The sequence below is a fragment of the Pedobacter sp. genome (genome assembly GCF_046462515.1).
GTDB lineage: Bacteria > Bacteroidota > Bacteroidia > Sphingobacteriales > Sphingobacteriaceae > Pedobacter.
Window position 1 is genome coordinate 634,385 of sequence record NZ_JBKGVD010000008.1, and the last position, 115,343, is coordinate 749,727.

A 115,343-nucleotide genomic window follows, 5' to 3' on the forward strand; every position below is an offset into this window, starting at 1 on the left:
ACAGGCTGAGCAGCCCAGATGGATGTTTGCTGGTAAAATAATCTACCATTACAGCCACCAAAAGGCTCAGGCAAATGTTAACGATCTGCATGTAACGGCTCCGTTTAGAAAAGTACTGTCCCAACTGATCTTCAGGCACCAGATCTTTGATCCATGAATTCCACCCTGCACCGCCAACAGAGCTAAACAGGTAATGGATAAACATCATGACCATTAAAAAATAGACAGATATGCCGAACTGAAACAACAGCCAGCCAATAATGATTAGAGGTGTACGGGCAATAATAAGCGATATGGTGGTAATACTTTTACGGTTGGGAAACCTGCGCATCAGTAAAATAGAAAATAACTGCGCCAGATTGGTTAGCGAAGGGAAAGCTGCCAGTAAACCGATCTGAAAATTAGAGGCACCTAAAAGCAATGCTGTGGCTACCAGAAAAGCCCCACTGGTAAGGCAAACCACAATCTCAGAGCTTATTCCATCTACAATAACCAGATGTAAACTTCTTTCAATCTCTTTGTTTTCTATATGTAACTGCGGCTTCATTCTTTACCTTGAAAAAAAGAGATGCCCGGCCATAGCCGATGCATCTCGGGTATAAGAATTAAGGGAAGTTGCTTGCCTTAAGCTGGTTGAGTTTGCTCTACATTAGCAGAATTCATGGCAATTTCTGTTAGCTTATTATCTGTTTCTTTTTCTTCAGATAAGGTTTCTTTTAAAAGTTCTGCCACATCATCATGTTGCATAAGTTCTGCATAAGTAGCAAGACTACCGTAAGAAGCTATTTCATAATGTTCTATTTTTTGTGCCGCGCAGATTAGGGCTGCATCTTTTGCCGGACTGTCCTCAAAATCGCTTATAATCTCTTCGGCTTCTTTTAACAGACCTTCCATAGCTTTACAGGTTTTAGATCTGGGTTTCATGTTCAGATGTTCAAAAACTTGTTTCAATCGCTCAATGTGTCCTTCTGTTTGTTGTAAATGCTCTTTAAAAGCCTGTTGCAGCATTTCATTTTCTGCTTCAGCACTCATTTTTTTTAATCCTTTCAGCAATTGTTTTTCGGCACCTAAGATGTCTTTTAGTTCATCTACCATTAAATCGTGAAGATGCTCATTAGGCATGTTACCATTCTCTTTCATTGACTTTTTCATAGTGATATGATTTTAAATTTATTACCTAATTACCAAACAGGAAAAGCTAAAAATCGTTGTTTCAAAGTTTTTTTCAGGTATTTTTTGCAACATTTTATCTTCTGTAACAAGTATAAAATACAGGGTAAATTCTATAGAATGTTTTTAATTGAAATCAAAGTCTTTTACTAACTGCCCTGTGTTGTTCTTCTTTAATTATAAGCGCTTGTTTTAAAGCGCTTTTTGTTACTTATAATCAAATCAGCTCTCTTTTAATATAAATCTGGAAGATGAGAAGTAGGTGTTTATAAACCGGATTATCGACCAAATAAAAGAAGGTTTTGTTAAGTATTTATACCCTGCTTATACGGATATGTCATCAAAAAAACAGGTATTCTGCCAAACGAACATTTTCAGAAAGCCCCTGTTTATTGAGATGTAAGTGAATAATTAAATTTTTAAAACTCAAATCTATAATACCATGAAAAACACAGGAAATTTCGAGGGCCGGAACCAACAAAATTTAAGTAGTGAATTTAAGGGTTTAAACTATTGGGTTAATCCCAATGTAGAAAGCGGCGAACAGAGGACTGATGCAAATGAAAATGAAATAGTAAAAGATGAGAGCAATCAATATGTAAACCTTTCAGAAGCCGCAGGCCAGAGCATAACGCAAGAACCTTTAAAAAATAATGATACACCGTTATATTTCTTAGAATATGATCTGGATAAGCTAGACTTTATGGACTAAGAATGAATTGTTACCTAAGCTTAAAAACAATGATACCTCAAACCAATCTTGATATGCCGTCGATTTTATATACATCCCAAAAAAGGATAAGGATTTTTACGTGGCATATACATGGCAGCTATCTGTTTTATTTATCGCAGGGAAACTATGATATTTTTATTCCTGTTAATGAGCAGAAAAGCGATAGGTATTGTGGCAGGGGCCATACGTTTCCTTTTGGAGCCAATGTAATAGAAGTTAATGCCGGCGAAGTAAAAAATCTCGATTTTGATGTTCTCCTGTTTCAGGCCGATGAGAACTATTTCATAGACCAATATGAGATTTTAACCGAAGAACAACGGGCATTACCTAAGATTTACTTAGAGCACGATCCACCTTGGGGGCATCCTACAAATGAGTTACATCCTGTAAAAGACCAAAATGTAACATTAGTTCATGTTACACATTTTAATAAGCTGATGTGGCAAGCACAGGTGCCTAACGTAAAAGTTATAGAACATGGTGTAATGCCCGCTACAGTAAATTACAGCGGCGAACTAGAAAGAGGTATTGTAGTAATCAACAATCTACCGCAAAGAGGTCGGTTATTAGGCTTTGATATTTTTGAGCAGGTACAAAAAGAGGTACCCATAGATTTAATAGGCATGGGTACAGCAGGTTTTGGTCTGGGAGAAGTGCTGCATCCACAGTTGCCTCAGTTCATGTCGCAATACAGGTTCTTTTTTAACCCTATAAGGTACACCAGTTTGGGGCTGGCGGTATGCGAAGCCATGACCATGGGCATGCCTGTGGTAGGTTTGGCCACTACAGAAATGCCCAACGTAATCAAGAACGGCTACAACGGTTATATACATACAGATGTTTCTTATCTGATAGATTGTATGCGTATGCTCCTTGAAAACAAAGCAAAAGCTGCTGAACTGGGTAACAATGCGGCAAAATCTGCACAGCAGCGCTTTAATATTAAAAGATTTACCCACAGCTGGGAGCAATTATTTTCAGAAGTTTTAACATATATGCAAGCCATTTAAAATCTACCTACATGAAAAACAAGATCGCATTTATAAGTGAACATGCTTCGCCTTTGGCCTCTTTAGGCGGAACGGATAGCGGAGGGCAGAACGTTTACGTTGCAGAATTAGCTAAGCAATTGGCACAAAAGGGATATGAAATAGATATTTTTACAAGAAGAGAAGATCCAGATGCCGAACAGATTACTCAGCTCTGTAAAGGTGTTAGAGTAATACTTATAGATGCCGGGCCTGCAGAAATTATTCCAAAAGAAGACATTTTTATTTATATGCCTCAATTTAGGGCGCAAATGGAAAGCTTTATTGAGCAGGAAAGCATTCAATACCAACTTATTCATGCTAATTTTTGGATGTCGGGCCTGGTAGCCATGCAACTAAAACAAAGAATGGGAATTCCTTTTGTGATTACTTTTCACGCCTTAGGCTACATCCGTAAGATATTCCAGAAAGAAAACGACAGGTTTCCTGATGAGCGGGTAGATATAGAAAAAGAGATTATCAAATACGCAGATGCTGTTATAGCTGAGTGTCCACAAGATAAAGAAGACCTGATCAAGCTATATGGAGCTGAAGAAGATAAAGTGCCTATCATAGCCTGTGGCTTTAATCCGGCAGATTTTTATCCAATTCACAAACAGACTGCAAGAGCCCTGCTCAATATTGGAGAAGATGAAAAAGTTATCCTGCAATTAGGTCGTATTGTGCCTCGAAAAGGTATAGATAACGTGATCAAAGCCTTATCTAAATTAGATTTGGTTAATAACGCTTATAAACTAATTGTAGTTGGAGGAGAAAATACAGAAAAACACAGTTATCAGGAAATAGACCGTTTAAAAGATTTAGTAAGGAGTTTAGGGCTTGAAAAGTACGTAAACTTTGTGGGCAGAAAACAGAGAGATCTTTTAAAATACTATTATAGCGCTGCCGATGTATTTGTAACCACGCCCTGGTATGAGCCTTTTGGCATTACACCTTTAGAAGCGATGTCTTGCGGCACACCGGTTATAGGCGCTAATGTTGGGGGTATCAAGTATTCTGTCTTAGATGGAAAAACAGGTTTTTTGGTGCCGCCCTCAGATCCATATGCCTTAGCCAACAAAATCAGGATACTGTTTGACCAGCCCGGGTTAGGCAGGAAAATGGGTGATTTTGCGCAGAAATACGTGAAGAAATTTAAATGGTGCCATATAGCCGATCAGGTAAGCCATCTTTATAAAAACGTACTGAGCGAAAAACTGAACGATGTAAATCCTTTAGAACCTTTAAAAGAAGCGTTTATAGAAGCTGCAGCTACTTTTGAAAATTCGGCAAAAGCCATAGCCAAAGACGTGTTTAATGCAGGAGCCCTAATGAGTAACGCTATTCTTTCGGGCAAAAAAATATTGGTTTGCGGCAATGGGGGCAGTGCGGCAGAAAGCCAGCACTTTACAGCCGAACTGGTAGGCCGTTTTGAGGTGAGCTACAGAAGAGGTTTACCCGCTCTTTCATTAAATGCAGATACATCTATCTTAACCGCTTGGGCCAATGATTTTGGTTATGATGATGTTTTTGCGAGGCAGGTAGAGGCTTACGGGCAAAGAGGAGACGTTTTATTCTGCTTAAGTACCAGCGGCCAATCTGATAATATTCTTAAAGCCATTAACATGGCAGAGCAAAAAGGATTAATTACCATTTGTCTCTTAGGCAAAGACGGTGGTATGGCAGCTAAACATTCGCAGCATAACATCATCGTACCTTCTCAGAGCACACAGCGAATACAGGAGCTCCACCTGCATATTGTACACCAGCTTTGTACCATAATAGAGCAAAATGTAGTTGCTGAAGAGGATTTGGAAAAACCTGTAAAACCCTTAAATCTTCCTTTTGCAAAAGTGCGTGTAAACGATCAGCTTACTTATCTGAATTCATACCAAAAATATAAAGGCTATGGAAGCTAATAAAGCTATTTTTCTGGATAAAGACGGAACCTTAATTCCGGATATTCCCTACAATGTAAACCCCGATCTTATTACGCTAAATAAAGGTGTATTGGAAGGGCTGGAAATACTGAATAAATTCGGTTACCTGTTTATCATTATCAGCAACCAGGCGGGAATTGCCAAGGGCTATTTCAAGGAAGAAGATCTCATTGGCGTAGAACAGAAAATAAAGCAGTTGCTTGATCAGAAAAGCATTCGTTTATCGGGTTTTTATTATTGCCCGCATTTAGAAACAGGCTCGGTTCCTCAGTATGCCATTCAATGTAATTGCAGAAAACCAAATCCCGAACTCATACTAAGGGCAAGCAAAGAGCATCATATAGATTTGAACAGATCGTGGATGATAGGAGATATTTTAGATGATGTAGAAGCCGGAAAAACGGCTGGTTGCCGATCTATATTGGTAGATAATGGCCATGAAAACGAATGGTGCGTAAACGGAAACCTTAATCGTGTACCCAATTGGATAGCGACCGATTTTTTAGAGGCCTCATTATATATTTCTCATCAGTATAACCCGTATAAGTTAAAAGAAAATGAACAAGGAACTTTTGAATATAGCCAGGAAATTTAGTAGAAAACGCATTTTACTCATAGGTGATTTTATGATTGATAAATACATTTATGGAAATTGCCAGAGAATAGCGCCCGAAGCCAGTGTACCCGTTATAGATGTAAACCAGAAACACAGTTGTTTAGGCGGTGCCGCCAATGTAGCTGCCAATTTGAACGCTTTAGGTGCGCAAGTAATGTTTTGTACAGTTATAGGCAAAGATGACGCCTCACTTGAAGCTAAACAATTGCTTAATGATTTAGGCATTGATGAAACCTATACTGTTATAGACCATGAAAGAAAAACTATAATTAAGACTAGAATATCTTCTGAAAGCCAGTTGATTGTTAGATTTGATGAAGGTACAGAAAGCCCGATTAATGCAGCTACAGAACAACGGATCATAGGACAGATTGAAAAGATTTTTCCATTTTGCGATGCCGTTTTAATATCAGATTATAACAAAGGCGTACTTACCGAAAAAATCATCAACAGTTTACATCAACTACAAAAAACGTATAGAAAAATACTGGCTGTAGATGCTAAATCTTATGAAAAATACCGCGTTCTAAAACCTCATTTCATTAAGCCTAATTATCAGGAAGCTTTAAAAATTACAGGTGAGCAATACGCATTAAATCGCATAGAACAGGTTAAAAGCTGGGGAGAAACTCTTGCCGCACAAACAGGGGCCGAGCATATTATATTAACTATGGATAAAGATGGCATAGCACATTTCAACAGTTCAACATTTGTTTCACATTATGAGGTGGAGAAAGTTATTGCCCCACAGGTAAGCGGTGCAGGCGATAGTTTTATTGCCGCTTTTTTATTAGCGGTACTGAGCAGGGCAAACATAAAAGATGCAGTTGAGCTTGCTGTACATGCAGCACATGCAGCTATACAAAAACGTGAAAAAACAGCTATTTGCGCTTTAGAAGATATTGAAGAGAAATTAATGAGCACTTCTAAATATTTATCGCTTTCGCAATTAAAGAAACTGATAGAAAGGCAGAAACAAGAAGGTAAACAGATCGTATTTACAAACGGATGTTTTGATATTCTTCATTGCGGACATGTAAAATATCTGGCCAAAGCAAAAGCGAAAGGAGATATACTTATTGTGGGCATTAATACAGATGAGAGTATTAAACGCTTAAAAGGTGCTTCAAGACCAATTAATAATCTGCATGAGCGAATAGAAGTACTTAATGGCTTAGCCAGTATAGATTATATTGTAACTTTTGGTAAAAAAGATGATGATACCCCTATAAAGCTTATCAAAGCGCTAAAGCCACATGTATTTGTAAAAGGTGGAGATTATACTTATAAGTATATGCCCGAGAAAGTGATCATTGATCAAATAGGATGCAGGTTAGAACTTATTCCGTTTATAGACAATAAATCTACGAGCGGTACCATTAAAAGAATACAGGATAACATGATTAAAACCCAAGTTTATGCATCTTAATGATGAGATCTGTGAAAAATATCTTGTGTTTTAGAGCCGATAACTTTGGTGATCTGCTGATGTCATCACCGGCAATCAGGGCCATTAAACAAACTTTTGATTGTAAGATAACTGTGCTAACCTCTTCTTTAGGCAGTAAGGTTGTTCAGCTGATCAGTGAAATAGACGATTGCATTATCTTTAACCTGCCTTGGGTAAAAATCAATGAAACAGGTAACCAGCAGGCGGTGTTTAATCTTATACAAACCATTAGCAGCCGCAACTTTGATAGTTGTATCATCTTTAATACCTTTAGCCAGAACCCTTTACCTGCAGCTTTAATCGCATGGTTATCAAAAATACCTCTGCGCATAGGATATTGCAGAGAAAACCCTTACGATCTGATCAATAAATGGCTGCCAGATAAAGAACCCTACCACGAAATACTACATCAGGTAGAACGAGACCTAAAGCTTGCCGAAAGCATAGGAGCTGTAATTACAAACAGAGCAATACAGATTACTATTCCCGAAAAAAGCATGGTGCAGGTTTCAAAACTGCTCAGCAGTGTGCCCCTATATGATAATGATTATTTGATTATACACATAGGCGTATCAGAAGAGAAGAGAAAATACCCTTTGGATAAATGGATAAAGACATGCCAGCAACTTATAGACCGCTATGATTATCCTTTGGTGTTTACTGGTGATCGTAAGGACAGTGCAGAAATTAAGCTGGTTACAGATAAATTAAAGGGCAAGGTCTATGACTTTTCAGGCCAATTGTCTTTACCCGAAACCGCTGCTTTAATTGAACGCTCCAAGCTACTGATTGCTGTAAATACCGGAGTTATACATTTAGCCGCAGCTGTACAGACCCCTGTTATTGTGCTATATGCGCAAACCAATCCGCAACATAAACCCTGGATGACAGCGTATAGGGCTTTAGAATATGCGGTTAAAGAAAACATTGCCAGTAAAAATGAGATTATACGCTGGATAAGAGAAAAGCTTTACAAAGAACAAAAAAAATACCCTTCGGCAGATGAGATATGTGAAGCATTTGCTGAGTTAAGTGAAGAACCCGTAAAATCCCCGAATTAAAAACGGGTTTATACGTATTAAAAAGGGTATAAATATGCGCATGTTTTGCACCATTATTGTTTTGATAAATTACTGTAATTAACTGATTTTTAACTAAAAACATAATATGTTGATCCCAATTATTATAGGAATCTTATTTGTTGTTATTATCGTGGTATTTTATTTCATGGTTAAGAACAGACATAACAAAGACCTATAAAACAGTATGCATTGTATTAACCTTATTAAATTAAATTTACATGAGCACTTCAAAACAAACACATGATCATGAGGTCATTAAAAAATGGGTAGAAGAGAGAAATGGTTTACCAGCAAAAATAAAAGGTACCGGAGATAAAGAAGGAGAGGGCATATTGCGAATATGCTTTCCGGGATTTAGCAGGCCCGATAAATTTGAAGAATTGGACTGGGACAGTTTCTTTAAGGAACTTGATAATAAAAAATTAGATTTCCTGTATCAGGAAGAAAAAGAGAATGGGGATACCAGCACTTTCCATAAGTTCATAGAAAGAGAATGATTCTTTAACAAGGCATTTAAATACTCCAAAAAGGAGACGATTTGAGCAGTTCTCAAAAAACAATGAGGTTTAACCGCTTGTTATTTTAATGCCAACTGGTTATAAATACTTTATCACTTAATTAATATGTAGTTTACTTTATTTTTTAGTTCTATCAATATGAAAATCGCGTACATTTCAACCTATCCGCCAAGAGAATGCGGTCTTGCCACTTTTAATCAGAATTTAATAAAAGCGATCAATGCCAATCTTAACAAAGAAAGTGTTCAGTCTACAATGGTTATTGCATTAAACTCAACAGATAATGAAAATGAATACGCTTACCCCGATGAAGTTAAACAGGTAATCAGACAAAACATTAAAGAGGATTATACTGCCGCTGCAGAGTTTATCAATAATAGCGATGCGGATATTTGTGTGCTACAACATGAATTTGGCATTTATGGTGGTGAAGAAGGCTTATATGTGCTGCCTTTTATCAACCAGGTTGAAAAACCTATGATTTCTATCCTGCATACCGTTTTAAGAGAACCATCATTTCTCCAGAGATCTATTATTAGAGAGATAGCCAACCGTTCTTCTAAAATAGTAGTAATGAGCCGGAAAGCCATACAATTTTTAGTGAATATCTATCAGATACCCAGAGAGAAAATACAGTTTATAGAACATGGTGTTCCTGATCTTGAAGCAAGAGAGCCCAAAGAAACGCAAAAAAAAATGGGCTTAGAAGGAAAACGCATTTTGCTTACTTTTGGTCTCATTAGTCGCAATAAAGGTTTAGAAACTGTAGTAAAAGCTTTGCCTTTAATTATAGAGCAGCATCCAGAAACCGTTTATGTAATATTAGGCAATACACACCCAGGCGTTTTAAAACAATCTGGAGAAGAATATAGAGATTACCTTAAAGAACTTGCTCAAGAATTAGGAGTAGCTGATCACTTGGTGTTCATGAACAGGTTTGTTGAAGAAGATGAATTGGTCGATTATCTTGCAGCGGCCGATTTATATATTACACCTTATTTAAATGAAGCACAAATTACCAGTGGAACCTTATCTTATGCTGTGGGTGCCGGAGCGGCGGTGCTTTCTACACCATATTGGCATGCACAGGAATTGTTAAGCGATGATCGTGGATATTTATTTAATTTTAAAGATCATAAGAACCTTGCACTTATTGTGAACGAGTTATTGTCTGATCAGGAAGAGCTGCAATCATTTAAAACCAGAGCTTATGAATACGGTTTACATTTGCGCTGGCCAAAAATAGGACAGTCTTATATTGATGTTATCCATAAAGCTGTAAAGCATCCTGATTATAGTGATAAGATTTTACGTCAAATCATAGACCCGGGCTTAATGCCTAAATTTAGCTTAGATTATGTGATGCATCTTACCGATGATACCGGTATTTTTCAACACGCCAAGTTTGGCATTCCTAATCGTAAAGAAGGCTATTGTTTAGATGATAATTCAAGAGCTCTGTTAATGGCTTTAATGGCATACCAAGAAACCGGAAGCCAAGAAGCCTTGCGCTTAATGCCCATTTATCTCAGTTACATACATGATATGCAATTGGAAAACGGTGATTTCAGAAACTTCTTAAGTTTTAGCAGAGCATATCTGGATGAGCATGGTTCTGAAGATTCATTTGGTCGTACCATATGGGCCCTGGGCTATCTCATCTATGCTGCACCTAACAGGTCTTTTGTAGAATTTGGGCGTGAACTTTTCTTCAACTCCATACCGCATTTTAAAAAACTTAAACACTTAAGAGGCACAGTTAATGTACTAATTGGTTTAAGTTACTATTTAAAAGTGCATCCTTATGATGAAACCGTAAGAGGAGAGTTGGATATATTAACCGCACGCCTTGTGAATGCCTACAGGAACAACAGTACTGAAGGCTGGAACTGGTTCGAAACGCAAATGACTTATGATAATGGCTTGTTTCCACTGGCCTTGTTGCATGTAGCCGAAATAACTGAAAGTACAGAAGCAAAAGAGATTGCTTTGGAAAGCCTTAAACATATTGAAAAAGTTACCTGGCATGGTAATATTGTAAATCCTGTTGGTAACAATGGCTGGTACAGCAAAAATGACAAGGCCATGCCTTTGTATGATCAGCAAGCCATTGAGCTTATGGCCATGGTTTTAATGTACAGTCAGGCCTATGTAGTAACTAAGGAAAGTAGTTATATCAAAAAAATGTTCTCTTGCTATATGTGGTTTATGGGCGAAAACTCATTGCGCATTCCATTATATGATAACGAAACGAAAGGTTGTGCTGATGGTTTACATGATGCGGGCATAAATCGTAATCAAGGAGCAGAAAGCACATTGGCTTACCTTATTGCACATTTAGTGGTATTACATGCTCTTAAATTTGACCATGAACCACACCCCGATCAAAGAAAAAAAGTATTGCTTTTAAGGTAAAGCAATACTTTTTAATTTTTATATTAAATATTAATAAATCAATGTATTATCAAGGACATTTTTTAAGTTGTTCTAAAAGACTTTCAAGGTTTACCGTTGCAAAAGAAGAGGCATAGTCAGATAAACCATAAGGAATAATCAACTCGCCATTATTGATGATACTACCACATGAGTAAACTACGTTCGGTACATAACCTTCTCTTTCATCGGGATTAGGAATGAGCAAAGGCTCTGTTAATCTTCCGATTTCTATAGTAGGATCATTTAGATCCAATAGCGTAGCGCTCAAACAATACCTACGCATAGGGCCAACCGCGTGGGTAATAATCAGCCAGCCTTCACTGGTTTCTATAGGTGCCCCACAATTACCTATTTGTACAAATTCCCAGCTATATTTAGGCTCCTGTAATTTAATAGGATTTTCCCAGACATTGATTTTATCTGAGTACATGATGTAATTATTTATCCCATCAATACGCGATAACATGGCATATTTGCCGTTTATCTTACGTGGAAAAAGAGCAAGGTTTTTATTTTGTGCTCCTGCACCAAACAACGGACCAATGGTGAAATCATAAAAATCTTTGGTTTTTAAAAGCTTAGGTATAATGATGTGGCCGTCGTAAGCGGTATAAGTTGCATAATAAGTTACAGAACCATCATCTGAAATAAACTTGGTAAAACGAGCATCCTCAATACCTTTACGTTCAAATTCTGAAATAGGAAAAATAACCCGGTCAGAAATATCCGTGTCTAAAGAGAATACAATCTCATAGTACGAATCAGAAAGCCAGAGTACCTTTTCAAATTCTTTATCTTTAGCCGGATCGGGTTCAAGATCCTGTGTTTGTGCTATTACTTGTTTAAGTGTTAGGTAATCAAACTGATCTTCAAGTTTAAGATCAAGCTCCTTAAGTACATCTTCATTGATGAGAGAGATCAGCCCCTTTTCTAAAAAAAGTTTCTTGTTATAAGTGGCATTCCTTATAATTTCAGCTTCGTCAATATAATTACCCGATGGGATTACACTGATATTGTTGTATCGGTCTATCATTGCCCTTCTAAATACAATAGAAGAAATATGCCCTTCTCCAACCGCTCTAAAGCTAATAATCAACCTTTTTTCACCTTCTTCCAGTTCGCTTTGGTCGGGATCTTCAATAATGGAAGGATTAAAAAATGCAGCTGATTCTATTGAATATTCATGCGTAAAATAAGAACCGATCAGCAATTTACGGTGCTCTTCCAGCTTCTTATAATTAATCTTCATACTGTCAAACAAGGGCTTAAGCTTTTTGCAATGTTTAAGCAGTACTTTGGTAATGTTACGATGCCGCTTTGAATATTCCTGCAGCAAAGGAGAAATAATACTAAATACCTGTTGAGGACTTAAAGTCATGATTTTATTGATCACATCTTTGCCTCTTTCTTCACCGTTAAAAAAAAATCTTGCAATAACCCTCTTCGGATCCGGATACACTTTAACATGTTTACGTTCAATAGGGAGTCTCATGTTTTTTGTTTAAAAATAAGCTTAAAAGAACAATAATTGTTGTCTGGTGCGCTTTCAAAAATTGAAGCACTTTTCTGTTATTTAACAAATGTTAGAGGAATTATGTTTGCGCTTAGTTAAATAGGTATGCGTTGTGCTGAACTTGTTTCAGTATTTAATACAGATTCAGGAAGAGGCTGTACCGATATTTGGGAAAGTTCGGGATAATGTTATTCAAATGAACTGAATAACGCATAATTACCAAACTTTTTTATAAGAAAGTATGTTCATAAATATAAAAAGGAGAAGAAGATGGAAAGGCAAAAGAAACAAAAACCACCTGTAGAACCAGACACCAAATATCCGGTACCACCATTTCCAAAACAGGAGCAAGAACCCCCAGGTAATGAGGGCCCCATGCAACCCCAAGCAGATCACGGTGAAAAAAGCTATCAGGGTAATGGTAAACTCAAAGGCAAGAAAGCAATCATTACAGGAGGAGATTCGGGCATAGGAAAAGCCATAGCTATTGCTTTTGCAAGAGAGGGCGCTGATGTGCTGATCAGTTACTTAAGTGATACCGAAACTGTTGACGCAGAGGATTCTGCTCATTACGTAGAACTTGCCGGACAAAAAGCCGTATTGGTTAAAGGCGATATTAGAAATGAAGAACACTGTAAAAAAATTGTTGAACAAGCTGTAAAAGAATTTGGTAGGATCGACATTCTCGTAAATAATGCGGCTTTCCAAATGGGACGTGAAACTTTAGCCGATATTACTGCCGATGAGTGGATCAAGACTTTTGAAACCAACATGCATGCAATGTTTTACCTCTGTAAAGCAGCAGAACCGCATATGAAAAAAGGAAGTTCTATCATCAACACCACTTCGGTAAACGCTTATAATCCTTCAGAGATTTTATTGCCTTATGCGGCTACTAAGGGGGCTATTCAGAATTTTACAGCCAATTTAAGCCAGATTTTACTTACGGCAGGAAAAGGCATTAGGGTTAATGCAGTAGCGCCAGGCCCTATATGGACCCCGCTTATCCCTTCAACCATGCCCAAAGTTGAAACGTTTGGAAAAGATACGCCTATGGGTAGACCAGGACAACCTGTAGAAGTTGCACCTGCTTATGTGTTTTTGGCTTCAGATGATGCAAGTTATATATCGGGTGCTACAATTCCTGTAACAGGCGGACGGATTACAATTTAACTACTTACCATACAGATTAAAGATGATTATTCTCTTCTATTTATTATCTTTCATAAGATTTTGAATGTTATATAAAATTACTGATTGATAATGAAATAGTTATGCATATGGATAATGAAATAATTATACGTTTTATATTGGCCGCATTATGGGGCGGTATAGTTGGCGTAGAAAGAGAATATCGGAGTAAATCTGCCGGTTTCAGGACCATGATCATGATTTCAATTGGTTCCTGTTTTTTTACTTTTGTTTCAGCAGAACTCGGTGGCCCTAATCCAGATCGTATAGCAGCCAATGTGGTTACAGGTATAGGTTTTTTGGGCGCCGGTGTAATTTTTCATGGCGATAATAGAGTAAATGGAATTACTACCGCTGCTACCATTTGGGCAGTTTCTGCTGTTGGCATGGGAATAGGGGGAGGCTATTATTTTGCGGCCGCCTGTGCTTCTTTTTTCATATTGGTCATATTGGTAATCTTGCCTTTTATAGAAAGTAGAATTGACCAAATGCATAAATCTGTTATTTATACAATAAGCTATAATAGGGGAAATTATTCTGCAGAAGAGTTAGAAGCAATTCTTAATAAATGTGGTTTGAAATTTAAAACTACAAAAAAAGAGAAAGATGAAGACATACGTATTGCTTCTTGGCAGGTGCAAGGCAACGCCAAGAAGCATGAAGTGTTTATAGATGAAGTAAACCAGGAAAATAAAATACTAGTATTCAGCTATTGATTTTAGAATAAATCTTTTAAATGCTTGTAGTTTGACTTTACTGTTTCAAAAACTTCGTCCATATGTCCTCCTAATAACAATTTACTCATGCTCTTGGTCATCCCCCAGATTTGTTCTCCGGTAATATGAGGAGGCATGGCTAAGGCATTAGGATTAGTATATATATTCAAGAGATATGGTCCGTCATAATTAAAAGCTTGCTGTAGTGTACGTTCTAATTGTTCAGGCAAGGTCACTTCAGCTGCTTTTATATCCATTGCTTCGGCTATTTTTACAAAATCCGGGTTATGCATATCTGTTTCGTTATCAGGTAAACCTGCTACTTCCATTTCTAATTTTACCATTCCTAAAGCCCTATTGTTAAACACCACAATTTTTACGGGAATATTATATTGTTTAATAGTAGCCAGATCACCTAATAACATGGATAAGCCACCGTCGCCACAAAAAGCAATTACCTGTCTTTCAGGATGTGCCAGTTTAGCCCCAATAGCCATTGGCATTGCATTGGCCATGCTACCATGATTAAATGAGCCTAAGAGATAACGTGTTCCGGTTTGTTCAATATAACGGGCACCCCATACTGCGCTCATGCCGGTGTCTAAGGTAAAAATTGCATTATCGCTTGCCAATTGATTGATAAGAGAGGCTACATATTCTGGTTGAAGTTTCTTTTCTACGCCTTTGTCTTCTACATAAGCATGTAATCGCTCAACCACTTTTTCGTGGAATTTGATCATAGCATCTAAAAATGAAGAATCTGTTTTGGTATGCAGTAGTGGTAAAAGTGCTTTAATAGTATCTTTGATATTGCCCTTGAGGCCCAAAGTTAGTTTAGCTCTGCGCCCTAAACGTTCTTCAGCTGTATCAATTTGTATAATTTTGTTATCCGTAGGCATAAAGGCATCATAAGGCATATCTGTTCCAAGTAGTACAAGAACATCGGCCTCGTGCATGGCCTTGTAACAACTTGGTGTGCCCAATAAACCTGTCATGCCTACATCATAAGGATTGTTATATTGTACATGCATTTTTCCTCTGAAACTGTAACCTACTGGAGCTTTAAGGATCTGAGCCAGCTCAAGAACCTCATGGTAAGCATTTTTACAACCTATACCACAATATAGCATTACTTTCTTACCTTCATTTAAAAGGTTTGCCAATTGGTTCAGTTCACTTTCTGAAGGTTGGATAACAGGGTTACATCTAAAGATTTGAGCAGAAGTGGGTATCTCAACTGCTTCCATTTCTGCTACGTCTCCCGGAAAACCGATTACGCTTACGCTATGTTTAGATAAGGCATGTTGTATAGCTGTTTGAAAGATGCGAGGTGCTTGTTCTGCACTGGTAATTAACTGGTTGTAATCACTGCAATCGTCAAAAAGCTTAAAGGTATTGGTACCTTGAAAGTAATCTACCCCCATTTGATTGGTAGGTATGGTAGAAGCAATAGCTATAACCGGCACGTGAGAACGATGCGCATCATAAAGTCCGTTAATAAGATGTACATGGCCTGGTCCGCAACTGCCGGCACAGCAAGCTATCCCATCCAATTCGGCCTCAGCCGCTGCCGCATAAGCACCAACTTCTTCATGCCTTACATGTATCCATTTAATGCGGCCATCTTTTCTGATGGAGTCATTGAGATAGTTCAAACTATCGCCAGCAACAGCATAAATTCTTTTTATGCCGGCATTAACAAGCATTTCTACCAGTTGTTCTGCTACTATTTTTGCCATATATTGTTGTATTTGAGTTTAATACAAGTACAACAAAACTATAGGCAGTTTAGTTTAGAAAAGCCCTATGTCAATTGTGTGCCGGGAGCTATTTCATATGGAAGACGCCCATTTTCAAAAATTCGGGTAAATTCTGTTCCTTCAACAGTTATTGTATTTCCTTTTACACTTATCCAGTTACCTTCTCTTAAACCAATCACTTTAATCTGGTTTTGGGTTAAGAATTCCAATAATCTCGTTTCTCTCGTTTCTCCATTGTGCTTAATTTCTGGATGTGGATCCAGATAATGCGGATTGAGGTTAAAAGGTACCAAGCCCATGCAATCGAAAGAAGGAGGATAAACAATTGGCATATCATTGGTGGTTTTCATATTCAACCCGCCAATGTTAGAACCGGCGCTGCAACCCAAATAAGGTTTTCCGCTAAGTACATTGTTACGCAATACATTCATTAAACCCAGTTCATGTAGGGTTTTAACCAGGAGAAAAGTATTCCCCCCGCCTGTAAAATAAGCCTTTGCATCATTTAAGGCCATTTCTGGTTGCGTAAATTCATGTAAACCCTTTACCCGGATATTTAAAGTAGCAAAAAATGCAGCAGCTTTAGCGGTATATTCTTCGTGGCTAATTCCACCTGGTCTTGCATAAGGAACAAAGATGATTTCGTCAATTCCTTTAAAAAGCAATGCGATTTCGTTTTTTAGATATTCAAGATAATTTCCCCCATAAAGGGTAGAAGTGGAAGCGAGGATAATATTCATGCTTTAGTGCCTTAAGGCTCCGAATTTACATTTTTTAAAAAAATAAAGAAAGCACTTTTCGTTTTGGTTTATTTTTTAACTAATTTTTTAGTTTAAAAAGTTTTTTTAATAACTTTAGGTTAAGCTGCAAAAAGAGCGTGGTTTCAATACAGATAAACAGTAAAAACAAACACTATTAATGATGAGCTTAAAGAGTGTAATTACATGTATTTTTATAGCAACAGGTATACAAAACTTTAATTCTGTTAAACAGAGTATTACACAAAACTGTGTAGTAACTGGCACAATAAAAGGTATACAGAAAGATATGTTATATATTATGTTTGAAGATACCTCTTCAAAACACATACGTATAGATTCTGCTTTGGTCGAGAATGAAAAGTTTACTTATCGTGTAAATCTCCCTAAACCACAATTGTGTATGCTGAGCTTAAAAGTTACCAATAAAAGCGGTAAGAAAATAGGTTTTGGTATGGGGGCTAAGGTCATTATAAGTGAAGGCGTGTTAAAAATCAAGGCACACAAAGATTCGCTGACTAAATTAAAAGCAGAGGGAACATTTTTACAGGATGAATATAATGCTGTATTGAAAAAACTGACGACAGAATATAAAATATGGAGTGATCTTAATCTGGCCCATCAGAAAGCGCTAAAAGCAAAAGATAGCAAGCAAGTCAATATATTAGAAGAGAAAATCGTGGCCGAAAAGCTTAAGATTAGACAAATCATAATAGAGCAGGCTAAGCTCAATCCTTCATCTTTAGTTTCATCTTATATAGTTTATACAAATTTTCCTTTAGTGAGAGATGTTAGCAGTAATATTTACGCCTTATTGAACGCCACAGGTAAGCAATACGTTTATGCACAATGGTTAGCCAATAGGATCTTTAATTCAGGAACAGCTATCGGAGGCTTTGCTCCGGCATTTGAACTGCCCGATATGAACGGGAATATCATTTCGTTAGATCACTATAAAGGCAAATATGTATTGTTAGATTTTTGGGCAAGTTGGTGTGGGCCATGCAGAGCTGAAAGCCCTAATCTTATTAAAGCTTATCAAGCTTTTAGAAGTAAGAACTTTGAAGTTATAGGCATTTCCATAGATAAGAGTAGGCAAAACTGGATCAAAGCTCTCAATGAAGACAAACTACCTTATCCAAATGTGATCATTCCGCAAGAATTGCTCAGAAAAATATCTGATGCTTATGGAGTACGCTCTATACCGCAAAATTTCTTACTTGATCCTAAAGGAAAAATTATTGCTTTGAACTTAAGAGGGAGTGAGGTTTACCAAAAAATGCAAGAGATATTAAAATAAAAGGATGCCTAAACTTTCAGGCATCCTTTTAAAATATTATACTTTAACCTGTTTCCATTTACCAGTTCTGAATATATAGAAAGCCACTATGGAAATTCCTACTTCGGTAACAGGTATAGCGATAAAAACACCCGTAGGTCCCATGTTAAAATGTTTAGCTAAAATATATGCAAATGGAATCTGAAATAACCAGAAAGCTACAATATTAATCTTAGTTGGTGTAAGCGTATCGCCGGCACCATTAAAAGCACTGATTAGAACCATACCTATACCATAAATTACAAAGCCGTAACTTAAAATACGAAGTGCTTGTGTAGCAACACTAATGACTTCTTTATCATTGGTAAATATTGAAGCAAATAGAGAACCACAGGTTAAGAATAACAGAGTAACTATACCCATAAAAATAATGGTGTATTTAGTGGTTATCTTAACTGAATTTTCGGCTCTTTCAAAATGATGTGCACCCATATTCTGCCCTACTAAAGTTGCCGCAGCGTTACTTAATCCCCATGCAGGAAGCATGAAAAACATCATTAATCTTAATGCGGTCTGATATCCGGCAGAACCATTATCACCCCCTGTGGTAGCTACTAATTCTGCTAAGAATATCCAGCTGCATGATGCAATAACGAACTGGAAAATACCTGGTGCCGCTACTTTAATAATAGCCTTGATTTGGTTCCAATGTGGCTTCAGATAAGACCATTTCACTTGCAGGTTGCTGCTGCCTTTACTTAAATGATAGATTTGGTACATTACGCCTATGCCGCGACCTATAGCTGTTGCCAGAGCTGCTCCCGTTAAACCTAAGGCTGGTATTGGGCCTAAACCCCTTATCAATAGCGGGCATAGTACAATGTTAATGGTATTTGCTATCCATAAACTCTGCATAGCTATTGCTGCGTTACCTGCTCCTCTAAAAATACCATTGATCAGGAAAAGCAACATGATAACCATACTACTGCCCATCATAATCTGTACAAATAGCTTACCCTCTGCAGCGGTACTTTCTGTAGCGCCCATTAACAGTAGAATATCTTTGGCAAAAAGTAAACCACTTATACTAATAACCAGATTGATTGTTAAAGCAATAAAAATGGTTTGCATACCTGCTTTAGCTGCAGCAACAGGGTCTTTTTCACCTATACGACGTGCAACCACTGCTGTAGCCGCCATACCTATTCCCATTGCTAATGAGTAGATAATGGTTAAAACAGATTCGGTTAAGCCCACAATCTGAATGGCTACACTGCTATTGGGCAAATGACCCACAAAATACAGATCTACCAGCACAAATACCGATTCCATCATCATTTCCAACATCATGGGAATGGCTAAAAGGATAATAGCTCGTTTGATGTTAATGGAAGTATAATCTATTTCTTCTCCCTTTAGAGATTGTTTTAAAATTGCGAAAAACTTCGATAAGCCATTTTTGGCCTCGTTTATAGTTGTCATAAAAATAAAGTGTATAAATAATAACCTCGACGCTAAAATCTAGCGAATGAAATTTGTAAGTAGAGAATAGAGTCCTTGCTGCAAAGTTAATGTATACGGACTGCGGAAAACTTCATGGTTCGTAGTATTTTACAACCCAAAAGTAGTAAAATATTTTTAAGGTCAAATATTGTTTTGATAAAAATGATAGAAAGGGGAAAATACGTCTATATACTGTAAGCCGCTATCATTTCGGGAGTTACCTTGCATGAACGCTGTGTTTTTAGGTCTATCATTACATATTCAAAAATACCATCTGAGGCTACTTTTCCGGTAGTTTTATTGATGATTTCAAACTGTACGTTGCTGCCTTTTTCGTTCATTTCAAGAATACCTGTACGGATAAGCATTTTATCGCCCATTTTTAACGGACGCTTAAACGAGATAGTAACTTTTGCAACTACCCAGCCGTAACCCATTTCAGCAAATTTTTCCCAGCTCATTCCATAAAATTTGTCCATCTGTTCATAACGTGCAGCCAGAACGTAATCTAAATACTTGCTGTTATGTACATGATTAAACATATCAATATCATCTGGACGTACGTTTAACTCGCTTTCAAAAATGCTGAATTCGTTTTTTATCATGCTGCAAATGTAAGGATTTGTTGCTGATTAGACAGAAACATTCAGTAGAATGCTATCAGGCAGGCCATAGGTTCTGCATTTTCATTCTTGATGGCTTCTTGAGAATTGAAATCTGATTATCAAACTTTTAGATTTGATAAATATGTTATTTGGGTATTGTATAAAAACAGGAAATAGTTTAACTTTGCGCTCAATTAATTAATTTTATAAACACTTTAATATTATTCAAGTAATGTATTTAAGTTCAGAAAAGAAAGCCGAAATTTTTCAACAACACGGCGGTGCAGCAGCTAACACTGGTTCTGCAGAAGGTCAAATTGCTTTGTTTACTTACCGTATTGCTCACTTAACTGAGCACTTAAAGAAAAACCGTAAAGATTTTTCTACTCAGTTAGCACTACAAAAACTAGTAGGTAAACGCCGTGGTATTTTAGCTTACCTTTACAAAAAAGATATTGAGCGTTATCGTGCTATCATCAAAGCTTTACAGTTAAGAGATATCATTAAATAAAAAGCTTTTATCAGTAAAAGCCATCCTTATTAACGGATGGCTTTTTTGCTTTGCAAAACAAATAAATGTTACATAAACCGGTGTGCAAAAAGAGGAAACACACCATAATTTTTTTTAGATGAATGTTATAAAAAAATCGTTTGACTTAGGCGATGGAAGAATTGTAGAAATTGAAACTGGTAAATTGGCTAAACAAGCTAATGGTTCGGTAGTAGTAAAAATGGGCGATACTATGTTGCTTGCAACAGTGGTAACTGCTAAAGATGCGAAACCAGGAACAGACTTTTTACCTTTATCGGTAGATTATCAGGAAAAATATGCTGCCACAGGACGTATTCCGGGTGGTTTCTTACGTCGCGAAGCTAAATTATCTGATTACGAGGTATTGATTTCTCGTTTAGTTGACAGAGCTTTACGTCCTTTATTCCCAGAAGATTACCATGCAGATACACAGGTAATGATTTCGTTGATTTCTGCAGATAAAAATATAATGCCTGACTGTTTAGCTGGCCTGGCTGCATCAGCCGCTTTAGCTGTGTCAGATATTCCTTTTAACGGACCAATCTCAGAAGTTCGCGTAGCTAAAATTGATGGAAAATTAGTGATCAACCCTTATTTAAATGATCTTGAAAGAGCTACTTTAGAATTTATTGTTGCGGGTTCTGCCAATGATATCGTTATGGTTGAAGGTGAAGCTAACGAAATTCAGGAAGAAGAAATGGTTGAAGCCTTGAAATTTGCGCACGATGCCATCAAAGTTCAATGCGCAGTACAGGTAGAATTAACCAAAGAAACTGGTAAAACTGTTAAACGCGAATACAATCACGAAGATCATGATGAGGCTTTAAAAGAAAAAATATATGCTGAGACTTATGACAGAGTTTACGCTATTGCTAAATCTGGTTTAGGTAAAGATGAGCGTTCAGAAGGTTTTACAGCTATTATCAATGAAGTATTGGATGCTTTCCCTGAAGATACAGAAGATTTAACCAAAGCACTGGCTAAGCATTATTTCCACGATGTACAATATGATGCGGTACGTAACTTATTGTTAAATGAGGGTATTCGTCTGGATGGGCGTAGCACTACGCAGATCCGTCCAATTTGGAGCGAAGTAGGCTATTTACCTGCTGCTCACGGTTCGGCAGTGTTCACACGTGGTGAAACCCAGTCATTAACATCAGTTACTTTAGGTAGTAAAGATGATGAACAGATGATTGATGGAGCTTTTATCAATGGTTATAATAAATTCTTATTACACTATAATTTTCCGGGTTTTTCTACCGGAGAAGTAAGACCAAATAGAGGTCCGGGTAGAAGAGAAGTTGGTCATGGTAATTTAGCGATGCGTTCTTTAAAGAAAGTATTGCCAGATGCAAATGAAAACCCATATACCATCCGTATTGTTTCTGATATCTTAGAATCTAATGGTTCTTCTTCAATGGCTACGGTTTGTGCGGGTACTTTGGCATTGATGGATGCAGGGGTAAAAATCAAAGCTCCGGTATCAGGTATTGCAATGGGATTGATTACAGATGAGAAATCGGGTAAATACGCTATTTTATCTGATATTTTAGGTGATGAGGATCATTTAGGGGATATGGATTTTAAAGTTACAGGTACTGAAAAAGGTATTGTAGCTTGTCAAATGGACTTAAAAATCAATGGTTTATCATATGAAGTATTAACAAAAGCTTTAAACCAAGCTAAAGATGGTCGTTTACACATTTTAAATGAAATGAAGAAAACCATCAGCGAGCCTGCTGCTGACTATAAACCACATGCACCTCGTATTGTTTCATTAACTATCGATAAAGAATTTATTGGTGCGGTAATTGGCCCAGGTGGTAAAATTATTCAAGAAATGCAACGCGAAACCGGCGCTACCATTTCTATCGAAGAAGTAGATAACAAAGGTATTGTTGAAGTATTTGCTGATAATAAAGCTTCTATTGATGCTGCTGTTGCACGTATTAAAGCTATTGCTTCTAAACCTGAAGTGGGCGAGATCTACACAGGTAAAGTTAAATCAATCATGCCATTTGGTGCTTTTGTGGAAATTATGCCTGGTAAAGACGGTTTATTGCACATTTCTGAAATAGACTGGAAACGTCTGGAAACCATGGATGGCGTATTCAAAGAAGGTGATATTGTAGAAGTGAAGTTATTGGATATAGATAAACAAGGTAAATTAAAGCTTTCACGTAAAGTTTTAATCCCTCGTCCACCAAAACCAGAAGCGAAACAAGATAATGCTCCTTCGGCTCCACAAGGTTAATTAGGTATTTCTAATCTTAATAAAATCCCGGGTTTATAATTAAACCCGGGATTTTTTATATCTACTACCTATGTTGCTAAATGATTTCGTAACTTGCATTATGAAAACCAAGAAGAGTAAGGTATAAGAACCCGTGCAGATATGCTAAGGCAGAACAAGATTTAAGGCTCAATGCCTTATCATCTGTACAGAAGTTTTCATATGATGACCAAACCGATGAAAATGGGTTTAATGTTAAAATCTGCAAAGATTGTTCATATTGTAAAAACTTAAGAAAAGTGCTTACAGAATGCGAAATAAGAGATTTTTCTGCCATTTCTTCATAGCAATCAATTAATTGCAGCTAAGAACATCAAATAGGTCAAAAAACCGTATTCATGGGATTGAATTAGAAAATAATAAAAAATAAGAGATACGCATACAGAATAAAAATGAAACACATAATTGCTCCATCTATACTTTCGGCAGATTTTGCCAATTTACAACGCGATATAGAAATGATTAATGCTTCAGAAGCAGATTGGTTCCATGTAGATGTTATGGACGGTGTATTTGTACCCAATATATCTTTTGGTTTTCCTGTAATCAATGCCGCTAAAAAACATGCAAAAAAGCCTTTTGATGTACACTTAATGATCGTAGATCCAGATCGGTATATTTCTGAGTTTGCCAAAGCTGGTGCAGATATCATTACTGTGCATTACGAAGCCTGTACACATTTACATCGTTCGGTGCAATTGATTAAATCGGTAGGATGCAAAGCAGGAGTAGCCTTAAATCCACATACTCCAGTAAGCTTGTTGAAAGACATTTTATCAGATCTGTATTTGGTATTGGTAATGTCGGTTAATCCAGGATTTGGCGGTCAGAAATTTATACCACAAACTTTAAATAAAGTGGCAGAACTTAAAGAAATGGCCTTGTTAAGCAACCCAGATCTAATTATAGAAGTAGATGGAGGAGTAGGCATGCAGAACATTGGTACTTTAATACAAGCTGGTGCAGATGCTTTTGTTGCCGGAAATGCAGTATTTGCAGCGGCAGATCCTTCACAAATGATCGCTGATCTTAAAAACGTTGACACGCATACCCAATCTGCTTAATACGAATGCTCAGCAGGTTATTGATATTTATTCTTTTATGTACAGCTTTTATTTTACCTGTAAAAGCCCAGACACTAATTAAAGTTAGCGGCGTGGTTTATGATGAACAAAATAAACCCATAGAGAAAGTATCGGTAAGTTTAGTGGGCCTTGCTGGAAAAACATTTACAGATGCAAATGGAAAGTATGAAATTGCTTCTCGTTTATCTTCATTTACTTTAAGATTTAGCATTGCCGGATATAAAACAGAACAAGTTAAATTTTTAGAAAGCAAGGGAACCGTTGTTAGATATAATATTATTTTAAAGCCCGACGTAAAGGAATTAGATGAAGTAAAAATACAGAATAAACAGAGCAGGCTGTCTAACAGCATTGCTGTTTCTGTTAATGAAATCCCATCTTTACCTTCTGTTAGTGGCAATTTTGAGACTATACTTAAAACTTTGCCCGGCGTATCTACCAATAATGAACTGAGTTCGCAATATAGTGTGCGAGGAGGTAATTTTGATGAAAATCTAATCTACATCAACGATATAGAAATTAACAGACCTGTACTGGTACGAAATGGCCAACAAGAAGGTTTATCATTTGTTAACCCCGATTTTGTGAGCAGGGCACATTTTTCTGCCGGTGGTTTCAGTGCTAAATATGGCGATAAGCTTTCGTCGGTTTTAGATATACATTATGATAAGCCAGATAGTAACCAGATAATAGTTACAGCAGGATTGCTTGGGGCATCTGCCACAATTAAACGTTCCTATCAAAATGGTTTTATACTATTTGGTTATCGTTTCAAAGATAATAGCAATATCTTGAGCACACAGGATGAAAAAGGGAGTTATACACCTAAATTTCATGATGTTCAATTGTTATGGCAGCAAAATATTTCATCTAAACTCAATATAAGTACGCTACTTAATTTTAATTCGGGTAGGTTTAAATTGGTACCGCAGAGTAGAGAAACTGTGTTTGGTACATTAGAAAGCCCTTTAAGGCTTAAGATTGATTACGAGGGGCAAGAGGTTGATAATTATAACTTATTTGGAGCTGCTGTTACGGCCGTTTATGCCATCCATAAAAATACAACCTTAAAATGGATCAACAGTTATTTCGAATCTATAGAAAGGGAACATTTTGATATAGATGGTGCTTATATTTTTGATGAGATATACCCTAATTTTAACAGCGAAACATTTGGTACGGTTAAAGTAAACAGGGGTATAGGCGCTTATTACAATTATGCACGCAACCATCTTAATTCTCGCTTGGCAAGTACCGAACTGAAATTTGAAAAACAACTCAAAAAGCATGATATTTCAGCAGGAGCACGACTTGAAGAAGGTAGATATAAAGATAATCTGAACGAGTATTATTACATCGATTCAGCGGGATACATTTTGCCGAATAAAGACAACAAGCTCTATATCCCTAATACGGTTTTTACTGAAAATCAGCTCACAATCCATACAATTAGTGGCTATATACAGGATATTTATGAGCTGAATGATAAAACAGATGTACAACTGGGTACACGTATAAATTACAATTCTTTAAGTGGGGAGCTATTGTTCAGTCCACGATTATTGATCGGTTACAAACCTGCCGAAAATAAGTTTTGGCACTTTACAGCAGGTATTTACCAACAGGCGCCAAGTTATAGGAGTATAAGAGCTGTTGATGGAGAACTTAATTTAAGGCAAAAAGCACAACGGTCTTATAATTTTTCTACAGGTTACGATTACGGATTTTATGGCTTAGGTACAAAACTAACTTTTACCACAGAAGCTTATTATAAATACGCAGACCGGATGATACCTTATGCCGTAGATAACATCCGCATTAAATATTTATCTTATGATATAGCCAAAGCCCGAACTTATGGCGTAGATTTTAGTATTGGCGGCGAATTTGTAAAAGACCTTATATCTTATTTTCGTCTATCGCTTATGAAAGCAGATCAAGATATTATTGGCGATTCTTATACAAAGAAAGATGCAAATGGACAAATAATAACAATATATCCGGGTTATTTAAAACGACCAACGGATCAAAGGGTAAATTTTTCTGTGTTTTTTCAAGATCGTTTGTTACGGAGCCCTACATATAAGGTTCATATCAATGCTTTATACGGCTCACGTTTACCCATAGGTTCGCCACAAAATAAAATTTATTCAGATAACTATTATATCCCGGCATACAAAAGAATAGACATCGGTTTTTCTAAGGATTTTCTTGATAAAAATGCAGCCCACAAACCTAAGGCATTAGGTAAGTATTTTAGTTCATTTACTCTGTATGCTGAAGTGTTTAACCTGCTCAATATCAATAATACTGTATCTTATTTATGGCTTAAAGATGTTGATAACAATCAGTTTGCCATCCCTAATTATCTAACGGGCCGACAGCTTAATTTAAAATTGATTTTAAAGTTTAAAAATCAATAGAATTTAAATACAAAAAACTTACATTTACAGCATAAAAATTCAATAAAAATGAGACATAATTTTGGTGCTGGTCCATGTATTTTACCACAAGAAGTATTCAAACAGGCTTCGCAGGCAGTTTTAGATTTTAAAGATGGTTTGTCTATTCTTGAAATTTCCCATCGTACACCTGAGTTTGAGGCCGTAGTAAGCGAAACCGTATCTCTGGTTAAAGAATTATTGAATGTTCCTTCGGGGTATTCAGTTTTATTATTGCAAGGAGGCGCAAGTATGCAATTTGCAATGGTTCCGATGAACTTATTACCTGAAGGCAAAAGCGCAGCTTACTTAGATACTGGTGTTTGGGCAAATAAGGCCATTAAAGAAGTAAAGAATTTTGGTACGGCTAATGTAGTGGCTTCATCAAAAGATTCTAATTATTCTTTTATTCCAAAGAACTTTGAAGTTCCGGCCGATAGCGCTTATTTTCACTATACATCAAATAATACTATCTACGGTACAGAGCTGTTTGATTTACCCAAAGTAAAGATTCCTGTTGTTTGTGATATGTCTTCGGATATCATGAGCCGCCCTATTGATGTTTCAAAATATGACCTGATCTACGCAGGAGCACAAAAGAATATTGGCCCTGCAGGATTAACCATTGTTATTGTAAAAGATGAGATTTTAGGTAAAACAGGCAGATCTATTCCTTCTATGTTAGATTACAGATTGCATATTGAAGGAGGGTCTATGTACAATACACCACCTGTGTTCTCTATATACACCGCAATGCTCAACCTTAGATGGTTAAAATCTAAAGGCGGTGTAGCAGAAATGGAAAGAGAAAACATAGCTAAAGCCAGAGCACTTTATACAGAAATAGACAGGAATTCCCTGTTTAAAGGAACTTGCGCTGTTGAAGACCGCTCGAGAATGAATGTTTGCTTTGTAATGGAAAATCCTGAATTGGAAAAACCGTTCTTAAAATATGCTGATGAAAATGGTTTTGAAGGTTTAAAAGGCCACAGGAGCGTAGGTGGGTTCAGAGCTTCTATGTACAATGCGCTACCTATTACAAGTGTACATGCTTTAGTTGAATTAATGCAGAGTTTTGAAGAAAAACACAAATAATCTTATGATCAAGATACTTGCCAATGATGGCATTGACCCACTTGGGAAACAACTTTTAGAACAAGCGGGATTTACGGTAGATACCGAAACCATAGCACAGGATCAGCTTGCCGAAGCTTTAAAAAATTACGATGCCATAACCGTACGAAGTGCTACCAAAATCAGAAAAGAACTGATTGATGCTTGTCCTAATATTAAACTGATAGGCAGGGGAGGCGTAGGTATGGACAATATTGATGTAGAATATGCACGCAGTAAAGGGGTTGCAGTGGTAAATACACCTGCGGCTTCTTCACTTTCTGTAGCAGAACTGGTATTTTCTCATTTGTTTACCGGAGTTCGCTTTTTACAAGATTCTAACCGTAAAATGCCGATTGAAGGTGATACAAATTTTAATTCGCTAAAAAAAGCCTATGCTAAAGGTATTGAACTAAGGGGAAAAACGTTAGGGATTATTGGTTTTGGACGTATAGGACGTGAAACCGCTACTATAGCCTTAGGTTTGGGAATGAATGTTTTAGCTTACGACCTGTATCCGTTTAATGACAACATTACATTGAATTTAACACAGGGAATTAAAGTTGATATTCCGGTGCAGACCGTATCACTTGAAGAAGTAATCAAAAATAGCGATTTTATTTCATTACACACCCCATTTGCAGATAAGCCGATATTAGATGCCGAAGCTTTTAACCAAATGAAAAAAGGAGTAGGTATTGTAAATTGCTCACGAGGTGGAACCATTGAGGAGCAAGCGTTGATAGCAGCCTTAGATACAGAAAAAGTTGCTTTTGCCGGTTTAGATGTATTTGAAAATGAGCCCACACCTGATAAAGCTATTTTAAGCCACCCAAAAATCTCTTTAACACCGCATATAGGTGCTTCTACCAATGAGGCACAAGAGCGTATCGGTGAAGAACTGGCCAATCTGATTATCAATCATTTTAAAGGATAAGAGTTTAAATATCTGATTTTTAAAAACCTTCGGTCGTGCCGGAGGTTTTTTTATAAGAATATATTGCAAGCAAGCATAAAGGATACTATCTTAGAAAAATCTAACCAATATAAAAACAATGCCGGTAATCAAAGCTTTTAAGGCTTTAAAACCACGCCAATCTCTTTTAACCAAAGTGGTTACCCGTCCGCTGGATGATTACAGCACAGGACAGGCAAAACTTATTTTGTCTGAGAACGAGTATAATTTTTTACATCTTATCAGTCCTGAATTAGATCATCTTTATTTAAGAGGATCGAGAACAGAGCTGGTTTATAAAAAGATCAGCGAGAACTTAGAACAGTTTATAGATAATGGCATATTGGTATTCGAAGAAAAACCTGCTATTTATATTTATCAGATAGAACATAACGGCATCAGGCAAACAGGTATATGGACCTTAACCGATATCGAAGAATATTTTAAGGGAAATATCAAAAAACATGAAAATACTGTTGAGCGTAGGGAAAAAGCTTTAGCAGAATACATACAGCAAAGTAATTTAGATGCAAATCCGGTACTGATCACTTATCATAAAAATCTAACCATCAGTAAGCTGATTGATAATTACCTGTTAAAATCTCCGGATATTGATTTTTCTTTTGATGATTTATCTGCACACAGGATATGGGTGGTAACAGATGGTAAAGATCTGGATACGTTCATTAAAACCTTTTCGGATATAGACCAAGTTTATATTGCAGATGGACACCATAGGGCAGCGTCAATGGCTAAAATGTGCAGACAGAAACGTATGCTCAACGGCGAAAGCAAAACGGCCGATTATAATTATTTCTCAACCGTTTACATGGATACTGAGGAGGTTAAAATATTACCTTTTTATCGTTTAGTAAGAGATTTATCAGAGTTAAAGGAAGAGGAGTTCATAGATCAAATAAGTAGACATTTTTCAATTGAAAAGCTGGAAAACTATAATCAGCCTCAACAATTGCATGAAATGAACATGTATCTGCCTTCGGGTTGGTACAGACTTGAGGTAAAGCCAGAATTTATCATCAACGATCCTGTTAAGCTGTTAGATGTTAGTATCCTACAGGAATTGATACTTGCGCCGATATTAAAAATAAGCGACCCAAGAACAGACGCCCGGTTAACTTTTGAAGGGGGAAGAGCAAATATTGAGCACTTGACCAAGCAGGTAGATAATGATATACAAGCCGTTTTGTTCAGCTTGCCACCAATAACGGCACAACAGGTAATTGATGTAGCCGATGCAGGGTTGGTTATGCCTCCTAAATCTACTTTTATAGAGCCTAAATTCTTAGTAGGTCTGCTAACCAACTATTTTAAGCATTAAGGTCTTTTGCTTTTAGGTAATTGATGAGTACCCAATACCTGAAACCTAAAATAGCTTTTTCGTACCCTTTTAATTGATTAGGGTCTCTTTTTAATAAACTGGGCAATAATCGCCTATTCAATTGATTTAAGATACCGAAAGCTACTTTTTTCATTTTATCTGAATACCGTTAAAATTGGCTTTTTTGATACTTAGCTTGGCCTTTCTTAACAATAAGAGCAAAATAAGAATGATGACGGCTGCTAATACCAGAGTTAGGGTTTTATAATCGGAGCTCTTACTGATTTTATTATTGTAATTTAGCAGCTCATCATTTTTTAATTGCAGATTACGGATTGTGGTTTTAAAATTAAGGATACGCTGGGTATTGAAATCAGCATCTGTTTGTGCTTGCTTAAACTGTATATCTTTATATTCGAGCAGTACTTTCAGTTCTTGAAAAATATTGTTGTCGTTCATTACAATCGTTCTCAATATTTCATTAGAGTTCCTGATATCCCGTTTGGTCTGCAAACCAAATATACCTGTTCGTGCTTTTAAACTTTCATCATACTGACTAAATTTTGCACTACGATCCGCTAACAGGCTATTGATTTTAGCTCTTTGTATATTGTATGCAGAGGTATCTTGCGCAAAAATAATTTTAGCTGAAAAAACAAAAAGCAAGACAAATAAGGTAAATCTTTTCATTTCATTAAGTTTTAAACTAAAGTAAAGATAAACTCCAGACTTCGGCTTTTTGTACAAAGTTTGGTTTTACAACAGCCCATGTTTCTTTAAACAAAGCAGAATGTCTATAGTTTTCCAAGCTGTCTTCATTTTCCCATTTGCTAATGGTAAAGAAGATCTCAGGATTGGCTTTATCCTGAAAAAGATTTACTTCTTTACAACCATCAAAGGTTTCTATTTGAGATTTTAATGAAGCAAAAAACCGTTTGAAATCGGTAGTATACATTTGGTTAAAATGCATCTTTACAATTCTCGTAAGCATATGTATGTGTACAAAAAATTAAGAATGAAATTCTACTCTTACAATATCATTAAGGTGTAGACCTAATAGACCACTGGCTTTACCTTTGTTAATAGCAATTTCTAAGTGATTACTGATCCCGAACAAACAAAGCTTTTCGCCTTCAGGAACCTCGTTATAATGCCAGCTTAATTGGGTAATAGTTTCGTTTTTTCTGAAATAGAGTGTAAAATCACGGTTTTTCTGAACTTTGGTAAATAGATCTTTGGTAATATTGGTAATTACATTACTAAACGTATCTACAAAAATAACACTACCTCTTATGATATCCTTTTCAATTACGGGATGTAAGAGCATTTTTTGCTCCACATCAGAAGCTGGTATCCCTATCTCTCTTAAACTACCGCCTTTTGCCAAATGTACTGCGCCTTTAACCAGAATATCTACAAGCGGAAAATGGAGAAACTTAAGATCCTGCATAATATTAAGCTCAACAATTTCATCAGGCGCCTCATTAAATAACAAAGAAAAAATACCATTATCAGCTCCTACAAAATAGTGTCCTTTATACTTTAAAGCAATGTATTTAGTGTTTTCGTTAAAAACAGAATCTATCCCAATTAAGTGCACCGTATCCTTGGGAAAGTAAGTATAAGAGTTTTTTAAAACGAAAGCCGCATACGAGATATTGAATGAAGGTACTTCATGTGTAATGTCTATAATATTAACAGTAGGCAGATTGCTTAAAATACTGCCCTTTAGAGCAGCCTGATAAAAATCTTTCGTACCCAAATCTGTTGTTAATGTGATTATAGCCATTAAAAATTAAATATTATTTCTTATTCTTGTGTACAGGCAATTTGCCTACAAATATTCAACTTTTAAATTGAATTTAATACCCATTTAAATAAAAATACAATATTTTGAACGAAATCAAGCTTACTATAGATACAGCCGACCAAATTCAATTTTGGGGAGCAAATAATGAGCACTATGAGATGATAAAAGCCGCTTTCCCTAAATTAAAAATCGTGGCTCGTGGTAATGAAGTTAAAGCTCTTGGCGATTCAGAAGAACTCAAGAATTTTGAACAGAAAATACAAATTTTAGTAGAACATCTAGACAAATACAGAACCCTTACACCCAATGATATTCATAGCATTTTAGGAGCTAAAGCAAGTGAGGTAACCGTTACAGATGGAATGCCAAAGAATAATGGCGGTGGAGGCGAAGTGATCGTTTACGGCAACCATGGCTTAATGGTTAAAGCCAGAACTGCCAACCAGCGTAAAATGGTAGAGAGTATTGGCAAGAATGATATTTTATTTGCCATTGGCCCGGCAGGTACGGGAAAAACCTATACTGCGGTTGCCCTTGCCGTAAGAGCCCTTAAAAATAAGGAAATCAAACGTATTATCTTAACACGTCCGGCAGTAGAAGCAGGAGAGAACTTGGGCTTTTTACCTGGCGACTTGAAAGAAAAAGTAGATCCTTATCTACGTCCTTTATACGATGCTTTAGATGACATGATACCGCCTGAAAAGCTGAAGATTTATTTAGAGAACCGTACCATAGAGGTTGCTCCACTTGCTTTTATGAGAGGTCGTACACTTGATAATTGCTTTGTAATTTTAGATGAGGCTCAGAACTCAACTGATATGCAGCTGAAAATGTTCTTGACCCGTATGGGGCCAACTGCAAAATTTATTGTAACTGGAGATGTTACACAGGTAGACTTGCCTAAGAAGACACAATCGGGTTTACATAATGCACTTCGCATTTTGGCAGATATTAAAGGAATAGATATCATTTACTTAAATGGAGAAGATGTAGTAAGACATAAACTGGTTAAACAAATCTTAAAAGCTTACGGGGATATCCAATAATTATACTTAAAGTGGAAAGCATCAGACTTACAACTCAATTAACCTTATGGTTAGCGCCTATTGAAGAAAAGATAAGATTAATTGTTGCAGAAGGAGAAACTGAATTAGCCTGCCGAAAAGAAAAAAAGAAAAATTTAATTGATTATTTGACTACCGATAAAACAGACTTGTTTAAAGGTAGATTACAGCTAAAAAAACGCGACAGCCATATAGAAGTTCATTTAAAAGGGCAGATAATAGGTATGTTGAGGGCAGAAGATTTTAAGGAGAGATTAAACAAAATACAATAATTTTTAACCCTGTAGATTTAAATCTACAGGGTTTTTTGTTTTAAAATCGTATTTTTATGACCTCATGAAAGCAGTTAAAGAAACCCATTTTAATTTTCCCAAACAGAGCAACTTTTATAAAGGTAAAGTAAGAGATGTTTATACTATTGATAATCAGTTTTTAGCAATGGTTGTAACAGACAGAATCTCTGCATTTGATGTGGTATTACCAGAAGCCATCCCTTATAAAGGACAGGTTTTAAACCAAATAGCAGCAAAATTTTTAACAGCTACTAAAGATATTGTACCTAACTGGGTTTTAGCAACGCCCGATGAAATGGTTACTATAGGTCGCATATGTGATCCTTTTAAGGTAGAAATGGTAATCAGAGGATATTTAGCGGGGCATGCTTGGCGTGAATACAGCTCAGGTAAAAGAACAATATGCGGTGTATCCTTACCAGAAGGGCTTAAAGAGAACGATAAACTCCCTGAACCCATCATTACACCTACAACTAAAGCAGCAGTAGGCCATGATGAAGATATTTCAAGAGCGGATATATTAGCCAAAGGTATTGTAAGTGAAGAAGATTATATCCAGTTAGAAAACTATACTAAGGCCCTTTACCAACGTGGTACTGAGATGGCTGCCCAACGAGGATTAATTTTGGTAGATACCAAATATGAGTTTGGCAAGGCTGATGGTGTAATCTATCTCATAGATGAGATCCATACGCCAGATTCGTCGAGATATTTTTATGCCGAAGGCTACCAGACAAGACAACAAAATGGTGAGCCCCAAAAACAATTATCCAAAGAATTTGTGCGTAAATGGTTAATTGAAAATAATTTTCAGGGTAAAGATGGGCAGGTGGTTCCGCAAATGACAGAAGAAATTATAAGCTCAATATCCGACAGGTATATTGAATTGTATGAACAGATAACAGGAGAGCAGTTTGTAAAAGATAATTCTGAAAATTTGCTGGCAAGAATTGAAGAACGTACAACTGCTGAAATCAATAAACTTATCTAAGCCAATTAAGAGATTTAAAAATGAAATTTTCAACAGATAAACACGAAAAATATGTAGTTATAAAGTTAGATGAAAACAAATTCACTAACGATAACACACCAGCATTAAAATCTGAGTTTATTCTATTAAATACAGAAGGATTCAGAAACATTGTACTTGATCTTTCAGAAGTTGCAGAATGTAATGACTCACAAGATTTAAGCTGCTTATTAGTAGGAGACAGGTTGTGTAAAAGTGCAGATGGTATTTTTGTAGTTTGTGGCGTAAGAGAAAATGTAGCACAAATTATAAAAATGTCTAATATTCATCAGTCAGTAACTTTTGTAAATAAACTTGATGAAGCTACCGATCTGATCTTTATGGAAGAAATTGAAAAAGAATTAAGAGGAAGTGTAGATAAAGGTTAAGGAATGAAGTTTGAGTTGACTATTTTGGGTAGCAGCTCAGCTACACCTGTTTATAACCGTAATCAAAGTGCGCAACTGCTTAATTGTAATGATTGTTTCTATTTAATTGATTGTGGAGAAAGCACACAACAGCAACTGATTAAATACAATCTCAAAGCAGCTAAAATAGATCATATTTTCATTAGTCATTTACATGGCGATCATTTTTTCGGTTTAGTAGGCTTACTCTCGAGTATGCATTTAGGAGGACGAAAAAAAGCAATCCATATCTATGGACCTGAACCTCTCAAAGAAATATTAGATATACAGTTTAAATACTCTGAAACCTCATTGAATTTTCCGGTACAGTATCATTTTACCCATACTGATAAACCAGAAGTTATCCTTAAAAATCAGGATATAGAGGTCGAAACCATTATCTTAAATCATCGCATACCTTGTACAGGTTTTAAATTTTCACAAGTAAAACGCTTAAGAAAGCTAATTACAGAGAAGCTTGAAGCAGACCACATAGGAAAGGAATACTATCATCTCATTAAGCGAAACAAAGAAGTAGTTCTACCCGGCGGAAGAATAATAAAGAATGAGGATTACACCATAGATTCCCCTCGTCCACGTAGTTATGCTTACTGCTCAGATACCATGTTCGATACAAAATATTTCAATAGTATAAAGCATTGCGATACCTTATATCATGAATGTACTTTCTTACATGAACTTTTAGAAAGAGCGCTTTCTACACACCATACTACAGCCTTACAGGCAGGTGAAGTAGCCAAAATCAATCAAGTTGGAAAATTGATTATAGGCCATTTTTCTTCGAGATATAAGATACTACAACCTTTATTAGATGAAGCTACAAGCGTATTTGAAAATACCGAGCTGGCAAAAGAAGGTGCTGTTTATCAGCTCTGATATTATTCTAAAATTGAAATAAAAGACAAAGCCTCCTATATGGAGGCTTTGTCTTTTATAAATTATCTTAATACTGTTGTTGATTAGTTGTCCTTTTTGTTTCCACCGCCAAAAACAGAGAAGTGGACATAACGCTTAGGATTAGCTTTTAAATCAATCATAAGAGCATCCAGATTTTTAGAAGCATTATTTAAATTATCGTACATTTGTTTATCATTTAACAATGCGCCCAATGTCCCTTTTCCGCTCTTTATATCATTAATCATTAATTGCAGATCGGCAACTGCTTTATTGGCGTTGGTTACAGTCTGTTGAAAATTTAGGGCTGCAAATTTATCGGTAACATTATTGATATTAGCCAAAATAGCGTCTATTTTCTGACCATTATTCTTAAAGTTAGCTGTAATCGCCTCTACATTTGATAAGATAGCCGATAACTTAGAACTTTCAGAACCTACCAGGTTATCTACCTTTTTAGAAGTAGCTTCTAAAGAAGATAAAGTAGAAGCAATACTGGTAAAACTTTTATCTATATTCTTTTGAAAATTAGGATTAAGGATGGTATTCACACTACTTAAAATAGAATCCATTTTAGCAATGATCAATTCTGCTTTTTTCTGCACAGGCTGCATACTTTCCATTAAACCTTTCTGTACATTAGTTTGTAAAGCATCGCCATCTTGAGCAATATTCTTATCATTACCTAAGGTTAGCATAATTGCTTTACCACCTAAAAGATCTGTACTTTCTAACCGGGCGATAGAGTTCTTAGGAATTTCATATTGGCTCTGAATACTCAAAGTAGCTTTAATTGAACCATCTCCCTGGAGCTCTAAAGCGGCAACACGTCCTATCTGAAATCCATTGATCAGAACAGGTTTTGAAACGGTTAAACCATCAACCTGCGGATAGGTTGCATAAAGTTTAGTTTCTTTGGTAAATATGCTATTACCTTTTAGGAAATTATAGCCAATAATAAGCAGAGTAATTGCTAATGCTGCCAATATACCTACTTTAGTTTCGTTTTTAATTTTCACTTAGTTTGCTGTTTACTTAAATTTCAACTAATTTTTTGTACTGTAAAATGGCATTTGTAATGGCCGTTACAATTTCTTCCTGACCTTCGGGAGAATTGATATAATCTTCTTCTTCAGGGTTGGATATAAAACCTATTTCGGTCAAAACAGACGGCATAGCAGCACGTTGTAATATCAATAAGCCTTGTTCTTTAACACCTCTGTTTACTCTTTTGTTTACTTCGGTATAATTTTTTTGAATTAAACCAGCTAAAGTAATGCTCTTTGCACGGTATAAAGACTTGTACAAAGATAATAAAATTTGCTCTTCTGGTTCGGTTGGTGCGTTGGTTTCCTTGTTTTTATAATTCTTGTCTTTAATAATTTCCTCATTCTCCCTTAAGCCGGCATCCATTTCGTTAATACGTCTGTATGCCCCCACAAATGTTTCTGTCCCTTTGGTAGTATGATTACCCTTAGGCATAGAATTACAGTGTATAGAGATAAATATATCCGCTTTAGCATCATTAGCAATTTCAGCTCTTTTATACCAATCAACATCTACATCTGTTTTACGTGTTTGAATAATTTTTACATGAGGCAGCTCTTTTTCTAACCTTGCACCTAATTTTAAGGCTACTTTTAAAGCCACATCTTTTTCCCATGAATATTTTCCTCTTGCACCTGGTTTAACGCCTCCATGACCCGCATCAATTACAATAGTTTTGATTTTATAGGTTTGTGCAAAAGAGCTAAATGGTTTAATTAAGAATAAGAGTGACAGCGTAAAAAATATCTTAAGAAATTTCATTTGTTCGTGTTAAAACAGCAAAAATAAAAATAAAACCTTTAAATTTCTACACTTTGCTGATATGCTTTTATTGCTTTTAACAGGCAGTTTGTAATTTCAATTTGTCCGGCTTCAGAGTTCATGTAATTTTCTTCATCAGGATTACTGATAAAACCTATTTCAGTTAAAATAGCAGGCATACCAGCTCTTGCCAAAACAGCTAAGCTTTTTTCCTGTACGCCTCTGTTAATACGGCCTACGTTTACATATTCATCCTGCACAAACTTAGCCAGTTTTAAACTTTGGGTCCTAAAAGTATTTTTCATTAATGAAAGAATAATAGCGCTTTCGGGATCGTCGCTGTTAAAACCTTCATAATTTTCTTTATAGTTATCTTCAAGGAACATTGCAGCATTTTCTCTCTTGATTACCTCATCCTGCTCGCTTAAACGCCCTGTACCCGAAACAAAAGTTTCAGTTCCCCTTGTAGAAGTACTTTTGGCGTAACGTGTTTTGTAAATAGGTACTTTCTTACCTTTTTTGGTTTTCGTATAACCATCAATATAACGTATAGGTACCATCGGCATATCATTACAATGAATAGAAATAAACAGATCAGCTTTCATCGTATTCGCCAAGGCTATTCTTTCGTATAACGGAATAAAAACATCTTCAGTTCGGGTATATATTACTTTTACGCCGGTAAGATTTTCTTCAATAAGCTTACCCAAACGTAAAGCTGTTTTCAGGGCTACATCTTTTTCTGATGAGTATAAACCTCTTGTACTGCCATCTTTACCACCATGTCCGGCATCAATTACAATAGTTTTAATTTTATACCCTTGCGCAAACGATTGATTTTCAATTAAAAAAAAACTTGTGGATAAAATAATTGTGTACAATAATGTTTTTAGATTCATCAATGGTATATTTTTCATTAATTTTGAACGTTTTAGCATAAAGATTATTGCAAAATAAACATTCATAAACTAATTTGAAACTTTCTGCGGGTACCATTTTTACATTCATACTACTTATATCAGTTTTAATAGCTGATAATGAAGTGTTTGCTTTATCTAATTTTAAATTTCAACAAATTCCGGGACAGATAAAACCCAATAAGACAGATACTGTAAAAAACGCAAAGGTTTTAAAGAAAAGCTCACTAGATTCTAAATTAGAGTATTACGCAAAAGATTCGATCAATACAGACATGGAAAAAGAGATTTCATACCTGTATGGTGGTGCACGTGTGGTTTATGAAGGTTTTGAATTAGATGCTGATTTTATCAGGTTTGATTCTAAGAACAAGATCATTTTTGCGAGCGGTGTTAAAAGTGAGAAAGGTAAATATGTTGGCCGACCCATTTTTAAAATGGGCGAGGAGGGTGCTGCTATTGCCGATTCACTGATTTATTATACTGAAAGTAAACAAGGTGTGGTTTACAGTGTATATAAAGAACAAGAAGGCGGCTTTTTTTCGGGTGGTAAAACCAAAATGCAGCCCGATCATGAATTTCATGTAGCGGGTACCACCTATAGTACCTGTAATTTACCTGAGCCTCATTATGGCATACATATAACTAAAGGTATTGCTACAGAAAACCATATCCTTACTGGTCCTGTTTATATGGAATTTGAAGGTATTCCAATGCCTTTAGGCTTACCGTTTGCATTTTTCCCAAAACCTAATAAAAAGGCATCGGGTTTTATACTGCCCACCCCCGGAGAAGATGCAACACGTGGTTTCTCTTTAACAAACGGGGGCTATTATTTTGCTTTTAATGATTACATGGATGCAAGAATAATGGGTAATATCTTTACCAATGGTTCTTATGACCTTAACCTTACAAGCAATTATACCAAACGTTACAAATATAACGGTAACCTCAATTTTGCTTATTCAAGCACCCGGAACGGTTTAGAAGGGACCCCTCAATACAAACCACAAAAGAATTTTAATGTAACCTGGTCTCATAGCCAAAATTCAAATGCAAGGCCGGGAACAACTTTCAGTGCTTCTGTAAACGCCGGTACAAGTAGCTATTATGCTGTTACAGCAGCAAATGGCACCTATGATGCCAATGCAATGTTACGAAATACCATGAGCTCAAGTATATCTTATGGTAGGGTTTTTGGCGACGGTTTATTCAATTTTACTTCTGCATTAAGACATTCGCAGGAAACGCAAAGTAAAACCATTAGTTTAACACTGCCCGATGTAAATTTAAATATGGCTACTATTAGCCCTTTTGATTCTAAAAAGAGCGTGGGAGAAAAAAAATGGTATCAGAAATTAACAGTGGGTTACGGTTTTCAGGCCAGCAATACTGTAAGCACTAAAGAAGACCTGCTGTTTACACAAGATGGTTTAAAGAGTTTTAAAAATGGTTTCCAACACACCATTCCAATCAGTTTACCCTTCAACTTGTTTCAATACCTTAATTTTAATAGTAGTATGAACTATACTGAACGCTGGTATATGCAAACTATTGAAAAAAAATATATCAGAAATGTACCTTCAGATATAGTAGTAATAGATACTTTAGACGGTTTTAAACGTGCAGGGGAGTATAATTTAAGTATGGGAATGACCACTAAAATATATGGGCGTAAAGATTTTAAAAATTTAGGAGGCATCAAAGCTATAAGACACGTTATGACCCCCTCTGTAAGCTTTACTTATAAACCTGATTTTGCCAATATTAAAAATACAGTTTATAGAGACCAACAATATTATATAAATGACCTACGTCCGGGTAAACTGGTTCCAACTAATGAATATGTAAGAGATGCAAATGGAAACATACTTAAATATTCTACTTTTGAACAGGGAATTTACGGAGGACCATCACAAGGCAAACAGGCCAGTATAGGTTTCTCTCTAGATAATAACGTTGAACTGAAAGTGAGGTCAAGCAAAGACACTACCGGAAACGGAGAACGTAAAATACAGATCTTGCAAGGATTGTCTCTATCAAGTTCTTATAATTTTGTACAGCCACAAAAGAAATTAGCTCCAATTAATTTTGGTGGCAGATCTCAGTTTACAGATAAATTGGGTATCAATTTTGGTGGTACCTTCAGTCCTTATTTGGTAGAACAGGTTGCATATACTACCGGAACAGGGGCTAACCAGATAACTACTTATTCTTATCAGGAAGTAGATAAATATACCTGGTCGCAAGGTAAATTTCCACGTCTGGTAAGCTTAAATCTTTCATTTGATTACAGCCTAAATCCCGAAGCCATTAAAAGCCATCAGAAAAATGTAGATAATCTCCGTAATGATGTATCCAATAATAGAACTGCAGAACAGGCAGAACAGCTGGCTGCTATTAGTCGTGACCCGAATGCCTTTGTTGATTTTAATATTCCATGGAACATTAATTTTTCTTATAATTTCAACTATAATAACCCTTTAAGTATGGCGGCATCGAGAAGTATAAACAACACGGTTAACTTTAGCGGTGATTTCAATTTAACATCTAAGTGGAAAGTACAATTCAGATCTGGTTACGATTTTAAAGCTAATAACCTTTCGCAAACTTCATTTGCCATTTATAGAGATTTACACTGCTGGGATTTAAGCGCCAACTGGATTCCTTTTGGTATATATCAGAGTTATTCTATTGATATACGTGTTAAAGCGTCTATTTTACAAGATCTGAAATTAAGTAAGCGAAAAGGCTATTATACTACTTATTAAAAATGACCGCAGAAATTATAACTATTGGTGACGAGATACTGATCGGACAAATCGTTGATACCAATTCGGCCTGGATGGCTGCTCAACTCAACAAAGTTGGTATTGCTGTTAAACAAATCACTTCCATCTCAGACGAAGCCCAACATATTATACAAGCATTAAATGAGGCTCAAAGTAGAGCTGATATTATTCTGATTACTGGAGGACTTGGACCTACTAAAGATGATGTGACCAAATTTACATTGGCGCAATACTTTAACATGAAGCTGGTTAGGCATGAGCCTACTCTAAAACACGTGGAAGATTTCTTTGCCAAGCTTAACCGTCCTATGCTTGAGGTTAACTGCAGGCAGGCCGATGTTCCTGAGGGATGCACCGTAGTTTTTAATAAATACGGTACTGCACCAGCCATGTGGTTTGAAAATAATGGTAAGATCATTGTTTCTATGCCAGGTGTACCTTTTGAAATGATGCATATCATGCAAGAAGAGGTTATTCCAAAACTGCTTAATCGCTTTAGTATGCAAGGCATTGTACACAGTGTTATTCTAACTGCTGGACTAGGTGAATCTTTTCTTGCCGAACAGATTTCCGATATTGAAGAAAGCCTGCCTGATTATATCAAACTGGCTTATTTGCCTAAACTATCGCAGGTTAGATTAAGATTAAGTGCTTATGGCGATCATAAAGAAATCTTAGAAAAAGAAGTTGAGCATTTCGCTTCTCTGATTGTTGAAAGAATAAAGCCTTATGTGGTAGCTACCGAAGATATTACCTTAGAAAAAGCTATCCTGAATTTAATGGAACAACATGGTTTAACATTAAGTACTGCCGAAAGCTGCACAGGAGGGTATATTGCACATCTGCTTACCCAGCATCCAGGTTCTTCAACTGTATATGCCGGCGGGGGGGTGACTTATTCTAATGCCTTAAAACAATCGGTACTGGGAGTAAATGAACAAACTTTAGTTAATTATGGAGCTGTAAGTGAGCAAACTGTTTGTGAAATGGCCAGCGGAGCAGTTAAACATTTTAATACAGATTATGCCATTTCTGTAAGTGGCATAGCCGGACCCGATGGAGGAACTCCAGATAAACCAGTAGGTACGGTATGGATTGCCGTAGCTAATAAAAATCAGGTAAAAGCTAAACATTATCTGTTTAGCAATAAGCGGCAACAGAACATAGAAAGAGCTGCAACAGCTGCTTTAACCTTATTATTTATGTTCTTAAAGCAAGAATTACCATAAAATATCATTAAAAAATGTAATTTTGCCAAAACAAATTTTCTTTAATCAATATGGCTCAATACGAATTATTGTTACCAAAAATGGGAGAGAGCGTTGCAGAAGCAACCATCATTAAATGGACCAAACAACCTGGTGACGTTATTAAATTAGATGATACTGTATTAGAAATTGCTACAGACAAAGTTGATTCAGAAGTTCCATCTCCGGTTGAAGGAAAGTTGGTTAAACAGCTTTTTAATGCTGATGATGTAGTACAGGTAGGTGCGGTTATAGCGATTATAGAAATTGAAGGTAGTGAAGGCGGTCAGGAAAGTAAACCTGTTCAAGAACCTGTTAATACAGAAAACGAAACGGTAAAAACGGAAAATATACCAGGTGTGAACCAGCTTCAGGCAACAGCAGCTCCGGTAGCACAGGATTTTAAAAATTCTGAACGTTTTTATTCGCCTTTGGTTAAAAATATAGCCAGTCAGGAAAATATAAGTATTACAGAATTAGATCAGATAAAAGGGAGTGGTGCCGAAGGTAGATTAACTAAAGACGATCTTTTAAATTATATTAAATCTAAAAATGCAGGATCTGCACCACAAGCTGCTTCGGCTCAGCAAGCTGTTTCTAAACAAGTAGAAACTCCTAAATCTGCTCCAGCAACAGTGAGTGTAAGTGGAGGAGATGAAATTATAGAGATGGACAGAATGCGTAAACTGATTGCCGATCATATGGTAATGAGTAAACAAACTTCTCCACATGTAACCTCTTTTGTTGAAGCTGATGTAACTAATATGGTTTTATGGCGCAATAAAGTGAAGAAAACTTTTGAACAACGTGAAAATGAAAAAATAACCTTTACACCTATATTTATTGAGGCTGTAGCAAAAGCTATTAAAGATTTTCCTATGATCAACGTATCTGTAAATGGTACGCAAATCATTAAGAAAAAAGATATTAATATAGGTATGGCTGCTGCTTTACCAAGCGGAAACCTTATTGTACCTGTAATCAAAAATGCAGACCAGTTAAATTTATTAGGCTTAACAAAAGCTGTTAATGATTTGGCTAACAGATCAAGAGCTTCTAAATTAAAACCAGATGAAACACAGGGTGGTACTTTTACATTGACCAATGTAGGTTCTTTTGGTAATGTAATGGGAACGCCAATCATTAATCAACCACAGGTAGCTATTATGGCTGTTGGTTCAATAAAAAAGAAACCTGCTGTATTAGAAACAGAATATGGTGATGTAATTGCGGTAAGGCATATGATGTTTTTATCATTATCTTATGATCATAGAGTAGTTGATGGTTCTTTAGGCGGATCTTTTTTACGTAGAGTTGCCGATTATTTAGAAAACTGGGATATTAACAGAGAAATCAACTAAAAAATTAATACCTTATAAAAAGCTGCTTTTGAGCAGCTTTTTTTGTTTCAAAAAGAACAAGACACATAAAAACAGCCCTGTCTTTTAAGATCAGGGCTGTCAAAACAAAACAATATAAATTTAATTTACTAACAGTTCTTCCTGTGTTATAGCCTCTATACTTTGAGTGCTGTAAATAATTTTACCCGTTTGCGCAATAAACACATCTTTTGTCTGCAACAACTCGTTGTTTTCCAATAAGCTTTTTAGGGTAACCGTACCTATTACATATTTATAATCATTACGTGCAAAACGTTCTGAAATATCGGTAATCTTAAGTTTTTCTAAAGTGTATTCGTGCTCATAACGCAGGTAAACCTCAAGGCTTACTTTATCTGTATAAATCAGGCCGCTTTTTTGATGATATTTCTTGTATTCGTATTTATAATCATATCTTAAAGCTGCAATATCAGACAATACAGCTGCTCCGGTTGGATGTCCACCGGCACCTTTACCAAAAAAGAATTGCTTATCTGCAAATGCTGCTTGAACAGTTACACCGTTATATTCATTTTCAACGTTGTACAGGAAATCATCAGATTTAACAAATTTTGGTAGAACAAAAGCTATAATCTGTTTAGAACTGATTTTACGCGCAGTAGGCACCAGTTTTATTTTTACATTTTTTTCTTTAGCATATTGTATATCCTCATTTTTAAGGTTTTGTATGCCAACATTTAATATCTTTTCAGGTTTAATAAACAGTCCGTAAGCATGCGCAGTGGCAATGGTCAGTTTAAATTTAGGATCATATCCTCCAACATCCAGTATAGGATTAGTTTCTGCAAAACCCAGTTCCTGTGCATGTTTTAAAGCAATATCGTAAGCAATACCTTCATTAAATATTTTAGACAAAATATAATTTGATGAGCCATTAAAAATTCCGGTTATTGCATGAAGCAGCTCATTATCATAATATTCTTCCAGATTTCTGATAATAGGTATGCTACCGCATACTGCACCTTCATATAAAAGTGAAGTTCCGTATTGCTGCTGTAAACTTACCAACTCTTCTAAGTGGGCAGCAATCATTTTTTTATTAGCAGAAACTACATTTTTTCCGGTACTTAATGCTTTCTTAGCTATTTTATAAGCTGCATCTGCATCATCAATCAGCTCAACAATGGTATTGATCTCAGTGTTATCCAACAACTCATCATGATCTGTGGTGAAAAGTTCTGCCGGTAAACTGCGCTTCTTGTCTTTATTCTTAATGGCAAATTTTACAATTTCAAGGTTCAGGTCTTGGCTTTTTATAATATCATAAAGGCCTTGTCCAACCACCCCAAAACCAAATATTCCAATTTTTAATTTCTTGCTCATGTCTAAATCTTCTCAGGCAATATGTTGTAGTTTTAAAATTCTATTATTTGAGTTCTCTTTTAAAAAATTTCCGACGATTTTTGTCAGTTTGTCTGTTTCTATTAAAAAACCATCGTGCCCATAGGCACATTTAATTACACTTAATTCAGCACCAGGTATATGTTTAGCTAAAAACTCCTGCTCAGTTAAAGGAAAAAGAAAATCATTCTCGATACCTACAACCAGCGTTTTGGCTTTTATATGTTGCAAAGCATCAGTAACACTTTTACGTCCACGCCCAACATTGTGGCTATCCATAGCTCTTGTTAAATACCAATAACTGTAAGCGTTAAACCTTTTGATCAGCTTTTCGCCTTGGTAACTCTGATAGGAGGCCGCTCTGAAATCTCTCAGTTTATCATTATTGCTTTCTACCTGCGTTTCAGCATAGGCATCGTAGGTTCTGTAAGATAAAAGGGCCAGGCTTCTTGCCGCTATTAAGCCTTTTTGACCACCATCTGGTTTATTAGCAAAAAAAGTGCGATCAGCAGCGATAGCTAAACGTTGACTCTCGTTAAAAGCAATACCCCACGACGAATGCACGGCATTGGTTGCAATTAAAACAAGATGTTCAATTTCTGTTTGACCAGCTAATGCCCATTCTAAAGCCTGTTGGCCACCCAATGAGCTACCTAATAAGGCATTGATTTTTGTAATACCTAAATGCTGAGCTAAAAGCTGATGTAAGGCACTTAAGTCTCTGATGGTAAATTCCGGGAAAGACAGGTAATACGGTAAGCCATTTATAGGGTTAACGCTCAAAGGGCTGGTTGTGCCATAATGAGACCCTAAGATGTTTGCACAAACGATAAAATGCTCATCGGGATTGAACAAAGCTTTGTTCCCAAATAAACCTTTCCACCAGTCAAAAACATCGGCATTAGCGGTTAAAGCATGACAAACCCATATTACATTGCTTTTATCGCTATTCAATTTGCCATATGTCTGGTAGGCAATTTCTAGGTTGCGCAGCTTTTTGCCGTTCTCCAGTTTAAAAATCTTAGGGTACTTATAGATTAACGTATTACTCATTGTCTTTTTACCGGTGTTTTAGTTTTAGTTAAGGGCGCTAAATGCTTGTTCAAAATCTGCTTTTATATCATCTATGTGTTCAATACCAACCGATACACGAAGCAGGTTAGGAGTAACTCCGGCTTCTATCTGTTCCTGATCACTTAATTGCTGATGGGTGGTTGCCGATGGTTGTATAATCAGTGTTTTAGCATCGCCAACATTAGCCAAATGGCTCACTAATTTTAAATTATCTACTAGTTTTGTGGCATTTTCTTTACTACCCTTCAATTCAAAAGACAAAACAGCACCAAAACCATTTTTCAGATATTTTTTGGCGTTAGCATGGTAAGGACTGCTTTCAAGACCAGGGTAATTTACTTTCGAAACTAAAGGATGTTGTTCTAACCATTTGGCTAAAGCCAGTGTATTTTCAACATGTCTCTGTACTCGTAATGATAAGGTTTCTAATCCTTGTAGCAATAAGAAAGAATTAAAAGGAGATTGAGCAGGGCCAAAATCTCTTAATCCTTCAACACGTGCCCTGATAATAAATTGAATATTGCCAAAAGGGCCATTCTGACCGAAAACATCATTAAATACCAAACCATGGTAACCTTCAGAAGGTTCTGTAAACTGAGGGAATTTACCATTACCCCAATTGTAATTTCCTGCATCTACAATTACACCGCCAATACTGGTTCCATGTCCGCCGATCCATTTTGTTGCAGACTGTACCACTACGTTTGCACCATGTGCAATAGGTTGAAATAAATATCCTGCTGCTCCAAATGTATTATCTACAATTAGAGGGAGGTCATGTTTTTTAGCAATAGCCGATATTTTTTCGAAATCTGCAATGCTAAAAGAGGGATTACCTATCGTTTCTAAATAAATAGCCTTGGTATGGGTATCTATTTTTTCCTCGAATTCATTAGGTTGGTCTACATCTGCAAACTTTACCGTAATTCCCAAACGTTTAAAAGCTACTTTAAACTGATTATATGTTCCTCCATATAAATGAGATGATGAAATAAAATTATCTCCAGCTTGAAGGATATTATTTAAAGCGATGAATTGCGCTGCCTGACCCGAAGATACGGCCAAAGCCGCAACACCACCTTCCAGAGCTGCAACACGTTTTTCAAAAACATCACTTGTAGGGTTCATGATACGAGTGTATATGTTTCCAAACTCTTTGAGCGCAAACAAATTGGCACCGTGGGCCGAATTGTTAAATACATAAGAAGAAGTTTGATAAATTGGAACAGCTCTCGATCCTGTTGCTGCATCTATATCCTGACCTGCATGTACCTGCAGTGTTTCAAATCTTAAATTTCCTGACATGGTTGTTAAGTGATTAAATTTTAGAATAAAATATTATTTACAAAGCATCACGTACCCTAAGCTTATAGGGCCTTCCAGATTGATAAAAGCAAAAGGGAAGATTTTTAGATTATATACATGCCGAAGCACATACACATATGCTGATGCATACTACAACAGGTGTTGCGTGTAATAATAATTGAAAGTGCTGCTTTATCCGTTTGGAATAAAGTTGTCTTTCTGAGTTCTAATTTTAATGAATTTACGGTTTTCATTGTATTCAATTTATATTTCCAAATTACACCATGTAACTTGGTCAGGATTTGGCACCTTCTCTTATGTTAGAGGGTTGCCAGTGGGTCATTGAGCCTGTCTCTTACCACTTCTTTATAAATCAAAACCTTAACCAGGTGTTGACTATGATTTTGGTATATTTACCAAATGATGTTTCAAATATCAGTACTTTTTAACTGAAATACAAAATAAAATTTCGAATTAATTTCAAATAACTGTAAATCAATGAATTATTTTATAAAAACAATGCCTAACTAAGAACTATTTGTGCCTATATTTTCGCTAAAGCTTGATCAAGGTCATCTATTAAATCGTCAATATGTTCCAGTCCTACAGATATCCGAATTAAATTTTGCGGGGTTTTGGTATCTGGTCCTTCAACTGATGCTCGGTGCTCTATTAAACTCTCAACGCCGCCTAAACTCGTAGCCTGTGCAAATAAATAAACTGCATTTACAACTTTACGAGCTTGTTCACTGCCACCTTTAACCAAAATAGAAAGCATACCACCAAAATCTTTCATCTGTTTTTTGGCGATATGATGTTGCGGATGATGGGTTAAACCCGGATAGAATACCTGCTCAATCTTTGGGTGTTGCTGCAAATATGCAGCTAATAAACGTGCATTTTCGCAGTGACCTTTGATACGGTAGGCTAACGTTTTGATACTTCTCAAAAGCAGAAAACAGTCAAAAGGAGAGGGAACTGCGCCACCGGTTTGTTGTATATTCTTAATATCTCCCCAAAATTCATCAATTTCTGCCGTGGTAAGCGCACCACCTAAAACATCACTATGTCCCCCTATATATTTTGTAGTTGAATGCATTACGATATCAGCACCATATAAAATTGGGTTTTGTAAAATAGGAGATGCAAAAGTATTATCAACCGCAAGTCTAATCTGGCGTTGCTTGGCGATTTTAGAAATCTCTTCAATATCACATACTTTTAATAAAGGATTAGAAGGTGTTTCAACCCAGATCAGTTTTGTATTTTCATTGATTTTTGATTTTAGAAGAACTAAGTCAGTCAAGTCTATAAAATCAAAAGATAAAGTTTGCGCAAATACAGTGGTCAATTGTTTTTTAAAACCCCAGTACATATCATCAGGAGCAATAATATGTGTACCAGGTTTTAGGGCCTGAAAAATAGTCATACCCGCCACATTCCCAGAAGAAAAAGCAGCGGTATCTTTTCCTTTTTCAAGATTAGACAGTACTTTTTCTAATGCACTACGGTTAGGGTTACTTACCCTGCTGTACATGTGCCCTCCGGGATAAGCGCCATCTTCTCCACGATAAAAAGTTGTGGATAAACTAATGGGCATAATCACATCACCTGTGTTGCTTTTTACTACATCTGAAGCATGTATGGCTAAGGTCTCGGGTTTCATCACAATATAAATTATTTATTTTTAGGCTTTTGAAACAATTCTTGTTTTTGAAAGTGTAAATATCACAAAATGGCAAGATTTATGTTAATACATTTGCAAATAAATTAACTATTGAAATAATTACGGTGTATAAATATTATAACTCCGTAGATTAAACAACAAAATTGAAATGATATGAGAAAGTTATTTTTAGTAATCGCATTGTTCTGTACAGCATTGGTGGTAATGCAAAGCTGTTCTCCAAAAACAACAACATCGGGTACAACAGCAGCACGCAGAGGCGATGTAAATGGAAATTGGACATTAAATAATGTTAGTTTTGAAGGTATCCCTGAAGTGGCGGTAAGATCTTTCTTAGGGGAAAATTCGTACAAATGTTTTGTAGGCAGTACTTGGGTATTAACCAACAGCGGTAATGGTAGTTATAGCTTGCCAAACAGCGCCAGCTGCAGTGCAAAAACACAAAACATTTTCTGGTCTATGAATTCATCAGAAGGAACTTTCCAGTTTAAAAAATTATATGAAGGCGATAAAGCTAAAAATGTAACTGAAGGTTACCGTTTACAGTTAAGTAGTTCAACCAATGATATGTTGGTATTAAAATCGCCAATTGAATACAGTGGCAGAACAGCCTATATTGTTTTAACGTTTAACAAAACTATTAAATAATCATCATAATTAAATATGTTAAAAGAAGGGTGCTTTTTTACGGTACCCTTTTTTTATTTCATGTACATATTGATGAATTAGCTATGTTTTTACAAGAAAATGATGTTCAATATCGTACTTTTGCATTAATCAAAATTCTAAAAAATTGCAGACATTAGATATTTTACTCAACAATAACAGCTTAGACCCCAACTTAAAAGCAATAGCGCAAAAAGTAAAAAACAACGAACGTATTACGTTTAATGAAGGTGTTTATCTGTATGAAAAAGCAGAATTGTCATATCTTGGCATTCTTGCAAATTACATCAGAGAGCAAAAACATGGCGATAGAACCTATTTTAATCGGAATTTCCATATAGAGCCTACCAATATTTGTGTGTACGATTGCAAGTTCTGCTCATATAGCCGTATGATCAAGCAACGTGAAGAGGGTTGGGAAATGGATGTTGACGGCATGATAGACATCTTGAAAAAATACGACAACGAACCTGTAACAGAAGTTCATATTACAGGTGGGGTAGTACCTAAACAGAATCTTGAGTTTTATTCAGAATTTTTCAAAAGGGCAAAAGCACATCGCCCTAATTTGCATATCAAGGCCTTAACTCCAGTAGAATATTATTATATCTTTAAAAAAGCCAAATTATCGCATTACGATGGAATGAAGCATCTTAAAGAAGCCGGATTAGATTCTATGCCTGGTGGGGGAGCAGAGATTTTCCATCCAGAGATAAGAGAACAGATTGCGGCCGATAAATGTACTGCTGAACAATGGTTGGATATACATGAACAAGCGCATAAATTAGGTATGCGCTCTAATGCCACCATGCTTTATGGGCACATAGAGCAGTTTTGGCATCGTGTAGATCATATGGAACAGTTACGCCTGCTACAAGATAGAACCGGAGGTTTCCAGGCATTTATACCACTTAAATTCCGTAACCAGAACAATCAGATGAGCCATGTACCTGAAGTTTCTGTAATAGAAGACCTTAGAAATTATGCTATCGCCCGTATATACTTAGATAACTTTGATCATATTAAAGCTTACTGGGCCATGATCAGTAGAGAAACTGCACAGTTAAGTTTAAATTTCGGGGTAGATGATATAGATGGTACTTTAGATGATACCACTAAGATTTATTCAATGGCCGGTGCCGAAGAGCAAACTCCTGCTATGAGCACAAAAGAATTGGTGGATCTGATCAAGCATGTTAACCGCAAACCTATTGAGCGTGATACGCTATATAACGTGGTTACCGATTATACAGATGTAGTTTTTGAAGAAGAAAAGCCTTCATATTATAAATTACCTGTTGTAAACTAATTCAACTGTTTTTAGTTAAAATTTATTATCATTCCATTCTTTTAAATGAAAGAAGTTTATATTATTCGTCATGGAGAAACCGATCTGAACAAGCAAGGGATCATACAAGGGCGCGGTATAAATTCTGACCTGAACGAAACGGGAAGATTGCAGGCGGCGGTATTCTTTAACAGATATAAAAGTATTCCTTTCGATAAAGTTTATACTTCTGCCTTAAAAAGAACCCATCAAACCGTACAGCAGTTTATAGATATGGGGATCTCGTGGCAGCAATTAAGTGGTTTAGACGAATTAGGGTGGGGCGAATGGGAGGGCAAACCGAGTAGTCCTGAATCTCTCGTGGTTTTTAAAAAAATAGCCGAAGAGTGGCAATCTGCCAATTACGATGCGAAATTTGTAGGAGGAGAAAGTCCTAATGATGTATTACTTCGTTTAAAGCCCGCTATTGAAGAAATAAAAAGCCATCATGAAGAAAAATGTATTTTAATGTGCATACATGGAAGGGTAATGCGTATTTTATTATGCTATCTGCTCAATAAACCTTTAGCAGAAATGGCAGATTTTCCTCATCAGAACACTACACTTTACAGGCTTAGGCTTTCAGAAAGTGGTCAGTTTACCCTAATTGATTTTAACAATACCGAACATTTAATCAGTCAAATACGTGAATAAAATAAAAATATCATCAGTTTCTTATACCAATAGTAAGCCATTTGTATACGGAATACAACATTCAGAATTGATCAACGAAATAGATTTAAGCTTAGATATTCCTTCAGATTGCGCAGCTAAACTTATTGATGATAAAGTAGATATTGGTTTAATCCCGGTAGCTGCTATTCCTTTTGTTCCCAATGCCAATATCATCGGTTCTTATTGTATTGGTTCTGTAGGAGCGGTAGATTCTGTATTTATCTTTTCAAATTTACCGATAGAAAAGGTACGTACTGTTAAGCTTGATCCACAGTCAAGAACCTCTAATAACCTGGCAAAAGTTCTATTGAAATTTCATTTTAAAAAAGAAGTTGAGTTCACCACAGATATTGATGCCGATACCGATGCTTTGGTATTGATTGGTGACAGAACTTTTGGTAAAAAGACTGCATACCCTTTTGCCTATGACATGGGTAAAGAATGGATGTATTTTACGGGCTTGCCTTTTATGTATGCAGCGTGGGTAGCCAATAAACAAATCCCCGAAAGCTTTGTAAGGGAATTTGATAAGGCGCTGTTAAAGGGATTGGATTATAGAGAACAGCTCATCAAAGAATTACCTTCTATTCCCGGCATTGATTTGCACAATTACCTGATGTATAAACTCGATTTTACGCTTACGGAAGAAAAACTTAAGGCAAAAGATTTGTTTTTAAAGTTAATTACGGAACTGTAAAATTATTTCTTTCACTTCTTCTAAAATTAGCATTTTAACATATAGGTCCCAAAACGAGTTCGGGGTACGTAGTGGAGTCCGTCATACTGACTTATAGAAATGTTGTGACAAGCCGTTTCAGCATCTTATCTATAAGAAAAGCCCCTGAAATAGTCCAGAGGCTTTTTTAGTCTTTTAAACAGTCACAGACTTCTACTTAAGCCTGAAGATCAGTCATAATATTTTTAATTGTATTATTTAATTTAGCTTCTGTAGCTTCAAAATCTGCTGCTTTATTCAAAGGAGCCTGAACACTGCAATAAAATTTTATTTTCGGCTCTGTACCGCTTGGCCTTGCTGATACCACATAACCATCTTCTGTTATAAATTGCAAAACATCCGATTTAGGAAAATCTAATTTTTTCACCTGTCCGCTTATTAAATCTGTTTCCTTATCTAATTCATAATCTTTAAGCTTTATTACCTTAGAACCTCCTAAATTTAATGGTGTACGATCTCTGAATTTATTCATCATGGCCTTGATTTCTTCTGCTCCCGATTTACCTTTTTTGGTAATAGAAACCAAATCTTCTTTGTACATACCATATTCAACGTAAATATTAATCATAGCCTGATACAGGCTACTCCCTTTGTCGGCGTAAAAAGCAGTCATTTCAGCAATAAAAGCGCAAGAAATAATTGCATCTTTATCTCTCACCAAATCACCGATAAGATAACCGTAACTTTCTTCACCACCAGCAATAAATTTCTTTTTACCCTCAAGACTGGTCATTAATTTACCAATCCATTTAAATCCAGTTAAGGTACTAAAATATTCCACGCCTTTTTTTTGGCAAATGGCTTCTATCAATCCTGTGGTTACCACCGTAGAAATCACATATTCGTTACCGGTCAATTTTCCTTTTTCCTGCCATGCAGTAAGTATATAGTTGATCAGCAAACTACCGGTCTGGTTACCATTTAACAAAATAAATTCTCCTTTGTTATTTTTAACGGCTATACCTACACGATCAGCATCTGGGTCGGTAGCCAAAACTAAATCGGCATCTATTGCTTTAGCTTTATTCATGGCCAAAGTCATGGCTTCTTTTTCTTCAGGATTTGGGTAAACAACCGTTGGGAAATTACCATCGGGTTTACTCTGTTCTTCTACAATGCTCACATTGGTAAAACCAAAGCTCTCCAAAGCCTTAGGCACCAAAGTAATTCCGGTTCCATGTATAGGCGAATAAACTATTTTTAAGTCTTTTTGACGTTTTATGGCATCTTGTGAAACAGATAATTTGGTGATCTTATGTATATAAAGCTCATCCATTTCTTCACCTATGAATTTGATGTTCGCTTCGTCTCTATCAAACTTTACCTCATCAATAGACTTAATTGCAGCTACCTCTGCCATTACAAGCTTATCATCTGGAGAAGTAAATTGTCCGCCATCTTCGCCATAAGCTTTATAACCATTGTATTCTTTTGGATTATGAGACGCAGTTAACATTACACCACTTTTACACCCCAGCTCTCTAATGGTAAAAGACAACAGGGGAGTAGGCCTTAAAGCTGTAAAGAAATGTACTTCTATACCATTTGCAGAAAATACATCGGCAGTAATCTGTGCAAAATAATCAGAATTGTTTCTGCTATCATGAGAAATGGCTACGCTAATTTTTTGTCCTGGATATTTTTTTAATAAATAATTAGATAAACCCTGAGTTGCCGTACCTATAGTGTATTTGTTCATTCGGTTAGAACCTACGCCCATAATACCGCGTAACCCTCCTGTGCCAAACTCCAGATTTTTATAAAAAGCATCCGTAAGTTCTGTATTTTCATTATTCTCTAACAATGTTCTTATTTGGTTTTTGGTATCTAAATCATAGTTACCATTTAACCATTGATTTATTCTTGTTTCAGTAGATTGGTCTAATTGCATTTTTGATATCTTTTTACAAAATCAGTTTAACGACAAATTTTAATCGGTTTAAAATAATGAACAAGTATATGTATCCTACTTTATTTTGCTAATCCTGATGATTTTAGCAGGCTTTTACTTAATTTCACGCCCCGATTACAATATTAATAAAAATACCCATTCTTTACTTTAAAAATGAAAATATTAAAATTTGGAGGCACCTCGGTTGGTAGCCCCGAGCGCATGAAAAAACTGCTCGATATTATAAACACAAGCGAGCGTCAAATTGTTGTATTATCAGCTGTATCAGGAACAACGAACAGTCTGGTAGAAATTTCTACTGCGTTACTAAAGGAAGATAAGAAGAAGGGTATTGATCTTATTAACCATTTGTATAAGAAATACAACGAATTTGTAATTGAATTGCTGCCAGAAGGCGATTTTAGAGAACAGGGACAAGAAGTAGTTGATTACCATTTTAATTTCCTACTCGATTTAGCTAATAATTTGTTTACTTCTATTGAAGAAAAGGTTGTTTTAGCGCAGGGCGAGCTTTTATCAACTACCTTATACCATGTTTATCTAAAATCTATCGATGTACCTTCTGTATTATTGCCAGCATTGGATTTCATGAAAATAGATGAGGATAACGAACCTGTTATCTCTTACACTACAAAATATTTAACACCTTTACTGGAAGCGCATCCCGATAATAATCTTTTCATTACACAAGGATATATTTGCAGGAACAGCTTTGGTGAAATTGATAACTTACGTCGAGGAGGTAGTGATTATACCGCTTCTTTGTTGGGAGCTGCTATACTGGCTGAAGAAGTACAGATATGGACAGATATAGATGGTATGCATAATAACGACCCTCGTATTGTTAAAGGCACCAAACCCATTGCACAGCTTTCGTTTGACGAGGCCGCCGAATTGGCTTATTTCGGTGCTAAAATATTGCACCCTCAGTCTGTTTTCCCTGCTCAAAAATACAAGATACCTGTACGCTTGCTCAATACCATGGAACCAAAAGCATTTGGAACTTTGATCAGTAATGAAAGCGAAAGTGGTAAAATCAAATCTATTGCAGCTAAAGACGGTATCATAGCCATCAAGATCCACTCGAGCCGAATGTTGCTTGCCTATGGTTTCTTAAGAAAAGTATTTGAAATATTTGAACGCTATAAAACACCTATAGATATGATCACAACCTCTGAGGTTGCCGTATCTTTAACTATAGATGTTACTGATCATTTAGATGAAATTACCAACGAGCTTAAGGCTTTTGGTTCTGTAGAAATAGATAAGGATTTGACCATAGTTTGCGTGGTAGGCGATTTCGGAGCTGAAACGCATGGTTATGCAGCCAAAGTTTTAGACTCTATTAAACATATTCCAGTACGTATGATTTCTTATGGTGGCAGTAACTACAACATATCACTATTGGTAAGAACAGAAGATAAAGTGGAAGTATTAAGAAGTTTACATAACCGGATTTTCTAACTTTATCTCTTCCTCAGGAAGAAATAAATAAACAAAACAATAAAAAAAAGTAAAATAGACAAACGAATTCTTCTTTCGAACTCTTTTCTGCTAATGTTGCCACGGGTTAAATCTACATAGTTGCCTAAGTAAACTACTACCATGAAGATGAGAAAAAGGATGAGTAAAATTTTCAAGATTATGTTTTCCGATAAAGATATTGCACATTTTTCGAATTTAGAAACGCCTTTTTATTATTACGATCTGTCATTGTTGCAGAACACCATCAAAGCCTGCACAGATGCCGCCGACAAATATGAATTTCATGTGCATTATGCCATGAAAGCTAATTTTAATGATAAAGTAATTAATGAGATTAAGCAAGCCGGATTAGGTGCAGATTGTGTAAGTGGCGGAGAAGTAAGAAAAGCTGTTGAATCTGGTTTTGAAAACCATAAAATTGTTTTTGCTGGAGTGGGCAAAGCAGATAAAGAAATTAATTATGCTTTAGATCATAATATTTTTTGTTTTAATGTAGAGTCGCTGCAAGAATTAGAAGTAATTAACGAACTGGCTGCTCAAAAGCAAAAAATAGCAAAAGTAGCTATTCGAATAAACCCCAATGTTGATGCGCATACCCATGCCAATATCACTACAGGCTTAGATGAAAACAAGTTTGGTATTAACTCATGGGATATGCCTGCCTGTGCAGAGATATTAAGGCAATCGGCTAACCTTGAATTTATAGGTATCCATTTTCATATTGGTTCACAGATTACCAATTTAGATGTATATAAGAATCTCTGTGTACGTGTAAATGAATTTGCAAATTGGTTTGAAGATAAAGGCTTTAAAGTAGGGGTATTGAATGTAGGGGGTGGATTAGGGATAGATTACCACAGTCCTGATCAGCAGATACCTGATTTCGAAGCATATTTTAAAATTTTCAATGATTTCTTAGATGTTAAACCCCATCAGGAGGTACATTTTGAGTTGGGCAGGGCTTTAGTTGGCCAATGCGCTTCATTGATCAGTCGTGTTTTATACGTTAAAAATGGTAAAAAGAAAAATTTTGTAGTTTTAGATGCGGGTATGACCGAACTTATGCGCCCGGCTTTATACCAGGCTTACCACCAGATTGAAAACCTGACCAAAAGACAAGAACCTATTGCAATTAAATATGATGTAGTAGGTCCTATATGCGAAAGTACCGACTGTTTTGGTAAAGAAGTTTCACTACCTGAAACACATAGAAATGACGTATTTGCCATTAGAAGCACAGGTGCCTACGGCGAGGTAATGGCTTCTCATTATAACCTTAGAGAAAATATCAGATCCTATACCGCGCAGGATTTTTAAAAAAATGTAAATAATAAAATCAACATTTTCTAACTTTATACAAGCCATATGCATGCAATATGGCTTTTTTGTTTTCCAAACAAACCTAAACCAAACAGACTAAACTAAATGAAAACCTTGCAATCGAACAAGAACACAGCTTTAATTATCATTGTAGCTTCACTAGGCTATTTCGTTGATATTTATGATCTTATATTATTTTCTGTTGTACGTGTAAAAAGCCTCAAAGATTTAAATGTACCTGATGCAGATATGCTCAGAGTGGGCGCAAGTATTATCAACAGTCAAATGTTCGGTATGTTGTTAGGTGGTATTTTATGGGGCATATTGGGCGATAAAAAAGGCCGTTTAAGTGTATTATTTGGCTCTATTATAACTTATTCACTTGCTAATATTGCCAATGGCTTTGTTACAGATGTAAACAGTTATATCATTGTCAGGTTCATAGCTGGAGTAGGGCTTGCGGGCGAATTAGGAGCGGGGATAACTTTGGTAACCGAAACCATGAGTAAAAAATACCGAGGTTATGGGACTATGGTAGTAGCAGCAGTAGGCTTAATGGGAGCAGTAGCAGCGGCCTTAATCGCTGATAAATATACCTGGCAAACCAGTTACTTTATTGGCGGCGGTATGGGCTTAGCTTTATTATTGATGCGAGTTGGCTTGGTAGAATCTGGCTTATTTAAAGGAGCCAAAGAAAACAACATTCAAAGAGGTAATATCTGGATGCTGTTTAACAACGGTACCCGTTTTAAAAAATACCTTTATTGTATTTTAATTGGTCTGCCTTTATGGTTTGTGGTGGGTGTACTTATAACTTTTTCGCCAGAAATAGGAAAGGCCATGAACGCAAATGGGGTTTTAAATGCAGGAAAAGGAATCATGTACTGTTACATTGGCATTTCCATAGGCGATATTGTAGCTGCTTTTATTGCCCAAATCTTAAAATCGCGTAAAAAAGTAATGTACATTTTTTTAACATTAACTGCCATTTCAATTGTAATCTATCTTAATTCTAATGGCTTAACACCAGAAAAATTTATAGGTTTAAGCTTGCTGCTGGGTTTTGCTTCTGGTTATTGGGCAACCTTTGTAACTATAGCTTCAGAGCAATTTGGCACCAATCTGCGCGCAACCGTTACCACTACTGTACCTAATTTTATAAGAGGTTCACTTATTGCTATTACACTTTCGTTCCAGTTCTTTAAAGATCAGGTGGGTATTTTAAACAGCGCCTTAATTGTGGGCTTTATCTGCGTTGTAATAGCATTATTTGCAGTAAGCCAGTTAGAAGAAACTTTCCTTAAAGACCTCGACTATATCGAAGAATAGGCTTTAATGTCAAGTTAATGTACTATCTATACTTATTAGAACCGATCCCCTTTTATTTAGCGTAACTTTGATAGCATAATTTATAGTCATGTTTAAGGATAAAGTAGCTGCCGCGTACCAACAAATTCAGGATAGTATTTGTGAAGGATTAGAAATTGCCGATGGTAAATCTAAATTTGAAGAAGAACTTTGGGAAAGAGAAGGCGGAGGCGGAGGAAGAACCCGGGTAATACAGCATGGTGCAGTAATAGAAAAGGGAGGCGTAAATTTTTCTGCCGTATTTGGTAAGTTGCCTGAAAGCGTAAAGAAAGCGTTTAAAGTAGAAAATGATGAGTTCTTTGCCACAGGGGTATCCATCGTTATACACCCCGAAAATCCATTTGTACCTATTGTTCATATGAACATCAGGTATTTTGAAATGGACGAGCAAACCCGTTGGTTTGGTGGCGGCATAGATTTAACCCCACATTATGTAATCCCTACAGATGCCCGTTTCTTTCACCACAGATTAAAACAGGCTTGCGATAAGTTTAGTCCCAATTTTTACCATAAATTTAAAACCCAGGCCGATAATTATTTTTTCATTAAACACCGTAATGAAACAAGGGGAGTGGGTGGTATATTTTATGATCGCTTAAGACCTGATAATACCGGATTGGATTTTGATCAGATTTTAGATTTTTCAATAGAAGTAGGTAATTCTTTTTTACCTATTTATACCGAATTAATAGACAGGAACAGAGATAAGGAATATACGGCACATCATAAAGAATGGCAATATCTACGTAGAAGCAGATATGCAGAATTTAATCTCGTATATGACTCGGGCACTAAATTTGGCTTGGAGACCAACGGACGTATAGAAAGTATTCTGATGAGCTTGCCACCAACTGCAAAATGGAATTATAACCCCAAAGTACTTGAAGGCAGTGAAGAAGAAGCTACGTTAAACCTGTTGAAAAAAGACATCAATTGGGTATAAAAATCAACCGTCATGCTGAACTTGTTTCAGTATCTTATTTAAAGAAATATATACTCTGAAATAAATTCAGAGTGACGTTAAGAAGATATCCGTCATGCTGAACTTATTTAAGCATCTTATTTAACTGACTTAAAAAAAAATTCTATCAATTCAGATAATTTGTCTGTGCTTAGCTTATTGCTTGTTCAATAATTATTACCACATTTGCAGATACAAATATTACCTTATTAAGATATATGCAAAAGTTAAGACACGATTGGACAAAAGAAGAAATTGCAGCTATTTACCACAAACCTTTATTAGATCTGGTTTACGAAGCAGCAAGTATTCATCGTGAAAATAAAGACTATAACGAAGTTCAGATCAGTTCACTCATATCTATCAAAACCGGAGGCTGCTCAGAAGACTGTTCTTACTGCCCTCAAGCTGCCCGTTACAATACCGATGTTGATGTACATGCCTTAATGAAACTAACCGATGTGGTTTCTGCAGCGGTTAAGGCCAAAGAAGGCGGTGCCTCACGTTTATGTATGGGCGCCGCTTGGCGTGAAGTACGAGATAACCGCGACTTTGATAAAGTAATTGAAATGGTTAAAGCGGTTAATGAGATGGATATGGAGGTATGCTGTACTTTAGGTATGCTAACAGAAGATCAGGCTCAACGCTTAGCTGATGCCGGTTTATACGCTTACAATCACAACCTCGATACCTCTGAAGACGATTATAAAAGAATTATTTCTACGCGTACTTACGATGATCGCTTAAATACCATCAAAAACGTAAGAAAAGCTAAATTGACTGTATGCAGTGGTGGTATCATTGGTTTAGGCGAAACAGTAGAAGATAGAGTTTCGATGTTGCAAACCTTAGCTAATATGCCTAAGCACCCAGAATCAGTACCGGTAAATGCGTTGGTACCCGTAAAAGGTACACCTTTAGAAAATCAGCCGAGAGTCTCTATATGGGATATGGTAAGAATGATTGCTACAGCACGCATTGTAATGCCTAAATCTGTGGTACGTTTATCTGCTGGAAGAAATGAAATGAGTGTTCTGGAACAAGCCTTCTGTTTTATGGCAGGTGCAAATTCTATTTTTGCGGGCGATAAATTATTAACCACGCCAAATCCTGCATTTAATGAAGATATAGCCATGTTCGAGCTATTGGGGTTAAAAGCCAGAGAGGCTTTTAAAAATGGCAGACCCCAGCATACGCTTAAACAAGAAGAACAAGCTGTTTAAAATCAAAAAATAAGGGTGTTTAATTTTTTTCCGTCATCCTGAATTTATTTCAGGATCTTTAATTAAGATTCCGTATCGAGTACGGAATGACGTTCAATCTACTAACACCCTTATTACTAAAAATTCTTAACGTTGATCTTCTCAGTAATCTTATAAATATCATAAGCCACTTTCTGTATCAGATCAAAGTGCTCTTCTATAATCGCAGTGGTGTTTTCTTGTATATCGGCATGAAGTACATTTTCTTCTTTACTCTTTCGATGTATCAATTGTACATTATTAACACCTTCTTTATCGTAAAATAAATTATCTACTGAACTGTTTAAAAGAAAAGCTGTATGTTCGGCAATGAGTTTTAAACTATCCGGGTTTACGCTGATAAAATTATGTTCCTTTATGTACAATGCTAAACTGGCCACATAAGAGGTAAGCAAGTGATTTAATACCGTAAACTGGTGTAGTTCCTTAATATAAATTTGCTTGCTTTTGGGTTCAGAGAACATGCGTTGAAACAAAGACGATAAATTGGATGAATTGATAAAAATATCTTTCCTCGCCAGTTTATAGCTCGTAATATCGTTCTCATCCTCAAAATAAAGCCTGATAACCTGCTTAAAATATTCTGCATTAGATTTTAGCGTATTTACCATCGCTTCCTTCAGCTTTTCTTTTTCCCAGTTGGGGAACAACAAGTAACTTGCGGTAAAGGCAATTCCAGAACCTATCAATGTGTCGTATATTCTTTCTCTTGCCACGGCCATTGTACCTAAACCCAGAAAATCGAACATAATCAAGATATAAGGAGTCATGAACAACACGCTGATTACGTAGTTTTTTCGCTGGAAACTGTATGCGCCGATCATGAAAATGATCAGAATAAAAAATAATGTATTTTTATCGCTTACAAAATGTAAGATCCCCATACCAATAAACGCACCGATTACTGTTCCAATAATCCGATGGTAATTTCTCTCTTTGGTTAGAGAAAATCCAGGTTTTGAAATGACCAGTATGGTAAGCAAAATCCAGTAACTATGCGAAAAAGCAAGGCTTTTGGCCGCAATATAGCCCACCAACATTACAATAGAAACCCTTAAAGAATGACGGAAAACAGCTGATTTAAAGTTTAAATTATCAACCAGGATCTTAAGATCAATCTGTTGTTTATTTACAAATTTTGCCACATCAACATCACCATTCTTAATTTTGTTGCGTTCTTTTTTATTAAAATAGCTTACAATGTTCTTAACCCGCTGAACGATGTTTTCTATATTAACCTCTATGTTCTTAAGCGCTATAATACCTAGTGCATTGTATTGGACAGATCCTGTCTGCTCTAATTTTCCTATCTCATCTTTTAAACTAAGCAGATCTTTATCCAATGTATTGGATATGATAGGAGTACCTCCGGTTTTCAATGCAAAGGCTATATCATCTAAAGCATAAGAAATCTTATTGATGATCAGCTTGTACCTGTACAGAATGCCTGCTTGGTCAAATTGATCATGCAATTGCTTGTAATTGTAATAGGTTGACATTACCTGCTCAAAAAGATCGACCATATCGGTAAATACAACCAATAAAAACCTGCCCTGAGGAGTAGATTCCTTTACAATTTCGCGGGTACGGAACAATACCTCCCGCACTTCATCCTGCTTCTGGCTTACATCTACCTGTAATTGTACTAAAGCCTTGAAATTCTTATCGTAATTAACTTTTTCTTCATAGAACTTGGCTTTGGCCCTTAAAAATTCGGCCACCTGCAAAATTGAATCACTCAACACCTGTTGCGCCAACCTATAAGGTCTTATTCTATAAATAGCATAGCTTAAGATAGCATACCATACACCGCCACATAATACCAAGCCTGCCGATAATAAAACTTCATTCCAAGGCCTGATATCGTCTATACTTAATACCATGACCAGCAAGACCGCAACACCTATTGCAGATGCTCTGTTGCCAAACAACAGGAACATGGAAAAAATGAAACTGAAAATAACAAGGATTAAGCCTGTAAAAATGATGTTTTTGTTGGTTAATCCAACTATTATGGAAACAATGAACAACAATGCAATGGTAATCAGCATGGCATTGCGTCTGTGGTGCATTGGGCCCGGCGTGTCAACAATGCTTACACAAATAGCCCCTAATGACAAGGTCATGCCGTATTGCAACATGCCAAAATGCGCTAAAATTAAAGGCGGGCAAATTACCCCAAAGGTTATGCGTAAACCTTCTACAAAGTAATTGCTTAATAAAAAATCCTGCGTATTTCTGATAGGCCTGTTGAGCATACACAAATCTAATATTTATATCATTCTACAAGCATAACAAATTAAAGTTTGCAGCATCTTTTTATTTTTTTAAGAAATTTAAAAAGTAAAAAAATATCAGTGATGAAGAATTTTTGTTAAAAAACTGAATGTTAATAACTTAGCATAAAATAGAATAATCCCATTTTTTAAGCCAATGAGTAAAGAAATTTGTTATTAAAAATGTTTATAAAATACAATTAGCTGGTTTATAAATTGTTAGTAAAAACAATCTTGTTTTCTTGACAAATAGCTATAGCTAATCTAACTTAGTATTATCAAACAGGAAGTACTTTGACAGTCTGAACATTAATCCAAAACGAAGATGAAGCCAGAGGCTAAAATTTTCGGGATTAAAAAACAGGTTTAATTTGCGGAAGTTTTATAACAGACGCATCCTTATTGCGATTAATATCCAATATCCAGGAAACTAAAATTCGAAATCAGTTTGGTCTGAGAGTAAAATAAAAAAGTAGAAATACTAAACAAAGTTAGTTGAACAGTTTTAATAACAGACATTGCAGATACACAAGTTAAAATACGCTATGGCGGTGAAACTTTGACAGCAATTAAAAGATGAAATAAAGTTGAAAAACAGCATTTCAGAAATTAGGTCAAGTAATTTTCTTTTGATGGCCCATATCTAACTACGGTTAGAATTGGGTTTAAGCGGAGAATCAAATCGAAAGAGGCGGTTCTCCGTTTTTTTATTCTAAAAATTAAAAACTTTAATAGCCAAATGGTTATTTTAGCTTATATGGCAAGTAAAGAAAATAAGTCTCAAACAACAGACAAAAAAATATTTGTTCTTGATACCTCCGTAATTTTATACGATCATAATGCGGCCCATAATTTTCAGGAGCATGATGTTGCCATACCCGCCTTAGTACTCGAAGAACTGGATAATTTTAAAAGTGGTAACGATACCAGAAATTTTGAAGCTCGTAATTTTATAAGAATTATAGATCAGGCCTCTAAAAATCATCTTTTAAATAAATGGGTAACTTTAAATAAAAAGGGTGGAGGTAAGTTTAAAGTTTTGCTTAATGAAAAACCTCAAAAAAATAATGCGGAACTGTTGTTTAGCCAAGATAAATTTGACAACAGAATTCTAAATACCGCCTTAGCCCTAAAAGAAGAACATCCTAAACGCAAAGTAATCCTGGTATCAAAAGATATATGTCTGCGTTTAAAAGCCAAAGCACTAGATCTGCATGCCGAAGATTACGAAACAGGGAAAATAAAAAATGTAGAAGAGCTTTACTCAGGTAAAACAGAAATTAAAAATATAGATACTCCTATTTTTGATCATTTAAAGGCAAATACACTTATTGATGCAGCTCATGCAAAACTGCCTTATCGAGCAGGTAATCATTTCTATATTTTAAAAAACAAGCGCAGAGAACTTAATACATTTTACAATGCTGCCAATAATACCCTGAGATGGATTTCTGATAAGGAAATATTTAAAATAGCTCCACGTAATGCCGAACAAAGCTTTGCCATTGATGCATTATTAAATCCCGAAATTAAACTGGTAACCATACAGGGTAATGCAGGTACGGGGAAAACACTCTTGGCCCTTGCCAGTGCCTTAGAATTACGCAGAGAATACCGGCAGATTTACGTTACCAGGCCTATTGTACCTCTAAGCAATAAAGACATCGGTTTTTTACCTGGCGATGTAAAATCTAAAGTTGATCCTTACATGGCGCCTATATGGGATAATCTCAAATTTATACGTGAGCAGTTCAGTAAAGATGAAAAAATGCAGAGCAAGATTGATGAGCTTGTTAACACCGAAAAGATTGAAATAGCACCTTTGGCATTTATAAGAGGCCGCACTCTTACTAAAATCTTCTTTATTATAGACGAAGCCCAGAATCTAACTCCACATGAAATTAAAACCATCATCAGTAGGGCGGGCGAACATACCAAAATTGTTTTTACAGGCGATATCTACCAGATAGATACGCCTTACCTCGATTCTGAAAGTAATGGTTTATCTTACCTGATAGAAAATGCCAAGCATCATCCTCTTTATGCACACATAACTTTACAAAAAGGAGAAAGGAGCGAACTGGCCAATTTGGCTAATGAACTGCTTTAATGGTGTTTACGTAGCGTAAAAATGGCGATGAATAAAGCAATGAGCGTTAAAAATGCGCTCAATATAAAAGGTGCTCCCGGAAAATAATAAGTGGTGTGATCTGCAATAAAATAAGCAAATATATGGGTCATTAACCAAGGGCCAATAATTGCGGCCAGACTTTGCATAGCCGTAATAATTCCCTGTACTTCGCCTTGGGCATTATCTGCTACTTGGTTTGAGATAATAGTTTGCATAGCCGGACCTCCAATACCCGCCAAACAATAAGGAAAAATAAACAGCATCATCATTAAGCCGTTAGGAGCAAAAGCAAAACAAGTAAAACCGATGATATACAATATCAAGCTGTATATAATCGCCCTTTTATTTCCTATTTTAGGGATCAATATCCTGATCAGTCCACCTTGCACCAACGCAATAACCACACCAACCACACCTAAAGAATAACCGATCATTTCAGAATCCCACTTAAATTTTTCAATTACATAATAACTCCAATTAGATTGTACAGAGTGACTTGAAATATACAATAGCAATAAAGCACCTACTAAACCAATAATCGTAGGATATTTTGAAACATTCAATAAAGAGCCCAGGGGATTGGATCTTCCCCACGAAAACGCACGTCTTTTTTCAGGAGCTAATGATTCGGGTAAAATAAAATAACCATATAACCAGTTTAAAAGAGCCAGAACAGCCGAAACCATAAAAGGGGCTCTCAATCCCATATTACTGAACCAGCCACCAATAACAGGTCCTATGATAAAACCTACACCAAAAGCAACGCCTACCATTCCAAAGTTCTGTGCTTTCTTCTCTGGAGTTGAAATATCTGCAATATAAGCCATGGCCGTAGTGAAACTGGCACCGGTAATACCGGCTATTACCCTTCCAACAAACAGCCATAAAATATTAGGCGCAAAAGAAAGGAAAATATAATCGATACCCAAGCCGAACAAAGAAAGCAATAAAATAGGCCTCCGACCAAAACGGTCACTTAAGCCGCCTATAATCGGAGAAAATAAGAACTGTGCCAATGAATAAGCTACCAGTAAATAACCTCCATACTCTGCAGCAACATCTAATCCCTTACCGGTTAATTCTTCAATCAATTTGGGCATAACCGGTATAATGATACCGAAACCCGTAAAATCGATCAGTAACGTAATAAATATGAAAATGATCGCGGATGATTTTTTAGTTGACATGGTGTAAAAATAGTTTATTTCTTGAAAAAGATAAATGGTTTAAAATAGTTCGGGATTTTGAGAAATTTTATGATAACCTTCTTTTAAATGGCCTGTTCTGAATTGATTTACAATTTCATGCGCTATTCTTGTAGGTTCAGGAATACGGTATTTGCCTATACATTTACGGATAATGCTTAATGACTGCGAAACATTTAAACCATAGCCCGGAGAAATATACACGGGTTGAGTGCGGTCTTTGGTACGAAGTGTATAACCTAAAATTTCGTGATGTCCATATATAGGGTTTTCAGAATATTTCTGAAGAGCAGGTTCTTCATACTTACCAAAAAGTGAGTTTTTAGCACAACCTATTGTTAAGTGTTGGGTAAGTACGCCAAAATGGGAAGCAATTCCCATTTTTCTAGGATGTAAAATACCTTGCCCGTCTAAGATCAGCACATCAGGTTTATTCGGGATCATATCCCATGCCTTTAGCAAGCTGGGCACTTCCCTGAAACCTAAAAAACCAGGGATATAGGGAAAATCACTGGTGCCGTGAGCCAGTGCATAACCCTGCAAAGTCATATGTGGAAAGTTCAGTATAACAATAGCTGCAAAAAACTGGTTACTGCCTTTATTAAAAGAAATATCCGCTCCTCCAACAGTTTTAAAATCCAGATTTTCTACCAGATCTAAACGCAATTCTGCTTTGAGCTCATCTTGTATGACTATTGCTTCGGCTAATGTAAGATTATCGTAACTGATCATTGAAATAAATCTAATTGTTGGTTTTGCGGTGCTTTGGCTTTACCAAATACCGTTCTTCCTCCATATTTCCACGAGTTAGATCTTTCATGGGCAATTAACTCGTTAAAATTACCATTAGGCACAAAATCCTCTGCCAAGCGGGCTGTTACTTTAGAAAGCGATTGTATGGCCTGTATTTTGTCACTCTGTCCTAATTTCGATTTTTGTATAGCCTGCTGTAAAGTATCAATCGTTTCATCATAAACCTGAGTCGGAACAGGGAAGGGGTGACCATCTTTACCGCCATGGGCAAAAGAAAAACGGGCAGGATCTTTAAACTGTGAAGGTTTTCCATAAATTACCTCGCTCACTAAAGCCAAAGACTGCAAAGTTCTGGGCCCTAAACCTTCAAGTAACAATAATTCTTCAAAATTGTTCACGTTCTTTTCTTGAGCAAGCCACAAAACAGCACCTAAGCGTTTCATATCCACATCTTTTGCTTTTACATCATGATGCATAGGCATAACCAAATGTTTGATCTTAGAAATCTCAGATAGCATTCTATCCGGGTTTTCTGAGGTAACTTCCATCATAGCTGTTTTTAAAGGTTGGGCCATCTTATCGGTAAGATTGAGAATATTACCCTGATTTTCTCCGTAAATACTTGTATGGGGCTCTTCTGTGAACGATTTTATGGAAGGAGAATGCCAATGGTAACGACGTGCGGTAGAGCTGCTGTTACTCATCCCTTGCTGTATAACTGTCCACTGGCCTTCATTACTTATAATAAAATGATGTTGATACAATTGAAACCCATCCTGAATAGCTGTATTATCTACTTTAGCACTCAATTTACTGCTTCTAACCAGATCTTGAGCGGCTAAACCATTCAACTCAGCAAAACGCAATACTTCATTGGGTGTATTTCTGGACTGCCTGCCTTTACCACCACAAATAAAAATACCAAATTCTTTAGTATTAGGGTTAATGCTTCTTTTTAAAGCACCCATTACTGAGGTGGTAATGCCCGAAGAATGCCAGTCCATACCCATTACAGCTCCTAAGCTTTGGAACCAAAAAGGATCGCTTAATTTAGATAATAAAGCATTTTTACCCTGATTGGATAGTATTTCTTCCACGATGGCTTTTCCTAATTTGCCCATACGTTCTGCCAGCCAGAGTGGTACATGGCCGTAGTGTAAGGGTAAATCTGCGCTGCCTGATCTTTTCATGAATTACTAACAAATTTAGTAATTAGTTATCAAACATCAAATTAAAAAATAAAGGGTTAATGAATACAAGACAAATTATTTTCTTTTCTATGCGTTGGCATAATCTATTTATTAACATTCATTATACGAGCATTTATGGGAGGATTATTTTGTTACATAATTGACATTATGTTAAGTTATATTATCACTATCTCCTCACTTCATGAAATGATACAATTGATTTTGATCAGGCGGTTAAAAGCAATTAAAACTCGTTCAGTTTACGCTTAAGCTCTTGCACCCGATCCAAACGATTTTTTCGGGTATAAATATCAATCAATAGTTTGATAACATTTCTGTTATTCTGATTGATCTCGTAAGCTCTGAGCAAAGTAAATTCTGCATGGTTAGTAAATGAATTGTATTTGGATACGTTTTTATTATTTAAACTGTTATTGGCTTCACTTAAAAAAACCAAAGCCAGCTGATATAATGAATCAAAATAATTCTGGTCTAAATTAAGAGCTTTTTTATAGGCATTTTCTGCATTTGACAGGTTATTCTGTTTGTATTGCTGTAGGTATCCATATAAAAAAAGCAGTAGTTTATTTTGATTGTCCTGACCTAAAGAGCTTTCGATTCTTTTCAATGCTTTTTCATATCTCTCATTATCTAACAGCAGGTTAATATAATCATTATTTAATGATACATGATATGGATTGAGCTGTAAGCCTTCTTCTAAGGTTTTAATAGCCAGTTCATTCTCAAATTTTGAAGTATAGATTGCCGCTATATTCTGATAAACACTGGGGTTTTTAATACCAGCTTCTTTAGCTCTTAACAAAAATGCCAGTGCATCGTTATATTGTTGTATGTTTTGTGCGCAAATAGCGGTATTTACGGCTAATAATGTATCTTTTGGATAACGATCACTTACATCTTTTAATAAAGTATAAGCATTTAAAAAGTCATTATTATTGAAAGCTTCTGTGCCTAAACTCTGCTTTTTGGCAATGATGTTTTTTTCGGCAGCTCCAATGAGTTCATGGTTAGACTGAAATTTATCCAATTCCTTAGCTTTAGCTACGGCTTCTACTGCTAAAGAAAAGTTTTTTTCGGCACTTTGTTCGTTTTCATCTACCAGTGCCACATAAGATGTAAGGTATGCTTTTATAGCCCAGGTTTCTGGCCAGTTCTTGGTTTTCTTATCGCTTTGAGCACTTTCAATTGCTTTAAGCCCCTCTCCTATAATGGTAAACTGTTTTTTCTGGTCTTCTTTATTACTGATACTGGTTTGCAGTTTTCCGACACTGTTATTGGCTATCTTTACCTGCGAACCTTGTGCATTTACAGTATTGCAATATAAAACTGATAATATGAAAAGAAAATATATCCTGCGCATCCTTACAAAGAAAATAAAAAAGGACGATAAACTCAAGTTTATCGTCCTTTTGCCAGATTATTTAATAGCAGTTAGTTTTTTAATGCTTTTAATAATTTATCAACCTCTTCGTAATTTTTTGTGTCGTTTTTAAACGCATAAATCTGTTTAAGCGTTTGCAATGTTGGTTCTGATTTAGGATCTAATTCTAAAGCTTTTTTATAATAAGGAATAGACTGATCTACTAAAGCTACCATTTTAGCAGTTAAAGCATTGTATTCTTTTACTTTTTTGGCATCTATTTTAACGCGCTGCTCTTGTATATTTAGTGCCTGTTTATAATAGGTATCGCCCATTAAATATTGGTAAATAGCTCTTTTAGGATCTTTTTCAATCAATTTACCTAATAACTCCTGAGATTTTGCGATATCACCCCTTGTAATATAAATATCGGTTTCTATACCTATAAAGTCAGATTCTGATGGGAATTTTGCTTGTGCTTCTCTTGCTAGTTCTAAACCTCCTGTTGTATCTTTGAGGTTATCTAAAGACATGTTAATTACTTCACGGTAGAAATCTTTTGATTCAGGAACGTTGAAACTGATTACTTTCCTGAAGTGTTTAATGGCCTGCGGGAAATCACCCATTTGCTTTGCAGTAACGCCGGCATTGATGTAAAGACCCGTATCTCCAGGCTTTCTTGCAATTAGTTCGTTAAACTCAACTAAAGCTCCTTTATAGTCTTTCTTATTGTATAATTTTATTGCTCTGGTATTGATTGCATTTTCAACATTGATCTGAGCGTTTTCAAGAGCTTGTTTCTCATCACCTTTTTTATCCAGCTCCTTAGTCTTAGCAATTGCTTCTTCAGCAATTTTTTGCTTTGCTATAGAGTTGTTAAAATCAAGCGTATCCATAACGCTGATTGCTGATGATAAAGAGGCTCTTAAACTCCATGTTTCAGCTAAAGATTTCGTTTTCTCGTTGGCTATTGCATTATCTGTATGTTTCAGGCCTTTTTCCAGATTCTCTAAATTCTTATTCAAAGGCATTGTTTTAATACCTATGTTATTGAATATCTCCCATAATTTACGTGCCTCTGTTACTTCAGCTTTCTGAGCATGGGCACCTACTACTGCTCCCAATAAAAGGGCGCTTAAAAGGATTTTTTTCATTTTATAATTTTAGTTTTTAGTTATTCATTATCTGATGCTGGCGATGTTGTTCCTTCGTCTATCGGATTTTCGCCGTTTACAATTTCCTCTTCTTCTTCATGATCAATTCTGGCTACAGATGCAATTTCATCATTACCTTTTAAGGTAATTAATCTCACACCTTGTGTTGCTCTGCCCATTACTCTTAATTCTGCTACAGCAATTCTTATAATGATACCAGATTTGTTAATGATCATAAGGTCATCTTCATCCGTAACATTTTTAATAGCTACCAGTTCACCGGTTTTTTCGGTTATGTTAATGGTTTTTACACCTTTACCTCCCCTGTTGGTAACGCGGTAATCTTCTATATCGGTACGTTTTCCATAACCTTTTTCTGAAACTACCAATACAGTTGCCTCCTGGTTATCTACAGCAATCATGCCAACTACCTCATCTTTATCATGACTTAGGGTTACGCCTCTTACTCCTGTTGCCGTTCTGCCCATTGGTCTTACGGTGCTTTCGTTAAAACGAATAGCTCTTCCTGAACGCAATGCCATTAATATTTCACTGCTTCCGGTTGTTAGACTGGCTTCTAAAAGCTGATCGCCTTCATTGATGTTAATTGCGTTGATACCGTTTACTCTTGGTCTTGAGTAAGCTTCTAAAGAGGTTTTCTTGATAGTACCTTTTTTGGTACACATGATGATAAAGTTATTCTCTAAGTATTCCTGATCTTTCAGGTTTTTAACTTTGATAAAGGCTTTAACTTTTTCTTCTTTGGGAATATTGATAATATTCTGAAGCGCTCTTCCTTTGCTTTGACGGGTACCTTCAGGTATTTCATATACACGTAACCAGAAACAACGACCTGCATCTGTAAAGCATAGCATATAGTTATGGTTAGTGGCTACCAGCAAATGCTCAATAAAATCTTCATTTCTTGAATCACTTCCTTTTGAACCTTTTCCTCCACGTCCCTGTATTCTGTATTCTGTAGCCGGTGTACGTTTAATGTAACCTTCGTGAGATATGGTAATTACAACTTCTTCGTCTTCGATAAAGTCTTCCATACTCATATCTTCTGCAGAATGAACGATAGATGTTCTACGCTCGTCACCATATTTATCGGTAATTTCTGTCAGCTCATCTTTAATGATCTTCATTCTTAAACCTTCATCTGCTAATATAGATTTCAGGTATTCGATGGTTTTCATTAATTCAGCATATTCATCTTTGATCTTATCTCTTTCCAGTCCGGTTAACCTTCTAAGAGTCATATCTAAGATTGCACGGGCCTGTATATCGCTTAAACCAAATTTTTCCATTAAACCTGTACGTGCGTCTTCTGGTGTATCTGAAGATCTGATCAGTTTAATTACTTCTTCAATATGGTCTAAAGCTATGAGTAAACCTTCTAAAATGTGCGCACGTTTTTCGGCCTCTCCTAATTCAAATTTTGTTCTCCTAACCACCACATCATGTCTGTGATCGACAAAATGATGGATAAGATCTTTAAGATTTAACAATTGCGGACGTCCATTTACCAGCGCAATGTTATTTACACTAAATGAGCTTTGTAAAGCTGTATATTTAAATAAATTATTTAATACGATATTGGCGTTGGCATCCCTTTTTATTTCATATACAATACGGATACCATCTTTGTTAGACTCATCTTTAATATTAGAAATACCTTCGATCTTTTTCTCACCTACCAGTTCTGCTGTACGCTCTATCATCTGGGCTTTGTTTACCAGATAAGGTATTTCTGTAACAACAATGCTCTCTCTGTCTTTTATGATTTCTATTTCGGCTTTGGCACGCATTACGATACGGCCTCTTCCTGTTTCAAAAGCTTCCTGAACACCTGAGTAACCATAAATAATAGCACCTGTAGGAAAATCAGGGGCTTTAACATATTTCATTAACTCAGCAATGGTAATGTCTCTGTTATCTATATAAGCAATGGTTGCATTTACTACCTCTGTTAAATTATGCGGAGCCATATTGGTAGCCATACCTACGGCAATACCTGACGCACCATTAACTAACAGATTTGGGATTTTAGATGGTAAAACCGTCGGTTCCTGTAAAGAATCGTCAAAGTTAAGTTGAAAATCAACCGTATCTTTGTTAATATCGGCAAGCATTTCTTCAGCAATTTTCTGGAAACGTGCCTCAGTATAACGCATAGCCGCCGGAGAATCTCCATCTATTGAGCCGTAGTTACCTTGTCCATCAACCATCATATAACGCAAACTCCAAGGTTGCGCCATACGTACCATGGTCATGTACACAGATGAATCACCATGTGGGTGATATTTACCTAGTACCTCACCCACAATACGGGCTGATTTTTTATAAGGTTTTCCACTGCCTAAACCTAAATCCAGCATACCATATAATACTCTGCGGTGAACCGGTTTTAATCCGTCTCTCACATCTGGTAATGCCCTGCTCACAATAACAGACATCGAATAATCGATGTAAGCAGATTTCATCTGCTCATCTATATTAATAGGAATGATCTTGTCGCTGTCCTGATATTCTAAATCTTCTGCCATAATTCTTTTGGTCCGTTAAAAACGGAATTAATTAGCTACTGATATAATCTTGCGAATTTAATAAAATAAGCTACATTATATAAGGCAATGTGGAAAAGTTTTAGTCTTTGTAACTAATCCTTTAGATTCGCCACAAAATGCCCAGACTTATTTATATTATAGTATAAGTATTTTAAAGCTAAAGAGACAAAAGATAGTTGACTTTATTGGTATGAACTTATCAAAAAGCCACCTATTGATTGATTAGGATGGCTTAATGGTACGAATATTTTTTTTGAATTATTTCTTCACAACTTTTTGAGTTTCATTTATACCTTTTCCGCTAAGGCGGATGATATAAGTACCCGCCTGATATCGGCCCAGTGACAGTATTTTGCTGTCTTCCTTATTGTTGACACTCCATTGCTGCAACACTTTTCCTGTTACATCAATTATTTGCAACATGCTAAAATAACCTGAGGTAAAACTAACTGTAACCCAATCTGTGGTAGGATTAGGATAAACCTGAAAGTTATGGGCAGCAAACCTGAAAGTCAAGCTTCTTATGCCGAGTTCTGCTGGCCTACCATCGTTATCTACTTGTACCAATTTGTAATAATTGATACCATTAAAGGGACTTTTGTCTGTGTAATCATAAATCTGAGATGAGAAATTTAAGATAGAAGAAGCTAAAACATCTCCTATTTTCATAAACTCCCCATCTTCACTTCTCCTGTAAATTATGAACTGCTTATTATTAATTTCATTATTGGTTTGCCATTGCAGTTTGGCATGATTACCATCGGCTTTTACAGTAAAACGGATAAGCGTAACTGGCAATGTTCCCTCTACATATTCATATACTCCCATATCTATCCTGCCATTTTGCACACGAGGATTGCCTGCTAAATCGGTATTTGGGAGGTTCAGCCCTGTTATATCAGGCTTGCCTGCATTAATGGCCGGGCTGCTTATCTGCAAGTGGTAATCGCCACCTATAAACGGAGCAGTAGTATAATCGGGTGCGTTTAAAAACTGTGGATTAACGGTGCTGTTGCCCATACCACTGTAACTGCTTTGCATGATGCTGTACGCTACGGTTGGATTACTGCCAACACCTGTGGTTATCATATCAATATTATTACCGTACATAATACAATTGGTTATTTTGGGCGAAGAAGCAAATCCATTATATATACCGCCGCCCGTATTATCATCTACCTTGTTTCCGGAAAATGTACAGTTGGTAATAACAGGCGATGCAAAATAATTACACATACCACCGCCGTAACGGGGACTTACATTACCTGTAAACAGGGTGTTGGTTATAATTGGTGCACTACCCATATTTAATAAACCACCTCCACCTGTACCTCCAAAGCCCCAAAATGCAATATTACCTGCAAAAACACAATTGGTAACCACAGGCGAAGCATTGTTATCATTAGCCATTCCACCGCCCATACCAGCACTATTATTTTCAAACCGGCTATGGCTGATAACAGGATTTGCATCTGTGTTGTACATACCACCACCTATGTTATTATCAACATGGTTAGCAACAAACAGGCAATTGGTAATAACAGGCGCAGCACCATTAAGATTCATCATGCCACCTCCAAGGTTATTAGCGGTATTACCGGTAAAAGTGCAATTGTTAATTACGGGAGCAGCACCGTTAAAGTTCATTATACCGCCCCCATTGTCCGAAGTGTTATTGGAGAAACTGCAATTGCTAACTGCAGGCGACGATTGCCAGTTGTACATACCACCGGCATAATTAGCCCCGTTATTATTAGAGAATGTACAATTCCTTATGGAAATTTTACTGCTACTATTGCTGTTTAGATATATCCCGCCACCTTCGCTCTGCAACATGCTGATGGTATTGTAGGTATCACTATCTCCACCGTTTGCGTTACCCTGCGTTATGGTAAAACCATCAACCACCACACTGTCTCGGGTGTTATCCATATTAGCAATTACCATTATATGGTAGCTATTGTCGTTTTTATCGTTGTTAGTTCCGATATCTCCACTCAATATAGAACCTCCAGATGTGAGAAGTTCCCTTTGTGAAAATGTTCCCCCGCCCGATGGAAAACCACCGTAAATTTTTATGCCACGTTGTGGAATAAGAAAAGTGGCATTTCTATTTGTACCGCTTTGCAAACCTGTGGGGTAATAAGTACCTTTGGCTACCAATATACTACTGATATTGTTATTCTGATTGGCAATTATGAGCGCATCGCTTAACGTTTTTAAGGAGCTTGCCCAATCGCTGCCATTGCCCGAATTAATTGCGCTACTATCTACATACAATGTTGTGGTATTTGCAGGCAGCCCTGTAATAGTAACCGACTGATTAACAGCAGCACAATGATTTGCATCGGTAACGGTACAGGTATAAACCCTGGCGCTCAAGCCCGTAGCGGTAGCAGTTGTTGCGCCATTATCCCAGCTATAGGCATAAGGTGGTGTACCACCTGTTACAGATAAGGTGGCGGTAGCATCTGCACCACTTACTACAGGAGTTTGCGAAACAATATGCACCGTAAGTACATCTGGCTGTGTAATGGTAAATGTCTTCATGATGTTGCAACCCTTACTATCAGTTATGGTGCAGGTATAATTGCCCGGTAAAAGGTTAGAGATTGTGGCATTGGTTGCACCATTGCTCCAACTGTATGTATAGGGTGCAGTACCACCGCTTGGCGTAACTGTTGCACTACCGCTATTATTACCATAACAGTTGATATTTTGCTGTGTAGTGCTTGCTGTAAGCTCATCAGGTTGGGCAATAGTAACGGTGATATCTGTTACACAGCCGCTCCCCGTATCAATGATGGTACAAGTATAATCACCTGCTGCCAAACCTGTTGCCGTTGCTCCCGTTGCACCGTTTGTCCAACTATACTGATAAGTACCGCTGCCACCGCTTGCACTTATGGTTACCGAGCCATTATTTCCTCCATTACAACTTACATTATTGAGTGATACCACCGTAATCACAATGCCGCAACGGATATACGGGCTTTCATAAGCGCCTATATCTACCCTGTTTTGCTGAATACGTACAACATTAACAATGTCGGTAACAATATTCATAGGAACAAAATTATTATTGCCGGCTCCAACGGCATTGCTCATAGATTGTAAACTGTAATCGCCTGTGGTATTAGGCGTATTTTGGTTGGTAGTGGTAACCGCGTTTACAAAATAAGGGTTAAGAAAAGTATTACTGCCGTTATCTGTTCCAAAAGAAGATTGCCATGTACCCGTACTGTTTTCAATTAACGAATATGCCAGATTAGCACTTCCCCCCTCTTCATTACGGATATTGGGCAAATTACCTGCGGCAACATTGCCATATACAATGCTGTTTTTAATAGTAGTATTGGCACTGCCCTTATTATTTATACCACCACCGTTGGCAATGGCATAATTACCAGCAACGGTACAGTTGATGAGCGTATTGTTACTGTTATGAGCAAATATGGCACCGCCGTAACTGGCTTTGTTACCTGTCATCAGCACATTAATGCAGATTGGCATTGATGAACTGAAGCTGCTCATAGCACCCCCATTGTCGGTTGCCATGTTGCCTTGTATAAAACAGTTTTGTATCACAGGTGATGCCACCAAAATAAACAGCCCTGCACCTTGGTTAGAGATATTATTTTTGAACGAACAATTACGGATAAGCGTTTTGTTATTGTTACTATACAACGCCATACCACCGCCGGTATTTGCCATTACGGAAATACCATTGTACAAATAACTACTGCCAATACTGCCATTGGCATTGGTGATGGTAAAGCCGTCAATTACCGTACTATCTGCCATAGCGCTTGTACCGGCAATCACCATAACGTGGTAGCTGTTGTCGGTGTTGCTGTTGGCATTGCCAATGTCGGCAGAGAGGACAGAGCCCCCTATCCCTCCTGAGGATGGAAATGTACGAGCCGCCCAGCCTCCTACACCGCCCGGAGCGAAGCCACCATATATTTTTATACCACCGCGCTGTGGGATAAGAAAGCTAATGTTTCTATCCGTTCCGCTTTGCGAACCTGTAGGATAATAAGTGCCTTTGGCCACCAATATGGTAGTGATATTACTGTTCTGCCTGGCAATGATAAGAGCATCACTTAGGGTTTTTACGGCATCAGCCCAACTGCCGCCACTCCCAAAATTAACACTACTGCTGTCTACATACAATGTTGTGGCGTTTGCAGGCAGCTCCGTAACCGTAACCGACTGCTGTACGGAAGCGCAATGGTTGGCATCGGTAATGGTACAGGTATAAGTACCAGCAGTTAATCCGGAAATGGTGGCCGTTGTTGCGCCATTATCCCAGTTATATGTATAAGGCGGTGTACCGCCTGTTACACCAATGGTTACCGTTTTACTGCCTACAACAGTTTGCGAAGCGATATAAGTTGTAAGCGCATCGGACTGGGTAATGGTAAATGTTTTAACAAGAGAGCAGCCAACACCATCGGTAATGGTACAGGTATAGGTACCAGCTACTAAGCCCGAAATGATTGCAGTGGTTGCACCGTTGCTCCAATTATATGTATAAGGTGCTGTACCACCATTTACGGCGGTTATGGCTGCGCTGCCGTTATTACCGCCATTACAAGTAACGTTTTGCTGCGAGGTAACTGCCGCAAGTTCATCGGGTTGGGTAATGGTAAATGTTTTAACCGCCGCACAGCCATTTTTATCGATAATGGTACAAATATAATTACCTGCGGTGAGGTTTACTGCTTTAGTGCTGTCGCTACCGTTGCTCCATGTATAGGTATAGGGTTGTGTGCCACCGCTTACTGTTACCGTTGCAGTTCCATTAGTATTGCCATAGCAGCTCACGTTGGTTTGTGCAGCATCCACTACCAGGGCCGATGCAGGTTCGGTAATAGTAAAGCTTTTGGTAATGGAGCAACCACCAGCATCGGTGATAACACAAGTATAGTTACCTGATGTCAAACCTGTTATTTTATCAACACTTGCACCATTGCTCCATGTATAGGTGTAGGGTTGTGTGCCACCACTTGCTGTTACCGTTGCAGTTCCATTAGCATTGCCATAGCAGCTCACGTTGGTTTGTGTAGCATCCACTACCATGGCCGATGCAGGTTCGGTAATGGTAAAGTGTTTGGTAAGGGAGCAACCATTGGCATCGGTAATGATACAGCTATAATTGCCTGCCGCTAAATTTACCGCTTTGGTGCTGTCGCTGCCGTTGCTCCATGTATAGGTATAGGGTTGTGTGCCACCGCTTACTGTTACCGTTGCACTTCCATTAGCACTGCCATAACAGCTGTTGGTTTGCATTGTACTAACGATTATTTTTTGATTGTAGGTACTTTCATAAGCGCCAATATCTACCGTGTTGCCATAAATACGCTGATTACCTCTTATATCGGTAGTTCCGGTAATATAGCTATTATTTCCGGCGCCAACCAAAGGCGAACAGGCTTGTAATTGTAAACCATCATCTGCGGTTCCCCATATACCATCAGCTCCTGCCGGATTGGCTAGATTTACGAACTGTGGATTGGTAGTATTCTCAATATTATTTTCTGCAGATAAATATACTAGCGCATTATTAGTATTGGAACTGTTACCGGGCGTATAGCTTTGAACCAAGCTATTGTAAATATTTAAGGTATTACCTCCTCCATCGTTCATACAAACAACGCCACCATTATTGCCGGTTATTACGGTATTACGGATATCGGTTGTTGCAGCAAGACCAAAAATAACTGCGGCATCGGCAGCTGCCGTATTATAGGTAATTACACAGTTGATCAATTTATGGGTGGCATGGGAGCTATAAAGAGCGCCACCCCTGCCCCAACCTCCGCTGGCATCGGGCGTAGTATTGCCATAAAATATGCAATTGCTAAACACAGCAATACCACGAGAACTAAGCGTTGCACTACTATAGACAGCTCCTCCGGTAGCGGCTCGATTATTAGCAAACACACAGCTGGCATATACCGGGTTTGAATATCCGGGGTCGAGGGCGCCGCCCTCTATATTGCGCAACGCTCCACCTTCATATCCATAATTATTCAAAAAACGGCAGTTCGTAAATACGGGACTTGCCGCCCTGTTATAAACAGCACCGCCCATAGACCCAGCGGTGTTATCAGCAAAAGTACAATTAGTAACCACCGCATCAGAATGATAATTGTATAATGCGCCTCCTCCGCCACCGGAATTGCCTGATGAAAAAGAAGAGTAATTTCTGTTATCGGAGAAAGTACAGTTGATAAGAGTAGGCATACTGTTTCTATTCGCCATTCCGCCACCGCCCACATCATTCGAATTTATTTGGTACGAACATATATTGGCTGAGAATGTACAATTGACAAACAAGGGTGTACCTCCGGTATTGAATACACCCGCCCCATTTCCTGCTGCTTTATTGTTGGTAAAAATACAATTGCGTACAGTAGGTGATACATTATCGTTACGCATACCCGCTCCTGAATCCAACCAATCGGCAGAATAACCTATATAACTAATATCTCCATCCCGAATAGTAAAACCATCTAACAGGGCGGCGTTGGTAAGCCCGTTGTTATTATTATGCATTACACGATTGCCGTTACTACCTTTTAACACAGTTACATTGTTTATATAATCACGGTTTGCCCATGTGGGGTTACCCACAGCAGGAAAGCCACCGAAGATTTTCACACCTTCTTTCATACTGTAACTGGCAGCAGATGTATAAGTTCCGGCGGCTACAAAAATGCTATCGCCCGCAAGCTCATTGCCGTTGCCATTGGCGTTGTTGATAACAGTTTGCAAATCGCCTGCATCTATCCAAGAAGTTCCACCACCTGTTGCCCCTGCTTTTACATACCATTTTACAGCCGCTGCATTATGTAACGTAATGGTATTGCTTTGATAATCTGCCGCTGCAGAACAAGCGGTTGAAGAACGGATAATACAATAAATCTGGTCGTTATTTACCAAAGTAGCAGAAGCATAAACAGCATTGGTTGCATTGGTAATGGGACTGCCATTTTTGTACCATTGATAGGTACAATCTGAACCCACAGCTACTGCGGTAGCCGTAAAAATAATATTGTAATTGTTATAAGGATTGGTGGTATTTGAGGTGATGCTTACAGCAGTTGCAGGATAAACTACATTATCGGTAAAATTGGATGTGCTTCCTGTTAAGGTAAAATTGTTTAACGTTCCAATGTTATTATTACCAGTGCCGTCAGCAATTTTGGTAACAATTGTATTATTACCGTTTGCCGTTCCATCGTTAAAACTGTAATAAGCCACCAAACCCGTGGCGATACTAAGAGGGCAATTGATATTATCCTGAGGTTGTGCAAGAGCAACATTCCAGATACGGAGCTCGTCTATACTGCCGTTGTAATAATTGTTAAGGGTGTTGATAGCACCAAGGGTAATTGCAGGGGGAGCATTTCTTTGGGCTTGGGGTACATCGCTTATGGCCGAAGCTTCCAATACTCCGTTAATATACAACTTCATAGTGGCAGCATTCGCATTCCACACAGCGGCCACGTGCACCCAACTGCCTGTATTTACATTGGAGCTAGAAAAAATGGTTTTATCGGTATTGCCAATGCCAAAGGCTATTTTAGCACCTACCAATGAAATACCGAAATCATTGGCTACGCCGCCCATTTCTGCATCTACCAAACCGATACCATTATACCACTGGGTTCCACTTACACCGGTTTGCGTAGTCTTCATCCAAAATTCTATGGTAAAGGCTGATGCTGTTGAAACAACATTTGGAATACGTACATAATCGTTTACACCGTCGAAATTTAAGGAGGACTGGGCAAAGGCAGTACCTATACTTAAAAAAGATGTTAAAAAAAATAAAAGCTTGAAGTAGAAATTTATTTTCATCTATAAACAATTTAGTTTGGTTAACCACAAAGTTAAACCGCACATTTATTGCCCATAAATTTTAAGCGTACAACTTTGTCCAGTTTTATAAAACTGGACAAAAAAGTAAATTACAATGAGTCCCGATATTCTACAGGTGTGATACCAACCGCTTTTTTAAAAGCATTATAAAAAGCACTTCGTGTTGCAAAACCCGATTTTTTGGCCAAAGCTTCAATTGTATAATTGTGCATAATATCTTTATCTACCATATCATTCTGAATGCTTTTAATACGATAACTATTCACAAATTCTGAAAAGGTAAGTTGATAAGTGTTATTAAATATAGACGAAAGCTTATGTACGCTAATGGATAGTTCTGATGCCATGTGTTTCATACTCAAATCCGGATACCTGAACGCCTCTTGACTAATGATATAATCTTCTATTTTACGGCACCATTCTTCCGTTTCTTTATCTTTTTGCAAAGAAAGCTGATGTTGCTTTTGTACTTTTAATAAAGTAGGTAATTTCATATCCAGCATAGATGCTACCAAATGCAGTGGTAATCTTTCTATGTAACCGGGCTTGGTGTTTACAAAATACAGGTAACGTTCTTTAGCATTGCCTACACGAATAATATGGGTTCGCTCCTGCGCATCGCGGTAATATTTCTCTACCATTACCCTAAAGAGAAAGTTCATATCAAAGTACTGAAGAAACAATACTTGTAAATCATCATTATGTATGGCTATCAGTTCAGAATCTTCTACCGCAATAATAGATTCTTGTGAAGGTACTATACCATGCAGACCAGAAATGGAGCTCACAAATTCATTATCAATCGAAATATAAGTAACAATCTGTTTTTTCTTATGAATAGTCTGCCCCATCAAAGCTCCTTTTTTGATGAAATACATATACTGGCACCGCTCACCTATATTTAACAGCACTTCGTTTTTGGGGAGCTTCAAAAATACTGTTCTCTCATGAAAAGCAGCCGAAAGTTCCTCGCTTATAGGATATATGGTTGACAGTATATTCAAAATATAGGCAACATCTTCTTTCTGAGCTTTTTTATAGGACATATAATTTTTTTACATGAAATACAGATAACAAAGTGATATGCTATATCAGCAACATAAGCTATCAAACATCATATAAATATATTCTTTTTATCTCTTTTTTAATAGTTTTTATTGATGTTAAAGTTATTTTAAGTTATTGAACAACCGATAATTAAGCCAGCATACTATCCTAATCTAAATTCTATCAGCTAACCGTAAATTAATTAAAAATTAACTTCAGTTTTTTAAAACTTAAATTTAATTACAGATATTTAAACATCATGATGGTATCTGAAAGAACGCTTAAATGGGCGTTAAGTTTATATCCTCCTTTGCTTTTTCAACGCATTTGGGTTAGAAAATTTCATAAAGGTTTTAGAGGAGTTGATGTAAAGATCAGCAACAGCTTTTTAAACAGGAATTACAATGGCTCTATATTTGGCGGCACTATCTATGCTGCCACAGATCCCTTTTATGCCATTCTGTTTGATCAGCTTATGCAAAGAAAGGGTTACAAATGTAGGGTGTGGCTAAAAAGTGCCTCTATACAATACATTAAGCCAGGTATGTCTGCATTGTACTTCACCATTACCATTACAGATGAAATGATAGCGGAAGCCGAAAAAGCGCTTACAGAAACTGGAAAATTTGTAAAAGCCTATCCTATGGAACTTTACAACAAACAGGGTGAACTTTGTGCCACAGTTATGAACGAGGTTTATTTAAGAAATAAATATCCAAACGAAAACAAACGCGTAGCTATTTAATGAACATCAGAAAGCTCATATTAGAAGGTGAAAACGCAAGTGTTGATTTCAAGAAAACCATTAGCAGCTGCGAAAAAATTGCCAAAACACTGGTTGCTTTTGCCAATAATCAGGGTGGCATGTTATTGATCGGTGTGGCCGATGATGGTTCTGTTAAAGGTGTAAAATCAGAAGAAGAAGAACGCTTTATGATTACCAAAGCGGCACATGTTTACTGTAAACCCGCCATAGAACCCGAGTTTGAAGAGGTATATGTAGATCATAAAATTGTATTGGTTGCAAAAATCAAACAAAGTGATACCAAGCCTCATTACGCTTTAGATGATAACCAAAAATGGTGGGTATATTTCAGAGTAAAAGATAAAAGCATGCTGGCCAGTAAAATTCTGGTAGATGTGCTTAAGAAAGAAAAATTAGAAAGCAATTTATTGAACTATACCAATCAGGAGAAAATCTTTTTGCAGCACCTTAAAGATCGCCACCGCGCTACTTTAAAAGAGCTAGCAAAGCTTACAAGAAGTTCTTATAAAAATGCACAAAAAACAATCGTTAACCTCATTTTGATGGGAAGTATAAGCCCACATATTTCTGAAAAAGAAGAGTATTTTACCCTGAGCGATTAAAATTATCGTGATATCTGGGTTAAAATTACGATTTTTGCAGGCTTATGCTTAGCTATTCATTCCAGAAATACAAACCTTATTATAACGAAAACCTAAAACTCGCGCTTCCTATTGTAGTATCGCAACTGGGACACACTCTTGTACATATGGCCGATGGTATTATTGTAGGCCATTTTGCCGGAACGGTACAACTGGCCGCTGTTTCTCTGGTAAACAGCCTTTTTATGCTCATACTGGTTTTGGGCTTGGGTATTTCATACGGCTTAACACCTTTAATAGCACAGGCAAATGGAAGTAAAGATTATGGAAAGTGCGGCAGGCTTTTGGCAAACAGTATTTTAATCAATTTTATTTTTGCTATCATTTTAGTGGCGCTGGTTTATCTGGTCTCTTTTACGCTAATTAATCATTTAGGACAGTCTGCCGATGTAGTTGAGCATGCTAAACCTTACCTAAGGTTAATGGGAGTTTCTATTATCCCTTTAATGATTTTCCAATCGTTTAAACAGTTTACTGAGGGTCTGGGCTTTACCAAACAGGCCATGTCTATTTCTATATGGGGTAATATTGTAAATATTATTTTCGGGATTGTTTTTGTAAAAGGTATGTTTGGCATTGAGCCCATGGGCGTTAGAGGTGTAGGTTATGCCACTCTAATAGATCGTGTAGCCATGGCTATAGCTATGGGTAGCTATGTATTTAATTCAAAACGCTTTATTCCTTACTTAGGTTACTTTGAATTTAAGGCGATCAATTTCAAAAAAATAAAAGAAATCATTAAACTAGGTGCTCCTGTTGCCATGCAATATTCTTTTGAGATCAGTGCATTTAGTGGTGCTGGTATCATGATTGGTACTATAGGAAAAGTTGAGCAGGCCTCACATTTTACAGCTTTATCCTTAGCTGCATTCACCTATATGCTGGCAAGCGGTATTGCATCTGCAGCAACCATCAAAACAGGCCACAATTACGGAGGTAAAAAATTTACTGACCTACGCTACTCGGCCATAGCCAGTTACCATGTGGTGCTTTTATTTATGGGTTTTACAGCCATTTTATTTATAGGTGCTAACCAATTTTTACCTTACATTTTTACCGATGATAAAATGGTAGTAGGCCTTGCCGCACAGCTTTTGATCATTGCAGGCTTTTTCCAACTGTTTGATGGTACACAAGTGGTAGGTTTAGGCGTATTACGTGGTATTGGCGATGTAAATATTCCCACTTTCATTACGTTTTTATCTTATTGGGTAGTTGGCATTCCTTTGGGTTATTATGTAGGTATTTATCATGGTGTTGGTGTAAAAGGTATATGGTATGGTTTAACTTTTGGCCTGCTTGCTGCTTCTATTCTCTTATTCTGGCGTTTTCAAGTATTAAGTAAGAAACTCAGTCAAGTTAATTAGAATTAGTCTAAATAATTTGTTTTAACAAACTATTTTCTTCAATTTTGTCACTTGTTTATAATTAGTCTAAATTGAATAAATACTTATACTTTTTATTTTTCGTCTTAAACAGTCATGCAATTCTTGCCCAAATTAGCATTCAGGGTAAGATTACAGATCATAAGCAAGTGCCTTTAGAATATGTAACCGTAAGATTGCCAGATTTTGATAGAATTACTTATACGGATAAAGGTGGATTGTTTTCTTTCATTATTGATGCTAAAGAAATCAAATCTTTCAAATTACAAGCCAACATGGTGGGTAAAGAAAAGTTTGATAAAACTATAAGTGTTGGTAGTGTAACCCAAAAATTTTATGTTCCCATAACGCTACTGGATTTGAACTTGAGTTTAAATGAGGTTCAGGTCTCTGCTGTACAAAAAACAACTAATCTTTCTAACTCATCTGTTTTATTTGACAGACAAGCCATAGAACAAGCTCAGGCTTTTAGTTTAGCAGACATATTAAACGGATTACCAGGCAAGCTGTACAGCCCTGTTGATTTGCAAAGTCCGAAAAATTTAACCCTAAGAAGTGAGGCGTCTGGAAATGCAGCTAATAATAATGCAATGGGCATAGCCATTATTATAGATGGTTTAGCACAAAACAATAATGCCAATATGCAGGCTAAGAACGTGGGTACTTATGGTTTAGGTAACTCTACCATTACAGACCGAACCAATAATGTAGGTTACGATGTAACTTTTGGCGGACTGGATCTTAGGGAAATTCCTGCAGACAATATTGAAAGCATAGAAGTAATTTCAGGAGTGGCTCCTGCTCAATATGGAGATTTAACGGATGGTGCTATTATCATTAACCGTCAGGCTGGTAAAACCCCATTTATGTTTAATACACGCATTAACAATGGTTCTACCAATTTCTCTTTAACTAAAGGTTTTAAGCTCCCTGAAAAATATGGTTTTTTAAATACCAATATCAATTACTTAGTGAGCAATGATGATCCACGCGATAATATGAAAAAATACAATCGTGTTTCTGGTGGAATAATGCATACCATTTATTTTAATCATCACATAAAAAATACCATTTCCTTAGATTATAGTGAAAAATTGGATGATGCCAAAAGAGATCCAGACGATGGAACCGAGAAGATGGCCTATTCTAAAAACAGACGTTTTGCTATTTCCAACCGCTTATCGTGGCAATTGAACAGTAAGGTTATTAAAAGTATCAGCCTTAATGCCGGCTTGGATATGGGTTTTCAAGACAGTTATAGTCAATGGTATTTAAATGGTAATGTAAAACCCATGGCCAATAAAGATACCACAGGTGTTTATGAAGGTTATTATTTACCGGGCAATTATCTTGCTGTTGATCAGGTTGTAGGAAAACCTAAAAACTTTAATGGTAATATCAGTTTCTCCAGTCATTTCAATGTAGGAGAAATTAAACATATCCTTTCTTATGGTGCGAGTATATCCATTGCCTCTAATAAAGGCAAAGGCGTATTGTTTGACCCTGAAAGACCTCGCTTTATTAGCCAGGGTTATAAAAATGAACGGCCTTATGATTTTGAATTACTTCCAGATCTAATCAATTCGGGCATTTATCTTGAAGACCGTTTTAATATCAAGGTATTTAATAGAAATTTAAGGTTTAATGCAGGTTTACGTTATGATATTCAAAATGGATATGGTACTTTACAGCCTCGTATCAATGCCAACTATTCGATTAGTAAAAATCTTAGCTTTAATGCTGCTTACGGTATAGCTACAAAAGCGCCTACTATGGCTTACCGTTATCCGGGTCCTACTTATTTTGATCTTCCTATTCTTAATGTTTATACAGGCGATGTCAGAAACAGCTTATTTTTGGTTTATACCTATAAATATTTGCCAGATAATTCAAGCTTAAAACCATCGCAAAGTAATCAGGCAGAAATAGGTTTAAGTTATAGTCACCCATTATTTAATGCTTCTGTAAACGGTTATTTAAAAAATAATAAAAATGGGTTTGCTGGTCAGTCACAATATTTTGGCATAATGGTTCCAGATTATACTTATAATATTACCAATAACCAAAAGCCCGTTTACCAGCCTACAGGAACTTATACTTTAAAAGGAGGCTTAGCTAATAGCGTAATTACAAATAATGTGAGTTCAAGCAATAACGGAATTGAATTGTTTATAAGCGTTAAAAAGATTACTGCAATACAAACCAGTTTCTCATTTAACAGTAGCTATACCTATAGCTCTTTTTATAACTCCAATGAGCTTATAGCAAAAGCCAGCGATGCTGATATTCTTGCCAACAAAAAAGCATGGTATGCCATATATGATGCACGCGAGAGTATCAATAAAGCGTTCACATATAAATTAAATAGCGATACGCATATCCCTAAATTAGGATTGGTTGTTAGCCTGTACTTTGATTTTGTATGGTTAAAAAACCAACTTATAAAAGGCGATAATGCTTATCCTAAAGCTTATTTAGACAGTTATGGTAACCGCTACCCTATTGATAACTTTGATCCCAACAATCCGGATTATGGACATTTAACAAGATCAGCAGACCTTGAAACACAGGCTAAATTACCTTTTTCTTATGCCAATGTTTCTATGCGTTTAGCTAAAGAACTGAAAAACAATATTCGTTTTTCAGTGAATGCATATAACGTTTTCAATTTAAAAGCCAATTATTACGATCCGAAAAACAATAAATCTTATTCTTATTTAAACCCTTTAAGCATAGGGGCCGAATTATCCATTAAATTTTAAGTAAAATGAAGAAACTCTATTTTTTGATAGCCACATTGTTATTCATATTCACTGCTTGTAAAAGGAATGCATTTGAAGATCTAAAACCTGTTGCTTTAAATGTAAATGTATCTTTTGATCAATCTTTAAGAGAATACGCCTTACCTTTAGCTAACGCAGAAATCAAACTTACCAATTTGGCAAACGGTCTGGTTACAACCATAAAATCTGATGCTGATGGCAAGGCTTCGATAGATAAAATATCGCCGGGAAACTACGATATAGAAGCTACACTTACCATAAAAGCTGCTGATTATACTACTTACGTTGGCATTTTTACCGAAAATGATGTAGTTTTTAATGGCCTATTAAAATCTCAGAACATTATACAAAATGTAAATAGTTTGTCTTTAGCCTTAAACACTGGAAAAATTGGCGACTGGGTATTTAAGCAAATCTATTATGCGGGTTCACATACCAGTAATGGTGCTTCGTTCAGAGATCAGTTTATTGAAATCTATAATAATTCAAATCAGGTGCTTTATGCAGACAGCCTTTATTTTGTTCAGGCTTATGGCACTAATTCTAAATTAAGTGCTATAGATTTAACTACAGGGTATTATCAAGTAGCAACTAAACAATATGATTGGACCAAATCTATTGATATGAATGATCCTGATGCCAACAATAATTACGTATACGCCAAAAACATATTTATGATTCCAGGCAGTGGTAAAGATCACCCTGTTAAGCCTGGTGAAAGTATCATCATTGCAGGTACTGCACTAAATCATAAAACACCTTATGTAGGAAACGACGGCAAAGGTATTTCTGTTAAAGATCCCAGCTTAACCATTGATTTAAGCAAAGCAGATTTTGAAGTTTATTTGGGCAATTATCCGGGTATAACACCATTAGCTTCTGATATTGATAACCCAGCCGTTCCTAATATGGTTAACATTGACATAAGGGCAAACAAAGATTTGATTTTAGATGCCACAGGTCGTGAAGCCTTATTATTGTTTAAAACCACAAGAGATATTCAGTCCTGGAAAAGATATGCAGCTCCAGATATAAAAGTAATTACAACCTCTACAGATAAGTATTACCAAATCCCGTTGAATGAAATTTTTGATGCCGTAGAAATACAACCTCCTTTAGAAGCTAATCAGATACCTAAAAAATTTAATGCAAAGTTAGACGCAACGTTTAAGTTTGTATCTAAAGGGCAGTACTCTTCACAATCCCTAATACGTAAAACCGCAAAAGTGGTAAACGGACGTCAGATCTTAAAAGATACCAACAGTTCTGCCAATGATTTTGATGAATTAAATATACCTGACGTAACTAAATCAGTTTTTAAATAACATTGAAGAAGATCATTATAATATGTTTTATTTTACTATCGGTTAAAGGTTACGCGCAATCTTTAACCGATAGTTTATACCTGTACCAGCAATCAGGCAATGTTTTATCCGGGGCTCAGCAAAACGCTAATTTTTTATTGGTTACTCCTGTGAACCTAAGCGGAAAAATAACCCTTGATTATGATTATTCAAATGGTGGCTTTAGAAAAGCTCAACAGGCTCACATCACACATCAGGCGGGTCTCGTATCTGAAGGCTTTAACAAATTTGGACGTTTTGAAACTACAGGCTATTTCAAGTTTGCAAGAATATGGCAAGACAGTTTATCATGGACTACAAAAGGGCTTGAACAAGATGATCAACCTTATTATTATGGTTCTGTCAAAGCTGGCAGCTATGAACGTTTTAAGTATGAATTAGGTGGTATCTTATCTTATAATCTCATTAAGAATAAGGTATATCTTGCAACAGGTTTAAATTACCTGTACAATTCAGCTACCAGATCTGTTGACCCAAGGCCACAGGTAAATACTTACCAGTTTCAGATCAAGCCAGAAGTATTATACCGTTTCGGTAAAGGTATTATCGGCATAAATGCCTTATGGGGTTACGGTACAGAAACGATGGGTATTTCATATAAAAACATCGGTTATCGAGGTGGCGGATATCCTGATAGAATAAATTACTTGGTGCAAGGTTATGGTTATTATACCAAAAGTCAGAATGAGAACCCATTAAAAAGATTAGATAAACAATATGGTTTAGGCTTAACTTATACCATTTCTTTTGCTGATTACCATTTAAGAGCTGCTATAGGTTATAAAACTATACTTGAAGACAATTACAAAGACCTAGATCAATCTGTAAGGAAATCGTACGTATCTTTTTATGATACAGAAAAGTATGATGCCTTTTTACAAATGGATAAAAAGAATAAAAACATACAACAACAATTACAGCTTACCTATAATCAGCAGCAAAGTAACGATGTGAATATTGTTTTTTATGCTATAAACTACAAGTATTCGGCACAAAACTTTAATCTACAATACCTGATCAGCTTAGACCATTTTAATAAAAAAACCAATGAGTTTGGTTTAAATTTAAATTATAACCATCTAAATAAGCATGATATAGCAACCCAACATCGTTTGAAGTATACACTTTTTGAACCCAATTTATTATATAATGCTTACCTGAACTTTAAAAATAATGACCGTTTAAAATTAGGCTTACAGTTAGGATACCGTACACCTCTGCAAAATGAATTGAGCATAGATCCACTACAGATTAATATTTTTACACATGATGTTATCTTTCCGGATTACCAGTTTTACAGTAGCAACGCTTTAAAAACATCTGTTTCTGTTCATTATATCACGGCTAATCTATTTAAAAATTTCAGATCGGCCATTACTGCAGATGCAGATTTTTACCGCCAATTGGCGGTAAAAAACCAGCTTAGTGATTATAGTTTTAATCAGGTTGGTAAGAATTTTATCTCCTGTAATTTGGGATTAAATATTTATTTTTGACACACATGAAAAAGGCATTTGCAGGGCTGTTTGCAGTTCTTGGAATTTTATTTTTTGTTTCTTTCAGAAGTACCGAATTTATCAGAGGCGACGAGCTTACACCTGATAGTTTACGTAAAATCTATAGCCAGTCTCCAGATAAATGGCCTGCTCCTAATGTAGATAAAGGCGTAAATTGGAAAGAATTGGGTGTATTACCCCCTTCTCCTATAAATCTAAAAGATGATTCCATCAAAAAGATTGTTGATTTAGGCCGGCTGTTATTTTTTGATCCACGTTTATCCTCATCTAATCAAATTTCATGCTCAAGTTGTCATGCTCCTGATCTAAATTGGGCTGATGGCCGAGAGGTTTCTATTGGACACGATCACTCGCCTAATAAACGCAATGCCATATCTTTAGAGAATGTATGGGCACAAAAAAAGCTTTTCTGGGATGGCAGAGCCGATAGTTTAGAACAACAGGCTGAAGGACCGATAAGCAGTGAAATAGAAATGCACCAAGATTTAAAGCAGTTAGCCAAAAAAATAAGTAAAATAAAAGGTTACAAGCCTTTCTTTTCTGCTGCATTCGGTACTGATAAGGTTAGCAATCAACGCATATTAAAAGCATTGGCCGTTTATCAGCGTACTATCGTGAGCCGCAAAACCGATTTCGACAGATTCTTGGAAGGTAAAAAAGAAGCGCTTACCGATCAGCAGGTTTTGGGATTACACCTTTTCAGAACCAAAGCCCGTTGCATAAATTGTCATAATGGCCCTTTATTTACTGATTTTGATTTTCACAATGTAGGCTTAACCTATTATGGCCACTCGCATGAAGATCTGGGCCTTTATAATATTACCAAAAAACCTGAAGATGTGGGTAAATTCAAAACACCTGGTTTACGTAATGTGATGCGTACCGCTCCCTGGTTTCATAATGGATTATTTCCTGATATGGAAGGGGTAATGAATATGTATAATGTAGGTATGCCTGTTCAGAATGTTAAACCAGAGCAGGTTAATGATCCTCTATTGCCTAAAAATGATAAGCTGCTAAGAGGATTAAAACTAAGCAAGGCCGAAAGAGATGCCGTGATATCATTTTTATATGCGATCAGCACCACGCCATGGAAAGATAGGCAGCCAGAATTGCCAAAATAAGCAATACTAAGTGTTAGCTTTTTTGTCTTTTTTAAATAGCGATTTTTTAGCCAGTCGTTTCATCTCTTCATTTTGCTCATCATTGTTACTGATGACATAGTAAATAAAACCCAATAGGGCTACAATAACTACTGCGATTAAAATAAAGTTGATTTTCATCTTCTCTTGTTTTGTAACGAATATAAAATCAATACATTAAGTAGGTGTTAAGGTATAATTAAACTTTAAACCTATAAGTATCTACCATCAATAAACAATAGAAAAAGATTAAATGGTTTTTAGAAAAGTTCTTTTTGCTCTTCTACCCTGTTTCGCATTTTAGGTTCGTGAAAATTAGAGAAACCTACCCCTATTAGCCTTACAGATTTGCCTTCAAAATCTGCATTTTCTATCAATGTTTTAGCCCTAAGATAAGCTTCGTTTTCATCAGTTATCGGATGATCAAAAGAAATACTTCTGGTAATTTGCTTAAAATCAGCAAATTTTACTTTAACAGTCAATGTTCGCCCATATAAACGATATTGATTAAGTCTTTTAAAAGCAGATTGCGTAATGCGCAATACCTGTTCATACAATTCACTTCCCTTATCCAGATCGTAGCTAAAAGTGTCTTCAGAACTGATAGATTTAGTTTCTCTATCAGGTTTTACCGCCCGGTTATCTATTCCTCTTACAATGTTATAAAAGAACTTTCCAGACTTACCAAAAAGGATCATTAAACGTTCTTCACTAAGCTTTTTCAGGTCGCTACCTTTGCGTATACCCTGCATTTTCATGCGTTCTGCCGTAACCTTACCCACGCCATGGAATTTTTCTACCGGTAGTTTTTCCATGAATTTTTCAATTTTGGAAGGGCCTATAAAAGTTAAACCATCCGGTTTGTTCATGTCTGAAGCTATTTTGGCTACAAATTTATTGATAGAAACACCCGCAGAAGCAGTAAGGTTCAATTCTTCTTTAATCGCTTTTTTAATTTCTTCTGCAATGGTTATAGCCGAACCAATGTTCAGTTTATCTTCTGTTACATCTAAATAAGCTTCATCTAATGATAAAGGCTCTATCAGGTCTGTATAACGGCTAAATATTTCTCTGATCTGCCTGGAAACCTGCTTATACACATCAAATCGGGGGTAAACGAAAATAGCATACGGGCATAACTGCTGTGCTTTTTTTGAAGGCATTGCAGAACGTACGCCAAAAGCTCTCGCTTCATAACTGGCTGTGGCTACAACACCTCTTCCTTCGGGTGTACCGCCCACAACCAAAGGTTTACCTCTGTATTGCGGAAAATCGCGTTGTTCTACAGAAGCATAAAAAGCATCCATGTCTATATGTATAATCTTACGGATCACTAATTAAACGTACTCTAGTCTGAAATGTACTTTGAATAAGCTCTATCACTCCAAAAAGTATAATTACGGCTTTTGAATTTTGTGCCATTAAAAATCAGGCTGATAAAACCATTTTTATCTACCAGGTTGGTATGGTAAATCTTAGCCTCAGGGTTTTTAATCAATACAAAATCTATCGTATGGTTCTTATTAAAAAAACTCATCCTGTCGCTCAGGTTCAAATTAGACAAATTAATTTTCTCTGCAAGATCTTTGGCCATAAGCTGGCTTCTGTACCATGTACCACCTTTAGGTGAAACCAGAGGTTTACCGTTAAGAACAACAACGCTGTCATTGTAGGCTATAATCTGTAATGCTTTATTTTTATCTTCAAGCCAGTTAAGCAATTTATCCTTATGTTGAGGGCCATTGTAAGCATAAGTGGCATCTATAAAGCCTATTCTTTTTACATAATCGGCTATCTGGTTATTTGCGCCAATGTATCCAAAAATGAAACTTCCACCACCGCTATGTCCTGTTAAGTAAATTTCAGGATTAAAATTCTTATACTTTTCATACAAGGATGTAACAATGTTGGCAATAACTTGATCGGCATTTTTATATTTTTTTCGCCACGCAGGCCAACTTTTCAGATCATTCTCTGCGTATACTACCACATAATTGCTATGTTTATCCGTTTCTCGTATAAAAGCAGTTTGTGCACCAATATGTTGTATATCAAAATGCCAGTCATCATTGTTACTTAATTTCTTTCCAAAGGTTTGAGACGTGGTATTTCCATTGGGTAAGGCGTATAAAATAACTTTTAAAGGCCTTTTATAATTGAAGCTCGCAGGTTCATCTATGGTTAAGGTTACACCCGTATCTATTTTAAGAGTTTTAAAGCTTGCTATTTTTTGCGATAGCGTAAGCTGTGCCATGGCAGTTTTTGCAAACAGCAGCGTAAAAAATAAAGCTAACCTTAAGTATTGCATACCATAAAAATAAGAAGTATTTACTTAATTTTAGGTTTCTTGCCTATATTTAAAACAGCACCTATAGTAAATATAGAATAACCTGCATTTAAGAACTTTCTGCTCTTTAAGCCAATATTACTGCCTGTGGTATATTGCAATTGAAATTCATCGCTCAACACCATACGTGTAAAAAAAACAGGCTCTATAAATATATTATCTTCGTTAGCCTGAGCTATATTATTAATGGTAAAATCTTTGGTTTCTGCGTAGCTTAAGCGCCACGCCATACCGTAATTTAGTTTAAGCTGTGTACCAAACACACGTACGGTATCTATTTTTTTTGAGCTGTAATTTACCTGTAAAAAGGTTTTTTTATAAAGGGCATGCTGCACATCTGTAGCTAAGAGCATTTCTTTGTTATCATAAGTGCGAGAAGTTTTGATATTTTTACCACTACCCAAGCCTGCGTAAACTTCTAAAATGCGATTATTATCCGGGCCAAAATTCCTGAAATACCCTCCTCCTATCTCGTAAAGGCTATGTTCAAGATCTTTGCTATATTTCTCGCTGTTAAGATAAGCGGCATTACCAATAACTGCAAAATGATCTCCAACAGCGTATGCGCCATTCACATTAAAATTTCCTTTTAAAGAAATGTGTGCTGCGGCAGAGAATTCGCCTTGGTTACTCAGCATCGGTGTGTTGGGCACAACAGGCATATAAATAGATGAACAGGCACTTAAAGAGAGGGCTATAGCGGCGAGGATAATCTTTTTTAGCATAATGTAAATAACGCTATTTATCCGAAAAATTATGCAATGTTCCTAAATTTAAGCTCATAATAGCAGCCGCACGTTTAAATTCGGGATGTACACTGGCAGTAATATGAACAGGTTCTGTAGTAACGGGATGTACAAACTTTAAAGAACTGGCATGCAAAAGCATGGTATCCATTTGGTAACGTTCCTTAAAATATCGGTTCTGCTTATTACAGCCATGAGGCCGATCTCCTATAATGGGATGAAAGATATGAGCAAAATGCTTGCGCAACTGGTGCATTCTTCCGGTTTTTGGGTTCGCCTCAACTAGGCTATATCGCCCGGTTGGGTGTTTTCCAAATTCTACCGGTATTTCTGATTGTTGCAAAGTTCTGAACATTGTAAACGCTTCCTGCAAAGTTCCATTCTCTTTCGCCAAAGGATAATCTATTTCCATTTCATCGGGTGTAAATCCCCTTACTATAGCCAGATATTTTTTCTCTACCAAACCTTCCTGAAACTGTTTCTGCATTTCAATCTCTACTTCTTTAGAGAAAGCAAACAAGAGTGCACCTCCGGTTTTTCTATCGAGCCGGTGCACAGGGTTTACCTGTTTTCCGATCTGGTCTCGCAGCAACTGTAAAGCAAATTCTTTGGCATCGTTGGCTAATTTAGAGCGATGAACCAATAAACCATGCGGTTTATTGATAGCAATAAGGTCATTATCCTGATAAACTATTTCTAACATTCGGAGCTAAATTATAAAATTTGTTCCTCCGTGAGCCTAAAAACTTAAAATCGTGTTTAAGATTGTTTTTTTAGGGCACTTATGATTTCTATCAAATTATTGATACAAAACCAGAATTTGAATTGAATAATATTAAATTTAACCAACTCAATTTAATTGAAATGAAGAAAAAACTACTAAGCTTATTTTTGATTGCGCTGGCAGGCAACAGTTTTGCTCAGGATGCAATTACTTACCAAAAGCCGGCCAAAGAAATTGTGGACTTACTGTTGGCTAAACCTACACCCGGTGTAAGTATAGACAGCAAGGCCGAATGGATTTTATTTAGTGAAAGAAATCCTTATCCTTCTATTGAAGAACTGGCTATGCCCGAGTACAAAATTGCAGGTATGCGTATCAATCCAAACAATTACTCGCCAAGCCGCCAGACTTTTATCAACAATTTCAGTTTAAAGAACATTAAAACAGGAAAAACTGTAGCCATTACAGGTTTACCTGCCACATTATATGCGGGTAACGTACGCTGGAACCCAAGCGAAAACAAAATAGCTTTTACACAAACAGGTCAGAACAGAATTGACCTTTATGTAATTGATGTAGCAACCGGAAAAGCTGCTAAAGTTAATAAGCAACCTTTAAATGCTATTTTAGGCTCGAGCATTATATGGGTAGATGATCAAACCCTTATTTACCAGGTGGCCACTAAAGCTGCCAGCATGGCTCCTGCCCGTCCGTTGGCACCTAAAGGTCCTACCGTACAAGAAAATTTAGGTAAAGTTGCACCAAGCGCAACCATACAAGATTTAATTAAATCACCTTATGATGAGCAATTATTTGAATTCTTTGCTACATCTCAGTTAGTACAAAATAAAAATGGCGTTGAAACACCTATCGGTTCACCTGCTATTTATAGTTCGGTATCTTTATCACCCGATAAAAATTACTTTTTAGTACGCACTATTAAAAAACCTTTCTCTTATCTAGTTTCTGCCGGAGGTTTCCCTTCTGTAGTTAAAATCATTGACAGAAGTGGTAAAATGGTAAAACAACTGGCAGATCTGCCTTCTACAGAAGTCCGCCCTTCGGGTTATGATAACGTACAGAACGTTCCGAGAAACTTTGACTGGCGTGATGATGAGGCGGCTACCATCACCTGGGCACAGCCACTTGACAGCGGATTGATCAAAAAGAAAGTAGAATACCATGATGCTGTTTATGAATTAAAAGCACCTTTTAACGGATCGGCCAAAGAATTGTTCAAAACCAAAACCCGTTATGCAGGTACAAGCTGGGGTAACGCTACTTTAGCCTTGGTTAGAGAAATATCGAGAACCAATCAAACCAGCAAATTAAATCGTTTTAATCCCAGTACAGGAACTTTAGAAACACTGTACGAATTAAATACCACAGATGCTTACAATAACCCGGGCAGTCCTGTAACCGAAAAAAATAAATTTGGACGTCAGGTAATTTTAACTACCGATAATGGAACCAAGTTGTTATTAAACAATACTACGGGCGCATCTCCTAAAGGCGATTTACCTTTTTTGGCAAAATTTGACTTAAACACCAAAAAATCTGAAATTTTATGGCGCTGCCAAGAAGGTAGTTTTGAAACCGTAACCGATGTATTGGATCCTCAGAAACTTGTTTTATTAACCAGACGCGAAAGTAAAACCGATGTTCCTAATTATTTCATCAAAAACCTGGTTTTAAAAACTGCCGACAGACAGATTACCAACTTTACGAACCCTTACACTGCTTTAGATGGTGTTAGCAAGCAAAAAATCTCTTACAAACGTGCTGATGGCATTGATCTAACCGGAGATTTATACCTGCCTAAAGGTTACAACAAAGATAAAGACGGACCTTTACCTGTACTGATCTGGGCATACCCAAGAGAGTTTAACTCTGCAAATGATGCTGCACAGGTACGTGGTTCTGAAAATAAATTTACTATGGTAAGTTCTGGCGGACCACTTTTCTTTGTTACGCAAGGTTATGCAGTTTTAGACAATGCCGAAATGCCTATTGTTGCCAAAGAAGGTAAAAGACCTAATGATTCATTTGTTGAACAATTGAAATTAAATGCCGAAGCTGCGATTAACAAACTAAGTGAAATGGGTGTTGGCGACAGAAACAGAATGGCTGTTGGAGGTCACAGTTACGGTGCATTTATGACTGCAAACTTATTGGCCCATACCAACTTGTTTAAAGCCGGCATTGCTCGAAGCGGTGCATACAACCGTACTTTAACACCTTTTGGTTTCCAAAATGAAGATAGAACTTACTGGCAGGCCCCGCAATTGTATTATGAAATGAGTCCGTTTAGCTATGCAGATAAAATTAAAACCCCTATATTATTAATCCACGGAGAAATGGACGATAACCAGGGAACATTCCCTATCAATAGCGAGCGTTTATTTAATGCAATTAAAGGTCATGGTGGTACTACACGCTTTGTATATTTACCTTATGAAGCTCATGGCTATCGTGCTAAAGAAAATATTATGCACATGCTCTGGGAAACTAACCGCTGGTTAGATACCTACGTAAAAAATGCAAAACCTACATCGGCTAAATAATTAAATTTGCACATAGATTTTAGATGAGGGTGTTCTATTGGATTTATCGTCATCCTGAACTTGTTTCAGGATCTTTGGTTGAAGATTCCGTATCCGGTACACAATGACGTAAGGCTAATGAACACCCTTGTTTATTTAAAACCATTTAACCATGAATACTACACTTGCATTAATCAGAGCCACACGTAAAAAATTCATAGAATTTACGGAAAGCTTTACCATTGAACAGCTTAATCAAATCCCAACAGGTTTTAATAACAATATTGCATGGCATTTGGGGCACATTATGGTAAGCCAACAATTATTAAGCTACAGATTAACCGGAAACCCCTGCTTAGTTAACGATATACTGATAGAGAAATACAGACATGGCTCTAAACCCGAAAGTTTTATTAATGAAGCTGAAATTGAAGAAATCAAACATTATCTTTTAGCTAATATAGACCAGCTCGAAGCAGATCTGCAAACCAATAAGTTTGATCAATTTAAAACTTATAACATTGCCACTTATAACTTTACGCTGAACAATATTAAAGATGTGGTTACTTTGGTTTCTAACCATGATGGTTTACATTATGGCTATTGTATGGCCATGCGCAAGCTTCTCTAATTTTATTAAAAGATCCTTTAGAAGGTTTATTTAAATCTGATCGCTTTTAAAGGACTGATTTTACCAATGAGCATAGCTGGCACCAAAAGTACCAATGTACAAATAACGGCTGTTCCTATATTCAACAGTAAGATATCCATTATATGAAATTCTACCGGAACAAAAGAAAGGTAGTAACTGGCCTGATCTAATTTTATAAAATGGGTTTGTTGTTGTAAAATACCTATACCGATACCCAAAATATTGCCTAATACAAGGCCTATTCCAATAAGATACAAAGCATTATAAATGAATATTTTCATAATGCTGGCATTACCTGCACCCATTGCTTTAAGCATGCCGATCATATTGGTACGCTCCAATATCATGATGAGCAGCGCCGTAATCATATTAATTAAGCCTACAATCATCATTAACACTAGTAAAACCTGAGTATTTACATCTAACAAAGAAAGCCAGTTAAAAATTTCAGGACTGCTTTCCATTACCGAACGTGATCTTAACTTAAGCTCCAGATCATGATAAACCTGATCTGCTATGAGTTTTAACTGGTTAAAATCCCTAACCTTTACTTCTATTCCTCCTGTTTCTTGTGATTGCCAGTTATTTAACCTTCTGATGAGGTTTAAATCGCCAATTACAAAGTTCTTATCTAAATTATCTATGCCTATGTTAAAAATACCTACGATGGTTACTTTTCGCTTTTTAGGCGGATTTTGTATAAAATGCATGATAAAGCTATCACCAACTTTAAGCTTTAACCTTTTTGCTGTAAATTCTGAGATCAGGATCTCTTTCATAGCAGCAGCGCTATCGGTAAAATTAATGACTCTGCCTTGCACTAAATGCTCTTTCAAATAAGACCAATCATATAAACTATCTATACCTTTGTAATTAACAGCTTCTACTTCTCCATTTACAACAATAATAGAGGGCTTAACCGCAAATGGATAATAAGTTAGCAGGTTTTTATTGTTCTTAAGTGCTTTTAGAGTTGTATCATTAGGTATAAACGGCGATTTCTCAAACGAGCCGTTCAAATCATAGCGGTAAATCTGTATATCACCTACAAAACCTCTTACTTTATTCTGGATTTCTGTTTTAAAGCCTTTTATAACCGCAACAGATAAGATCATTGCTGCTAAACTAAGCATTATACCTATAATAGCTATACGTACAATTAATTTCGAAAAAGTACGCTCTGATTTTAAGGATATTCTGCCGGCTATAAAATATTCGAAGTTCAAAATTTTACGATAAATTGTATATTAGCAAAAATGCTAATTCAAAATTGAATTAACACATAAATGTTTAAAAAACTCATCATGAACAAAACTATTGCAGCACTTAAAATTTGTTTATTTGCTTTTGTGTTTTCTGCATGCGGACAAGGTGTTTCACACAAAACTCCTGTCTCAAAACAGCAGAACAAAAGTAAATCTGTAGAAAAAGGCATTAAAACCGGAGCCGAACAAACAGATCTTTATCTTCCTCTGTTAAAAGGTAAAAGAGTAGGTATGGTAGTTAACCCTACCTCTGTTATCGGTAAAGAAACCACAGTAGATGCATTACTGAAATTAGGTGTTAACATTGTTAAGATATTTGGCCCTGAACACGGTTTTAGAGGCGATGCAAGTGCAGGTATTCATGTTGATGATTCAGTAGATAAAGCTACGGGTATAAAGGTAGTTTCTTTGTATGGCAAGAATAGTACACCAACTAAAGAAAACCTTGAAGATGTTGATATTTTGATATTTGATATACAAGATGTTGGCGTTCGCTTCTATACTTATATTAATACTTTGCAGCATGTAATGGAAGCTGGTGCAATGTACAATAAAGAAGTGATCATTTTAGACAGACCTAATCCAAACGGTTACCTGATAGACGGGCCTATTTTAGATCCTAAATACAAATCAGGCATTGGCCTACAACCTATACCTATTGCACATGGTTTAACCATAGGTGAATATGCCCAGATGTTAAACGGCGAAGGTTGGTTAAAAGACGGTTTAAAGTGTAAGATCAAAGTGATCAAAAATGCCAATTACACACACGATATGCCTTATGTACTGCCTGTAAAACCATCACCAAACCTAAATACACAACAATCTATACTATTATATCCAAGTACCTGTTTATTTGAAGGTATTTATGTAAACCATGGTCGTGGTACACAATTTCCTTTCACCATATTGGGTGCGCCTTATTATAAAGGCATTTACCAGTTCTCGTTTACACCAACAGGTATAAAAGGTATGGCCGAAACACCTATTTTTAAAGATGAGGTATGTTATGGAATAGATTTAAGAAATTACGATACTTCTATCTTAAGAAAAACCAAACAGATCAACCTAAGCTGGTTAATTGAATTGTACCAAAAATCGCCCCGTAAAGAAGATTTCTTTAACTCTAAGCTGAGCAACCAAATGGGTACCATAGAAAAATTGGTAGGTGTTGGCGATTTCCGTCAGCAGATTATTGATGGAAAATCTGAGGCCGAGATCAGAAAAAGCTGGGAACCAGGTTTGAGTAAGTATAAAGAAATGCGCAAAAAATACCTGCTTTATCCTTAAGCGGTTTATTTGCAAATTAAAATTTATAGCATAACATGAGAATTGTTTTTATGGGTACGCCAGATTTTGCTGTGGCGTCTTTAGCTGCTTTAAAAGATGCAGGATTTGATATTGTTGGGGTGGTTACTGCGGCAGATAAGCCGGCTGGAAGAGGTCAGAAGTTAAATGAAAGTGCTGTAAAAAAATACGCTGTAGCGCGTAATTTAAAAGTATTACAACCTTTAAAGCTGAAAGATCCTGATTTCTTAGCAGAATTAAGCGAGCTAAAAGCAGATTTGCAGGTGGTGGTGGCTTTTAGGATGTTGCCAGAAGTAGTGTGGAATATGCCGCCAAAAGGCACCATTAATTTACATGGTTCGTTATTGCCTCAATACCGTGGTGCAGCGCCAATTAACCATGCCATTATTAACGGTGAAACTGAAAGTGGGGTAACTACATTCTTTCTGAAGCATGAAATCGATACCGGTGATGTAATTTTTAGTGAAAAGGTAAACATAGAACCCGATGAAAATGCGGGATCTTTACACGATAAATTAATGGAAACCGGTGCTAAACTAGTGGTTAAAACGGTAGCTGCTATCCGCGATAATACCTACAATGAAACGCCACAATCCATAAGTACAGACTTAAAAGCTGCCCCTAAAATCTTTAAAGATTTTTGCAAGATAAACTGGAATCAGCCTACTGATCAGATTTACAACCATATTAGAGGTTTAAGCCCCTATCCCACCGCTTTTACGGTTTTTCAGGATAAATTACTGAAAGTTTTTGAAGTCAAACCCGAATACATACAACATAGTGCTAAACCGGGAGATTTTTTGAGTGATGGCAAAACTTACCTTAAAGTTGCCACTACGAATGGTTATATAAACCTATTAGACGTACAATATGAAGGTAAAAAGCGTATGCGTATAGATAAATTTCTCCGTGGCATAAGACTTAACTGATCACTTAGTTAATATATGGATAATCAGCAGAAAATATTACTTGAGCAGAAGAAGAAACAACTTCAATTGCAAATTGCTGTACAAAAAGAAATCAGTATGCGTATTTCGGGCTGGTTATCCATTTATAATGAGATTCTTGAAAATAAAGTTGAACACAGCCTACACGAAATAGAAGCCCGGGATCCCGAAACTTTGGTTTACTGGCAAAAGGCTTTAAGTGAAGCACCATTATCTGTTTATCATTTAGATAGCAAACTGTTAAACTTTAATAAAGAAACCTGGGTACAAACAGCTCTATATCATAATTTTCCTTCACAAAATCCGCTACGTTTTGTACCTCCTCTTGACGAGCAGTATTTAAGCGACGATGTAAGAGATTTATTAGAAACAGCTTTAAAAGAAAGAGTTTTAACTGATGATGCGGAGTTTTATTTATGCTACCTGTATTATTATCCCGTTATTAAGATAAAACTGAACGAGGCGTTAAAACATGCAAACCTTTTATTTGATCAGCCTATTGAAGATGTTGCGCTACTCACTACAGACAAAAACTGGCTCTTCTTTAAGTCGATGGAAGATCAGTATTATTTTGGTTCAAAAGTATAGATCAGCTTAAACTTTCATTCAGCTTAGCACTTAAAAATTTAGCTTTTTCGTTAAAATAACGCTTACGCCCGTAACCCATTACCCATCTTATACCTGATACTGCATTGGTTACAAAAACCTCTTCGGCTTCGGTAAGTATCTGCGGATTGATCTGCGCCTCAACAATCTGAATATCATTCTGTTTAGCCAGTTGCATTACCACTGTACGCATTATACCGGCAATACAACCTTCTTCTAATGAAGGTGTATAAATCTGATCTTTATAAACTACAAACAAGTTTGAACTGATACTCTCGCACAAGAAACCACTGTGGTTTAAGATCAGCGCCTCATCTAAACGGTGTTTCTTTTTGTATATACCAGCCAGCACAAACAAAAGGCTATTAATGGTTTTACAGTTAGAAAGTTTATCTATATGCTTGGTCAATTCATCATACACATCAATAATAAGCCCCTTCTTATTGAGCTCATAGTGATTGCTGTCTAAACTTTCTGCTTCCAGTACATAGCCCGCTTTATTGGTCTCGGGCGTGTACAATCCTGCTCCCCCTCTGTAAACAGTTAGGCGGTAGCGCACATTTCCCTGCAAGCGGTTCTTTTTTTGTAATTCAGCTGTTTTTTGTTTCAGAAAATACTCGTCCAATAAATTATAACCATCTATTTTAAGGGTTTTCATTCCCGCCTTAAGCCTGTCGGCATGCAACTCGGCAAACTGTAGTTTACCATTGATCATGCGCATACTTTCAAAAATGCCGTCTCCGTATCTGAAAGCCCTGTTATTAGCAGTTAATACAGGATGGTTACTTAATACAAATTCGTCGTTAATTAAAATATATGGGTTGCTCATTTAATCCTGTACTTGTTTAACGTAATTACGCCATTTTTCTAAAACGCTTGCGAAATCTTGCGGCAAAGGAGCTTCAAATTCCATATATTTTCCGGTAGATGGATGAATAAAGCCTAAAGTTTGCGCATGCAAAGCCTGTCTTGGCATAATTTCAAAGCAGTTGTTTACAAATTGTTTGTATTTACTGAACGTTGTACCTTTTAAAATCTTATCACCTCCATAAGTGGCATCACTAAATAAAGGATGCCCGATGTGTTTCATATGGGCCCTGATTTGGTGTGTACGACCTGTTTCTAACTGGCAGCTAACCAAAGTAACATAGTTTAAACGCTCTATAACGTGGTAATTGGTTACAGACCACTTACCTTTGGTCTCATCGTTATATACATCCTGTATGATTCTGTTTTTAAGGCTGCGCCCAATATAACCCTCTATCCTTCCATCGTTTTCTATATCTCCCCATGCCAATGCAATGTACTTACGTTTAATGCTGTGGTCAAAAAACTGTTTGGCCAGTTTGGTCATGGTAATCTCGTTCTTACTGATCAGCAGTAAACCCGAAGTATCTTTATCTATACGGTGCACCAAACCCGGACGGCCATCGTTGCCAGGTAAAGTAGGCAATTGGGTAAAATGATAAGTAAGCGCATTAACCAAGGTTCCTGTATAATTATTGTAACCTGGATGTACTACCATGCCCGCAGGTTTGTTTACCACCAGCAGGTCGTCATCTTCATATACAATATCTAAAGGTATATTTTCGGGATAAACCTCTGTATCGCGTGGAGGATGTGCAAATACAATAGAAATCTCATCTAAAGGTTTTACCTTATAACTTGATTTTACGGTTTGTTTGTTAACCAGTACATTACCTGCATCAATTGAGTTTTGTATTCTGTTTCTTGATGCATTTTCTATACGGTGCATCAAAAACTTGTCAATACGCAACAAAGACTGTCCTTTATCCACAACAATATTGAAATGCTCATACAAGTCCTGCTCTTCTTCTTCGGGGTCTATTGCATATTTTTCCATTCAGCAAAAATAAATTATCGAATTGATAATTAATAAAAACAATTTGGCTTATTATTTGCTTTTGATGTATTACTATGATGGTTTGGCTATGAAAAACTTCTCCTCTAACGTAAAAATTATACTTAACTTTTTTCCGTATCTAATCAAAATGATATATTTTCGTAATTGAATATATATCAAACAACGATGAAGACGTACTTCAATTTACTGAAAAAAGGTGCATTAATCGGTTCTCTTTTCTTTCCTTTGGGTGTTTTTGCCCAAGATCAGGTTTCTGATTTAATTAAAGGAAGTCCCGAAGATGCAGGCAAATTAGCTAATGCCTATTTAACTCCTGCGTTAAACGGTTTTGGCTTAGGTTTAAATTCTGGCTGGTACACTTCGGCCAAAGCAAAAAACACACTCCGGTTCGATTTAAGATTTACAGCAACAGTAGCTTTTGTTCCGCAAAGCGACAGAACTTTTGATGTAAATAGTTTGGGCCTTAAAACCATGGATCCTATGGGCGGTTCTATAACACCTACTATATCTGGACCTGATCAAACTGGTGCAAGAATGCGCTTAAAGTCTAACGGGCAGGAATTTAATTTACCTGAAGGTATTGGTGTAAACGTTGTACCTTCACCACAGGTACAATTAACAGTAGGCTTACCTAAAAATATAGACGTTTCTTTACGCTATATTCCAAAGATTGACCTTAAAGATTTTGGTAAGGTTGATTTATTTGGTGCAGGAGCTAAAATAGAGGTTTTACCCCTTATTTTAGGCAAGGCAGATAAGATTGTACCTGTTGATGTGGCTGTAGCTGTAGGTTATACACAATTTAACTGGGATATTCCTTTGGAGGTTGGTGATAACAGCAAACACGATCAGCACATCTCTACTAAGATTAAAGGCTTAAATATAGATGCCATTGTATCTAAACGTTTACTTTTCTTTACACCGTTTGCCAGTGTAGGTTTTAATAACTCAAATGCAGATATCAGAGCTTTAGGTACCTATCAATTTGGTTCTGATACCGTAACCGATCCTTTTACCATTAAACAGGATTATGTGAACGGTTTAAAAGCCTCAGTAGGTTTTCAGTTACATTTGGCTTTCTTCAGACTATACGGTTCTTACACGCAGTCTAAATACGGTTATGTAAATGCCGGTATAGGCTTTGGCATGGGTAAATAAAGCCTATAAACGCATAAAAAAAGCTGCTTCCAATAAAGAAAGCAGCTTTTTTTATGCCTTGATTTCGGCGTCATATTTTATATCAACATCTTATTTGATGGTGTTTTTATATTTAGAGCAACACTCCTTTTAAGATCAGTACCGCTATGCTAAAATAAATTACGATACCGGTAACGTCTACCATAGTAGCTACAAAAGGCGCAGATGAAGTGGCCGGGTCTAATTTTAAGCGTTTCAACATAATAGGCATCATTGAGCCAATTAAACTACCCCATAATACAATGCCTACCAGCGTAAAGAAAATAGTAAGTGAGATTAAGAACCAATGATCGCCATAATCGTAAATACCCAGCTCCTGCCATAAAATAATGCGCAAAAAGCCTATACTGCCTAAAATTACACCCAATGACAGGCCCGAGATGATTTCTCTACGCATTACACGCCACCACTCGGCAATGGTAATTTCGCCCAATGCCATAGCCTGTATAATTAAAGTAGAAGCCTGCGAACCGCTGTTACCTCCACTACTCATAATTAATGGAATAAATAGCGAGAGTACAACAGCTTTTTCAAGCTCAAATTCAAAATGCTGCATAGCAGTAGCGGTTAACATTTCGCCTAAAAAGAGTACAATTAACCAACCTGCACGTTTCTTAATCAGTTTTAAGATCGGTATATCCAGATATGGTTCATCTAAAGCCTCAGTACCCCCAAATTTCTGCATGTCTTCGGTGTACTCTTCATGCGCTATCCATAAAATATCATCTATGGTTACAATACCTAACAAAATATTGTTATCATCAACAACAGGTAAGGCTACCCGGTTATTCATTTTAAAGATACTAATGGCTTCTTCCTGCGGGTCGTTTACATTAAGTGAAATTAATCTGTTATCGGTTAGCTCTCCTATTTGTGCATCGGGATCTGCCAATAAAATCTCTCTGATCCTGATATCGTCTAACAGCACCCCATCTTTATCAATCACGTAAACCACATCAATGGTTTCAGAGTTTTTGCCATACCTGCGTATGTGATTAAGCACTCTGCTTACAGTCCAGTCTATTTTTACGGCAATAAAATCAGGCGTCATCAAACGGCCAATACTGTCTTCTTTATAACCCAAAAGCACCAAAGCCTCCTTGCGGTCATCATCATTCAGTAAAACCAGTAATTTTTTTACAGCATCACCTTTTAACTCACTAAATAAAGCCGTTCTATCATCGGGAGGCAGTTGCCTGATGATTTCGGTAAGTTTGTTACTTTGCAGTTTTTTAATGATACGCTCCTGAGTTGGAAAATCCAGGATCCTAAAAACGTTTACGGCACGTTTTGTTGATAATGATTCTATAAATTTAACAGCATGTTGTGGAAGCTCATCTATCAACTCCTCAACATCAGATATGTTGAGTTCGTTTAAATAGTTTTTTAACTGCCTATCATTATCATTTTCCAAAAGTTGTAATACTTCATCTACCAGCAGTTGCTCCATAACCTCTAAATTTATTTACTCCATTAACACCCTTGTTTATTTACCGCAAAAGTGCATTTTTTTTTTCAAAAACTATCAAAGCCCAAAAGCATTTTTTAACAAAAAAATTATAGGGTTTATGAGACCTGAAAATGCCTTTTAACACCTCTTATATTGTGTTTTTTATTTTATATACCACATTGTGTTGCTTATTATAAGTGTTTTAAAATCATTTTGTTTGAAAAGTACCTTCAATATTTTGTTCAACATCTGGTGCATTATAGTAGAATAATCACTATTTTTTTTATTTTTGCGGCTTACCCTGTTTCCGTAGTTCAATGGATAGAATGTCAGATTCCGGTTCTGATGATGTGGGTTCGACTCCCGCCGGGAACACTGATAGACCAAATAAAAGCCACTCTTTGGGTGGCTTTTATGTTATAAAAAACTGTTAAAACAAAATAAAACCACTGAGAGTTGATCTTTAATTACACAATTTTAAGCAGCTGAACATATTAAGCAGGTCAGATTTGTCTTTCAATTTTATACTTCTGCTTCTTTAATGAAGTTTTCAAGAATTTCGCTTGTAGATTTTCCGCTATAGGCATTAATAGATTGCCCTGTCCAGATATTTACAAAATCTGCATTATGATTTAACCTTGCTATTCTTCTCAATTCGGCCGTGAGTTTATTTTGGTATGGATAAGGCAGAATCTGCTGAGCGGCCTCAACCGCGTTTGTAAAGGTATTTTTAATACCTCTGGCATAACGCCCCGAAAAGCTTTTAGTTAGTACAATATCTTTTTCATTGAGATTTCTTAGGCGTTGCTTTTCAAATTCCATTAAAGCACTTTCGGCAGAACCTAACAACAGACTGCCAATTTGAAAACCCTGTGCGCCCAGAGCTTGCGCCGCCTTTAATGTTCTGGCATTGTAAATACCTCCGGCATAGATTAACGGAATGTTTACACTATCATAAACTTTTGATAAGAGCGACATACCTCCTATTTCGGGAATGCCTTCATCCGCAAAAGTACCCCTGTGCCCGCCAGCCTCAATGCCTTGCACACAAATGAGATCAATACCCGATTCTTCTAAGATCACAGCCTCATTTACCGAAGTACAGGTTCCAATCAGTTTAATTCCTCTGCTTTTTAACCGCTCAATACTTTGCGCATCAAGATTACCAAAGGTAAAACTTACAATTTTGCAGTCTTCTGCAATCATGGCATCTATACGCTCATGATAACTCTTAACTTTGATTTCATCAATTTCTGGTAATTGAACTTCTATATGATATTGATCGGCTAATTGCGTAATAAAGTTTTTTACAGCTCTGTATTGGGTTCGCAGTTCGTCTGTAATTTCGGGAATATCATTCACAAAAATATTAACGGCAAATACCGTATTTGTGAGTTGTTTTGTAGCACGGATAAGTTCAACACATTTATCTGCCGGAAGGTCGCCCAAAGGCAAAGCGCCTAAGCAGTTTGCTTTAACTGCAGCAGCTACCATTTCGGGCGTGGTAACACCCAACATTGGCGCCTGAATAATGGGATACTCAATGCTTAATAAGCGGCTTAAATCGTTCTTCCAATTCATAGTACTGAGTTTTATGACATTAGCTTTCTTCAAAATTCTTTATCCCGAAAATTCATCCAGCATATCTAATGAGGGTACAAAAAAGAGTGTTCCTGTTTTAGCGGTGCTAAAATCTAAAATACGATCATAATTACCCGGAGGGTTACCGACAAACATATTGGTGAGCATTTTTTCTATTGTACTGAAAGTACTTGCATACGCAATAAAGTAAGTTCCCATTTCATTGCTTGCCACATTTCCAAAAGGCATGTTATCTCTTACTACTTTAAAATCGTCGCCAATATTAGCTAAAGCGATATGCGAATTTTTAGGTTTTACGTCATCACTCATTTCAATATCGTTTTCTTTTGTTCTGCCTATTACTTTCTCCTGCTCTTCTGTTGAAATCGATTTCCAGGCATCCAGATTATGGATATATTTCTGAACAAAAAGATAGCTTCCGCTTTTATAGGCCGGATCCTGCTCGTTAATAACCGCAAAAAAGTCACGGTCTGCACCATGCGGATTTTCTGTTCCATCTACAAAACCCAAAACAGAACGGCTGTCCCAATAACGAAATCCCTGTACTTCTATCACACAATTGGCAATTTCTTTTATAGAATCGGTAATTACCGAAGCCATGTCATAAGCAAAACTTTTTTCATCAGAACGGATATGGAAATGCAGATCACCTTTAGTAGCAATTGCTGTATGTTTACTGCCGGTTATAGCTTCAAAATTTTTAAGTTCTTTAGGCAAGGGTTTAGGTAAATCCAGTTTTAACCAAGCATCATAACCTATACCCATTACACAACTTGCTTTATAATTGGGAAAACGATCTAACGCGGAATTATTAAGATTAATCACCAAAGCACATATGCGCTGGAACGTGGATTTGATTTTTTCTGTTGGTACATCTTCCCTGAAGTTCCACACCAAAAAATAAGTATTGTTATTAGGATAATCAGTTACGTTTTGTGGGTTTATTGGCATAATAGAGTTGCGCTATAGATGGTTATTTTTTGGTTCATAGTAAAGAATTATTCCTCCAAAATCAAAAGTTTTGGTTTTTACAAGCTTAAGCATCACCTTATTAGGTATATTCTTAAATAAAAGCAAACCGCTTCCGGCTATAACAGGATGGATACAAAGTTGATACTCATCTATTAAATTAAGCTTTGTTAAAGCTACGATCAAACTCGGACTACATACTAAAATATCTTTACCTTCTTGTTGTTTAAGTTTTAAAACTTCTTCTTTAAGATCATAATCGGCCAGCTTTGCACTTTTCCAATCTACTTTTTTTAATGTGCGAGAAAAAACAATTTTAGGAATGTGGTCTATGGCCACAGCAAAATCATCCATAAATTTATTTCCTGTGGGATTTTCTAAAATAGGCCGCCAATATTCCATAAGCTGATAGGTTATTCTGCCATATAGGGCAGTACCTGAACGGTTTAATAAATCAGCATAATGCCGATGGATTGCTTCATCAGGAATACCAGCCGTATGATCGCAAACCCCATCAAGTGTCATATTCATTGCTGCAATTAGCTTTCTCATATCTTATTTATTTGCAGTGATTTTAAGCCTGTTTAATTCTGCCTCAAAATTTTGCTCATTGCTTTACCTTTAGCCAGCTCGTCAATCAATTTATCTAAATAACGGATTTTTCGCATCAGCTCCTCTTCTATTTCTTCTATACGATAACCACAGATTACCCCTGTAATTTTTGAAGCATTAGGGTTAATTTGAGGTGCCTCAGCAAAAAAAGTTTCAAAATTGTTTTTTTGATCAATCTGTTGCTGCAAAGCTTTTTGGTCATAGCCCGTTAACCAGCAAATAATTTCATCTACTTCTGCTTTAGTCCTCCCTTTTTTCTCTGCCTTCTGAATGTAATGTGGATAAACACCTGCAAAAGACATTTTATATACTTTTTCGTAATTTTTATTGTTCATATCCGGATTTAATCTAGTCTTCGTTTTTTACTGATTTCCAAATTTACCAAAATATGAACCCGATTAAAAACCCTGTGGATGTATTCTTGTAAGATAAGCGTCAATTAGCTTTTTAAAAACCTTAGTTTACCGCTTTCTCTTTGCTTTACAAAAGCATAATCTTTAAATTTAAGCACTGAAACCATAAAAAATACTGATGCGGTTCCTGTTTGTACTCGTAATATTATTTTTCAACTTAAATATAGGCCATGCCCAAAAAGTAGGCCTGGTTTTTAGTGGTGGCGGTGCAAAAGGCCTGGCACACATTGGTACACTGAAAGCGCTGGAAGAAAACAATATACCGGTTGATTATATTACCGGAACTTCTATGGGAGCTATTGTAGGTGGTTTATATGCAGCTGGCTACTCTCCCGCTCAAATTGAAAAAATTGCCCTGAGCAAAGATTTTCAGGATTGGGTAAACGGCCGTTATACCAGCGATTACAGTTTTTATTTTCAAAAAAATCCGCCTAATGCTTCAAGCATCAATGCCAAACTTAATATAGATACAGGTTTAAGGTTATCGTTCAGATCGAGTTTAATTAATGATATACCCTTAAATTTTGCCCTTCTGGAATTACTTTCACAGGCTTCTGCTATTGCTAAAGATAACTTTAACCAGCTTTTTGTGCCTTACCGCTGTATGGTTTCTGATGTGCTATCGCAAAAGAGTATTACCATGAGCAAAGGAAGTCTGGCCGATGCCGTAAGAGCCAGTATGACTGTACCTTTAATTTATAGACCTATTAGAATTAACGATAAGCTATATTTTGATGGCGGCATCTATAATAATTTCCCCGCCGATGTAATGCAGAAAGAGTTTAGTCCCGATATTATTATTGGGGCAAATGTTTCGTCTAAAACCTATAATGAATACCCCAAAAACGACGACCGTTTAATGAACCGCCTATTAATGTATATGTTTTTGGCAAAATCTGATTCTACACTGGTTGGAAAAGAAGGCATATACATAGAGCCCAATCTCAGCGATTACTCTTCTACCAACTTTGTACCTGTAGCAGAAATTATCCAAAAAGGTTACGAAGCTACTATGGCCAATATGGAACAGATCAAAAAACACATTAAACGACGCGTTAACCCACAGGAACTGCTGCAAAAAAGAATTGAATTCAATGAACGTAAATCTGATCTCATTTTTAGTGATGTGGTGGTTTATGGCGTAAACTCACAGCAGAAAAAATATATTGAACGTTTGTTTAAAAGCGATCGTCCCAATTTTAATTTAGATGATATTAAAAGAGGTTATTATAAATTAGTAGCCGACGAAACTTTTGAATCTGTATATCCTAAGATTTTTTATGACGATATTCACGACAGTTATATTTTTGAAATCTATGCACGGCCTAAAAAAAGCTTTAAAATAGATTTTGGAGGTAACATTTCAACCAGGCCTATCAGCAATGTCTTTTTGGGTATTCAATACAATTACATCAATAAAAAGGCTTATACATTTGGTGCAAACTTTTATTCGGGCAGGTTCTATGAAGCGGCCCAGCTTAATGGTCGTGTAGATTTCCCAAGTAAACTCCCTATCTTTTTAGCTTCCGAAATAACTTTTAACCACTGGAATTATTATAACACCAGTCAGATTTTTATCGAAAATCCTAAACCTGTATATATTGAGCAAACAGACCGCAAAATAGACCTTAAACTGGGAGTTCCTTTAAACAAGAACAGCAGGTTGGTTTTAAATTCAGCTTTTATATATAATTCAAACTATTACAGCCCAAACAACACTTTTGCTGTGGGCGATATATTGGATAAAACCTCTTTTAGCGGGTTTAGTTCAGGCTTAACCTTTGAAAAAAACTCATTGAACCGAAAACAATATGCTACCGCTGGTAAATATATTTATATTGGTTTTAATATAAACCACGGCAGAGAAAACTATATACCCGGCAATATATTTCAGCATATTTTGCCTTTACAGGTACCCAGCCCTTTAACACACCATTATAAAAACTGGGTAAATGTTAAGCTCAGTTACGAAAACTATTTCTTAAGAATAAAAAGTTACAGTCTTGCTGCATTTACAGAAGCTGTGCTATCTAATCAGGATCTTTCAAATAATTATTACGCCACCTTACTGCAGGCGCCAACTTTTTACCCTTTACAAGACAGTAGATCTATTTTTTTAGAGAATTTTAAAGCTCATACTTATGGAGCAGCCGGCATAAAAAATGTATTTAATTTAAAACGGAATTTAGATCTGCGCATAGAAGGTTACCTATTTATGCCACATAGAGCTTTTGCTAAAATAGGTTTGCAAGAAGTTACTTACCAGCAGCCTTTTGAAAAAATATATTATGCAGCTACAACCGGATTGGTTTATCAATCGCCTTTAGGTCCTGTAAGTTTAAGTTACAATTATTACGATGACGAAAGGAAAAGACACGGCGTATTATTTCACATAGGTTATCTTATTTACAATAAAAAGTCATTAGAATAATATATTTTTTGCATTCCAGTTAAAAACAATTGAACTTAGCGGTTGTATTTAGAATACAGCAAAATTTTAATCCATACATATAAATGAACTCCCACAATAACTATAAGTTTGGCATGATCGGGCTCGGTACCATGGGCCGTAACCTGCTGCTTAACATGGCTGATAAAGGTTTTTCTGTAATCGGTCACGATAAAAACCTGCAGATGATCGCATTGCTTAAAGAAGAAGGAAAAGCACATCATCTTAACGGCTTTGCAGATGTTAAGGATTTTATCAATAGCCTTGAAAAACCACGAAAAATTATTTTATTGGTTCCGGCAGGTACAATTGTAGATAATGTGATCAATGAATTAATTCCGCTTTTAGACAAAGGAGACATCATTATAGATAGTGGCAATTCATATTTTGCCGATACCAGTCGCAGAGACGAAGAATTAAAAGCTTTAGGCATTCATTTCTTTGGTATGGGTATTTCAGGCGGCGAAGAAGGTGCCCGCTTTGGTCCAAGCTTAATGCCAGGCGGCGATAAAGAAGCTTACGCCATGATGAAAGACGTGCTGGAAGCCGTATCAGCCAAAGTAGATAACGAACCTTGCGTCACTTATATTGGTCCGGGGGCTTCAGGTCATTTTGTTAAAATGACACACAATGGTATTGAATATGCTATTATGCAGCTCATTGCCGAAATGTATGAATTCTTAAAAAATGGTCTTAATTACAACAACGAACAAATTCAACAGTTCTTTGCAAAATGCAATGAAGGCCGTTTAAAATCATTTCTTCTTGAAATTACGGCCAATATCTTTTTGGTTAAAGATAAACAGACAGGAAACTTGCTGGTAGATATGATACGCGATCAGGCCAAATCAAAAGGTACAGGCAAATGGACTTCTCAAATTGCAATGGATTTAGAGGTCCCTATTCCTACTATAGATTCGGCGGTTGCTATCAGAAATCTTTCAAAATTAAAGCAATTAAGGGTTTCATTAGAAAATGATTTAGGCAAATCTACACCTGTAAAGGCAGATCCTGAGATGAACGCACATTTGGAAAACGCCTTCTTCTTTGCTATGGTTAGTGCCTATGCTCAGGGATTGCACTTATTACAACAGGCATCACACACTTATGAATACAATCTAAATCTGGCAGAAATTGCCAAAATATGGCGTGGAGGATGTATAATTAGAGCATCTTTCTTATCAGATATTTACCAGGCTTACAATCGTAATCCGCAATTAACGCATCTTTTTAAAGATGAAAACATACAGCAACAATTATCAGATAGTTTAGACAGTACCCGTAAAATAATTACCAAAGCACTTAACCATGGTATTAGTGTACCGGCTTTTGCAGCATCTCTAACTTATTTTGATATGTTAAAAACAGCCCGTATGCCATCTAACTTAACTCAGGCACAACGCGATTATTTTGGAGCCCATACTTTTGAACGTACAGACGGAGAAGGCATTTTTCACAACAATTGGAATTCTGACATTTAACGCAGGTAAATCTTTTAATTAGCTATTCATGAAAAAGCGACAAAGCAATCTTAAACCTACTATATTTATCATATTTGGCGGCACCGGCGATCTGAATAAAAGGAAGCT

At 36.6% G+C, this 115,343-nt stretch carries 93 protein-coding genes, 1 tRNA gene and 1 riboswitch (2 of these 95 running past the window's edge); of the genes, 53 read left to right on the top strand and 41 right to left on the bottom strand.

What is annotated here, in order from left to right; all coding sequences use genetic code 11:
• Window positions 1-547: the beginning of an MFS transporter gene (locus ACLHG9_RS10800; RefSeq protein WP_410221493.1), read on the bottom strand. It extends 908 nt beyond the left edge of the window; the window shows 547 of its 1,455 coding nt (coding positions 1-547); its start codon is at window positions 545-547; the stop codon falls past the left edge of the window.
• 77 nt (window positions 548-624) lie between these two features.
• A complete protein-coding gene (locus ACLHG9_RS10805; RefSeq protein ID WP_410221494.1) occupies window positions 625-1,152 on the bottom strand; it encodes a ferritin-like domain-containing protein in 528 nt (175 codons plus the stop codon).
• Window positions 1,153-1,612: 460 nt separating this feature from the next.
• On the opposite strand from ACLHG9_RS10805, the gene ACLHG9_RS10810 reads away from it, so the two are divergent.
• From ACLHG9_RS10810 to ACLHG9_RS10845, 8 genes are all read left to right on the top strand, one after another.
• Window positions 1,613-1,882: a hypothetical protein gene (locus ACLHG9_RS10810; RefSeq protein ID WP_410221495.1), complete on the top strand. Its 270-nt coding sequence runs from the start codon at window positions 1,613-1,615 to the stop codon at window positions 1,880-1,882.
• Window positions 1,883-1,935: 53 nt separating this feature from the next.
• Window positions 1,936-2,913, top strand: coding sequence for a glycosyltransferase family 4 protein (locus ACLHG9_RS10815; RefSeq protein WP_410221496.1), 978 nt, complete (start codon window positions 1,936-1,938; stop codon window positions 2,911-2,913).
• 11 nt (window positions 2,914-2,924) lie between these two features.
• Window positions 2,925-4,850, top strand: a complete 1,926-nt coding sequence (locus ACLHG9_RS10820) for a glycosyltransferase (protein ID WP_410221497.1) — start codon at window positions 2,925-2,927, stop codon at window positions 4,848-4,850.
• On the top strand, window positions 4,840-5,466 hold the full coding sequence (locus ACLHG9_RS10825; RefSeq protein ID WP_410221498.1) for a D-glycero-alpha-D-manno-heptose-1,7-bisphosphate 7-phosphatase: 627 nt from the start codon (window positions 4,840-4,842) through the stop codon (window positions 5,464-5,466). The genes ACLHG9_RS10820 and ACLHG9_RS10825 overlap by 11 nt, the downstream gene beginning before the upstream one ends.
• Window positions 5,429-6,916, top strand: coding sequence for a D-glycero-beta-D-manno-heptose 1-phosphate adenylyltransferase (rfaE2, locus tag ACLHG9_RS10830; RefSeq protein ID WP_410221499.1), 1,488 nt, complete (start codon window positions 5,429-5,431; stop codon window positions 6,914-6,916). Before ACLHG9_RS10825 ends, rfaE2 begins: the two co-directional genes overlap by 38 nt.
• An 11-nt stretch (window positions 6,917-6,927) precedes the next feature.
• Window positions 6,928-7,998: a glycosyltransferase family 9 protein gene (locus ACLHG9_RS10835; protein WP_410221500.1), complete on the top strand. Its 1,071-nt coding sequence runs from the start codon at window positions 6,928-6,930 to the stop codon at window positions 7,996-7,998.
• A gap of 239 nt (window positions 7,999-8,237) precedes the next feature.
• On the top strand, window positions 8,238-8,516 hold the full coding sequence (locus ACLHG9_RS10840; protein ID WP_410221501.1) for a hypothetical protein: 279 nt from the start codon (window positions 8,238-8,240) through the stop codon (window positions 8,514-8,516).
• 159 nt (window positions 8,517-8,675) lie between these two features.
• Window positions 8,676-10,952 carry a glycosyltransferase family 4 protein gene (locus ACLHG9_RS10845; RefSeq protein WP_410221502.1) on the top strand — a complete coding sequence of 759 codons (2,277 nt, stop codon included), beginning with the start codon at window positions 8,676-8,678 and terminating at the stop codon, window positions 10,950-10,952.
• Between the two features lie 49 nt (window positions 10,953-11,001).
• Here ACLHG9_RS10845 and ACLHG9_RS10850 read toward each other — a convergent pair whose 3' ends face one another.
• Window positions 11,002-12,465 carry a glycoside hydrolase family 130 protein gene (locus ACLHG9_RS10850; RefSeq protein ID WP_410221503.1) on the bottom strand — a complete coding sequence of 488 codons (1,464 nt, stop codon included), beginning with the start codon at window positions 12,463-12,465 and terminating at the stop codon, window positions 11,002-11,004.
• Between the two features lie 291 nt (window positions 12,466-12,756).
• Here ACLHG9_RS10850 and ACLHG9_RS10855 point away from each other — a divergent pair, with 291 nt between their 5' ends.
• Both ACLHG9_RS10855 and ACLHG9_RS10860 read left to right on the top strand, forming a co-directional pair.
• On the top strand, window positions 12,757-13,659 hold the full coding sequence (locus tag ACLHG9_RS10855; protein ID WP_410221504.1) for an SDR family oxidoreductase: 903 nt from the start codon (window positions 12,757-12,759) through the stop codon (window positions 13,657-13,659).
• Between the two features lie 107 nt (window positions 13,660-13,766).
• A complete protein-coding gene (locus ACLHG9_RS10860) occupies window positions 13,767-14,393 on the top strand; it encodes an MgtC/SapB family protein (protein ID WP_410221505.1) in 627 nt (208 codons plus the stop codon).
• Window positions 14,394-14,395: 2 nt separating this feature from the next.
• Here the strand turns inward: ACLHG9_RS10860 and ACLHG9_RS10865 are convergent, their stop codons facing one another.
• On the bottom strand, window positions 14,396-16,132 hold the full coding sequence (locus ACLHG9_RS10865) for a thiamine pyrophosphate-dependent enzyme (RefSeq protein ID WP_410221506.1): 1,737 nt from the start codon (window positions 16,130-16,132) through the stop codon (window positions 14,396-14,398).
• 65 nt (window positions 16,133-16,197) lie between these two features.
• A complete protein-coding gene (gene pepE, locus ACLHG9_RS10870; RefSeq protein ID WP_410221507.1) occupies window positions 16,198-16,893 on the bottom strand; it encodes a dipeptidase PepE in 696 nt (231 codons plus the stop codon).
• Between the two features lie 178 nt (window positions 16,894-17,071).
• Here pepE and ACLHG9_RS10875 point away from each other — a divergent pair, with 178 nt between their 5' ends.
• Window positions 17,072-18,211, top strand: a complete 1,140-nt coding sequence (locus tag ACLHG9_RS10875) for a redoxin domain-containing protein (RefSeq protein ID WP_410221508.1) — start codon at window positions 17,072-17,074, stop codon at window positions 18,209-18,211.
• Between the two features lie 36 nt (window positions 18,212-18,247).
• Here ACLHG9_RS10875 and ACLHG9_RS10880 read toward each other — a convergent pair whose 3' ends face one another.
• Window positions 18,248-19,672: an MATE family efflux transporter gene (locus ACLHG9_RS10880; RefSeq protein WP_410221509.1), complete on the bottom strand. Its 1,425-nt coding sequence runs from the start codon at window positions 19,670-19,672 to the stop codon at window positions 18,248-18,250.
• A 206-nt stretch (window positions 19,673-19,878) separates the two neighbouring features.
• Entirely contained in the window at window positions 19,879-20,298 is a 420-nt protein-coding gene (locus tag ACLHG9_RS10885) for an acyl-CoA thioesterase (protein ID WP_410221510.1), read from the bottom strand.
• A 232-nt stretch (window positions 20,299-20,530) separates the two neighbouring features.
• Here ACLHG9_RS10885 and rpsO point away from each other — a divergent pair, with 232 nt between their 5' ends.
• The 7 genes from rpsO to ACLHG9_RS10920 all read left to right on the top strand — a co-directional run bounded on the left by rpsO (window position 20,531) and on the right by ACLHG9_RS10920 (window position 30,059).
• Window positions 20,531-20,809 (top strand): 30S ribosomal protein S15, encoded by a 279-nt coding sequence (gene rpsO, locus ACLHG9_RS10890; protein WP_410221511.1) that lies wholly within the window; start codon window positions 20,531-20,533, stop codon window positions 20,807-20,809.
• Between the two features lie 118 nt (window positions 20,810-20,927).
• Window positions 20,928-23,087, top strand: coding sequence for a polyribonucleotide nucleotidyltransferase (gene pnp, locus ACLHG9_RS10895; RefSeq protein ID WP_410221512.1), 2,160 nt, complete (start codon window positions 20,928-20,930; stop codon window positions 23,085-23,087).
• Between the two features lie 431 nt (window positions 23,088-23,518).
• Window positions 23,519-24,190, top strand: a complete 672-nt coding sequence (gene rpe / locus ACLHG9_RS10900; RefSeq protein WP_410221513.1) for a ribulose-phosphate 3-epimerase — start codon at window positions 23,519-23,521, stop codon at window positions 24,188-24,190.
• 5 nt (window positions 24,191-24,195) lie between these two features.
• Entirely contained in the window at window positions 24,196-26,634 is a 2,439-nt protein-coding gene (locus ACLHG9_RS10905; RefSeq protein WP_410221514.1) for a TonB-dependent receptor, read from the top strand.
• A gap of 48 nt (window positions 26,635-26,682) precedes the next feature.
• The gene (gene serC, locus ACLHG9_RS10910; RefSeq protein WP_410221515.1) at window positions 26,683-27,747 is read left to right on the top strand and encodes a 3-phosphoserine/phosphohydroxythreonine transaminase; all 1,065 of its coding nucleotides are present in this window, start codon (window positions 26,683-26,685) and stop codon (window positions 27,745-27,747) included.
• 4 nt (window positions 27,748-27,751) lie between these two features.
• Window positions 27,752-28,702: a D-2-hydroxyacid dehydrogenase gene (locus ACLHG9_RS10915; protein WP_410221516.1), complete on the top strand. Its 951-nt coding sequence runs from the start codon at window positions 27,752-27,754 to the stop codon at window positions 28,700-28,702.
• A 118-nt stretch (window positions 28,703-28,820) separates the two neighbouring features.
• Window positions 28,821-30,059, top strand: coding sequence for a DUF1015 domain-containing protein (locus ACLHG9_RS10920; RefSeq protein ID WP_410221517.1), 1,239 nt, complete (start codon window positions 28,821-28,823; stop codon window positions 30,057-30,059).
• On the opposite strand, the gene ACLHG9_RS10925 is transcribed toward ACLHG9_RS10920, so the two are convergent.
• From ACLHG9_RS10925 to ACLHG9_RS10940, 4 genes are read right to left on the bottom strand one after another with little or no spacing between them, the layout of a single operon-like run.
• Entirely contained in the window at window positions 30,049-30,213 is a 165-nt protein-coding gene (locus ACLHG9_RS10925) for a hypothetical protein (protein ID WP_410221518.1), read from the bottom strand. The two genes, ACLHG9_RS10920 and ACLHG9_RS10925, sit on opposite strands and share 11 nt — an antisense overlap.
• Window positions 30,210-30,749, bottom strand: coding sequence for a hypothetical protein (locus tag ACLHG9_RS10930; protein ID WP_410221519.1), 540 nt, complete (start codon window positions 30,747-30,749; stop codon window positions 30,210-30,212). The genes ACLHG9_RS10925 and ACLHG9_RS10930 overlap by 4 nt, the downstream gene beginning before the upstream one ends.
• 16 nt (window positions 30,750-30,765) lie before the next feature.
• Entirely contained in the window at window positions 30,766-31,050 is a 285-nt protein-coding gene (locus ACLHG9_RS10935; RefSeq protein WP_410221520.1) for a putative quinol monooxygenase, read from the bottom strand.
• A gap of 18 nt (window positions 31,051-31,068) precedes the next feature.
• Window positions 31,069-31,848, bottom strand: a complete 780-nt coding sequence (locus ACLHG9_RS10940) for an S-adenosyl-l-methionine hydroxide adenosyltransferase family protein (RefSeq protein ID WP_410221521.1) — start codon at window positions 31,846-31,848, stop codon at window positions 31,069-31,071.
• Between the two features lie 104 nt (window positions 31,849-31,952).
• On the opposite strand from ACLHG9_RS10940, the gene ACLHG9_RS10945 reads away from it, so the two are divergent.
• The 5 genes from ACLHG9_RS10945 (at window position 31,953) to ACLHG9_RS10965 (ending at window position 35,539) form a co-directional block, all read left to right on the top strand.
• Window positions 31,953-32,915: a PhoH family protein gene (locus tag ACLHG9_RS10945; protein ID WP_410221522.1), complete on the top strand. Its 963-nt coding sequence runs from the start codon at window positions 31,953-31,955 to the stop codon at window positions 32,913-32,915.
• An 11-nt stretch (window positions 32,916-32,926) separates the two neighbouring features.
• Complete coding sequence (locus ACLHG9_RS10950) at window positions 32,927-33,205, top strand: hypothetical protein (protein WP_410221523.1); 279 nt, start codon at window positions 32,927-32,929, stop codon at window positions 33,203-33,205.
• Window positions 33,206-33,269: 64 nt separating this feature from the next.
• Window positions 33,270-34,217 (top strand): phosphoribosylaminoimidazolesuccinocarboxamide synthase, encoded by a 948-nt coding sequence (locus ACLHG9_RS10955; protein ID WP_410221524.1) that lies wholly within the window; start codon window positions 33,270-33,272, stop codon window positions 34,215-34,217.
• Window positions 34,218-34,237: 20 nt separating this feature from the next.
• Complete coding sequence (locus ACLHG9_RS10960) at window positions 34,238-34,624, top strand: STAS domain-containing protein (protein ID WP_410221525.1); 387 nt, start codon at window positions 34,238-34,240, stop codon at window positions 34,622-34,624.
• A 3-nt stretch (window positions 34,625-34,627) separates the two neighbouring features.
• Entirely contained in the window at window positions 34,628-35,539 is a 912-nt protein-coding gene (locus tag ACLHG9_RS10965) for a ribonuclease Z (RefSeq protein WP_410221526.1), read from the top strand.
• Between the two features lie 83 nt (window positions 35,540-35,622).
• Here ACLHG9_RS10965 and ACLHG9_RS10970 read toward each other — a convergent pair whose 3' ends face one another.
• Genes ACLHG9_RS10970 through ACLHG9_RS10980 form a run of 3 tightly spaced genes read right to left on the bottom strand, consistent with a single transcriptional unit; the run spans window position 35,623 to window position 38,283 of the window.
• The gene (locus tag ACLHG9_RS10970; RefSeq protein ID WP_410221527.1) at window positions 35,623-36,576 is read right to left on the bottom strand and encodes an MlaD family protein; all 954 of its coding nucleotides are present in this window, start codon (window positions 36,574-36,576) and stop codon (window positions 35,623-35,625) included.
• 16 nt (window positions 36,577-36,592) lie between these two features.
• Window positions 36,593-37,366: an N-acetylmuramoyl-L-alanine amidase gene (locus ACLHG9_RS10975; RefSeq protein WP_410221528.1), complete on the bottom strand. Its 774-nt coding sequence runs from the start codon at window positions 37,364-37,366 to the stop codon at window positions 36,593-36,595.
• A gap of 38 nt (window positions 37,367-37,404) precedes the next feature.
• Entirely contained in the window at window positions 37,405-38,283 is an 879-nt protein-coding gene (locus ACLHG9_RS10980; protein ID WP_410221529.1) for an N-acetylmuramoyl-L-alanine amidase, read from the bottom strand.
• Between the two features lie 56 nt (window positions 38,284-38,339).
• Here ACLHG9_RS10980 and ACLHG9_RS10985 point away from each other — a divergent pair, with 56 nt between their 5' ends.
• The 3 genes from ACLHG9_RS10985 to ACLHG9_RS10995 are packed head-to-tail and all read left to right on the top strand — an operon-like array spanning window position 38,340 to window position 43,683.
• Complete coding sequence (locus ACLHG9_RS10985) at window positions 38,340-41,054, top strand: putative LPS assembly protein LptD (RefSeq protein ID WP_410221530.1); 2,715 nt, start codon at window positions 38,340-38,342, stop codon at window positions 41,052-41,054.
• Window positions 41,055-41,056: 2 nt separating this feature from the next.
• Entirely contained in the window at window positions 41,057-42,304 is a 1,248-nt protein-coding gene (locus ACLHG9_RS10990; protein ID WP_410221531.1) for a competence/damage-inducible protein A, read from the top strand.
• Window positions 42,305-42,354: 50 nt separating this feature from the next.
• Window positions 42,355-43,683, top strand: a complete 1,329-nt coding sequence (locus tag ACLHG9_RS10995) for a dihydrolipoamide acetyltransferase family protein (RefSeq protein WP_410221532.1) — start codon at window positions 42,355-42,357, stop codon at window positions 43,681-43,683.
• 120 nt (window positions 43,684-43,803) lie between these two features.
• Here ACLHG9_RS10995 and ACLHG9_RS11000 read toward each other — a convergent pair whose 3' ends face one another.
• From ACLHG9_RS11000 to ACLHG9_RS11015, 4 genes are all read right to left on the bottom strand, one after another.
• Window positions 43,804-45,045: a homoserine dehydrogenase gene (locus ACLHG9_RS11000; protein ID WP_410221533.1), complete on the bottom strand. Its 1,242-nt coding sequence runs from the start codon at window positions 45,043-45,045 to the stop codon at window positions 43,804-43,806.
• Window positions 45,046-45,057: 12 nt separating this feature from the next.
• Window positions 45,058-46,116, bottom strand: coding sequence for a homoserine O-acetyltransferase (gene metX, locus ACLHG9_RS11005; RefSeq protein ID WP_410221534.1), 1,059 nt, complete (start codon window positions 46,114-46,116; stop codon window positions 45,058-45,060).
• A gap of 24 nt (window positions 46,117-46,140) precedes the next feature.
• On the bottom strand, window positions 46,141-47,442 hold the full coding sequence (locus tag ACLHG9_RS11010) for an O-acetylhomoserine aminocarboxypropyltransferase/cysteine synthase family protein (protein WP_410221535.1): 1,302 nt from the start codon (window positions 47,440-47,442) through the stop codon (window positions 46,141-46,143).
• A gap of 261 nt (window positions 47,443-47,703) precedes the next feature.
• Window positions 47,704-47,817: riboswitch (SAM riboswitch) on the bottom strand.
• A gap of 169 nt (window positions 47,818-47,986) precedes the next feature.
• The gene (locus ACLHG9_RS11015; RefSeq protein WP_410221536.1) at window positions 47,987-49,108 is read right to left on the bottom strand and encodes a trans-sulfuration enzyme family protein; all 1,122 of its coding nucleotides are present in this window, start codon (window positions 49,106-49,108) and stop codon (window positions 47,987-47,989) included.
• A 174-nt stretch (window positions 49,109-49,282) separates the two neighbouring features.
• Here ACLHG9_RS11015 and ACLHG9_RS11020 point away from each other — a divergent pair, with 174 nt between their 5' ends.
• The 4 genes from ACLHG9_RS11020 to ACLHG9_RS11035 all read left to right on the top strand — a co-directional run bounded on the left by ACLHG9_RS11020 (window position 49,283) and on the right by ACLHG9_RS11035 (window position 52,494).
• Window positions 49,283-49,777: a hypothetical protein gene (locus ACLHG9_RS11020; RefSeq protein WP_410221537.1), complete on the top strand. Its 495-nt coding sequence runs from the start codon at window positions 49,283-49,285 to the stop codon at window positions 49,775-49,777.
• Window positions 49,778-49,922: 145 nt separating this feature from the next.
• A complete protein-coding gene (gene mqnE, locus ACLHG9_RS11025) occupies window positions 49,923-51,104 on the top strand; it encodes an aminofutalosine synthase MqnE (protein WP_410221538.1) in 1,182 nt (393 codons plus the stop codon).
• A 45-nt stretch (window positions 51,105-51,149) separates the two neighbouring features.
• Window positions 51,150-51,776, top strand: a complete 627-nt coding sequence (locus ACLHG9_RS11030; RefSeq protein WP_410221539.1) for a histidine phosphatase family protein — start codon at window positions 51,150-51,152, stop codon at window positions 51,774-51,776.
• Window positions 51,769-52,494: a menaquinone biosynthetic enzyme MqnA/MqnD family protein gene (locus tag ACLHG9_RS11035; protein WP_410221540.1), complete on the top strand. Its 726-nt coding sequence runs from the start codon at window positions 51,769-51,771 to the stop codon at window positions 52,492-52,494. Before ACLHG9_RS11030 ends, ACLHG9_RS11035 begins: the two co-directional genes overlap by 8 nt.
• A gap of 196 nt (window positions 52,495-52,690) precedes the next feature.
• Here ACLHG9_RS11035 and ACLHG9_RS11040 read toward each other — a convergent pair whose 3' ends face one another.
• The gene (locus ACLHG9_RS11040; protein WP_410221541.1) at window positions 52,691-54,424 is read right to left on the bottom strand and encodes a phospho-sugar mutase; all 1,734 of its coding nucleotides are present in this window, start codon (window positions 54,422-54,424) and stop codon (window positions 52,691-52,693) included.
• Window positions 54,425-54,598: 174 nt separating this feature from the next.
• On the opposite strand from ACLHG9_RS11040, the gene ACLHG9_RS11045 reads away from it, so the two are divergent.
• The 5 genes from ACLHG9_RS11045 to bioB all read left to right on the top strand — a co-directional run bounded on the left by ACLHG9_RS11045 (window position 54,599) and on the right by bioB (window position 60,802).
• Window positions 54,599-55,909, top strand: a complete 1,311-nt coding sequence (locus ACLHG9_RS11045; RefSeq protein WP_410221542.1) for an aspartate kinase — start codon at window positions 54,599-54,601, stop codon at window positions 55,907-55,909.
• A gap of 180 nt (window positions 55,910-56,089) precedes the next feature.
• Complete coding sequence (gene lysA, locus ACLHG9_RS11050; protein WP_410221543.1) at window positions 56,090-57,247, top strand: diaminopimelate decarboxylase; 1,158 nt, start codon at window positions 56,090-56,092, stop codon at window positions 57,245-57,247.
• 108 nt (window positions 57,248-57,355) lie between these two features.
• Entirely contained in the window at window positions 57,356-58,579 is a 1,224-nt protein-coding gene (locus ACLHG9_RS11055; protein ID WP_410221544.1) for an MFS transporter, read from the top strand.
• An 88-nt stretch (window positions 58,580-58,667) separates the two neighbouring features.
• Window positions 58,668-59,561 carry an oxygen-dependent coproporphyrinogen oxidase gene (gene hemF / locus ACLHG9_RS11060; protein WP_410221545.1) on the top strand — a complete coding sequence of 298 codons (894 nt, stop codon included), beginning with the start codon at window positions 58,668-58,670 and terminating at the stop codon, window positions 59,559-59,561.
• Window positions 59,562-59,797: 236 nt separating this feature from the next.
• Window positions 59,798-60,802 carry a biotin synthase BioB gene (bioB, locus tag ACLHG9_RS11065; RefSeq protein ID WP_410221546.1) on the top strand — a complete coding sequence of 335 codons (1,005 nt, stop codon included), beginning with the start codon at window positions 59,798-59,800 and terminating at the stop codon, window positions 60,800-60,802.
• Window positions 60,803-60,918: 116 nt separating this feature from the next.
• Here the strand turns inward: bioB and ACLHG9_RS11070 are convergent, their stop codons facing one another.
• Window positions 60,919-63,099, bottom strand: a complete 2,181-nt coding sequence (locus ACLHG9_RS11070; protein ID WP_410221547.1) for an FUSC family membrane protein — start codon at window positions 63,097-63,099, stop codon at window positions 60,919-60,921.
• A 775-nt stretch (window positions 63,100-63,874) separates the two neighbouring features.
• Between ACLHG9_RS11070 and ACLHG9_RS11075 the strand changes: the two genes are divergently transcribed.
• Complete coding sequence (locus ACLHG9_RS11075; protein WP_410221548.1) at window positions 63,875-65,227, top strand: PhoH family protein; 1,353 nt, start codon at window positions 63,875-63,877, stop codon at window positions 65,225-65,227.
• On the opposite strand, the gene ACLHG9_RS11080 is transcribed toward ACLHG9_RS11075, so the two are convergent.
• The 8 genes from ACLHG9_RS11080 to ACLHG9_RS11115 all read right to left on the bottom strand — a co-directional run bounded on the left by ACLHG9_RS11080 (window position 65,224) and on the right by ACLHG9_RS11115 (window position 82,440).
• Entirely contained in the window at window positions 65,224-66,435 is a 1,212-nt protein-coding gene (locus tag ACLHG9_RS11080; RefSeq protein WP_410221549.1) for a TCR/Tet family MFS transporter, read from the bottom strand. The two genes, ACLHG9_RS11075 and ACLHG9_RS11080, sit on opposite strands and share 4 nt — an antisense overlap.
• Before the next feature lie 39 nt (window positions 66,436-66,474).
• Window positions 66,475-67,185 (bottom strand): endonuclease V, encoded by a 711-nt coding sequence (locus ACLHG9_RS11085; protein WP_410221550.1) that lies wholly within the window; start codon window positions 67,183-67,185, stop codon window positions 66,475-66,477.
• Window positions 67,182-68,396: a DUF763 domain-containing protein gene (locus tag ACLHG9_RS11090; protein ID WP_410221551.1), complete on the bottom strand. Its 1,215-nt coding sequence runs from the start codon at window positions 68,394-68,396 to the stop codon at window positions 67,182-67,184. Before ACLHG9_RS11090 ends, ACLHG9_RS11085 begins: the two co-directional genes overlap by 4 nt.
• Window positions 68,397-68,640: 244 nt before the next feature.
• The gene (locus ACLHG9_RS11095) at window positions 68,641-69,777 is read right to left on the bottom strand and encodes a tetratricopeptide repeat protein (RefSeq protein WP_410221552.1); all 1,137 of its coding nucleotides are present in this window, start codon (window positions 69,775-69,777) and stop codon (window positions 68,641-68,643) included.
• A gap of 71 nt (window positions 69,778-69,848) precedes the next feature.
• A complete protein-coding gene (locus tag ACLHG9_RS11100; protein WP_410221553.1) occupies window positions 69,849-70,931 on the bottom strand; it encodes a hypothetical protein in 1,083 nt (360 codons plus the stop codon).
• Window positions 70,932-70,951: 20 nt separating this feature from the next.
• Window positions 70,952-73,480: a DNA gyrase subunit A gene (gene gyrA / locus ACLHG9_RS11105; protein WP_410221554.1), complete on the bottom strand. Its 2,529-nt coding sequence runs from the start codon at window positions 73,478-73,480 to the stop codon at window positions 70,952-70,954.
• 279 nt (window positions 73,481-73,759) lie between these two features.
• Window positions 73,760-81,373, bottom strand: a complete 7,614-nt coding sequence (locus ACLHG9_RS11110) for a choice-of-anchor Q domain-containing protein (protein WP_410221555.1) — start codon at window positions 81,371-81,373, stop codon at window positions 73,760-73,762.
• Window positions 81,374-81,483: 110 nt separating this feature from the next.
• Window positions 81,484-82,440: a helix-turn-helix domain-containing protein gene (locus ACLHG9_RS11115; protein ID WP_410221556.1), complete on the bottom strand. Its 957-nt coding sequence runs from the start codon at window positions 82,438-82,440 to the stop codon at window positions 81,484-81,486.
• 260 nt (window positions 82,441-82,700) lie between these two features.
• Here ACLHG9_RS11115 and ACLHG9_RS11120 point away from each other — a divergent pair, with 260 nt between their 5' ends.
• From ACLHG9_RS11120 to ACLHG9_RS11150, 7 genes are all read left to right on the top strand, one after another.
• A complete protein-coding gene (locus ACLHG9_RS11120) occupies window positions 82,701-83,186 on the top strand; it encodes a DUF4442 domain-containing protein (protein ID WP_410221557.1) in 486 nt (161 codons plus the stop codon).
• Complete coding sequence (locus tag ACLHG9_RS11125; protein ID WP_410221558.1) at window positions 83,186-83,809, top strand: helix-turn-helix domain-containing protein; 624 nt, start codon at window positions 83,186-83,188, stop codon at window positions 83,807-83,809. The genes ACLHG9_RS11120 and ACLHG9_RS11125 overlap by 1 nt, the downstream gene beginning before the upstream one ends.
• A 44-nt stretch (window positions 83,810-83,853) precedes the next feature.
• Window positions 83,854-85,215 carry an MATE family efflux transporter gene (locus ACLHG9_RS11130; protein ID WP_410221559.1) on the top strand — a complete coding sequence of 454 codons (1,362 nt, stop codon included), beginning with the start codon at window positions 83,854-83,856 and terminating at the stop codon, window positions 85,213-85,215.
• A 71-nt stretch (window positions 85,216-85,286) separates the two neighbouring features.
• Entirely contained in the window at window positions 85,287-87,995 is a 2,709-nt protein-coding gene (locus ACLHG9_RS11135) for a TonB-dependent receptor plug domain-containing protein (protein WP_410221560.1), read from the top strand.
• A 5-nt stretch (window positions 87,996-88,000) separates the two neighbouring features.
• Window positions 88,001-89,341 carry a DUF4876 domain-containing protein gene (locus ACLHG9_RS11140; protein WP_410221561.1) on the top strand — a complete coding sequence of 447 codons (1,341 nt, stop codon included), beginning with the start codon at window positions 88,001-88,003 and terminating at the stop codon, window positions 89,339-89,341.
• Window positions 89,342-89,343: 2 nt separating this feature from the next.
• The gene (locus ACLHG9_RS11145) at window positions 89,344-90,876 is read left to right on the top strand and encodes a DUF6850 family outer membrane beta-barrel protein (RefSeq protein ID WP_410221562.1); all 1,533 of its coding nucleotides are present in this window, start codon (window positions 89,344-89,346) and stop codon (window positions 90,874-90,876) included.
• A gap of 5 nt (window positions 90,877-90,881) precedes the next feature.
• Complete coding sequence (locus ACLHG9_RS11150; RefSeq protein WP_410221563.1) at window positions 90,882-92,021, top strand: cytochrome-c peroxidase; 1,140 nt, start codon at window positions 90,882-90,884, stop codon at window positions 92,019-92,021.
• 6 nt (window positions 92,022-92,027) lie between these two features.
• Here ACLHG9_RS11150 and ACLHG9_RS11155 read toward each other — a convergent pair whose 3' ends face one another.
• From ACLHG9_RS11155 to ACLHG9_RS11175, 5 genes are all read right to left on the bottom strand, one after another.
• Complete coding sequence (locus tag ACLHG9_RS11155) at window positions 92,028-92,180, bottom strand: hypothetical protein (RefSeq protein ID WP_410221564.1); 153 nt, start codon at window positions 92,178-92,180, stop codon at window positions 92,028-92,030.
• Between the two features lie 119 nt (window positions 92,181-92,299).
• Window positions 92,300-93,370, bottom strand: coding sequence for a DNA polymerase IV (gene dinB, locus ACLHG9_RS11160; protein WP_410221710.1), 1,071 nt, complete (start codon window positions 93,368-93,370; stop codon window positions 92,300-92,302).
• A 17-nt stretch (window positions 93,371-93,387) separates the two neighbouring features.
• Window positions 93,388-94,347, bottom strand: coding sequence for a hypothetical protein (locus ACLHG9_RS11165; protein WP_410221565.1), 960 nt, complete (start codon window positions 94,345-94,347; stop codon window positions 93,388-93,390).
• 20 nt (window positions 94,348-94,367) lie between these two features.
• On the bottom strand, window positions 94,368-95,111 hold the full coding sequence (locus ACLHG9_RS11170) for an outer membrane beta-barrel protein (protein ID WP_410221566.1): 744 nt from the start codon (window positions 95,109-95,111) through the stop codon (window positions 94,368-94,370).
• 13 nt (window positions 95,112-95,124) lie between these two features.
• A complete protein-coding gene (locus ACLHG9_RS11175; RefSeq protein WP_410221567.1) occupies window positions 95,125-95,835 on the bottom strand; it encodes a pseudouridine synthase in 711 nt (236 codons plus the stop codon).
• A 161-nt stretch (window positions 95,836-95,996) separates the two neighbouring features.
• Here ACLHG9_RS11175 and ACLHG9_RS11180 point away from each other — a divergent pair, with 161 nt between their 5' ends.
• Both ACLHG9_RS11180 and ACLHG9_RS11185 read left to right on the top strand, forming a co-directional pair.
• Window positions 95,997-98,420: a prolyl oligopeptidase family serine peptidase gene (locus ACLHG9_RS11180; protein ID WP_410221568.1), complete on the top strand. Its 2,424-nt coding sequence runs from the start codon at window positions 95,997-95,999 to the stop codon at window positions 98,418-98,420.
• 151 nt (window positions 98,421-98,571) lie between these two features.
• The gene (locus tag ACLHG9_RS11185) at window positions 98,572-99,030 is read left to right on the top strand and encodes a DinB family protein (RefSeq protein ID WP_410221569.1); all 459 of its coding nucleotides are present in this window, start codon (window positions 98,572-98,574) and stop codon (window positions 99,028-99,030) included.
• A 26-nt stretch (window positions 99,031-99,056) separates the two neighbouring features.
• On the opposite strand, the gene ACLHG9_RS11190 is transcribed toward ACLHG9_RS11185, so the two are convergent.
• Window positions 99,057-100,277, bottom strand: coding sequence for an ABC transporter permease (locus ACLHG9_RS11190; protein ID WP_410221570.1), 1,221 nt, complete (start codon window positions 100,275-100,277; stop codon window positions 99,057-99,059).
• 78 nt (window positions 100,278-100,355) lie between these two features.
• On the opposite strand from ACLHG9_RS11190, the gene ACLHG9_RS11195 reads away from it, so the two are divergent.
• Genes ACLHG9_RS11195 through ACLHG9_RS11205 form a run of 3 tightly spaced genes read left to right on the top strand, consistent with a single transcriptional unit; the run spans window position 100,356 to window position 103,159 of the window.
• Window positions 100,356-101,606, top strand: a complete 1,251-nt coding sequence (locus tag ACLHG9_RS11195; RefSeq protein WP_410221571.1) for an exo-beta-N-acetylmuramidase NamZ domain-containing protein — start codon at window positions 100,356-100,358, stop codon at window positions 101,604-101,606.
• Between the two features lie 35 nt (window positions 101,607-101,641).
• On the top strand, window positions 101,642-102,553 hold the full coding sequence (gene fmt / locus ACLHG9_RS11200) for a methionyl-tRNA formyltransferase (RefSeq protein WP_410221572.1): 912 nt from the start codon (window positions 101,642-101,644) through the stop codon (window positions 102,551-102,553).
• A 15-nt stretch (window positions 102,554-102,568) separates the two neighbouring features.
• Window positions 102,569-103,159: a hypothetical protein gene (locus ACLHG9_RS11205; protein WP_410221573.1), complete on the top strand. Its 591-nt coding sequence runs from the start codon at window positions 102,569-102,571 to the stop codon at window positions 103,157-103,159.
• A 1-nt stretch (window position 103,160) separates the two neighbouring features.
• Here the strand turns inward: ACLHG9_RS11205 and ACLHG9_RS11210 are convergent, their stop codons facing one another.
• Both ACLHG9_RS11210 and ACLHG9_RS11215 read right to left on the bottom strand, forming a co-directional pair.
• Entirely contained in the window at window positions 103,161-104,006 is an 846-nt protein-coding gene (locus ACLHG9_RS11210) for an aminotransferase class IV (RefSeq protein WP_410221574.1), read from the bottom strand.
• Window positions 104,007-105,041, bottom strand: a complete 1,035-nt coding sequence (locus ACLHG9_RS11215; protein WP_410221575.1) for an RluA family pseudouridine synthase — start codon at window positions 105,039-105,041, stop codon at window positions 104,007-104,009. It lies immediately after the preceding gene.
• Window positions 105,042-105,227: 186 nt separating this feature from the next.
• On the opposite strand from ACLHG9_RS11215, the gene ACLHG9_RS11220 reads away from it, so the two are divergent.
• Window positions 105,228-106,220: a DUF6588 family protein gene (locus tag ACLHG9_RS11220; RefSeq protein WP_410221576.1), complete on the top strand. Its 993-nt coding sequence runs from the start codon at window positions 105,228-105,230 to the stop codon at window positions 106,218-106,220.
• A 112-nt stretch (window positions 106,221-106,332) separates the two neighbouring features.
• On the opposite strand, the gene mgtE is transcribed toward ACLHG9_RS11220, so the two are convergent.
• Window positions 106,333-107,709 (bottom strand): magnesium transporter, encoded by a 1,377-nt coding sequence (gene mgtE / locus ACLHG9_RS11225; protein WP_410221577.1) that lies wholly within the window; start codon window positions 107,707-107,709, stop codon window positions 106,333-106,335.
• 303 nt (window positions 107,710-108,012) lie between these two features.
• On the opposite strand from mgtE, the gene ACLHG9_RS11230 reads away from it, so the two are divergent.
• A tRNA-Arg gene (locus ACLHG9_RS11230) sits at window positions 108,013-108,084 on the top strand.
• A 147-nt stretch (window positions 108,085-108,231) separates the two neighbouring features.
• On the opposite strand, the gene ACLHG9_RS11235 is transcribed toward ACLHG9_RS11230, so the two are convergent.
• From ACLHG9_RS11235 to ACLHG9_RS11250, 4 genes are read right to left on the bottom strand one after another with little or no spacing between them, the layout of a single operon-like run.
• Complete coding sequence (locus ACLHG9_RS11235) at window positions 108,232-109,290, bottom strand: NAD(P)H-dependent flavin oxidoreductase (RefSeq protein WP_410221578.1); 1,059 nt, start codon at window positions 109,288-109,290, stop codon at window positions 108,232-108,234.
• A gap of 39 nt (window positions 109,291-109,329) precedes the next feature.
• Window positions 109,330-110,262 (bottom strand): Dyp-type peroxidase, encoded by a 933-nt coding sequence (locus ACLHG9_RS11240; RefSeq protein ID WP_410221579.1) that lies wholly within the window; start codon window positions 110,260-110,262, stop codon window positions 109,330-109,332.
• A 12-nt stretch (window positions 110,263-110,274) separates the two neighbouring features.
• Complete coding sequence (locus tag ACLHG9_RS11245) at window positions 110,275-110,832, bottom strand: dihydrofolate reductase family protein (protein ID WP_410221580.1); 558 nt, start codon at window positions 110,830-110,832, stop codon at window positions 110,275-110,277.
• 32 nt (window positions 110,833-110,864) lie between these two features.
• Window positions 110,865-111,227, bottom strand: coding sequence for a DUF2200 domain-containing protein (locus ACLHG9_RS11250; protein WP_410221581.1), 363 nt, complete (start codon window positions 111,225-111,227; stop codon window positions 110,865-110,867).
• 196 nt (window positions 111,228-111,423) lie between these two features.
• Between ACLHG9_RS11250 and ACLHG9_RS11255 the strand changes: the two genes are divergently transcribed.
• The 3 genes from ACLHG9_RS11255 to zwf form a co-directional block, all read left to right on the top strand.
• Window positions 111,424-113,736, top strand: a complete 2,313-nt coding sequence (locus ACLHG9_RS11255; RefSeq protein WP_410221582.1) for a patatin-like phospholipase family protein — start codon at window positions 111,424-111,426, stop codon at window positions 113,734-113,736.
• 83 nt (window positions 113,737-113,819) lie between these two features.
• Window positions 113,820-115,235: an NADP-dependent phosphogluconate dehydrogenase gene (gene gndA / locus ACLHG9_RS11260; RefSeq protein WP_410221583.1), complete on the top strand. Its 1,416-nt coding sequence runs from the start codon at window positions 113,820-113,822 to the stop codon at window positions 115,233-115,235.
• Window positions 115,236-115,263: 28 nt separating this feature from the next.
• A protein-coding gene (gene zwf, locus ACLHG9_RS11265; protein ID WP_410221584.1) for a glucose-6-phosphate dehydrogenase crosses the window boundary here: on the top strand, window positions 115,264-115,343 show its 5' portion. 1,432 nt of this gene lie beyond the right edge of the window; the window shows 80 of its 1,512 coding nt (coding positions 1-80); its start codon is at window positions 115,264-115,266; the stop codon falls past the right edge of the window.

Coding starts and splice junctions, on each gene's coding strand:
- ACLHG9_RS11175 (WP_410221567.1), bottom strand. CDS start 95,835: ATGTTAGAAATAGTTTATCAGGATAATGACCTTATTGCTATCAATAAA.
- ACLHG9_RS11195 (WP_410221571.1), top strand. CDS start 100,356: ATGAACAAAACTATTGCAGCACTTAAAATTTGTTTATTTGCTTTTGTG.
- ACLHG9_RS10875 (WP_410221508.1), top strand. CDS start 17,072: ATGATGAGCTTAAAGAGTGTAATTACATGTATTTTTATAGCAACAGGT.
- lysA (WP_410221543.1), top strand. CDS start 56,090: ATGTTTTCCGATAAAGATATTGCACATTTTTCGAATTTAGAAACGCCT.
- ACLHG9_RS10960 (WP_410221525.1), top strand. CDS start 34,238: ATGAAATTTTCAACAGATAAACACGAAAAATATGTAGTTATAAAGTTA.
- ACLHG9_RS11040 (WP_410221541.1), bottom strand. CDS start 54,424: ATGCAATTAGACCAATCTACTGAAACAAGAATAAATCAATGGTTAAAT.
- ACLHG9_RS11015 (WP_410221536.1), bottom strand. CDS start 49,108: ATGAAACCCGAGACCTTAGCCATACATGCTTCAGATGTAGTAAAAAGC.
- ACLHG9_RS11220 (WP_410221576.1), top strand. CDS start 105,228: ATGAAGACGTACTTCAATTTACTGAAAAAAGGTGCATTAATCGGTTCT.
- fmt (WP_410221572.1), top strand. CDS start 101,642: ATGAGAATTGTTTTTATGGGTACGCCAGATTTTGCTGTGGCGTCTTTA.
- ACLHG9_RS11070 (WP_410221547.1), bottom strand. CDS start 63,099: ATGCTCAACAGGCCTATCAGAAATACGCAGGATTTTTTATTAAGCAAT.
- ACLHG9_RS10810 (WP_410221495.1), top strand. CDS start 1,613: ATGAAAAACACAGGAAATTTCGAGGGCCGGAACCAACAAAATTTAAGT.
- ACLHG9_RS11245 (WP_410221580.1), bottom strand. CDS start 110,832: ATGAGAAAGCTAATTGCAGCAATGAATATGACACTTGATGGGGTTTGC.
- ACLHG9_RS10855 (WP_410221504.1), top strand. CDS start 12,757: ATGGAAAGGCAAAAGAAACAAAAACCACCTGTAGAACCAGACACCAAA.
- ACLHG9_RS10930 (WP_410221519.1), bottom strand. CDS start 30,749: ATGAAAAGATTTACCTTATTTGTCTTGCTTTTTGTTTTTTCAGCTAAA.
- bioB (WP_410221546.1), top strand. CDS start 59,798: ATGCAAAAGTTAAGACACGATTGGACAAAAGAAGAAATTGCAGCTATT.
- gyrA (WP_410221554.1), bottom strand. CDS start 73,480: ATGGCAGAAGATTTAGAATATCAGGACAGCGACAAGATCATTCCTATT.
- ACLHG9_RS11100 (WP_410221553.1), bottom strand. CDS start 70,931: ATGAAAAAAATCCTTTTAAGCGCCCTTTTATTGGGAGCAGTAGTAGGT.
- ACLHG9_RS10860 (WP_410221505.1), top strand. CDS start 13,767: ATGGATAATGAAATAATTATACGTTTTATATTGGCCGCATTATGGGGC.
- ACLHG9_RS11085 (WP_410221550.1), bottom strand. CDS start 67,185: ATGATCAGTTACGATAATCTTACATTAGCCGAAGCAATAGTCATACAA.
- ACLHG9_RS10820 (WP_410221497.1), top strand. CDS start 2,925: ATGAAAAACAAGATCGCATTTATAAGTGAACATGCTTCGCCTTTGGCC.
- ACLHG9_RS10920 (WP_410221517.1), top strand. CDS start 28,821: ATGCCGGTAATCAAAGCTTTTAAGGCTTTAAAACCACGCCAATCTCTT.
- ACLHG9_RS11090 (WP_410221551.1), bottom strand. CDS start 68,396: ATGAAAAGATCAGGCAGCGCAGATTTACCCTTACACTACGGCCATGTA.
- rpsO (WP_410221511.1), top strand. CDS start 20,531: ATGTATTTAAGTTCAGAAAAGAAAGCCGAAATTTTTCAACAACACGGC.
- pepE (WP_410221507.1), bottom strand. CDS start 16,893: ATGAATATTATCCTCGCTTCCACTTCTACCCTTTATGGGGGAAATTAT.
- ACLHG9_RS10885 (WP_410221510.1), bottom strand. CDS start 20,298: ATGATAAAAAACGAATTCAGCATTTTTGAAAGCGAGTTAAACGTACGT.
- ACLHG9_RS10825 (WP_410221498.1), top strand. CDS start 4,840: ATGGAAGCTAATAAAGCTATTTTTCTGGATAAAGACGGAACCTTAATT.
- ACLHG9_RS11130 (WP_410221559.1), top strand. CDS start 83,854: ATGCTTAGCTATTCATTCCAGAAATACAAACCTTATTATAACGAAAAC.
- ACLHG9_RS11180 (WP_410221568.1), top strand. CDS start 95,997: ATGAAGAAAAAACTACTAAGCTTATTTTTGATTGCGCTGGCAGGCAAC.
- ACLHG9_RS10865 (WP_410221506.1), bottom strand. CDS start 16,132: ATGGCAAAAATAGTAGCAGAACAACTGGTAGAAATGCTTGTTAATGCC.
- ACLHG9_RS11150 (WP_410221563.1), top strand. CDS start 90,882: ATGAAAAAGGCATTTGCAGGGCTGTTTGCAGTTCTTGGAATTTTATTT.
- ACLHG9_RS11255 (WP_410221582.1), top strand. CDS start 111,424: ATGCGGTTCCTGTTTGTACTCGTAATATTATTTTTCAACTTAAATATA.
- ACLHG9_RS11205 (WP_410221573.1), top strand. CDS start 102,569: ATGGATAATCAGCAGAAAATATTACTTGAGCAGAAGAAGAAACAACTT.
- ACLHG9_RS11185 (WP_410221569.1), top strand. CDS start 98,572: ATGAATACTACACTTGCATTAATCAGAGCCACACGTAAAAAATTCATA.
- ACLHG9_RS11240 (WP_410221579.1), bottom strand. CDS start 110,262: ATGCCAATAAACCCACAAAACGTAACTGATTATCCTAATAACAATACT.
- rpe (WP_410221513.1), top strand. CDS start 23,519: ATGAAACACATAATTGCTCCATCTATACTTTCGGCAGATTTTGCCAAT.
- ACLHG9_RS10840 (WP_410221501.1), top strand. CDS start 8,238: ATGAGCACTTCAAAACAAACACATGATCATGAGGTCATTAAAAAATGG.
- ACLHG9_RS11140 (WP_410221561.1), top strand. CDS start 88,001: ATGAAGAAACTCTATTTTTTGATAGCCACATTGTTATTCATATTCACT.
- ACLHG9_RS10925 (WP_410221518.1), bottom strand. CDS start 30,213: ATGAAAAAAGTAGCTTTCGGTATCTTAAATCAATTGAATAGGCGATTA.
- metX (WP_410221534.1), bottom strand. CDS start 46,116: ATGAGTAATACGTTAATCTATAAGTACCCTAAGATTTTTAAACTGGAG.
- ACLHG9_RS10965 (WP_410221526.1), top strand. CDS start 34,628: ATGAAGTTTGAGTTGACTATTTTGGGTAGCAGCTCAGCTACACCTGTT.
- ACLHG9_RS11000 (WP_410221533.1), bottom strand. CDS start 45,045: ATGAGCAAGAAATTAAAAATTGGAATATTTGGTTTTGGGGTGGTTGGA.
- ACLHG9_RS11010 (WP_410221535.1), bottom strand. CDS start 47,442: ATGTCAGGAAATTTAAGATTTGAAACACTGCAGGTACATGCAGGTCAG.
- ACLHG9_RS11120 (WP_410221557.1), top strand. CDS start 82,701: ATGATGGTATCTGAAAGAACGCTTAAATGGGCGTTAAGTTTATATCCT.
- ACLHG9_RS11080 (WP_410221549.1), bottom strand. CDS start 66,435: ATGTCAACTAAAAAATCATCCGCGATCATTTTCATATTTATTACGTTA.
- ACLHG9_RS11235 (WP_410221578.1), bottom strand. CDS start 109,290: ATGAATTGGAAGAACGATTTAAGCCGCTTATTAAGCATTGAGTATCCC.
- ACLHG9_RS11215 (WP_410221575.1), bottom strand. CDS start 105,041: ATGGAAAAATATGCAATAGACCCCGAAGAAGAAGAGCAGGACTTGTAT.
- ACLHG9_RS11045 (WP_410221542.1), top strand. CDS start 54,599: ATGAAAATATTAAAATTTGGAGGCACCTCGGTTGGTAGCCCCGAGCGC.
- ACLHG9_RS11210 (WP_410221574.1), bottom strand. CDS start 104,006: ATGAGCAACCCATATATTTTAATTAACGACGAATTTGTATTAAGTAAC.
- serC (WP_410221515.1), top strand. CDS start 26,683: ATGAGACATAATTTTGGTGCTGGTCCATGTATTTTACCACAAGAAGTA.
- ACLHG9_RS10805 (WP_410221494.1), bottom strand. CDS start 1,152: ATGAAAAAGTCAATGAAAGAGAATGGTAACATGCCTAATGAGCATCTT.
- ACLHG9_RS10995 (WP_410221532.1), top strand. CDS start 42,355: ATGGCTCAATACGAATTATTGTTACCAAAAATGGGAGAGAGCGTTGCA.
- ACLHG9_RS10935 (WP_410221520.1), bottom strand. CDS start 31,050: ATGCTTACGAGAATTGTAAAGATGCATTTTAACCAAATGTATACTACC.
- ACLHG9_RS11055 (WP_410221544.1), top strand. CDS start 57,356: ATGAAAACCTTGCAATCGAACAAGAACACAGCTTTAATTATCATTGTA.
- ACLHG9_RS10915 (WP_410221516.1), top strand. CDS start 27,752: ATGATCAAGATACTTGCCAATGATGGCATTGACCCACTTGGGAAACAA.
- ACLHG9_RS11075 (WP_410221548.1), top strand. CDS start 63,875: ATGGCAAGTAAAGAAAATAAGTCTCAAACAACAGACAAAAAAATATTT.
- mgtE (WP_410221577.1), bottom strand. CDS start 107,709: ATGGAGCAACTGCTGGTAGATGAAGTATTACAACTTTTGGAAAATGAT.
- ACLHG9_RS10975 (WP_410221528.1), bottom strand. CDS start 37,366: ATGAAATTTCTTAAGATATTTTTTACGCTGTCACTCTTATTCTTAATT.
- ACLHG9_RS10940 (WP_410221521.1), bottom strand. CDS start 31,848: ATGGCTATAATCACATTAACAACAGATTTGGGTACGAAAGATTTTTAT.
- gndA (WP_410221583.1), top strand. CDS start 113,820: ATGAACTCCCACAATAACTATAAGTTTGGCATGATCGGGCTCGGTACC.
- ACLHG9_RS10990 (WP_410221531.1), top strand. CDS start 41,057: ATGACCGCAGAAATTATAACTATTGGTGACGAGATACTGATCGGACAA.
- ACLHG9_RS11170 (WP_410221566.1), bottom strand. CDS start 95,111: ATGCTAAAAAAGATTATCCTCGCCGCTATAGCCCTCTCTTTAAGTGCC.
- ACLHG9_RS10980 (WP_410221529.1), bottom strand. CDS start 38,283: ATGAAAAATATACCATTGATGAATCTAAAAACATTATTGTACACAATT.
- ACLHG9_RS11030 (WP_410221539.1), top strand. CDS start 51,150: ATGAAAGAAGTTTATATTATTCGTCATGGAGAAACCGATCTGAACAAG.
- ACLHG9_RS11250 (WP_410221581.1), bottom strand. CDS start 111,227: ATGAACAATAAAAATTACGAAAAAGTATATAAAATGTCTTTTGCAGGT.
- hemF (WP_410221545.1), top strand. CDS start 58,668: ATGTTTAAGGATAAAGTAGCTGCCGCGTACCAACAAATTCAGGATAGT.
- ACLHG9_RS11115 (WP_410221556.1), bottom strand. CDS start 82,440: ATGTCCTATAAAAAAGCTCAGAAAGAAGATGTTGCCTATATTTTGAAT.
- ACLHG9_RS10880 (WP_410221509.1), bottom strand. CDS start 19,672: ATGACAACTATAAACGAGGCCAAAAATGGCTTATCGAAGTTTTTCGCA.
- ACLHG9_RS11095 (WP_410221552.1), bottom strand. CDS start 69,777: ATGCGCAGGATATATTTTCTTTTCATATTATCAGTTTTATATTGCAAT.
- ACLHG9_RS10815 (WP_410221496.1), top strand. CDS start 1,936: ATGCCGTCGATTTTATATACATCCCAAAAAAGGATAAGGATTTTTACG.
- pnp (WP_410221512.1), top strand. CDS start 20,928: ATGAATGTTATAAAAAAATCGTTTGACTTAGGCGATGGAAGAATTGTA.
- ACLHG9_RS10905 (WP_410221514.1), top strand. CDS start 24,196: ATGCTCAGCAGGTTATTGATATTTATTCTTTTATGTACAGCTTTTATT.
- ACLHG9_RS11125 (WP_410221558.1), top strand. CDS start 83,186: ATGAACATCAGAAAGCTCATATTAGAAGGTGAAAACGCAAGTGTTGAT.
- ACLHG9_RS10850 (WP_410221503.1), bottom strand. CDS start 12,465: ATGAGACTCCCTATTGAACGTAAACATGTTAAAGTGTATCCGGATCCG.
- ACLHG9_RS11155 (WP_410221564.1), bottom strand. CDS start 92,180: ATGAAAATCAACTTTATTTTAATCGCAGTAGTTATTGTAGCCCTATTG.
- ACLHG9_RS10845 (WP_410221502.1), top strand. CDS start 8,676: ATGAAAATCGCGTACATTTCAACCTATCCGCCAAGAGAATGCGGTCTT.
- ACLHG9_RS11110 (WP_410221555.1), bottom strand. CDS start 81,373: ATGAAAATAAATTTCTACTTCAAGCTTTTATTTTTTTTAACATCTTTT.
- ACLHG9_RS11165 (WP_410221565.1), bottom strand. CDS start 94,347: ATGCAATACTTAAGGTTAGCTTTATTTTTTACGCTGCTGTTTGCAAAA.
- ACLHG9_RS10955 (WP_410221524.1), top strand. CDS start 33,270: ATGAAAGCAGTTAAAGAAACCCATTTTAATTTTCCCAAACAGAGCAAC.
- ACLHG9_RS11020 (WP_410221537.1), top strand. CDS start 49,283: ATGAGAAAGTTATTTTTAGTAATCGCATTGTTCTGTACAGCATTGGTG.
- rfaE2 (WP_410221499.1), top strand. CDS start 5,429: ATGAACAAGGAACTTTTGAATATAGCCAGGAAATTTAGTAGAAAACGC.